At 66.8% G+C, this 95,619-nt stretch carries 88 protein-coding genes and 2 tRNA genes; 51 read left to right on the top strand and 39 right to left on the bottom strand.

Translation table 11 applies throughout. From position 1 onward, the window contains the following. The first annotated feature begins 34 nt into the window (after positions 1 to 34). Positions 35 to 111 (top strand) — tRNA-Met (locus tag ABE454_RS14965). Here the strand turns inward: ABE454_RS14965 and ABE454_RS16180 are convergent. The 3 genes from ABE454_RS16180 to ABE454_RS14945 all read right to left on the bottom strand — a co-directional run bounded on the left by ABE454_RS16180 (position 68) and on the right by ABE454_RS14945 (position 3,676). Next, entirely contained in the window at positions 68 to 1,636 is a 1,569-nt protein-coding gene (locus tag ABE454_RS16180) for a recombinase family protein (protein WP_430826495.1), read from the bottom strand. The genes ABE454_RS14965 and ABE454_RS16180 overlap by 44 nt on opposite strands. Positions 1,637 to 1,775: 139 nt before the next feature. Further along, positions 1,776 to 2,441 (bottom strand): NADPH-dependent FMN reductase, encoded by a 666-nt coding sequence (locus ABE454_RS14950; RefSeq protein ID WP_346532897.1) that lies wholly within the window; start codon positions 2,439 to 2,441, stop codon positions 1,776 to 1,778. A 23-nt stretch (positions 2,442 to 2,464) separates the two neighbouring features. Continuing rightward, complete coding sequence (locus ABE454_RS14945; RefSeq protein ID WP_346532896.1) at positions 2,465 to 3,676, bottom strand: MFS transporter; 1,212 nt, start codon at positions 3,674 to 3,676, stop codon at positions 2,465 to 2,467. Between the two features lie 112 nt (positions 3,677 to 3,788). On the opposite strand from ABE454_RS14945, the gene ABE454_RS14940 reads away from it, so the two are divergent. After that, entirely contained in the window at positions 3,789 to 4,682 is an 894-nt protein-coding gene (locus ABE454_RS14940) for a LysR substrate-binding domain-containing protein (RefSeq protein ID WP_346532895.1), read from the top strand. A gap of 160 nt (positions 4,683 to 4,842) precedes the next feature. Next, complete coding sequence (locus tag ABE454_RS14935; RefSeq protein ID WP_346532894.1) at positions 4,843 to 5,208, top strand: hypothetical protein; 366 nt, start codon at positions 4,843 to 4,845, stop codon at positions 5,206 to 5,208. A 125-nt stretch (positions 5,209 to 5,333) separates the two neighbouring features. Here the strand turns inward: ABE454_RS14935 and ABE454_RS14930 are convergent, their stop codons facing one another. Next, a complete protein-coding gene (locus ABE454_RS14930; RefSeq protein ID WP_346532893.1) occupies positions 5,334 to 5,738 on the bottom strand; it encodes a winged helix-turn-helix transcriptional regulator in 405 nt (134 codons plus the stop codon). Positions 5,739 to 5,836: 98 nt separating this feature from the next. Here ABE454_RS14930 and ABE454_RS14925 point away from each other — a divergent pair, with 98 nt between their 5' ends. Beyond that, positions 5,837 to 6,721, top strand: a complete 885-nt coding sequence (locus ABE454_RS14925; RefSeq protein WP_346532892.1) for an NmrA/HSCARG family protein — start codon at positions 5,837 to 5,839, stop codon at positions 6,719 to 6,721. A gap of 393 nt (positions 6,722 to 7,114) precedes the next feature. On the opposite strand, the gene ABE454_RS14920 is transcribed toward ABE454_RS14925, so the two are convergent. Beyond that, complete coding sequence (locus tag ABE454_RS14920) at positions 7,115 to 7,501, bottom strand: hypothetical protein (RefSeq protein WP_346532891.1); 387 nt, start codon at positions 7,499 to 7,501, stop codon at positions 7,115 to 7,117. Between the two features lie 51 nt (positions 7,502 to 7,552). Between ABE454_RS14920 and ABE454_RS14915 the strand changes: the two genes are divergently transcribed. The 5 genes from ABE454_RS14915 to ABE454_RS14895 all read left to right on the top strand — a co-directional run bounded on the left by ABE454_RS14915 (position 7,553) and on the right by ABE454_RS14895 (position 14,676). Continuing rightward, entirely contained in the window at positions 7,553 to 9,730 is a 2,178-nt protein-coding gene (locus tag ABE454_RS14915) for a TonB-dependent receptor plug domain-containing protein (protein ID WP_346532890.1), read from the top strand. After that, a complete protein-coding gene (locus ABE454_RS14910; RefSeq protein ID WP_346532889.1) occupies positions 9,724 to 11,835 on the top strand; it encodes an alpha/beta hydrolase family protein in 2,112 nt (703 codons plus the stop codon). The genes ABE454_RS14915 and ABE454_RS14910 overlap by 7 nt, the downstream gene beginning before the upstream one ends. An 89-nt stretch (positions 11,836 to 11,924) precedes the next feature. Then, complete coding sequence (locus ABE454_RS14905; protein WP_346532888.1) at positions 11,925 to 12,512, top strand: RNA polymerase sigma factor; 588 nt, start codon at positions 11,925 to 11,927, stop codon at positions 12,510 to 12,512. Next, positions 12,476 to 13,477 (top strand): FecR family protein, encoded by a 1,002-nt coding sequence (locus ABE454_RS14900; RefSeq protein WP_346532887.1) that lies wholly within the window; start codon positions 12,476 to 12,478, stop codon positions 13,475 to 13,477. The genes ABE454_RS14905 and ABE454_RS14900 overlap by 37 nt, the downstream gene beginning before the upstream one ends. After that, positions 13,474 to 14,676, top strand: coding sequence for a metallophosphoesterase (locus tag ABE454_RS14895; protein WP_346532886.1), 1,203 nt, complete (start codon positions 13,474 to 13,476; stop codon positions 14,674 to 14,676). Before ABE454_RS14900 ends, ABE454_RS14895 begins: the two co-directional genes overlap by 4 nt. A gap of 38 nt (positions 14,677 to 14,714) precedes the next feature. On the opposite strand, the gene ABE454_RS14890 is transcribed toward ABE454_RS14895, so the two are convergent. The 9 genes from ABE454_RS14890 to ABE454_RS14850 form a co-directional block, all read right to left on the bottom strand. After that, positions 14,715 to 15,338 (bottom strand): response regulator transcription factor, encoded by a 624-nt coding sequence (locus tag ABE454_RS14890; protein WP_346532885.1) that lies wholly within the window; start codon positions 15,336 to 15,338, stop codon positions 14,715 to 14,717. Next, a complete protein-coding gene (locus tag ABE454_RS14885; protein ID WP_346532884.1) occupies positions 15,335 to 16,393 on the bottom strand; it encodes a sensor histidine kinase in 1,059 nt (352 codons plus the stop codon). Before ABE454_RS14885 ends, ABE454_RS14890 begins: the two co-directional genes overlap by 4 nt. Before the next feature lie 79 nt (positions 16,394 to 16,472). Beyond that, on the bottom strand, positions 16,473 to 17,171 hold the full coding sequence (locus ABE454_RS14880) for an MgtC/SapB family protein (RefSeq protein ID WP_346532883.1): 699 nt from the start codon (positions 17,169 to 17,171) through the stop codon (positions 16,473 to 16,475). 17 nt (positions 17,172 to 17,188) lie between these two features. Continuing rightward, a complete protein-coding gene (locus tag ABE454_RS14875) occupies positions 17,189 to 17,962 on the bottom strand; it encodes a hypothetical protein (RefSeq protein WP_346532882.1) in 774 nt (257 codons plus the stop codon). 147 nt (positions 17,963 to 18,109) lie between these two features. Further along, complete coding sequence (locus tag ABE454_RS14870; RefSeq protein ID WP_346532881.1) at positions 18,110 to 18,412, bottom strand: hypothetical protein; 303 nt, start codon at positions 18,410 to 18,412, stop codon at positions 18,110 to 18,112. A 68-nt stretch (positions 18,413 to 18,480) separates the two neighbouring features. Then, positions 18,481 to 21,168 carry a magnesium-translocating P-type ATPase gene (gene mgtA / locus ABE454_RS14865; RefSeq protein WP_346532880.1) on the bottom strand — a complete coding sequence of 896 codons (2,688 nt, stop codon included), beginning with the start codon at positions 21,166 to 21,168 and terminating at the stop codon, positions 18,481 to 18,483. Between the two features lie 303 nt (positions 21,169 to 21,471). Then, positions 21,472 to 21,705: a hypothetical protein gene (locus tag ABE454_RS14860; RefSeq protein ID WP_346532879.1), complete on the bottom strand. Its 234-nt coding sequence runs from the start codon at positions 21,703 to 21,705 to the stop codon at positions 21,472 to 21,474. A gap of 330 nt (positions 21,706 to 22,035) precedes the next feature. After that, entirely contained in the window at positions 22,036 to 22,590 is a 555-nt protein-coding gene (locus ABE454_RS14855) for a hypothetical protein (RefSeq protein ID WP_346532878.1), read from the bottom strand. Positions 22,591 to 22,674: 84 nt separating this feature from the next. After that, positions 22,675 to 23,118: a hypothetical protein gene (locus ABE454_RS14850; RefSeq protein WP_346532877.1), complete on the bottom strand. Its 444-nt coding sequence runs from the start codon at positions 23,116 to 23,118 to the stop codon at positions 22,675 to 22,677. Between the two features lie 50 nt (positions 23,119 to 23,168). Between ABE454_RS14850 and ABE454_RS14845 the strand changes: the two genes are divergently transcribed. Next, positions 23,169 to 24,170, top strand: coding sequence for an alpha/beta fold hydrolase (locus ABE454_RS14845; RefSeq protein ID WP_346532876.1), 1,002 nt, complete (start codon positions 23,169 to 23,171; stop codon positions 24,168 to 24,170). 3 nt (positions 24,171 to 24,173) lie between these two features. On the opposite strand, the gene recQ is transcribed toward ABE454_RS14845, so the two are convergent. Next, complete coding sequence (gene recQ / locus ABE454_RS14840) at positions 24,174 to 26,042, bottom strand: DNA helicase RecQ (protein ID WP_346532904.1); 1,869 nt, start codon at positions 26,040 to 26,042, stop codon at positions 24,174 to 24,176. A 100-nt stretch (positions 26,043 to 26,142) separates the two neighbouring features. Between recQ and ABE454_RS14835 the strand changes: the two genes are divergently transcribed. The 8 genes from ABE454_RS14835 to ABE454_RS14800 all read left to right on the top strand — a co-directional run bounded on the left by ABE454_RS14835 (position 26,143) and on the right by ABE454_RS14800 (position 33,466). Beyond that, a complete protein-coding gene (locus ABE454_RS14835; RefSeq protein WP_346532875.1) occupies positions 26,143 to 27,042 on the top strand; it encodes a class I SAM-dependent methyltransferase in 900 nt (299 codons plus the stop codon). 97 nt (positions 27,043 to 27,139) lie between these two features. Next, complete coding sequence (locus ABE454_RS14830; RefSeq protein ID WP_346532874.1) at positions 27,140 to 27,880, top strand: pseudouridine synthase; 741 nt, start codon at positions 27,140 to 27,142, stop codon at positions 27,878 to 27,880. 148 nt (positions 27,881 to 28,028) lie between these two features. After that, a complete protein-coding gene (locus ABE454_RS14825; protein WP_346532903.1) occupies positions 28,029 to 28,667 on the top strand; it encodes a phosphoribosylanthranilate isomerase in 639 nt (212 codons plus the stop codon). A 43-nt stretch (positions 28,668 to 28,710) separates the two neighbouring features. Continuing rightward, positions 28,711 to 29,925, top strand: a complete 1,215-nt coding sequence (gene trpB, locus ABE454_RS14820; protein ID WP_346532902.1) for a tryptophan synthase subunit beta — start codon at positions 28,711 to 28,713, stop codon at positions 29,923 to 29,925. Then, positions 29,925 to 30,419, top strand: coding sequence for a hypothetical protein (locus ABE454_RS14815; RefSeq protein WP_346532873.1), 495 nt, complete (start codon positions 29,925 to 29,927; stop codon positions 30,417 to 30,419). The genes trpB and ABE454_RS14815 overlap by 1 nt, the downstream gene beginning before the upstream one ends. Continuing rightward, positions 30,416 to 31,258: a tryptophan synthase subunit alpha gene (gene trpA, locus ABE454_RS14810; RefSeq protein WP_346532872.1), complete on the top strand. Its 843-nt coding sequence runs from the start codon at positions 30,416 to 30,418 to the stop codon at positions 31,256 to 31,258. The genes ABE454_RS14815 and trpA overlap by 4 nt, the downstream gene beginning before the upstream one ends. Positions 31,259 to 31,267: 9 nt before the next feature. Beyond that, positions 31,268 to 32,164: an acetyl-CoA carboxylase carboxyltransferase subunit beta gene (locus ABE454_RS14805; RefSeq protein WP_346532870.1), complete on the top strand. Its 897-nt coding sequence runs from the start codon at positions 31,268 to 31,270 to the stop codon at positions 32,162 to 32,164. Between the two features lie 15 nt (positions 32,165 to 32,179). Beyond that, positions 32,180 to 33,466 (top strand): bifunctional folylpolyglutamate synthase/dihydrofolate synthase, encoded by a 1,287-nt coding sequence (locus ABE454_RS14800; protein ID WP_346532868.1) that lies wholly within the window; start codon positions 32,180 to 32,182, stop codon positions 33,464 to 33,466. A gap of 3 nt (positions 33,467 to 33,469) precedes the next feature. Here ABE454_RS14800 and ABE454_RS14795 read toward each other — a convergent pair whose 3' ends face one another. The 8 genes from ABE454_RS14795 to ABE454_RS14760 all read right to left on the bottom strand — a co-directional run bounded on the left by ABE454_RS14795 (position 33,470) and on the right by ABE454_RS14760 (position 44,275). Continuing rightward, positions 33,470 to 33,925, bottom strand: coding sequence for a hypothetical protein (locus ABE454_RS14795; protein ID WP_346532866.1), 456 nt, complete (start codon positions 33,923 to 33,925; stop codon positions 33,470 to 33,472). Positions 33,926 to 33,981: 56 nt separating this feature from the next. Then, positions 33,982 to 34,314, bottom strand: coding sequence for a thioredoxin TrxA (gene trxA / locus ABE454_RS14790; RefSeq protein ID WP_346532865.1), 333 nt, complete (start codon positions 34,312 to 34,314; stop codon positions 33,982 to 33,984). 126 nt (positions 34,315 to 34,440) lie between these two features. Continuing rightward, the gene (gene addA / locus ABE454_RS14785) at positions 34,441 to 37,869 is read right to left on the bottom strand and encodes a double-strand break repair helicase AddA (RefSeq protein ID WP_346532863.1); all 3,429 of its coding nucleotides are present in this window, start codon (positions 37,867 to 37,869) and stop codon (positions 34,441 to 34,443) included. After that, entirely contained in the window at positions 37,866 to 40,940 is a 3,075-nt protein-coding gene (gene addB / locus ABE454_RS14780; protein ID WP_346532862.1) for a double-strand break repair protein AddB, read from the bottom strand. The genes addA and addB overlap by 4 nt, the downstream gene beginning before the upstream one ends. A gap of 2 nt (positions 40,941 to 40,942) precedes the next feature. Continuing rightward, a complete protein-coding gene (gene murU, locus ABE454_RS14775; RefSeq protein WP_346532860.1) occupies positions 40,943 to 41,656 on the bottom strand; it encodes an N-acetylmuramate alpha-1-phosphate uridylyltransferase MurU in 714 nt (237 codons plus the stop codon). Positions 41,657 to 41,843: 187 nt separating this feature from the next. Then, a complete protein-coding gene (amgK, locus tag ABE454_RS14770) occupies positions 41,844 to 42,932 on the bottom strand; it encodes an N-acetylmuramate/N-acetylglucosamine kinase AmgK (RefSeq protein WP_346532858.1) in 1,089 nt (362 codons plus the stop codon). Further along, on the bottom strand, positions 42,925 to 43,386 hold the full coding sequence (gene tsaE / locus ABE454_RS14765) for a tRNA (adenosine(37)-N6)-threonylcarbamoyltransferase complex ATPase subunit type 1 TsaE (protein WP_346532856.1): 462 nt from the start codon (positions 43,384 to 43,386) through the stop codon (positions 42,925 to 42,927). Before tsaE ends, amgK begins: the two co-directional genes overlap by 8 nt. 10 nt (positions 43,387 to 43,396) lie before the next feature. Further along, complete coding sequence (locus ABE454_RS14760) at positions 43,397 to 44,275, bottom strand: 1-acyl-sn-glycerol-3-phosphate acyltransferase (RefSeq protein ID WP_346532854.1); 879 nt, start codon at positions 44,273 to 44,275, stop codon at positions 43,397 to 43,399. Positions 44,276 to 44,344: 69 nt separating this feature from the next. On the opposite strand from ABE454_RS14760, the gene ABE454_RS14755 reads away from it, so the two are divergent. The 8 genes from ABE454_RS14755 to ABE454_RS14720 all read left to right on the top strand — a co-directional run bounded on the left by ABE454_RS14755 (position 44,345) and on the right by ABE454_RS14720 (position 54,295). Then, positions 44,345 to 46,441: a S9 family peptidase gene (locus tag ABE454_RS14755; RefSeq protein ID WP_346532852.1), complete on the top strand. Its 2,097-nt coding sequence runs from the start codon at positions 44,345 to 44,347 to the stop codon at positions 46,439 to 46,441. Between the two features lie 88 nt (positions 46,442 to 46,529). After that, on the top strand, positions 46,530 to 48,635 hold the full coding sequence (locus ABE454_RS14750) for a S9 family peptidase (protein WP_346532850.1): 2,106 nt from the start codon (positions 46,530 to 46,532) through the stop codon (positions 48,633 to 48,635). Between the two features lie 60 nt (positions 48,636 to 48,695). Continuing rightward, positions 48,696 to 49,346, top strand: coding sequence for an alpha/beta hydrolase (locus ABE454_RS14745; RefSeq protein ID WP_346532848.1), 651 nt, complete (start codon positions 48,696 to 48,698; stop codon positions 49,344 to 49,346). A 75-nt stretch (positions 49,347 to 49,421) separates the two neighbouring features. Next, positions 49,422 to 50,867 (top strand): AMP nucleosidase, encoded by a 1,446-nt coding sequence (locus ABE454_RS14740; protein WP_346532846.1) that lies wholly within the window; start codon positions 49,422 to 49,424, stop codon positions 50,865 to 50,867. A gap of 278 nt (positions 50,868 to 51,145) precedes the next feature. Then, positions 51,146 to 51,772, top strand: a complete 627-nt coding sequence (locus tag ABE454_RS14735; protein WP_346532844.1) for a hypothetical protein — start codon at positions 51,146 to 51,148, stop codon at positions 51,770 to 51,772. A 1-nt stretch (position 51,773) separates the two neighbouring features. Continuing rightward, complete coding sequence (locus tag ABE454_RS14730; RefSeq protein ID WP_346532842.1) at positions 51,774 to 52,103, top strand: winged helix-turn-helix domain-containing protein; 330 nt, start codon at positions 51,774 to 51,776, stop codon at positions 52,101 to 52,103. A gap of 42 nt (positions 52,104 to 52,145) precedes the next feature. Then, positions 52,146 to 52,922: a tyrosine-protein phosphatase gene (locus tag ABE454_RS14725; RefSeq protein WP_346532840.1), complete on the top strand. Its 777-nt coding sequence runs from the start codon at positions 52,146 to 52,148 to the stop codon at positions 52,920 to 52,922. 248 nt (positions 52,923 to 53,170) lie between these two features. Beyond that, positions 53,171 to 54,295 (top strand): chorismate-binding protein, encoded by a 1,125-nt coding sequence (locus ABE454_RS14720; protein WP_430826492.1) that lies wholly within the window; start codon positions 53,171 to 53,173, stop codon positions 54,293 to 54,295. Here the strand turns inward: ABE454_RS14720 and ABE454_RS14715 are convergent. Genes ABE454_RS14715 through ABE454_RS14705 form a run of 3 tightly spaced genes read right to left on the bottom strand, consistent with a single transcriptional unit; the run spans position 54,244 to position 55,732 of the window. After that, positions 54,244 to 54,801, bottom strand: a complete 558-nt coding sequence (locus ABE454_RS14715) for a TadE/TadG family type IV pilus assembly protein (protein WP_346532837.1) — start codon at positions 54,799 to 54,801, stop codon at positions 54,244 to 54,246. The genes ABE454_RS14720 and ABE454_RS14715 overlap by 52 nt on opposite strands. Next, on the bottom strand, positions 54,801 to 55,388 hold the full coding sequence (locus ABE454_RS14710; RefSeq protein WP_346532835.1) for a TadE/TadG family type IV pilus assembly protein: 588 nt from the start codon (positions 55,386 to 55,388) through the stop codon (positions 54,801 to 54,803). The genes ABE454_RS14715 and ABE454_RS14710 overlap by 1 nt, the downstream gene beginning before the upstream one ends. Then, positions 55,340 to 55,732, bottom strand: coding sequence for a pilus assembly protein N-terminal domain-containing protein (locus ABE454_RS14705; protein WP_346532833.1), 393 nt, complete (start codon positions 55,730 to 55,732; stop codon positions 55,340 to 55,342). Before ABE454_RS14705 ends, ABE454_RS14710 begins: the two co-directional genes overlap by 49 nt. Before the next feature lie 295 nt (positions 55,733 to 56,027). Between ABE454_RS14705 and ABE454_RS14700 the strand changes: the two genes are divergently transcribed. From ABE454_RS14700 to ABE454_RS14660, 9 genes are all read left to right on the top strand, one after another. Then, on the top strand, positions 56,028 to 56,210 hold the full coding sequence (locus ABE454_RS14700; protein ID WP_346532830.1) for a Flp family type IVb pilin: 183 nt from the start codon (positions 56,028 to 56,030) through the stop codon (positions 56,208 to 56,210). 95 nt (positions 56,211 to 56,305) lie between these two features. Then, positions 56,306 to 56,815 (top strand): A24 family peptidase, encoded by a 510-nt coding sequence (locus ABE454_RS14695; protein ID WP_346532828.1) that lies wholly within the window; start codon positions 56,306 to 56,308, stop codon positions 56,813 to 56,815. Positions 56,816 to 56,932: 117 nt separating this feature from the next. Then, positions 56,933 to 57,856 carry a Flp pilus assembly protein CpaB gene (cpaB, locus tag ABE454_RS14690; protein ID WP_346532826.1) on the top strand — a complete coding sequence of 308 codons (924 nt, stop codon included), beginning with the start codon at positions 56,933 to 56,935 and terminating at the stop codon, positions 57,854 to 57,856. 23 nt (positions 57,857 to 57,879) lie between these two features. Beyond that, positions 57,880 to 59,424, top strand: a complete 1,545-nt coding sequence (locus tag ABE454_RS14685; protein WP_346532824.1) for a type II and III secretion system protein family protein — start codon at positions 57,880 to 57,882, stop codon at positions 59,422 to 59,424. 5 nt (positions 59,425 to 59,429) lie between these two features. Then, a complete protein-coding gene (locus ABE454_RS14680; RefSeq protein WP_346532822.1) occupies positions 59,430 to 60,104 on the top strand; it encodes a CpaD family pilus assembly protein in 675 nt (224 codons plus the stop codon). Next, positions 60,101 to 61,612: an AAA family ATPase gene (locus tag ABE454_RS14675; RefSeq protein WP_430826464.1), complete on the top strand. Its 1,512-nt coding sequence runs from the start codon at positions 60,101 to 60,103 to the stop codon at positions 61,610 to 61,612. The genes ABE454_RS14680 and ABE454_RS14675 overlap by 4 nt, the downstream gene beginning before the upstream one ends. Before the next feature lie 3 nt (positions 61,613 to 61,615). Continuing rightward, on the top strand, positions 61,616 to 63,229 hold the full coding sequence (locus ABE454_RS14670; protein ID WP_346532818.1) for a CpaF family protein: 1,614 nt from the start codon (positions 61,616 to 61,618) through the stop codon (positions 63,227 to 63,229). A gap of 5 nt (positions 63,230 to 63,234) precedes the next feature. Continuing rightward, positions 63,235 to 64,218, top strand: a complete 984-nt coding sequence (locus tag ABE454_RS14665; protein WP_346532816.1) for a type II secretion system F family protein — start codon at positions 63,235 to 63,237, stop codon at positions 64,216 to 64,218. 16 nt (positions 64,219 to 64,234) lie between these two features. Beyond that, complete coding sequence (locus ABE454_RS14660) at positions 64,235 to 65,218, top strand: type II secretion system F family protein (RefSeq protein WP_346532814.1); 984 nt, start codon at positions 64,235 to 64,237, stop codon at positions 65,216 to 65,218. A 10-nt stretch (positions 65,219 to 65,228) separates the two neighbouring features. On the opposite strand, the gene ABE454_RS14655 is transcribed toward ABE454_RS14660, so the two are convergent. Continuing rightward, positions 65,229 to 65,663, bottom strand: a complete 435-nt coding sequence (locus ABE454_RS14655; RefSeq protein WP_346532812.1) for an SRPBCC domain-containing protein — start codon at positions 65,661 to 65,663, stop codon at positions 65,229 to 65,231. Positions 65,664 to 65,776: 113 nt separating this feature from the next. Between ABE454_RS14655 and ABE454_RS14650 the strand changes: the two genes are divergently transcribed. The 3 genes from ABE454_RS14650 to ABE454_RS14640 are packed head-to-tail and all read left to right on the top strand — an operon-like array spanning position 65,777 to position 66,793. Next, positions 65,777 to 66,118 carry a RidA family protein gene (locus ABE454_RS14650; protein ID WP_346532810.1) on the top strand — a complete coding sequence of 114 codons (342 nt, stop codon included), beginning with the start codon at positions 65,777 to 65,779 and terminating at the stop codon, positions 66,116 to 66,118. A 1-nt stretch (position 66,119) separates the two neighbouring features. Further along, the gene (locus ABE454_RS14645; RefSeq protein ID WP_346532808.1) at positions 66,120 to 66,338 is read left to right on the top strand and encodes a hypothetical protein; all 219 of its coding nucleotides are present in this window, start codon (positions 66,120 to 66,122) and stop codon (positions 66,336 to 66,338) included. Continuing rightward, the gene (locus ABE454_RS14640; RefSeq protein WP_346532807.1) at positions 66,335 to 66,793 is read left to right on the top strand and encodes a YbaK/EbsC family protein; all 459 of its coding nucleotides are present in this window, start codon (positions 66,335 to 66,337) and stop codon (positions 66,791 to 66,793) included. Before ABE454_RS14645 ends, ABE454_RS14640 begins: the two co-directional genes overlap by 4 nt. Here the strand turns inward: ABE454_RS14640 and ABE454_RS14635 are convergent. The 3 genes from ABE454_RS14635 to dapE form a co-directional block, all read right to left on the bottom strand. Further along, positions 66,790 to 67,692: a sigma-70 family RNA polymerase sigma factor gene (locus tag ABE454_RS14635; RefSeq protein ID WP_346532805.1), complete on the bottom strand. Its 903-nt coding sequence runs from the start codon at positions 67,690 to 67,692 to the stop codon at positions 66,790 to 66,792. The genes ABE454_RS14640 and ABE454_RS14635 overlap by 4 nt on opposite strands. Then, positions 67,679 to 68,143: a carboxymuconolactone decarboxylase family protein gene (locus ABE454_RS14630; protein WP_346532803.1), complete on the bottom strand. Its 465-nt coding sequence runs from the start codon at positions 68,141 to 68,143 to the stop codon at positions 67,679 to 67,681. The genes ABE454_RS14635 and ABE454_RS14630 overlap by 14 nt, the downstream gene beginning before the upstream one ends. Before the next feature lie 76 nt (positions 68,144 to 68,219). Beyond that, on the bottom strand, positions 68,220 to 69,413 hold the full coding sequence (dapE, locus tag ABE454_RS14625; protein WP_346532801.1) for a succinyl-diaminopimelate desuccinylase: 1,194 nt from the start codon (positions 69,411 to 69,413) through the stop codon (positions 68,220 to 68,222). Between the two features lie 49 nt (positions 69,414 to 69,462). On the opposite strand from dapE, the gene ABE454_RS14620 reads away from it, so the two are divergent. After that, positions 69,463 to 69,939, top strand: coding sequence for a cupin domain-containing protein (locus ABE454_RS14620; protein ID WP_346532799.1), 477 nt, complete (start codon positions 69,463 to 69,465; stop codon positions 69,937 to 69,939). Between the two features lie 11 nt (positions 69,940 to 69,950). Continuing rightward, positions 69,951 to 71,234, top strand: a complete 1,284-nt coding sequence (locus ABE454_RS14615; RefSeq protein WP_430826490.1) for an MFS transporter — start codon at positions 69,951 to 69,953, stop codon at positions 71,232 to 71,234. A gap of 176 nt (positions 71,235 to 71,410) precedes the next feature. Here ABE454_RS14615 and ABE454_RS14610 read toward each other — a convergent pair whose 3' ends face one another. After that, positions 71,411 to 72,445: a 2'-deoxycytidine 5'-triphosphate deaminase gene (locus ABE454_RS14610; protein ID WP_346532795.1), complete on the bottom strand. Its 1,035-nt coding sequence runs from the start codon at positions 72,443 to 72,445 to the stop codon at positions 71,411 to 71,413. Between the two features lie 93 nt (positions 72,446 to 72,538). Between ABE454_RS14610 and apaG the strand changes: the two genes are divergently transcribed. Continuing rightward, positions 72,539 to 72,946 carry a Co2+/Mg2+ efflux protein ApaG gene (gene apaG / locus ABE454_RS14605; RefSeq protein ID WP_346532793.1) on the top strand — a complete coding sequence of 136 codons (408 nt, stop codon included), beginning with the start codon at positions 72,539 to 72,541 and terminating at the stop codon, positions 72,944 to 72,946. Here apaG and ABE454_RS14600 read toward each other — a convergent pair. From ABE454_RS14600 to ABE454_RS14590, 3 genes are all read right to left on the bottom strand, one after another. Then, complete coding sequence (locus ABE454_RS14600) at positions 72,943 to 74,370, bottom strand: MFS transporter (protein WP_346532791.1); 1,428 nt, start codon at positions 74,368 to 74,370, stop codon at positions 72,943 to 72,945. The genes apaG and ABE454_RS14600 overlap by 4 nt on opposite strands. 85 nt (positions 74,371 to 74,455) lie before the next feature. Then, the gene (gene soxR, locus ABE454_RS14595; RefSeq protein WP_125900343.1) at positions 74,456 to 74,905 is read right to left on the bottom strand and encodes a redox-sensitive transcriptional activator SoxR; all 450 of its coding nucleotides are present in this window, start codon (positions 74,903 to 74,905) and stop codon (positions 74,456 to 74,458) included. A 398-nt stretch (positions 74,906 to 75,303) separates the two neighbouring features. Next, positions 75,304 to 75,849 (bottom strand): GcrA family cell cycle regulator, encoded by a 546-nt coding sequence (locus tag ABE454_RS14590; protein ID WP_346532789.1) that lies wholly within the window; start codon positions 75,847 to 75,849, stop codon positions 75,304 to 75,306. A 234-nt stretch (positions 75,850 to 76,083) separates the two neighbouring features. Here ABE454_RS14590 and ABE454_RS14585 point away from each other — a divergent pair, with 234 nt between their 5' ends. The 4 genes from ABE454_RS14585 (at position 76,084) to argF (ending at position 80,305) form a co-directional block, all read left to right on the top strand. Then, positions 76,084 to 76,935: an ABC transporter permease gene (locus ABE454_RS14585; RefSeq protein WP_346532787.1), complete on the top strand. Its 852-nt coding sequence runs from the start codon at positions 76,084 to 76,086 to the stop codon at positions 76,933 to 76,935. Positions 76,936 to 77,021: 86 nt separating this feature from the next. Next, positions 77,022 to 77,936 (top strand): M20/M25/M40 family metallo-hydrolase, encoded by a 915-nt coding sequence (locus ABE454_RS14580; RefSeq protein ID WP_346532785.1) that lies wholly within the window; start codon positions 77,022 to 77,024, stop codon positions 77,934 to 77,936. A gap of 135 nt (positions 77,937 to 78,071) precedes the next feature. After that, a complete protein-coding gene (locus ABE454_RS14575) occupies positions 78,072 to 79,247 on the top strand; it encodes an aspartate aminotransferase family protein (RefSeq protein ID WP_346532901.1) in 1,176 nt (391 codons plus the stop codon). Between the two features lie 140 nt (positions 79,248 to 79,387). Then, entirely contained in the window at positions 79,388 to 80,305 is a 918-nt protein-coding gene (argF, locus tag ABE454_RS14570) for an ornithine carbamoyltransferase (protein ID WP_430826487.1), read from the top strand. 72 nt (positions 80,306 to 80,377) lie between these two features. On the opposite strand, the gene ABE454_RS14565 is transcribed toward argF, so the two are convergent. Continuing rightward, positions 80,378 to 80,596: a hypothetical protein gene (locus ABE454_RS14565; protein ID WP_346532781.1), complete on the bottom strand. Its 219-nt coding sequence runs from the start codon at positions 80,594 to 80,596 to the stop codon at positions 80,378 to 80,380. A 245-nt stretch (positions 80,597 to 80,841) separates the two neighbouring features. Here ABE454_RS14565 and ABE454_RS14560 point away from each other — a divergent pair, with 245 nt between their 5' ends. The 3 genes from ABE454_RS14560 (at position 80,842) to ABE454_RS14550 (ending at position 85,470) form a co-directional block, all read left to right on the top strand. Beyond that, a complete protein-coding gene (locus tag ABE454_RS14560; protein WP_346532779.1) occupies positions 80,842 to 83,616 on the top strand; it encodes an SEL1-like repeat protein in 2,775 nt (924 codons plus the stop codon). Positions 83,617 to 83,731: 115 nt separating this feature from the next. After that, entirely contained in the window at positions 83,732 to 84,655 is a 924-nt protein-coding gene (locus tag ABE454_RS14555; protein WP_346532777.1) for a sulfite exporter TauE/SafE family protein, read from the top strand. Further along, positions 84,655 to 85,470, top strand: coding sequence for a TIGR02186 family protein (locus ABE454_RS14550; protein ID WP_346532775.1), 816 nt, complete (start codon positions 84,655 to 84,657; stop codon positions 85,468 to 85,470). Before ABE454_RS14555 ends, ABE454_RS14550 begins: the two co-directional genes overlap by 1 nt. A gap of 242 nt (positions 85,471 to 85,712) precedes the next feature. Here ABE454_RS14550 and ABE454_RS14545 read toward each other — a convergent pair whose 3' ends face one another. The 3 genes from ABE454_RS14545 to ABE454_RS14535 all read right to left on the bottom strand — a co-directional run bounded on the left by ABE454_RS14545 (position 85,713) and on the right by ABE454_RS14535 (position 90,654). Next, positions 85,713 to 87,905, bottom strand: a complete 2,193-nt coding sequence (locus ABE454_RS14545; RefSeq protein WP_346532900.1) for a 3-hydroxyacyl-CoA dehydrogenase NAD-binding domain-containing protein — start codon at positions 87,903 to 87,905, stop codon at positions 85,713 to 85,715. A 17-nt stretch (positions 87,906 to 87,922) separates the two neighbouring features. Continuing rightward, positions 87,923 to 89,128, bottom strand: coding sequence for an acetyl-CoA C-acetyltransferase (locus ABE454_RS14540; protein ID WP_346532774.1), 1,206 nt, complete (start codon positions 89,126 to 89,128; stop codon positions 87,923 to 87,925). Between the two features lie 293 nt (positions 89,129 to 89,421). Continuing rightward, on the bottom strand, positions 89,422 to 90,654 hold the full coding sequence (locus ABE454_RS14535; protein ID WP_346532773.1) for a PQQ-dependent sugar dehydrogenase: 1,233 nt from the start codon (positions 90,652 to 90,654) through the stop codon (positions 89,422 to 89,424). A 193-nt stretch (positions 90,655 to 90,847) separates the two neighbouring features. Between ABE454_RS14535 and ABE454_RS14530 the strand changes: the two genes are divergently transcribed. Continuing rightward, positions 90,848 to 90,924 (top strand) — tRNA-Met (locus ABE454_RS14530). Positions 90,925 to 91,547: 623 nt separating this feature from the next. On the opposite strand, the gene ABE454_RS14525 is transcribed toward ABE454_RS14530, so the two are convergent. Next, the gene (locus ABE454_RS14525) at positions 91,548 to 91,982 is read right to left on the bottom strand and encodes a hypothetical protein (protein ID WP_346532772.1); all 435 of its coding nucleotides are present in this window, start codon (positions 91,980 to 91,982) and stop codon (positions 91,548 to 91,550) included. Positions 91,983 to 92,052: 70 nt separating this feature from the next. On the opposite strand from ABE454_RS14525, the gene ABE454_RS14520 reads away from it, so the two are divergent. Both ABE454_RS14520 and ABE454_RS14515 read left to right on the top strand, forming a co-directional pair. Beyond that, on the top strand, positions 92,053 to 93,417 hold the full coding sequence (locus ABE454_RS14520) for a hypothetical protein (protein WP_346532771.1): 1,365 nt from the start codon (positions 92,053 to 92,055) through the stop codon (positions 93,415 to 93,417). Between the two features lie 1,229 nt (positions 93,418 to 94,646). Beyond that, positions 94,647 to 95,069 (top strand): hypothetical protein, encoded by a 423-nt coding sequence (locus tag ABE454_RS14515; RefSeq protein ID WP_318629909.1) that lies wholly within the window; start codon positions 94,647 to 94,649, stop codon positions 95,067 to 95,069. Positions 95,070 to 95,619 lie beyond the last annotated feature (550 nt).

Below are 95,619 nucleotides of genomic sequence, written 5' to 3'. Positions count from 1 at the left end.
GTCTCGAACCCTCTTCCTTTACGCACCGCCTTGCCGCGGGATGGAGCAGCCCGGTAGCTCGTCAGGCTCATAACCTGAAGGTCGCAGGTTCAAATCCTGCTCCCGCACCCAGCATTACCTCACACCCGGACGTGAGGCTCTGATCTACAGAAACCCCACGGCTCCCAGTCGTGGGGTTTTTTGTATTCTGTGCCTGGCTCAGCGCCAGCAACGCCGCCAGGCTGCCGTGGACTTCCAACTGGAACTTGCCCAGGCCCTCCGTTGGGATGAAGTCCACGCAATCGATCAGCTTGCGCAGTTCCGTGCGTATCTCTTCGCCGTCCTCGCCCTCGATGGCGGCATGTAGATTCTCCGCCAGCCGGCGGTAGACCTCCGCGGCGCCGGGATGGAGCTGGATCACCGACGGGGCGGCGTCCATCGCCAATCGGGACTGGATCTCGCTCCGACGGACCTTCAGCGGAGCGCTGATCGTCTTCAATTCTTCCGTCTCGATTGCGCCGTCCAGACACATGGTCTGCGCGCGCTTCAGTTTGCGCTCGATCTCCGACAGTTCGCGTTCCAGCGGCGCCCGTTCAACCTGGAGCGCGTGGCGCTCCGCGTCCGCGGCGGCGTGAAAGGCTCTGACGGCCTCTGCGATGGCTTCGGGCGACAGCAGGTGGATCTTGATGCCGGCGAGAACGCGCTCTTCGACCGTTTTGGCAGCGATGATCTTGCCGTTGGAGCAGGTTCCCCGATCGTAGCGGCCGCTACAGTTGTACTTGCCACCCTTCAGCGTCATGGCGGAGCCGCACAAGCTGCACTTCATCAGTCCGGACAGCAGGCGTTTGGGCTTGCGAGTGAGCGTCCTGGGCTGTTCTGCCTGGGCGTCGAGGCGGGCCTGAACGGCATTCCAGAGCTCCTGATCGATGATGCGCAGGTGCGGGACGGGCTGGCGCAGCCATTCCTCAGGCGGGTTCAGCGCCGATGAGCGCTTTCCGGTGTCGGGGTGTTTGCGGTAGCGACGCCGATTGAACACCCGCACGCCGATATAGAGTTCCTGGTGCAGGATGCCGTCCTGGGCGCGGCGGTCGCCATGAATGGTCGACGGCGTCCATTCGTCTCCGCGTGGACCGGGTTCGCCGGCGGCGTTTAACTTGTGAGCGATGGCGCGGGCCGACATTCCATTGCGGCCGAAGTCGTTGAATATCTGGTGGAGGATGTCGACCTGGCGGGCGTTGGGGTGCAGTTCGCCCTTGCTGACGATGTCATAGCCATAGCAGCGGCCGCCGCCCGAGAAGCCGGCTTTCACCCGTGCGGTCAGGCCGCGACGCGTCTTCACCGCCAGATCGTGCAGGAAGAGTTCGTTCATTGTGCCTTTCAGCCCGATGTGAATCCTGTCGATCGGGCCTTCGGCCAGGGTCTTCAGGTAGAGCAAGCGCTTGTAGATGTGGGCGATGTCCTCCTGGTCGCGCGACAGTCGGTCGAGCGCTTCGGCCATGACGTCGCTGACTGCGCCGCGCTCCCCGGCGGCGAGGAGGGCGCGCAATCCGGGGCGGTTGGCGATCGCGCTGCCGGAAGCGGCCTTGTCCGCGAACAAGAGCGCGTCTGTGACGCCCTCGGCTCGGCTGGAGCCGTCGCCCAGAGGCTCGAAGTCCATGACTATGCGGATCGTGAAGGCGGGTTGTCCATCGGCCGTTTTCGCATCCCAGCGCAGCACGATGCGCTGATCGGGCGTGACTTCCTCGACGTCCACGGCAACGGAGCCCTGCCGATCAAACGCATCCATGACCGCTGGATCAGCGAATACGCCGGACACGCCCTGTCTTTGATTGATCGTCTGAAAGGCGATCTGGAGGGGCGGGCCTGAAAGGACCGGGCTGATCCTGCAGTTCCGCCCGCGCGACGCCCAGCGCCGCCGTCCACCAGGCGAGTTCGTCGAACAGGGCCGTCGCTGAGGTGTTCAGGTGGTCGAAATCCTCGAACCCTCGTCGGCCCGCGGCGATGTCCAGATAGGCCTCCATGCCGACATGGACGGCTGAGCGCAGGGGCGCGAGCTGCAGCTCGATGCAGATCAGTCTCAGGTGCTCGATGGCGCGTGCGGCGCCCACGCCGCCATAGCCGACGAAGGCGGCGGGCTTGCGGTTGAACTGAACATAGGCGTGATCGAGCGTGTTCTTCAGCGCGGCGGGAATGCTGTGATTGTACTCGGCCGTGAGGAAGATGAAGGCGTCCATCTCGCCGACCCTGTCCGCCCAACGTCGCGCATGGACGCATTGCGGCGGCGAATGGGCGGGAGCGGCGGCTTCATCGAAGAGAGGCATGGGATAGTCCCTCAGATCGATCGTTTCGGCTGCGAATTCGCGGCGATCGGCCAGACGGTGCAGAAGCCACTGCGTCGGCTTGTCGGCGAAACGGCCGGTGCGCGTGGTGCTGATGATGAGGCCGAGGCGAAACGGTTTCATGGCGAGGCGTCCTTTCGGGGGGATCATCGGCGCGGGCGAGCGGGTGAGATGAACAGGCTTGAGGCGATGACGGCGAGGCAGGTCGCGGCGGCCGCCAGCGACACGCCGACGAATATGTTTCCCGCCAGATGTTCGGCGGCTTCGGCGCTGAGCGGAGAAATGAACTGGCCCAGGAAGAGGCTGGCGGCGGCGACGCCCGTGAAGAGTCCGCGCCTGTGCGCAGGGGCCGAAGCGAGCACGAGGCCGTTGACGGTGGGCAGGAGGAGGCCTGCCGAACAGCCGGCGATCGCCATGCCCAGCAGAACCAGCCGATAGTCGCCGAAAGCTACACACATCTGGCCTGCGGCGATCGCCGCAAAGGCTGCTGCGATGATGGCGGACGGCGCGTGGCGACTGCGTATCCTGCTGTAGAACGCCGCGGTTACGCCGCCGGAAAAGGTGCACAGGGACAGGGCGTATCCCGCCAGTCGGGGATCGACCGCCCCGTTCGACGCCAGGTGGAAGGGCAACTGCACCGGGATGACGTAGAACAACGCCATGCCCAGGAAGGCCGAGGCATAGGCGAGAACCAGCGGCGGCCATCGCGTCGTGTCGGCTTGTTTGCCTGAGGGCGACGCGGCGACGGGCGGCGACGAGCGGGGCAGATGCCGCAGCGCTATGGGGATCAGCGCCAGGGCCAGCAGATAGACGGCGAACGGCAGCCGCCATCCCCAAGCGGCGAGCAGGCCGCCCAGAAGCAGGAAGAGCATGCCTCCGAAAGACGCCGCCGAGCCTTGCAGGCCGATGACGCGTTGCCGTTGCTCATTGGCGTAGAGCGCGCCGACCAGGGTGAGGCTGGCGGTGCTCATACCGGCGATGGCCGCTCCGAGCGCCGCACGGGAGACGAGGAGCGTAGCGAGGTCGGGCGCGTAGAGGCCGGCGGAGCCAGAGATGGCGAAGGCCAGGGCGGAAACGACCAGGATTCTGCCGGCGCCGAGCCGGTCGACCAGCGCCCCGATGAAAGGCGCCAGCAACGCGATGATCAGCGCCGGAAGCGTCAGCGCGATCTTGACCAGAAAGGCCCCGTTGGGCGTGTCGGCGAAGGCTTCCGCCATGCCGGGCAGGGCGGGCGTGATCGCCGTCGCCGCCATGGCGGTGAGGCAGCTGGCGCCGACCAGGGCGGTCAGGGCGCCGTTGCGCGCCGGGGCGGAGGCGTCCCGGCGTCTCTGTCTGAAGACGATGGAGGGAGGGGGCATGCAACGTCGCTTTCTCGTTTTTGCGCGTGCATTAGGAATGATTGTCAGGTCAATATCGCGGTAGTCTCTGGAATATGGACTGATTGTCTATGAATATGGACAGTGAGGGAACGTGAAGCTGAACGACCTCTTCTTCTTTGTTCATGTGGTGGAAAGCCGGGGGTTTGCGGCGGCGTCCAGATCTTTGGGCGTCCCAAAATCGACGCTCAGCAAGCGCGTGGCCGAACTGGAGATTGATCTAGGGGCGCGACTGCTTCATCGCACCACGCGACAGGTCGCCCTGACGGACGTGGGGGAGAGCTTCTTTCGCCACGCGAAAGCCGCCTTGCTGGAAGCCGAGGCCGCCGGCGACGCCGTGCGGCGTCGGCTGTCGGAACCGCAGGGCCTGGTTCGCATCTCGGCGTCCTCCACGACGGTTCAGACGGATCTCGCCGATCTGTTGCCGGAGTTGGCGCGCCGTTACCCGAAAATTCAGGTCGGGGTCGTCGTCACCAGCCGATATGTCGACCTTGTTCACGAAGGGATCGATGTCGCGATCCGCGTTCATCGGGGCGCGCTTCCGAACTCGGATCTGGTCCAACGCCGGCTCGGCTATGCTCCCAACTACCTCGTGGCGTCGCCCTCCTATCTGGCCGAGCATGGAAATCCGGCGCGGCCCGAGGCGCTGGCCGCGCACGCCTGCGTCGCGCCGGAGACGTCGACCGCCCCGTTCACATGGACCTTGCTGGGGCCGGAAGGCGCGGTCGTGAGCGTTCAGCCCGCTGTGAAGCTCTTTGCTGACGACCCTGTTTTGATCGTGAAGGCGGCGCTGGCGGGCATGACCGTCGCAAGCCTGCCTCATCGCCTGGCCCGTCCCCATATTGAAAGCGGCGACTTGGTGCGTCTTTTGCCGCTGTGGGAAATGAAGGGGGCGACGACGACGCTTCTCATGCCTCACCGCAGGGGGCAGTTGCCTTCCGTTCGCGCGGTCGTCGACTTCCTCGCGGAGCAGATGGCGTCACCTTGACCCTGATGTAGCGTGAAGGCGCAAACGGCCACCTGCAAAAGGAGGGCGAAGCCCTGTCGCGAGCGTCGGCATCGCGATCAGTGTCGACAGTGTTCCGCAAAACATCGGCGTTGCCGGTTATCCCAGCGCACCCGGAGAGCGCAGCTATGAAAGCACGCCGATGGGCCGCGACGCTGTCGGGCGGCGCCTGGCCTATGCCGCCAAGGGCAGACTCATTGAGCTCAACAGCTTTTCGACATCGGGAGATACGGCGCTGATCGTCGCCACGCTTCATTCGGCAGAGCGCCCTGTTTTGATGTCGCTGTGCGCCGTGTTTTGGGATGAGCGGCTGTCCGTGTTGAAAGAGACCTATGATCCAGCGCTCCTTCCGATCCGCTGGTCCTTCCGACAGTATGAAAAGGCGTCCGAAGAGGCAGACCGACTTGCGGCATACGGAGTTCCTGAATTCATGGCGCCGACGACCAGCACCCCGATACCCGGCGCCCAGGACGAGCTTTCTCAGGACTGGCGGGTCATTTCGTCCTGACGAAATGTTCGCCTGCGGTTCTGAGCTTCAGGTCCATGCGGGTTTGCAGGACGTTGATCTTGTTGATGCGATCTAACCCGCCTCCAGCCTGTAGCGGCTTCTCAGCTTGGTTCGGATGTCTGGATTTATGATTCCGTCTGATCGTAAGCGCGTCGGTGGGCTTTGATGTCGTTCAGATTGTCGTGGACCCAAAAGTTAAATCCCTCAAGGGCGCGCAAAGCTCCATGGCCGATCTCCGTCAGCTCATACTCCACACGGGGCGGCACTTCAGGAAAGTAGTGACGGATAACAAACCCGTCGCGCTCGAGATTGCGCAGCGTGAGCGTCAGCATGCGCTGCGTGATTTCTCCGACCTCTTTTTTCAACGTCGAAAAGCGGAGCCGATGATCCTCCGCGAGAGAAAGACGCCAGAGAACCGGCACAGTCCATTTGTCACTCAGCAGCCTGCAAACCCCGTTTGACGGGATGGGCTGGAAGTGTCTGTCGGTTTCCGGTTCGCGCAGTGCGCCGGCGCTGGTCTGCTCGTCCAAGGGTATCATCCTTGTACCTGACGCTGAAAAATGTGCCGTCTTCCGGGGGAAACTCGTTCGTATATATGGATCGCCCTTGTTCAAGGCGAGGGTTTCCGATGACCAATAGCAAGCCTCCAATTCTGGTTTTCGGCGCGACCGGAAGACAGGGAGGATCTGTCGCCAAAGCCTTGTTGAAGGCTGGATGGGTGGTTCGCGCACTCGTTCGGAATCCGGCAGACGCGGCCTCGATGGCATTGCAGAGTGCAGGCGCCGAACTTGTGCGGGGCGCATTTGAAACGACAAATGTTATCCGCTCAGCGATGAAGGACGCCCATGGTGTCTTTAGTGTGCTGCCCGCCAATCTGACTGCCGAGGATGAAGTCCATTATGGCGCTTCAGTCGCGGATATCGCAGCGGAAACCGGCATTACGCATTTTGTCTATTCGTCGGGCGCCAGCGTGGGGAATGCGCTGACAGGCGTTCCGCGTTTTGATGCAAAGCCTCGCATTGAGGCCCATGTTCGGGCGCTGGGGATGACGACGACCATCATCCGGCCCATGATTTTCATGGACATGCTGGTGCGACCCGGTTTCGGTCTGGATGAAGGCCGGTTGGCATCCCTGATCAGGCCTGACCATTCTATTCAGCTCGCAGCGGTCGATGACGTCGGCAGGTTTGTTGCAGCGGTATTTGCCGATAAGCCCCGCTTTGGCGGCGCAACGCTTAAGATCGCGAGCGATCGTCTCACCGGGCATGAAATTGAGAGCGCCCTCAGCGAAGCAGCCGGTCGCCCGATAACCTATGAACGGTTTCCCGAGGACGTTCTCGCCGCAAACGCTGATCTCGCCCATATGGCGAAGAGCCTTGAGGATGGGTCCCTTGCTGAGCGCGTGGACCTAAGAGCGATGCGCGAAATTAATCCCGAACTCCTCACCTTCAGAGCCTGGCTTGCTGGCGATGGGCGAAAATTGCTGGATGCAGCCTTGCGGGCATCAGCCTAGGCTCAGGATGCATGGCCGGAAGAGGATGATTGCGGCGAGATGGATGGCGCAGAGGAGGCCGGTGGGGCAGCGATCATAGCGGGGGGCGACGCGCCGCTAGTCTTTCAGTCGCGCAAACATGATCTCAATGCTGTTGTGCAGTTTGCGCCCGACCGGGATGGGGGCGGACAGACCGGGCGCGGCCAAGACAGCGATAAGAAACGCCACAGGGCGGGTTCCTGTGAAATGGAGTGGGAAAGGCCGATACGGTCCTCAAAACGCTCTGTGGCATTCCTGTGCGTTCAGCGTGACCAGAGCACGACGAGGATTTTTTAAAGTCGCGCATGGCGGGTATCCCCATCCCGCTCGTCAGTAAGGCTAAGGCCCGTTCGGGTGGCGCGCGGGGCCGGGGAGTTAACGTGCATGGATTTCAGGTATCTGCTGCTTGGCGCAGTCGCCGTCCTGGCGACCGGAACGTCCGCAGCCGCGCAGACGCGCGCTTACAACATACCCGCGGGGGACGCGGCCGCGAGCCTGCAGGCGTTTGCACGGCAATCGGGAAAGCAGGTGCTGTTTCCTTTCGATGCCGTCCAGGGGCAGCGCGCGCCCGCGATCACTGGCCGGTTTGATGACGCCGATGTCCTCGATCGTCTCGCCAGGGCGGCAGGTCTGGAAGTGGTCACGAACGATGCCCGGACCGTGACGTTGCGACGCGCGACGGCCGGGCGCGCCGTCAGACCGGATACCGCCGACGCAGAAAGCGTCACCCGGTTGGAGGAAATCGTTGTTGTCGGCTCGCACATACGCGGCGGCGGTGCGGGCGCATCTCCGGTCATCCGGTTTGATGATCAGATGATCGCCCGGTCGGGCGCTGCGACGCTGCAGCAGTTCTTCGACAAGCTGCCGCAGAATTTCGGCGGCGGCGCCAATGCCAATAATAACGCCAACTCGGGCGTCGATCGTGATGTGGGGTCGAACTGGGGTGCGGGGTCCGGCCTGAATCTACGCGGATTGGGCACCGGCACGACCCTGACCCTTCTCAACGGTCGGCGCCTCACCGCCTCGAACCAATTCCAGTATGTCGACATTTCGCTGATCCCCGTTTCGGCGGTTGAGAGGATCGAGGTGCTGACCGATGGCGCTTCGGCCCTGTACGGCTCTGATGCGATCGGCGGCGTCGTGAACATCGTGCTGCGTAACGACTTCGAGGGGTATGAGACGCGGTTGCGCTATGGCGGCGCCACTTCAGGCGGTCTGGAAGAGTTTCAGGCGGTCCAGACCGGCGGCTGGAACTGGTCGAGCGGCCATGCCCTGCTGAGCTATGAATTCCTGTCGCAGGACAATCTCGACGTCTCCCAGAGACGTTTCTCCCGCAATGCGCCGTTCCAGCCCTATGATCTCTATCCGGAGACGGAGCGACACAGCCTCTATGGCGCCATTTCGCAGACGATTACGCCGAACCTCTCGCTTGAACTGAATGGTCTTTACGCCAAGCGCGACGTCAGATCCGTGAGGGCGACGGCCAGCGACTATCAGATCGGGGCGCCTTCGACAGAACAGTATGATTTCTCAGGCGCCCTTACCTATGATCTGCCCGAGGCTTGGCAGGTGCGGCTGAGCGGCGCTGTCGGTCACAGCGATGTCGTGCGCACCGGTTTTTCGACGACGCCGGCCGGGGTCGTCAGTCCGGCTTCCAGCTTCAATATTGCTTCGGATTCCCGGTATGTGGATCTGGCGGCTGACGGCCCGCTCTACGCCCTTCCGGGCGGCGAAATACGGATGGCGCTGGGCGCAACCTATCGAAGCGAAGAGTATCGGAACCGCTTCACCGCAGGGACGAGGCCGCAGCCGACCGTCAGCGGCGCCCGTGATGTGGCCTCGGTGTTCGGCGAGGTCATTGTGCCCCTTGTCGGACCGGACAATCGTTTTGCCGGCGCTGAACGGCTCGAAGCGACGATTGCGGCCCGATATGATCATTACAGCGACTTCGGTTCGACGCTGAATCCAAAGCTCGGCCTGCTGTGGGAAGCCGTGCCGGGGCTTCTGTTCCGTGGAACCTACGGGACGTCCTTCAGGGCTCCGATTTTTGAAGACCTTCAGTCGCAGAATGCAGTCGTCGTGGTCGTCAATCTGCCGAATGCGACGGCCCCGACCGGCCGCACGAATCTGATGCTGCTGCAGGGCGGCAATCCTGATCTGGATGCAGAGAAGGCGACGACCTGGACGGGGGGCGTGGAGTTCAAACCAGCCTCTGTCGAAGGCCTGTCCCTCGGCCTGAACTATTATCGGGTTTCCTATACCGACCGGATCGACCGGGGATTTCCCGGAAATTTCACAACCCTGTTCGCGAGCGATACTGCGCCCTATGCGCCGATCCTGACCTATAATCCTAGCCTGGACCTGATCACCCATTTCAGGGACATGGGTCTGGCCGGCGCCCAATATGCCCTGACGCGCGCAGGCCCCTTCGCGGTGCCGGCGGATCAGGATGAACGGAATGTCGAGGTCATCCTCGACAACCGTCTGCGCAACAATGCGGCGACCTTTCAGGACGGTGTCGATTTCAATATCGGCTACAGGTTTGATGTCGGCGCCAACCGCATCGGCCTGAGCGCGGCCGGTCAGTACATCCTTTCGGGCACCCGCAAGGTGATCGAGACGTCTCCGAAGGCCGATGCGCTCAACCAGGCGTTTCTGCCTGTGGACTTCAAGGTCCGTGCGGGTGCGACCCTGGCGCGCGGGGATTGGTCGGCCGCCGCCTTCCTCAACCATGTCGGCGGATATCGCGACCTGGGCAATGTCGAAGATCCTTCCGTCGACGCCTGGACGACCATGGATCTGGACATCCGGTATGAGGCGCCATCGGGGGCCGCATCCTATCTGCGCGGCGCCTCCATCGCGCTGGGCGTGCAGAACCTCTTCAACGAAGATCCGCCGTTCGTCCTTACGCCGTCAGGAAGCGGTTTCGATCCGACCAACGCCAATCCTCTTGGCCGTTTCATCTCATTGACGGTGACGAAGCAATGGTAAGGCCCATCGTCCGCACGGTGACGTGCGCCCTGTTGCTGACCTCATTCACGCCGGCGACGGCGGCTGACCGGGGCGTGCCGGTCACGCCGGATATCCTGTTGTCGCATATCACGCGCAACGCTGAAGAGACGCCGGTCCATCCCCGCATGCAGTGGCTGGACAACGGCCGCCGCATTCTTATCAGCACGGTGACGGCCCAGGCGCAGGCGGGCGCCGGGCGCGGCCAGTTCGCTGAATATGTTCCGCTCAGCTATCTGCAGCGCACCGTTGACGTCCGCACCGGAGCAATCTCGGATATCGGTGTGGGCTATGATCCCGTCGTCGCGGCGCGGGCGGACGTGATCGCCTATCACCCTGAAGGTTCGGACGGCGGCCGCCTTGTCGTTGCGCGATCAGGCGGGAGCGCGACCTGCGAGATTTCCGTTGCGGAACTGATGCCGGACACGACCGGGGTCGAAGCGGTCGCCCTTGCCGGGGATGGCGCCCATATCGCTGTGGCGGTCGGCTATGGCGCGCCAAGGTTCGCCGCGTCGGCGGCTGCGCCTGTCCGGGGGGCGGCCGTGAGAGTCCTCGAGGCCGCAGCGCCTGAAGTCTGGGGGCACAACGTCGCCGTCTGGGTTCTCGACGGACGCTGTGGGGACGCGCGCCGTGTCGCCGATCTTCAGGAAACGCGGATCGGACGGATGACCTGGGCAGATCAGGACCGCAGGATCGTCGCCGCTACGGCGACGCCGGTGGAGGGGAAAGGCTTTCCCCGTAGCGATCTGCAGCTTTTCGATCCGGCAAAGGCGCAGGTCAGCGTCCTGGCGACCAACATCGGCGGTCAGGGCGCGGCGTTCCTGCAGGCGGCCCCGGTCGGCCCCTATGTCGCCTTCACCTACGACCAGGAGGGGCTCGGCTATCAACTGCGCAAGCAGTTTGCGATCGCCTCGATCGCGGACGGCCGGATCCAGGTCGTGTCCACAGACCCCAGGGAACGTCCCCGCTGGCTGGACGGGCAGACGGTGCTGGCGGATATCTCCGGCGCGCATCCGCTGACACGGCGGCTCGCCACCGTGGGCATCGATGGCCGCGAAGCTGAGCTTTCCGGCATAGCGGCTAACGCCATGCCGTCGCCGGACGGGCGTCGGCTGGCCTGGCTCGACATTGATCTCTATGGCGGCGCGAGCCTTTCGGTCGCCGATTTGCGCAAGGCCGACGGGGGCTGGAAGGCGTCGCCCCGGCGCCAAATCTGGAAGGCGGATCCGCCGCTGGCGTCCTACGCGCGGGCTGAACGCAGGTTCGTCCGTTGCGAAAGCACCGACGGCGTTCGTCCTGAAGCGATCCTTGTGCTGCCGCTGGGCCATGATCCGCAGCGCCGGTATCCGCTCATCGTTGACCTTCACGGTGGGCCGCGCGGCGGGCTGGATGGCGGAAGCCACGGCGCCTATACCCCCGGCACCATCCTGTCTTCCAGCAGCCTCGAACACGATATGTGGGCGGCCCGGGGCTATGCCGTCCTGGTCGCCGACTATCGCGCAAGCGGCCTCTATGGTTTTGATGCGGTGTCGCGGACGGGCGAATCCTACGCCCAGGACTTCAACGACATCATGTGCAACGTCGACGCCGTGATCCGCGACGGCGTAGCCGACCCCGACCGGATGGCGGTCATCGGCCACAGCTACGGCGCCTATGAGGTGAACTGGATCATCACCCATACCCATCGCTTCAAGGCGGCCATCTCCAAGGAAGGCGGTTTTGCGGATCATATGGCGGGCTGGGCGGCCGGAGGGCGCACCAACCAGCTCGCGACGACGCTCTACGGCAGCCCGATCGACAACCCGGATGTCTATCGCCGCATGTCGCCGATCAACTTCACCCGCGGCGTGACGACGCCGACCATGTTCGTCAGTCATCGTGGAGGCGCGCTTCCGGGCGATCTCTACGGATGGATGTACGCCGCCTGGCGCGAGCAGGGGATCGACGCCCAGTATCGCATCTATGATGACCCCAACCATGTCCTCATCGGCGAAGCCGACCAGAGGGACCAGCTTTATGCTGCGATCCACTGGATCGACCGCTATCTCATGCCGGACCGCGTCGGGGCCGTGGATGAAAGACCTTGATAGCAGCGGCGGCCTGCAACCTATGGAATCGCCTCCGACAAGATAGGCTGGCTTCATGTCGTCGTATTTGCGGCTATCGTTGAAACGCGATGAACAATCCTGACGAGGCGCGAAGGGCGTGGTTCCGCCGGGAGATTCTCCCGCTGGAGCCTGGCCTGCGGGCTTACGCCCGCCGCTTCTCGCGCGGCGGCGCGGTCGATGTCGAAGACCTTGTCCACGAGACCTTTGCGCGCCTCATTTCATATGAGAACTGGGCGACCCTGACCAATGCGCCCGCTTTCGCCAGTCGCGTGCTCAAGAACATCGCGGTCGATCAGCGCAGGCGCGAAGGGATTGTCACGATCGAGAGCGTGGCCGATGTCGAGACGCTCTCGATCGGCGCCGATCTGCCCGGCCCGGAACTGGACATCCTGTGGCGCGACGAACTGCGGTTGCTGGCCGATATCGTCGCGCGATTGCCTGAACGCCCGCGTCAGGTTTTCACCCTGAGGAAAGTCTACGGGCTGTCGCACAGGCAGATAGCGGATCGCCTGGGGTTGTCCGTCAGTACAGTAGAGAAACATCTCGTGAAAAGCCTGCGGATCTGCTCAGACGAGCTCGCACGCCATCCGCGAACAGAAACGGTTGAAACGGAAACATCATGGCGCGCGGGTCGTCACCTCAACGGCAAGACATAAGACAGGCGGCCGCCGAATGGGTGATCAGGCTCTCGGCCGGCGACGTCGCGCCCCGCGATCACGCGGCTTTTGAGGCCTGGCGAGACGCTGATCCTGCGCACGAAGCCGCTTATGAGCGCGAGGCTGCGGCCTGGGCCGGGCTGGACCGGCTTCGGGCGTTGCGTCCGGGCGACGGCTTTCCGGATCCGGATCTTCTGGCTCCCGGGCGCTCAACCTCGCGTCCAGCCTGGCGCGCGGCGTCGTGGCGCAGACCGTGGGCGGTTGCGGCCGGATTCATCCTGATGTTTGGCCTGGTCACGACGCTGACCGTGTCGACGCTGATATCGCCTGCCTACGCCACGGCGGTAGGCGAGCGTCGCGTGGTCGTCCTGCCGGACCGCACGCGCATGGAGCTCAATACCAACTCGAAAGTGGTCGTGCGTTATCGTCGCGGGCAGCGTGAAGTTGAACTGGTTCGCGGCGAGGCGGTGTTCGAGGTCGCCGCCGATCGCCGCCCCTTCATCATTGCGACGCCTGACGGCCGCCTCGCTGCAGGCGGCGCCGAACTTGCCGTAAGGCTCATATCCGCAGACGAGGCGTCGGTCGTCGTCCGGCAGGGCAAGGTCGCAGCGATGAACCCGGCGGGCCGCGAGGTGGCGAGCCTGACCCGCGCCCAGACTGCGCTCCTGAACGATGGGCAAGCGCACGTGCATACCGTGGATCCCGGCGAGGTCGACCGGCGCCTGGCCTGGCGGCAGGGAGCGATCGCGCTCGATGGCCAGTCCCTCGCCGAGGCCTGCGCCGAGTTCAACCGCTACAATGACCAGAAGATCATCTTGATGGATGCAGAGACCGCTTCCCTGAAGCTCGGCGGTTATTTCAGAACCTCGGATATTGATGGGTTCGTGAGCGCCGTGACGGATGTCTTTCCGGTGACAGCGGAGACGACGCCGAAGGGCGAAATCAGGCTGCGCCAGGCGTCATGAAGATCTTCGCGACCTGTTCGACGGTTTTCCGGCTCGCGATCGGGCTGGTGATGGGCCTTGCCGGTGCAGCAGCGGCGCAGGACGTTTATCCCGCTGTGGGCGACGGTCCCTATGTTGCGGTCGCGGCCGACGGCTGGCGGGCGGATTTGGTCGGTGTAGATGGCCATGTCAGCCGGATCGACGTCGTGGAGGGCATGGTCACGGTGTCTGCCGTAGGTTCTGCCCCCTCTTTTGAAGTCGCCTTGCGGCCGCCGCCGCAGGCTGCGCCCTCGATTGAACCGCTGGCGGCCGGGGTGCCGCTGCTTGTCGTGGCCGACGCCCACGGCGAATACGCCATCCTGGTCGCCTTCCTGAAAGCGCAGGGCGTCATTGACGGGCAGCTTCGCTGGACGTTCGGAACCGGCCACCTTGCAGTCACGGGGGATATGCTGGATCGCGGCGCGCATCAGATTGAAATCCTGTGGCTGCTGTACAAGCTGGAGGCCGAGGCGCGGGCAGCAGGCGGCGGCCTTCATGTTGTGATCGGCAATCACGAAGCGCTCGTATTGCGTGGCGATCAGCGCTACCTAAATCCGCGCTACCTTGAAGTCGCGAGCCGTCTTGGCGTGGCCGAATATGCGCAGTTGCTGGGGCCGCAGACCGTCCTTGGCGCATGGTTGCGCTCTCGCCCCGCCATGTTGAAGCTGGGCGATCTCCTGATTGTTCACGGCGGCGTTTCGCATCCTCTCACCGAATCCGCCCTTGACCTGGACGCCGTGAACGCAATCGCCCGCCGGTATCTGGATGTTCCTTATGCGGTGAAGCCGCCGGCCGGATCACCTGAAGCGCTGGTTCTCGGTGAAAATGGACCCCTATGGTATCGCGGCTACTTTCCGGTGGGAGACCGCGCGCCGGTCGCGACGACGGCGGATGTCATGGCGTCTCTCGAGCGCTTCGGCGTCTCGCGCATCCTGGTCGGCCATACCGTGGTTGATCGCGTTTCGGCGCTGTATGGCGGCAAAGTCATCGCCGTGCAGGTCTATCCTCATCAGGACGGCACCACTGGGGAACCGATCCTTGAAGGCGCGCTGCGTCTGGAGGGCGTCTGGTTTCGTGTTACCGCCCAGGGTGAAAGGTTGCCCCATCCATGTGTCCAATATACAATAGACACAAGTAGTGTGAGTCGCAGGATCTGCTGTCCGGAAGCCAGAGTATGTTAAATGGATAGTTGTGTTATTAAGGTGGGGTCAGTGCAGGGCTAGTTGTTCTGCATCTTAAGCGATATGCGCATGACCTCGAGAATAGATGAGGCGCCAAGTTTCTTCATGGCGCGTGCGCGGCGAGTTTTAACAGTGATTTCCTTGACGCCAAGTTCGGCCGCTGTCTGTTTGTTGAGGTAACCTGCCAGGGCTCGTTCGAGCACATCGCGTTCGCCTTGGGTTAGCGTGTCCCAGCGCTCTTGCAGGGAGGCGGCGGCGGCCTCCTGCTCCAGCCTGTGCCGGTCGCGTTCCAGCGCCGCCTGGATGGCGTCGAGCAGATCCTGATCGCGGAAGGGTTTGGTCAGGAAGTCGACGGCGCCGTCCTTGATGGCCTTGACGCCCATGGCGATGTCGCCGTGGCCGGTGATGAAGATGACCGGCATCCGTATGCCCAGACTGTCCATCTGCTGATGGAAGTCGACGCCGCTCTGGCCCGGCATTCGGACGTCGAGGACCAGACAGGCGGGCGTCTCGTCGTCTCGCGGATGGGCGAGGAAATCCTGAACCGAGGCGAAGACATGGGTCTTCAGCGACACCGACTCCAGCAGGTCCGCCAGACCGGCGCGGATCGAGGCGTCGTCGTCGATGACGTGAACGACGGGGGCGGCCGAGGTCTGGGTCATGCGGCGGCCTCTGACGCGATGGGCAGGGTGAAGGCGAAGCAGGCGCCGCCCAGCGGGGACGGCAGGGTCCAGATGCGTCCGCCGTTGGCTTCGACGATGGCGCGGCAGATGGTCAGGCCCAGGCCGAAGCCGCCGTCCTTGGTGGTCCAGAAGGCGTCATAGAGGCGCTCTTCCGCCTCTGACGTCAGGCCCTCGCCATTGTCGGCCACCGAGACCTGAAGGCGTCCGTCGACGTGGGCCGTGGCGACGGTCAGGCGGGGCGCGCGTCCGGCCGAGGCGGCGGCGTCCAGACCATTCAGCACCAGATTGCTGACCACCTGCTGAACCTGCACCCGGTCGGCGAAGGCCAGCGGCAGGCCGCCGGGCAGGGCGGTGGCGATGACGGCGTCCTGCGCCCCTGCGACGGAGGACGACAGGTCGATGATCTCCATCACCGCGGCGTTCAGGTCGAAGGCGACGGAGGCGGGGGCTTCGTTGCGGGCCAGACGGCGAACGCGGTCCAGAATGTCGCTGGCGCGTTCGGCGTCCATGACGATGCGGTCGACGGCGGCCATGGCCTTGGCGGTGTTGGGCTGATCCTGCGCCAGCCAGCGGCGACCGGCTCCGGCGCTGGCGGCGATGGCGGCCAGAGGCTGGCTGACCTCATGGGCGATGGAGGCGGTCAACTGGCCCAGCGTGGTCAGGCGGGCGATGCGGGTGATGCGTTCGCGCGCCTCGTGGATCTGGGCCTCGGCGCTTTTCAGCTTCAGGCCCAGATAGGCGGTCACGGCGATGGCGACGATGCTGATGCCGGTGTTCACCAGCCCGATCGTGAAGTCGCCCGAGGGCGTCAGCACGAAGCTGACCCCCGTCAGGATGATGCAGGCCGCCGCCAGCGCCGCCACCATCCGCGCGCTCAGGAACCGGGTGGCGACCAGCATGACCGCCGTGTGAAAGATGGCCACGGCGACGGCGTAATCGGTGATGGTGTCGGCGATGAAGATGGCGACGACGGCCGCGATCAGGGCGACCAGCACGGCGGCGTAGTTCGATCTGCTGCGGGCGGTCGTCGTCACCAGGGCCATCATTCCGTTGCGTCGCGCCAGCTTAGGTCACGGCGCAGGCCTTGTCGCCCACGCCGCGCAGCCGCCGGCGTCAGACCTCCAGAATGCGCCAGCGGGCGGCGGTGACGCGCGGTTCAAGGCTGAGACGGCCGACGATCTGTTCGACCAGACGGTCCTGCCGGGTCTCGGCGTGGATCACGGCGCGGACCTCGACATTGGTGGAGCCTTCAAGATCGGCGCTGACCAGTTCGCGGATGTGCAGCAGGCCGCCCAGACCGCCCAGCAGCAGGGCGCGGACGTGGGCCTCGGCGTCGCTCTGACAGACCATGCTGATGGAATAGAGGCTGTCCAGCTCGGTCTGGTCGTTGGGCTGGCGGTCCAGAAGCTGGACCAGCGGGCGCAGCAGGGCGTTGACCGCAATGATGAAGGCGGCGCTGATCGCTGCATGGAAGAACAGGCCTGCGCCGCACATGGCCCCGACGGCGGCCGAACACCACAGGGTGGCGGCCGTGTTCAGGCCGCGCACGTTCAGCCCTTCCTTGAAGATGATGCCGCCGCCCAGAAAGCCGACGCCCGAGACGATCTGGGCCGCGACGCGGGTGGGGCTGGTGTCGCCGTCGAACTGGCCCGCGAACTGGACGAAGCTGGCGGCGCCCAGCGCCACCAGCGTATTGGTCCGCAGCCCGGCCAGCCGCTGACGCCACTGACGCTCGAAGCCGATCAGTCCGCCCAGCAGGAAGGCGCCGCCCAGCGCCAGCACAACCTGTCCCATTTCGCTGAAATCGGTCATTCGGCGCCTTTCGTGTTTCAGCGGCGCCGGAAGGGCGCGCCGCGGAGCGTCAGCCCCAGCGTCACCTGTGTTTCACGGCCCCCGTCGGGCAGGCCGATCAGAAAGTCGAAGTCCAGCGGTCCCTGCTGCGGGGTCCAGCGCAGCCCGGCCTGAACGCCCAGCGTCTCCCTGTAACGCTGATAGGCCTCGGCCATCAACATCAGATCGGGCCGAAGGTCGTACTCGATCTGGGCGCCATAGAAGGCGGCGTTGCGGCGGTCGGCGTTCGGGTCGTGGCTCCACGCCAGATTGGTGTTCAGGCGCACGGCGTCCGACACCTCGACGCTGACCGGAACCGTCAGGGCGGCGCCGTTGAAGGCGCCCGAGCGTGCGCCCATTTGCGCCTCGGCGGCGACGGCCCAGTCGATGCGGCTGTCTTCGCGGCCCAGATTCAGCTTGAGCGCGGGGCCGAATGCGCCGTCCCAGCGGCTGTCGGCGCGCTCGGCGGTCAGTCCGGCGCCGATCTCCAGACGCGGCAGGCTGTGGAAGGTGCAGGCGGGCGAGGCGTTGACCAGCCCCGTGTTGTGGCGGCCCCATGTGGTCCAGGTCTCGACGTGGCACAGGCCGGGGGTCTCGACCCCGGCGTCGTCGATGACGTGTGGACCGGCGCCCGCATTGGCGCTGGGCACGCCGAACAGGAAGAAGGCGCCCAGCATGACCAGATAGGCCAGCAGGGCGGCCAGACGGCGCCAGACCAGGCGCAGGATCGACAGGGAGGCGTAACGGCGGAAGGGGGGCGTGACACAGGTCATGGGCGGTTCTCTCGGCAGGGGCGACGGCGCGCGGCCGTCACGGCGGCCGAAACCGCGCTCAGTCGGTGTCGGCCGGAACAGGGGGAGGAAGGACGGTCTTTCGACCGCCGTAGCTGGACGGGTCGTCCATCAGGGTCGGCTCCGTATTCAGCGGGACGGGGGTTCGGCTGGACCCCTCAGGGTCAGGCTGTGAAGCGCGCGGCGTTGCAGGGCGCTGGCGACATAGAGCAGGACGCGGGCTTCGGCGGGACTGATGTCCCCCCTGCGCGCCCATGACAGGGTGAGCATAAGCAGACGCCGCGATGCGACGGCGGCCGCCCATCCGGTCAGGCGCTGCAGGCGGGACCGGCGGCGGGTTTTCGTCCGCGCCATCGGCGCTGTTTTTACCGGCCGGGGCCGGGGGTGCAGATGGGGCAGGACGACGGAGCGGGGCAGGATCAGATCGCGCATGGGCGCCTCCTCTGGGCTGTGAAGCCGGGCGGCCGGACAGAAGCCTGTCGGCCGCCCTTTCCTTCAGATCAGAACCATTGGCCGAAGCGGCGGACGTAGAAGGTCTTCATGCCCTGGGCGACGATGCAGTAGGCGACCAGGGTGCCGACCAGCCACGGGAAGTAGGCCATGGGCAGAGGGGTCAGCCCGACCATCGCGCCGATGGGCGAGAACGGCAGCCAGACGCCCAGCACGCACACCAGACCCGTCGCCAGCAGGACCGGCAGGGTGGCCGTGCTCTGGATGAAGGGGATCTTGCGGGTGCGCAGCATGTGCACGACCAGCGTCTGGGACAGCAGGCCCTCGATGAACCAGCCGGACTGGAACAGCGACTGCATCTCGACCGAGTTGGCCGCGAAGACGTACCACATCAGGGCGAAGGTCGTGATGTCGAAGATCGACGACGTCGGCCCCATCCAGACCATGAAGCGGCCGATGTTCTTGGCGTCCCACTTGCGGGGCTTGCGCAGGAACTCATCGTCCATCTTGTCCCACGGCAGGGCCAGTTGGGAGAAGTCGTACATCAGGTTCTGGATCAGCAGGTGGATCGCCAGCATCGGCAGGAAGGGGATGAAGGCGCTGGCGACCAGAACCGAGAACACGTTCCCGAAGTTCGAACTGGCCGTCATGTTCAGGTATTTGATGATGTTGCCGAAGGTCTCGCGCCCCTTGATGACGCCTTCCTCCAGAACCATCAGGCTCTTTTCCAACAGGATGATGTCGGCGGATTCCTTGGCGATGTCGGTGCCGCTGTCGACCGAGATCCCCACGTCTGCGTCGCGCAGGGCCGGGGCGTCGTTGATGCCGTCGCCCAGGAAGCCGACCGTGTGGCCGTTGGCCTGAAGGCTCTTCAGCACGCGCGACTTCTGCAGCGGAGTCAGCTTGGCGAAGACGGTGCGTTCCTCGACGATGCGGGCCAGCGTCTCGTCGTCCATCGCCTCGATGTCGCGGCCCAGCACGGGCTGGCCCGGCTCCAGACCGACCTCGCGGCAGATCTTGGCGGTGACGACCTCATTGTCGCCGGTCAGCACCTTCACCGCCACGCCGTGTTCGGCCAGGGCGGCGATGGCGGGACGCGCCGTCTCCTTGGGCGGATCAAGGAAGGTCAGGAAGCCTTCGATGACCAGATCGGCCTCGTCCTCGACCACATAGCGGTCGCGCGCCTGATCGGCGGGCACGCCGCGGGTGGCCACGACCAGTACGCGGAAGCCGTCGGCGTTATAGCTGCGGGCCATCTGCACCAGACGCGCGCGCGCCGCATCGTCCAGCGGCCGGGTGACTCCGCCGTCGCGCACGGCGACCGAGATAGCCAGCATCTCTTCGACCGCGCCCTTGCAGATCAGCGTCTGGCCGCCGTCCGCCGCTCCGACCACGATGGACAGGCGGCGACGCACGAAGTCGAAGGGCAGTTCATCGACCTTGGCGAAGGCGCTGACCGGCGCCAGCGCATCGGGGCGCTTGTCGGCGAAGTCGACGACGGCCCGATCCATCAGGTTCTTTACGCCGCTCTGGTGACGGCTGTTCAGCCAGGCCAGTTGCAGCACCTGATCGCTGGCGGCGCCGCTGGCGTCCAGGTGGTGCGCCAGGATGATGCGGTCCTGCGTCAGGGTGCCGGTCTTGTCGGTGCACAGCACGTCCATGGCGCCGAAGTTCTGGATGGCGTTCAGGCGCTTGACCACGACCTTGCGACGCGACATCGCCAGGGCGCCCTTGGCCAGGTTTGACGAGACGATCATCGGCAGCATTTCCGGCGTCAGCCCGACCGCGACGGCCAGGGCGAACAGGAAGGCTTCCATCCAGTCGCCCTTGGTGAAGCCGTTGATCAGCAGGACGATGGGCACCATGATCAGCATGAAGCGGATCAGCAGCCAGCTGACGCTGTTGACCCCGCGGTCAAAGGCCGTCTCGGCGCGCGAGCCGACGATGGCCTTGGCCAGAGAGCCGAAATAGGTGCGCGGGCCGGTGGCGACGACCACGGCGGTCGCCGTGCCGCTGACGACATTGGTGCCCATGAAGCAGGCGTTGGGGTGGTCCAGCTGATCAGCGTCGTCGTCCACCACGGCGTCGGCGGACTTGGCGGCCACGGCGCCCAGGGTGTCGTATTTCTCGACCGGAATGGCCTCGCCGGTCAGGGCGGCCTGGCTGACGAACAGGTCGCGTGAATCCAGCAGGCGCACATCGGCCGGCACCATGTCGCCCGCCGACAGATAGATGATGTCGCCGACGACGACCTCGGCCATCGGCGTCTCGCGCAGTTGACCCGCCGCCGCCTCATTGTCGCGACGCTTGACCGTGGCGGAGTTGCCGACCATGGCGTTCAGCGCCTCGGCGGCCTTGGCCGAGCGGAACTCCTGCCAGAAGCGCAGCACGGCGCTGAGGCCGACCATCACCAGGATGATGACCACCCCGACATAGTCCGCCTGTTCGCCCGTCCGCAGGGGCATGATGATGTCCGTCACCGAACTGATGGCGGCCAGCGCCAGCAGCACGCCGATGAAGGGGTTCCTGAACGTCAGCAGCAGCTGCATCGGGGCGGACAGACGCCGCTCGCGCGCCACGGCGTTGGGGCCGTCCTGCGCCAGACGGTGCGCGGCCTGCTCGTCGGTCAGGCCCTCGGCGGAGATGGCCATGACATCGATATCGGCGGGGCGGCGCGCGGCCGCGGCGCGGGCGCCGGGCGGTGATTGGGATGCCGTTGGCTTGAAGGAGATGTTCATGACTTCGATCTTCTGCTGCGAAGGCGGCCGGCAGCACGGCCCGACCGCGCATCACAGACAGGCGGCCGGACCGCGCCGTGCAGCGCACAGCCGGTGGAAAGGTGGGATGTGTCGAAAGACGCCTGACCGGGGGAGCAGGTCAGGGCGCGTTCAGGGCCTGACCTTGCGGTCCGGCCCGATGCAGGAAGCAGGCTTCACGAAACGGCCGCGAAGCCGGCGCGCGCCACGCCTATGGCGCGCGTTCGCGCGGCGGGAACAGCGCGGTCGAGCGCGGCGCCCCGGTGGCGATGACGTTGAAACGGGTCATGCGCCGTATCCGTCGCTGTATCCGTCCATCGCGCCGCGCGCCTGATAGGCGGCCAGCACCAGACCCGCGCGCATGAACCACAGGCGCGGCGGCACGGAGGCGGGCGTCCTGACCCGGTCTTCGGTTCTGATGGAGGCGGCGTTGCTGGATGCGCCGTCGCTGGACGCGCCTGAGCGCGCGGGTCGATGGTTCAGGGCGGCGAACCGCCACGCGTTGATCGCGAGGTTCATGTCTCAACTCCTTGACGGCCGCACAGCCATCAGGACGAGACCCGACTATTCAGACCCGTCCCGAAACCCTGTGCGTGGCCATCTGTCGACTACTGTCGCTTGGCATTTCGGGTTTCCTGTTGCTGCCCGCCGATGGCTATCGCCGAGCTGTTTTCTGATAGCGCTTGCTGAATTTTGTTTCTAGCTGAAACGCGCGTCGCGATCAGGTCTTTCGAATACATAAGATATACCTTGGTATACATCTTGGGTGCGTATTGGATGAGCGCCTGGCGTGCGTAAGGGCATTCTCCGCTTCCGACCCTGAGGACGGTCGCCGCCGACGTCCGACGGCTAGAACATCATTAGGACGGTGTGGACGAACAGGACGATCAGCCCTGTTCGCTGCACCGCGACGCCGGTCCAGATCAACATTGGAGTGATGCAGGCGTAACGCACGCCCTGATAGAGCAGAAAGCCGAGAACCGCAGGCAGGACCTCTTCTTTCCCGGCTATGGCGTAGATCACATTGACGGCGCTGCTCGCCAGCACTGGGATCAGCAGAGCGCCGACCAGCACCCGGCGATGTTGGGCATAATAGGCCTCCAGCGACGCGCTTCCATCTTGATGCGGCCTGATGATCTGGCTGATGAAAATATAGGGTAGGGCCATGGCCAGACAGACCAGCAGTTGGCCCGGCCCCAACTTCATATCCGCTTGAGCGCGGAATAGAGACAGCCATTGCTGACAGGCCGCCGTCAAGACGACGGCGCCCAGCAAGGGGATGGTCACGCCGATGCGCACCCGGTCTCGCGCTTTGTACATCTCTGCAAAGGCGGTCGCGACATTGGCCACAGCCAGCCCGAGCAGCAACGCATAGAAGGCGAAAAGCGCATCGAACTCCTGCATGGCTTCATCCCTTCAGCACGGCGATGTAACGGATCACGCGGCGCGGTCCGTCACTGCGATCAGATAGATTTCCAATCAGAGTCGTTAGCGGGGCTGAGGGCGTCCCGCTTCGATGAAGGCCCGGATAGACGGGAAGACAGCGGCGCTGCGCTGGTTGTCGCAGACCATATCCTTGACGTAGGAATCTAGCGAGTTCCGCGCGATCGGCTCGAAATCATAGCCGTCATCGATGCGTTCCTGCTCCGCGCCGTCGGCTCCATACAGGATCTCGACTCCTGGCTTGGACTGTTTGGCGCTGCAGCGAATGCTGACCTCGCCGGCGGAGTAGGACAGGTCGTCGGCAGGACCTGTCGCCGGTACGCGCGCCAGGATCACCGTGCGGACATCGCCGGCCTCCGTGATGGAATCCACATCCACCATGAAGGCGGTGGCCGAACTGCGTGAGACGATATGCCAGCTCTCGGCCATGGCGGGCGCCGCAATAAGCGTGGCGGCAACTGCGGTAATGGTGATGACAGTGTTTTTCATCGCATCCTCCCCAGAAAGCCTGAGTTCACTCCTGTTGGAGGAAAAAGACAATGGTCAGGCTTTTTGCAGCTCAGGTCGAGGTTTCGCCGTTATCGGAGGCCAAGCATGATCCCATGCGCCATTCGCACCGTTTCGCCTTATTGCCCGCTGCCCTGATCTGCGGGCTGATCGCTGCCGCCTCTCCTGCGGATGCGACGACGGAAGCACGTCCCAGGTCTGTAGCTGCAGTCGCCCCGACTACCGCGCCCTTCCAGTCCTCCCGCATTCTGGTCGAGACGAAAGGCCAGGGGCCGGACGTGGTGCTGATCCCCGGCCTGGCCTCGACCTCGGCAGTCTGGGCGCGCACGGCGGCGGCGCTGGAGGGACGCTATCGCGTGCATCTGGTGACGGTGCGCGGCTTTGGCGAGACGGCGCCCGGCGGCAACGCCGAGGGGCTGGTCGGCGCGCCGACCGCCGCCGAGATCCGCCGCTATATCGAGGAGCAGGGCCTTCAGCGCCCCGCCCTGATCGGCCATTCGATGGGCGGACAGGTGGCGCTGCGCGTCGCCGCCGACGCAGGCGATCGTGTGGGCAAGGTCATGGTGGTGGACGCCTCCCCCTTCTTCCCGTCGCTGATCAGCCCGGGCTCCACCGCCGCCGATGTCGAGCCGCTGGCCCGTATCGCCTATCAGGGACTGATGCTGCTGGGCGATCAGGCCCTGCGGACACAGGCCGCCTCCATGGGGCTGGAGCTGGGCGGTGCGGCCGACAATGTTCTGGGCGGTCTGGGCTGGCAGGGCGGGGACCGCCGCGTTCTGGCCCAGGGCCTGTATGAGGTGATGGTGACGGACCTGCGCTCGCGCCTGCCGCTGATCGAGGCGCCGGTCACGGTCGTATACGGCTGGAGCCCGGACGACAGCAGCCCGCGCAGCCACATCGACGGCCTGTTCCGCGCGGGCTACCGCTCCCTGCCGCGTCCGGCCACGTTCGAGCGGATCGAGGGGGCCGAGCACATGGTCATGATCGACCGGCCCAAACAGTTCCAGCAGGCCGTCGAACGCTTCCTGCGCTGAGGCTCAGGCGACGGCCCCCAGCGCCTCCAGCACGGCCGGGCCGTAGCGGTCCAGCTTGCCCGCGCCGACGCCGGGAATGACGGCGAGCTGATCCAGACCGCGCGGTTCCTGAAGGGCGATCTCGACCAGAGTCTTGTCCTGGAAAATGACATAGGGCGGCACGCGCTGTTCGATGGCGCGCTCGCGGCGCCAGGCGCGCAGGGCCTCGAAGCGGGCGCGCACGTCTGCGTCCAGACCCTCGACCGCCAGATTGCGTCCGGCGTTGCGGCGCGGCCTGTCCTCGGCCACGGCGCGCGTCGGCGGTTCCTTGACCCGCACCACCCGCTCGCCGCGATAGACGGCGCGCACCGCCTGCGGATCGCCCAGGCGGATGATGGGCTTGCCGTCGTTGGGATCCTCAACCAGCAGGCCCTCGAACATCAGATGGTCGATCACGTCGCGCCAGCCGACCAGCGAAAGGTCGGCCCCGACGCCCCAGGTCGACAGCCCCGCCTCCCACGGCTGAACCTCCTTGGTCCGGCCGGTCAGGTGGTCGATGACGCGTGTGCGGCCGAAGCGCTCGCCCAGCCGCTGCACCGCCGCCAGCGCCTTCTGCGCCGGAACCAGGGCGTCAAAGGTGGCGGGCGGATCGCCGCACACGTCGCAGACGCCGCACGGCTCTGCGTCCTGCTCGCCGAAATAGCGGCGCACCGATTGCGGGCGGCAGGTCGCGCCGTCCAGCATGGCGAACAGTTGGCGCACCTTGCGCGTCTGGACCTGTTTGACCTCTTCGGCCATCGGGCGGCTGTCAAGGCGGCGTAAGGACCAGGCGATGTCCGACGGGCCGTAAAGCGTGATCCCCTCGGCCGGTTCGCCGTCGCGTCCGGCGCGGCCGATCTCCTGCCAATAGGCTTCAAGACTGCCGGGCGGATCGGCGTGGATGACGAAGCGCACATCCGGCTTGTCCACCCCCATGCCGAAGGCGATGGTGGCGACCATGACGGTCCCGTCCTCGGCCAGGAATCGCTCCAGCCTCCGGTCGCGCTCACGGGCGTCGAACCCGGCGTGATAGGCGATGGCGTTGGTTCCGGCGTCCCGCAGCGCATCGGCCACCCGCTCGCAGCCGTCGCGGCTGCCGCAATAGACCACGCCCGAGCGGCCGCGCCGTTCACGCACCAGTTCGACCACGCGCGCATCGGTGCGGGCGCGCGAGCCGTTGACCTTGCGCTCGGCGGTCAGCTGCAGGTTCGGGCGGGCGAAGCTGTCGACGAAGACGCGGGCCTCGCCCAGCTTCAGCGAGGCCAGGATGTCGTCGCGCGTCCGGGCGTCGGCGGTGGCGGTAACGGCGATGCGCGGCACGCGGGGGAAGATCTCGGCCAGACGGCCCAGGGTGCGGTAATCCGGGCGGAAGTCGTGCCCCCACTGAGACACGCAGTGGGCTTCGTCGATGGCGATCAGGCTGATCGGCAGTTCGGCCAGTCGTTCCAGCATCGACCCCGAGGCCAGTCCTTCGGGCGAGACATACAGCAGGTCCAGCTCGCTCGACCGCGCCGCGCGCCAGACGGCCGAGCGCTCGTCCATGGTCAGGCCGGAATCGAGCCGGGCGGCGGCCACGCCCTGCTGTTTCAGCGCCTCGACCTGATCGGTCATCAGGGCGATCAGCGGCGAGACGACCAGGCCGACGCCCTCGCGAAGGATGGCGGGCACCTGATAGCAGACGCTCTTGCCGCCGCCGGTCGGCAGCACGGCCAGCACGTCGCGCCCGGCCAGAACCTCCTCGATCACCGAGGCCTGAAGCCCGCGAAAATCAGCATGGCCCCACACCCTCTCCAGCAGGGTCCGCGCCTCGTCCAGCGTGGGCGAGAAATCAGCGGGCGGGGGGAAGTCCAACATGGCGGCCGTTGTGCCGTATTCGGCCGGAGGTGTCACGATGTGATCCCTTCTCCAACCGCGTCCTTCTCCCGCAAGGGGAGAAGGGATAAGGGGCTGTCACATGACCACGCTTCTCTATGGCCGTCCGCCCGCAGTGTTCGATCCGCCTTCAGCGGCGACCCAGACCTCGCCCCTGATTCCCGGTTCGACGGCGCTGGAGGCGGTTGCGCCCGGATCGGCCGACGGGGTGATGCTGTATGCGCCGCCCGGCGCGGTCGAGCGGCGCTATACGCTGGCGCTGGCGCTGAAGGCGCTGAAGCCCGGCGGGCGGCTGGATGTCATGGCACCCAAGGACAAGGGCGGATCGCGACTGGGCAAGGAGTTGAAGGCTTTCGGGCTGGAGGTCGCTGAGACGGCCAAGGCGCATCATCGCCGCTGCATCGTCATCCGGCCCGAGGCGGCCGAAGGGCTGAACGCCGCCATTGAGGCGGGCGCGCCGTGCTTGGTTCCGGGGCTGGAGGCCTGGTCGCAGCCGGGAATCTTCGCCTGGGATCGTATTGATCCGGGCACGGCCTTGTTGGCCGAAGTCCTGCCGCCGCTGAAGGGGGCGGGCGCCGATCTGGGTTGCGGTTTCGGGGCGCTGTCGACGGTGGTGCTGCGGTCGTCGGCTGTGACGGCTCTGCGGCTGGTCGACATCGACCGGCGTGCGGTCGAGGCGGCGAAGCGCAATGTCGAGGATGCGCGGGCCAGCTTCGACTGGGCCGATGTGCGGACGCTGGAGGCGACGGGCGATCTGGATTTCATCGTCAGCAATCCGCCCTTCCATGACGGCGGTGCCGAGGACCGGCGGCTGGGCCAGAACTTCATCCGCAAGGCGGCCGAGATGCTGAAGAAGGGCGGGACCGCCTGTATCGTCGCCAACCGCCACTTGCCTTATGAGGCGGAACTGGACGCCGCCTTCAAGCGGGTGCGGATGGTCGTGGATCAGGGCGGCTACAAGATTTTCGAGGCGGTGAAGTGAGTTCTCCCCTTCATCGTCACCCTCGGGCTTGGCCCGAGGGGCCATATGCGCCGACGGTTGACGGGCGCGCGCAGGCGGCGGCGTGGGGAGAGGGCGCATGAGCAAGAAGGTTCCGACCTCCCGCGTGGACAAGCTGCTGGGCTCGATGGGCTACGGCTCGCGGGCCGAGATGGCGCGGTTGGGCAAGGCGGGCGGCGTCGTGCTGGACGGCGCCGATCTGACCGATGTGTCGAAGCGCATCCCGGTGACGCCCGATCTGCCGGGCCGCATGGAGATCGACGGCGAGCCCCTGGACCCTGTGCCCGGTCTGGTCGTCCTTCTGAACAAGCCGCTGGGCATGACCTGTTCGCACAAGGAGGACGGGGCGCTGGTCTATGATGTCCTGCCCGACCGCTGGCGGCGGCGCGATCCGGCGATCTCGACCATCGGGCGGCTGGACAAGCAGACGAGCGGCCTGCTGCTGCTGACGGACGACGGCGACCTGTTGCACCGGGTGATTTCGCCCAAACGCCATGTGGCCAAGGTCTATCGCGCGACGCTGGCGCGGCCGCTGAACGGGACGGAAGGGGCGCTGTTCGCCTCGGGCGAACTGGTGCTGGAGGGCGAGGACAAGCCGCTGGCGCCTGCCGTGTTGGAGGTCGTGTCGCCGACCGAGGCCCTGCTGACGGTGACGGAGGGCCGCTATCATCAGGTGCGCCGGATGTTCGCGGCGGCGGGCAACCATGTGGAGGCCCTGCATCGCGAGCGGCTGGGCGGCTTGGTGCTGACGGATGATCTGGCGCCGGGCGCGTGGCGGCTGCTGAGCGAGGATGAGATCGCTTCGATCTTCGTGCAATAATTCCGCTCATCCCGTCGGAGGTCGGGATCCAGTGCGAGTCTCATACGCCGCGTTTGCAGCCAAAGAACTGGGCCCCGGCGTCCGCCGGGGTGAGCGGGAGGGAAGGTGCGTGCTTGACCTCTGTGGGTCGCTCGCGCACGTCACAGCTATGACACTGACCAAGATCTGCGGCCTGACGACGCCGGATACGCTGGATGCGGCACTCGATGGCGGAGCGGCCTTTGTCGGGGCGGTGGTGTTTCCAAAGAGTCCGCGCCACATCCCGCCGCTGCACGCGGCGACCCTGTTTGATCGGGCGCGGGGAAAAGCGAAGGTGGTCGCCGTTCTGGTCGATCCCGACGACGCCCTGCTGAGCGAGGTCGCCCTGATCCTGCGGCCCGACTTCATTCAGTTGCATGGCCATGAGACGCCGAAGCGCGCGATCGAGGCGCGGCGGCTGACAGGGGCGGGGATCATCAAGGCCTTACCGATCCGCGACGAGGTGGACTTCGCCAATGTCGCAGAATGGAGCTGCGTGGCCGATCATCTGCTGTTCGACGCCAAACCGCCGAAGGGGGCCGATCTGCCGGGCGGCGTAGGGGCTTCGTTCGACTGGACGCTGATGCAGAACCGGGCGTTGCCGGCAAACTGGTTCCTCGCGGGCGGGCTGGATCCGCAAAATCTCACCGAGGCGGTGCGGATTTCGGGGGCGCCGATGGTTGATGTCTCCTCTGGCGTTGAAAGCGCGCCGGGTGTTAAGGACCGGGCCCTGATCAAAGCTTTTCTGGACGCCGCTTTGCGGTCCTGATTTCGTCGCCTTCCTCCCTGAAGATTTTCGTGTGCCGGATATCGTGAACGCCCCCCTGTCGAACTCCTACGCCTGGCCTGACGCCGAGGGCCGTTTCGGCCCCTATGGCGGCCGCTTCGTGCCCGAGACCCTGATGCCCTTGATCCATGAGCTGGAGGCGGCCTATGCGGCGGCCAAGGCGGATCCGACGTTTCAGGCCGAGCTGGACAGCTATCTGGAGCATTACGTCGGCCGCGCCAGCCCGCTCTATTTCGCCGAGCGGCTGACCGAGCATTTCGGCGGCGCCAAGATCTGGCTGAAGCGCGAGGACCTGAACCACACGGGCGCGCACAAGATCAACAACTGCATGGGCCAGATTCTGCTGGCCCGCCGCATGGGCAAGACGCGCATCATCGCCGAGACCGGCGCCGGTCAGCACGGGGTCGCCTCGGCCACCGTCTGCGCCCGCTTCGGCCTGCCCTGCACCGTCTACATGGGCGCCGTCGACGTGGCCCGGCAGCAGCCGAACGTCTTCCGCATGAAGCTGCTGGGCGCCGAGCTGAACCCGGTGACGGCCGGTGCGGCGACGCTGAAGGACGCCATGAATGAGGCGATGCGCGACTGGGTCACCAATGTCGCCGACACCTATTACATCATCGGCACGGCGGCGGGCCCGGCCCCCTATCCGGCCATGGTGCGCGATTTCCAGTCGGTGATCGGCAAGGAGATCAAGGCCCAGAGCCAGCGTCAGATCGGCCGCCTGCCCGACGCCGTCATGGCCTGCATCGGCGGCGGATCGAACGCCATCGGCGCCATGCACCCCTTCATTCAGGACGAGAGCGTGCGTCTGATCGGGGTCGAGGCGGCGGGCCACGGCCTGGACACCCCCGCCCACGCCGCCAGCCTGAAGGGCGGCCGCTCGGGCGTGCTGCACGGCAACCGCACCTATCTGCTGCAGGACGCAGACGGTCAGATTCTGGAAGGCCACTCTATCTCGGCGGGCCTCGACTATCCGGGCATCGGGCCGGAGCACGCCTGGCTGCACGATCTGGGGCGCGGCGAATATCTGTCGGCCACCGATTCCGAGGCGCTGGAAGCCTTCCAGACCCTGTGCAGGCTGGAAGGCATCATCCCGGCGCTGGAAGCTTCGCACGCCCTGGCGCGTGCGGGCGATGTGGCCCGCGAAATCGGCAAGGACGGCGATCTGGTGATCGTCCTGTCGGGCCGGGGGGACAAGGACATCAACACTGTGGCCCAGCATCTGGGCGTGGAGCTGTGATGATAAAGAGCCTGCTGATCGTCGCCGCCCTGACGGCGGGGTCGCCGACCCTGACGCTGGCGCAAAGCAAGGCCGCCCCTGCGCCCCAGGCCGAAGCGCCGGTGCAGACCGCGCCCAGCGCGCCGCCGGGTCCGCCCGCGACGGGTATCCCGGTCCTGCCGCCGGCCGCCGAGGCGGCGGGCTGCGGCGGCCTGCTGCGCAGCCCGGCCTTCTGCGTGACGGCCCAGTTGGATCAGATCGGCGCCCTGGCCGAGGCCTATGAGGCGCATCTGGCGCCCCTGGGCTGGCTGCCTGCTGACGGCGACGACAACCGCATCATCTTCGTGCGTCGCCGCGATGGCGGCGGCTGCGACGGCCTGCAGATGGTCGCCTTCTATGACGAGACGAAACCCGCAGAGGCGACCTCGCCGGGCTTCCTCGGCTTTGCTGTTATTCCGGGCGACGTCTGCACGGCCGCGCCCGCTGCTTCGCCCTCAGGAGGGGCCGACCAGTGACGACTGCGCGTATCGACGCCCGTTTCGCCAAGCTGAAGGCGGAAGGCCGGGCCGGTTTCGTCCCCTATGTCATGACCGGCGATCCCAGCCGCGATGAGGCGCTGGAGATCCTCAAGGGCCTGCCCGCCGCCGGGGCCGATCTGATCGAACTGGGTCTGGCCTTTTCCGACCCGATGGCCGAGGGGCCGCCGATCCAGCGTGCCGCCCTGCGCGGGCTGAAGGCGGGGATGACCCTGCGCGGCACGCTCGATCTGGTCGCCGATTTCCGCAAGGTCGATCAGGACACGCCGCTGATCCTGATGGGTTATCTGAACCCGGTGGAATCCTATGGCTATGAGGTCTTCGCCCGCGATGCGGCCGAAGCCGGGGTGGACGGCATCATCGTCGTCGACTGCCCGCCGGAAGAGGCCGCGCCCCTGCTGGCCGCGCTGAAGGCCGCCGATCTGTCGCTGATCCGCCTGGCCACGCCGACGTCCGACGACGAGCGCCTGAAGGTCATCGCCGAGGGCACCTCGGGCTTCGTCTACTATGTCTCGGTCGCCGGGGTGACCGGGGTGAAGGAGGCCGTGGCTGCCGAGGTGGCGCCCGCCGTCGAGCGCGTGCGCCGCGCCGCCGATCTGCCCGTTGCCGTCGGCTTCGGCGTGAAGACGCCGGAACGCGCCGCCGAGATCGCTCGCGTCGCCGACGCTGTCGTCGCCGGTTCGGTATTCGTGAACGAAGTCGCCGCCGCCCTCGAAGCGAACGAACCAGCCGTTCCGCGCGTTCTGGCCAAGGTGAAGGCGCTGTCCGATGCAGTTCGCACCGCGCGCACTAGTGCTTCTGTGACGGAAAACGTTTAAAGGCCGCCCATGGTCGATAAAAATCCCGAGAACAAGGCTCGCGGCGGTTGGCTGTCGCGTTTCGCGCCCGGTGTGCGCAAGATCGTCAGTACGCGCGACACGCCTGACAATCTGTGGGTCAAGGATCCCGACACGGGCGAGATGCTGTTCCGCTCGGACCTGGAGGCTGCCCTGTGGGTCACGCCGTCGGGCCGTCACATGCGGATCAACGCCCCGACGCGCCTGAAGGCCACCTTCGACGACGGCCTGTTCGAGAACATCGACACGCCGGACGTGCCCGAAGACCCGCTGAAGTTCTCGGACGGCAAGCCCTATCGCGACCGTCTGTCGGCGGCGCGCAAGGCGGCGGGCCGCAAGGACACCATGGCTATCGGCTATGGCCGCATCGGCGGCGCGCCCGCCGTGGTCATCGTGCAGGACTTCACCTTCATGGGCGGGTCGCTGGGCATGGCGGCGGGCGAGGCCTTCATCGCCGCTGCGCGTGAGGCCATCAAACGCAATGTGCCTTTCGTCTGCTTTACCGCCGCAGGCGGGGCGCGGATGCAGGAAGGCGCCCTCAGCTTGATGCAGATGGCGCGCACCACCCTGGCGATTCAGGAAGTGAAGGCGGCCAAGCTGCCTTACGTCGTGGTGCTGACCGACCCGACCACGGGCGGGGTCACGGCCTCTTACGGCATGTTGGGCGATGTCCATCTGGCCGAGCCGGGCGCCCTGATCGGCTTCGCCGGTCCGCGCGTGATCGAAACCACCATCCGCGAGAAATTGCCGCCGGGCTTCCAGCGCGCCGAATACCTCAAGGACAAGGGCATGGTCGACAAGGTGGTGTCGCGCGGCGATCTGCCGACGACGCTGGGCCTGATCCTGTCCATGCTGATGAGCGGTTCGGCCCAGAAGAAGGCTGCCTGACCGCAGGCTGTTCACATGGACCCGATCTCGGAACGCCTGCGCGCCCGGCATCCCCAGCGCATCGACCTGTCGCTGGACCGGATGCGGGCCCTGTGCGCCGCGCTCGGGAATCCGCAGGACAGATTGCCGCCAGTGGTTCATGTGGCGGGCACGAACGGCAAGGGCTCGACGGTCGCCCTGATCCGGGCCATCGCCGAGGCGGCGGGCCTGCGCGTCCACGCCTATACCTCGCCGCATCTGGTGCGTTTCAACGAGCGTATCCGGCTGGCCGGAACGCTGATCAACGATGAGGCGCTGAACGCCATCCTCGACCGGGTCGAGGCGGCGATGGCTGAAACCGGCGGCGAGGCCACGGTGTTCGAAAGCACCACGGCGGCGGGTCTTCTGGCCATGAGCGAGACGCCTGCCGATCTGGCCATCATCGAGGTGGGCCTGGGCGGCTCGCTGGACGCCACCAACGTCATCGCCCGGCCCCTGCTCAGCGTCATTACGCCCGTTGATCTGGACCACGCCGAGTTTCTGGGCACGACCATCGAGGGCGTGGCGGGCGAGAAGGCGGGCATCCTCAAAGCGGGCGCGCGCGGCGTCGTGGCGCGCCAGTCCGAGGCGGCCATGGCCGTGATCGCGCGCCGCGCGGCCGAGGTCGGCTCGCCTTTGACCGTCATGGGCGTCGACTTCGACGCCTGGGCCGAACGCGGGGGTCTCGTCTATCAGGACCAGGAGCGGTTCCTTGACCTGCCCGCGCCCGCCCTGTCCGGCGCGCACCAGTTCGACAATGCGGGCGTGGCCATCGCCGCCGCGCTGGAGCTGGATCTGCCCGAAACCGCCGTCGCCGAGGGGCTGAAGGCCGTGCGCTGGCCCGCGCGGATGCAGCGGCTGACCGCTGGTCCCTATGCCGACAAGGCCCAGAAGGCCGACGCCGAACTGTGGCTGGACGGCGGGCACAACCCTCATGCCGCCCGCGCCCTGGCCCGCGCCCTGTCCGACCGTCAGGCGCGCGCGCCGCGCCCGACCGCCTTGATCGTCGGCATTCTGGCCAACAAGGACGCCGGCGGCTTCTTCGAGGCGCTGAAGGGGATCGACGCCCAGGTCTTCACGGTCGGTTTCGACGGCGCGGCCGCCGAGCCGGAGTCTCTGGCCGCCGTCGCACAGGGACGGGGTTTCGGCGCGATGGCGGTTGAATCTGTGGACTCTGCGCTGGACCGCGCCCTGGCCCTGGGAGCCGGGCGGGTGGTCATCTGCGGCTCGCTGTATCTGGCGGGCGAGGTGCTGGGCGCCAGCCGTGAGACCTGGCCGGTCTGACATTCAGGCCGGTCGCAATCGTCCAAGCCTGTCGAGAATCTTCCCGCGCTTGAGCGGGGCGCCGAAATAGATGTCCTTCGAGGTTCGCCCCAGGCGATCCGTCACCGTGATTTCGACCCGGTGCAGGGGCGGCGCGCCCACGAAGCGAGCTTTCAGTCCGTTAAAATCGCTGATGTCGACGTCCTGCCTCCGGCAAAGATCGGGCAGGGCTTTGATGTATAGCTGGACGGCGCGAGTCAGGTGGCCGGACGTGGCGGGGCGGCACTCTCCGGTAAGGAAGTCGATGTTCAGTTGTCGAGATGGTGTTTCGGCGACAGCAGCCCAGATGTCGATGTCATAGACGCCCACCATCAGTCCGGCGCCGCTGGCGAAAGAGTCTGTGATGTTGTGCGCGATGGAGGTCAGGACAGCGTGTTTCATAAGGCTTTGAGCATTGGCTGCGACAGGGGCCTTGTCCAATGAAAAGCCCGCCGAACGAATGTACGGCGGGCTTCAGAATCTCAGATGACTGGTCGTCAGTCCGCCTTCACGCCGGCTTCGGCCAGCCATTCGACGATCTTGCCCTTGGGCATTGCGCCGACCTTCATCGAGGTCATCTGGCCGTCCTTGAACAGCATCAGGGTCGGGATGCCCTTCACGCCCATTTTGGACGGGACCATGGGGCTGTCGTCGATGTTGACCTTGGCGACCGTGACCTTGCCGGCCAGTTCGTCGGCGATCTGCTCCAGCGCCGGGCCGATCTGCTTGCAGGGGCCGCACCACTCGGCCCAGAAGTCCACCAGCACGGGGGTCGAAGCTTTCAGGACGTCGGCGTCAAAGCTGTCGTCGGTGACTTTCACAGTCGCCATGAATGATCTCCTTAAGAGCGCTATCGCTCGCCGCGCGGCGGCTCGCTGCTTGAGCGCATTTGATAATCGCGCGCTGACTGTAGCGCCAGCGTTCGGCCACAGATGTGGGTGCGAATCCCCGACAAATCAACGCGCATTTTCGAGAGCGGCGTCCATCAGCCCTTGCGGCACGGCCATCAGCTTCGGCCCGTCGGTCCAGACCAGAGCCGCCTCGACCGCACGGTCGGGATAGAGGCGACGCAGGACGGCGGCGTAGATCGCCATCTGCAGAATATAGGCCGGATCGGCGTCCTCGGCCCGATCTGGCGCCGGGCGGTTGGACTTGAAATCCACCACCAGCACCCGCTGCGGCGTGACCACCAGCCGGTCGATGCGGCCCGAGATAGACACGCCCCGCGGCAGGTCGGGCGCGGTCCCGGTCAGGGCGACCTCGGCACGGCTGCCGGGGCCGAAGACGGGGGCGAAGCGGGCGTCGTCCAGCACGCCGAAGGCGGCGGCGATCATCTCGGCGCGCTGCTCCTCGGTCAGGTCGCGCTCGCGCGCCAGCATCCGGTGCGCGGCGTCGGGACGGTCGGGCGATGGCAGGTCCGGCAGGCGCTCCAGCAAGCGGTGGATCAGGTCGCCGCGCCTAAACCGGCCCAGCCCGGCGCCCGGCCCTTCGCCGCGCGCCAGCGGCGACGGGGCCGGAATGCGCTTCTGCTCCTGCATCTGCGACGGCGAGGCGAAGCGGGCGGCCGCGTCGCGCGGCGGGTTGATGCGCGCCCAATCGGGGGCCACCGCGCGCATCTCGGCCGCGGCGACGGCGGCGGGCAGGCTGTCGGGATCGGCGCCGTAGCGGCGAACGCCGCCGCCCAGTTCGCGCACCTGATCGCCCAGCCGGTCGAAGGTCTCTTCGATCACCGACCACCAGTCCCCGGCCTCGGGCGCGCGTTTCGAGCCGCGTCCCATGACGATCACCCGATCACGCGCACGGGTCAGGGCGACGTAGAGGAGGCGCAGTGATTCATCGCCGACCCGCGCCTCGCGCGCCGCGCGGGCGTCGGCCGAGGCGGGGCAGTCCTCCTTCGACGAGCCGGGGCACATCAGCCAGGCTTCGCCGCTCTCGGTGGCGACCGGCATCAACGACGGCCCCTGCGCCTTCGCCTTCATGGTCGTGTCGGGCAGGATGACGACCGGCGCCTCCAGCCCCTTGGCGCCGTGGACGGTCATGACGCGGACCTCGCCGCGCGGACCTTCCAGTTCGCGCTTCACCTCGACGTCGGCGGCTTCCAGCAGGGCGAGGCAGGTCTCCAGATCGGTTCCGCCGCGTCCCTCTGCGGCCAGCACCTGATTGAGGGTCTCGTCGATGGCTTCCTCGGCCTCGCGCCCCAGCCGGGTCAGGATGCGGGCGCGGCCTGACTGGCCGGTCGCGTCCACCCGATTCAGCAGGCTGGAGAAGAAGTCGAACGGATCGAGGTCGCGCGCGCCGCGCGCCGCGCGCAGCAGGTCGAGCGCTCCGCCCCACTCGGGCCGTTCGTCCGCGCGGTGCTTCAGTTCGCGCCACAGGCCCTTGCGATCCTTGAGACCGGCGAGGTCGAACAGGCTGTCCTCGTCCACGTCGCAGAAGGGGCCGCGCAGCACCTCGGCCACGGTCAGGTCGTCGCCGGGGAAGAGGGCGAAACGGGCCAGCGCCTTCAGGTCGTCGAAGACGATGTGCTGCGACAGCTTCAGCCGGTCGGCGCCCGCCACCGGCGCGCCCGCCGCCTTCAGGGCGCGGATGATCTCCTCGAAGGTCGCGTCGCGGCGGCGGACCAGAATCAGGAAGTCGCCGTAGCCGCAGGGACGTGGCGTCCCGTCCTTGGCGAAGACGACGGCGCCGGTTTCGACCTGACGCCTGATCTCGAGCGCCAGGGTCTGGGCCATGCGTTTGCGGGCGCTGGCGGTTCCTTCCTGATCGACGGGGTCGGTCCAGGCGTCGCGCTCGGGCGGGGCCTCGTCCACGAACAAAGGCCATAGCTCGACGGCGCCGGGCTGGCCTTTGCGGGCGGCGGTATGGTGCGGGATCTCGCCCGTTTCTCCGACCAGCGCTCGGGCGCGTTCGGGCGTGGCGAAGACTTCGTCCACGAACTTCAGCACCGCCTCGGTCGAGCGGTAGGAGGTCTCCAGCGGCACGCCCTCGAAGGCGCTGCCCGCGCCGGTGATCAGGCCGTCATAGACCTGCGCTTCCTGCCGCAGCCGCTCGGGCCGGGCGCCCTGGAAGGAGTAGATCGACTGCTTCTCGTCGCCGACGGCGAAGACGGTGCGGTCGGTCCCCTCGACGGTGAAGAACTCGCCGGTCAGGGCGCGCATGATGGCCCACTGTTCGGGGGCGGTGTCCTGGGCCTCGTCGATCAGGACGTGATCGACGCCGCCGTCCAGCTTGTACAGCACCCAGGCGGCGGTCGAGCGAACGGTCAGAAGCTCGACCGTGCGCGCCACCAGATCCGAGAAGTCGAGCGCGCCGTGGGCCGTCTTGGCCGCCTCGTAGAGGGCGGCGTGGGCGTTGGCGAGGGTCAGCAGCCTGATGGTGTCGTCGGCGACCTTGGCGGCGCGCAGCTGGTCGCGGGCGGCCAAAAACTTGTCCTGAAGGTCGGTCAGCCAGCCGGCCGCGTCGGGCGGCGCCTGCTTCGTCGCCATCGACTTGCGGGGCGAGCCAGAGCCAGTCAGGAAGACGACGCCGAGACCGTGGAAGCTCCAGTCGTGGTCGAGGGCGTGGATCAGTTCGGCGGCCCGATCCTTGTCGGTCTTGGAGCCGGTCGCCATCAGCTCGGCCATGCGGCGGACCTCGCTCCGGTCCAGCCAGCGTAGGAAGTCGGCCTCGATGTCTTTCGGCGTCATGTCCGGATCGGCGCCGGTCAGGACGTAGGGGCCGGGCGCGCGGCCGTCGGCGACGCGGGCCACATAGTCGGTCAGTTCGGCGCGCTTGGCCTCGATCAGGGCCAGCAGATCCTGAAAGCGGCCCCAGTCCAGTTCGACCGCGAAATGGCTGTAGGCCTCGCCGACCGGTCCCTCGGCATCGGCGAGGGCGGCGCGGGCGAGGTCTTCGCGCGCGGCGTGGCTGAGGGCGATCGCCGCCTCGTTCTCCAGCACAGTGAAGCGCGGCGACACGCCCGCCTCGATAGGAAAGCGCCGCAGCAGCTTTTCGCAGAAGGCATGGATGGTCTGGATCTTCAGCCCGCCGGGCGTCTCCAGCGCGCGGGCGAACAGGCGGCGCGCTTCGGACAGGCGGGCGGGATTGAGGGCGGCGGGGTCGCTGTCGTCCAGTTTCGCCAGTTCGGCCGACAGTTCGCCGTCGTCCATGACGGCCCATTTGCCGAGCGTCTCGAACAGGCGGGCCTGCATCTCGGCGGCGGCGGCCTTGGTGTAGGTCACGCACAGGATGGCCGAGGGCGCGGCGCCGCCCAGCAGCAGGCGCGCCACCCGGCTGACCAGGGTGGTGGTCTTGCCCGACCCCGCGTTGGCGGTGACGAAGACTGAACGGGCCGGGTCGGCGGCGCGGGTCTGCGGGTTGAGGCCGTCACGGACGTGGAGGTTCATTCCGCCTCTCCTTCTTCGCCGCCGCCGATGACGTGCCATTCCCAGACGCGGGCCAGCAGGTTGTAGGGGCTGTAGCTGCCCATCAGATGAGGCGCGGCCCACGAGAGATAGGGCGTCTCCGGCCGGTCGAACTCGGCGACGCGGGCCATCAGGCCTTGCAGGGCGGTGTCGGACAGGGCCTGCGCTTCCGGCCCGGTCGCGCGCACGGCGACCTCGCCCGCCTTCTTGCGGCCGACGACGCGGACATAGGTCAGCTCCTCCGGCGGGACGGGGCCGTTCGTCTCCTTGAAGCCGCCGGCGGCGAGGATGGCGCCGGTCAGGGTCAGCTGGGGTGCGAAGCCCGCCTTGATCTGTTTGGCGCTCGGAACCTGGCCGGTCTTGAAGTCCATGACGGCGGCGGACAGGTCGCCGACCTCGATGCGATCGGCGTAGGCCTTGACGGTGAAGGGGCCGCCGGGCGCATCGAAGGTCAGCGCGCCCTGTTGCTCGATCAGTAGTTGGACGCCCCGCGCGCGGCGCTCGGTCTCGAACCCGGCCAGCCAGCGGGCGGCGTTCCTGGCCAGCGGCGCCTCGCGGGCCATGGCGGCGTCCTCGAAGCCGTGGGCGGTCAGTTCTTCCAGCAGCAGGCGCTCGATCACCGCGTCGAGATCGTCGGGCAGCAGGTCGGGCCAGTCCTCGGTCAGGCGCTCGATGGCCTTGTGCACGGCGTTGCCGCGCGCCAGGGCCTCGGCCGAGGCGCCGGGGCGCTCCATCGGTTCGAGGTTCAGGATGCGGCGGGCGTAGAGGGCGTAGGGGTCGCGGACCCAGCGCTCGACCCCGGTGACATAGAGGCTGCGCGGGCGGCGCTCGACCGGGGGCGTGGGCGCCGGACGCGGCGCCAGCCGGGCCGGGCCGGGCGGCGGGACGTCGAGGGCGCGGGTCCAGTCGGCGACGCCTTGGGGGGCGCTGAGGCTGACAGGGGTGTCGGGGGCGTCGGCGCCGCGCGTCAGCATCTCCAGCCGCCACAGCCAGCGCGAGCGCACGGCGGGCTGGCCGCCGCGCCGCTCGCAATGGACCAGAATCGCCTCGTCGGCGCAGGCCGCCTGGACGAAGTCCTGCGCCGTCTGGCCCAGACGCCGCTCGGGCGCGGGCAGGGGCAGGGCGGCGCGCATCGGTCGCGACAGAAAGGGATCGACCGGGGCGGCGTTGGGCCAGACGCCTTCCTCCAGCCCGGCCAGGATCATGCGGTCGGCCCGCGCCAGACGGGCTTCAATGGCGCCGAGGATGCGCAAGGACGGATGGGTGGCGCCGCCGGTGCGCACCGTGGTCTCGGCCAGCAAGGCGGCGATCAGGTCGGCGAACTCGGCGGGCGTGGTGTCGCCCAGCGGGCCGCCGCCCTCGATCAGGGCGGACAGCAGGGAGGCCGCCGCCTCGCCGTCCGGTCCGGCCCAGGCGTTCTGACCGGCCAGGGCTTCGATCAGGGCGGTCAGGGTGCGGGCGGCCTCGTCCGGCGGACAGGGGCGGGCGGGCGCCAGCGCCTCCAGCCGGTCGGCGAGGGCCTCCGCGCCCTTCAGCCGCGCCAGCTTCCAGTCGGCCAGCGGCAGGCCGCCGCGTCGGGGCTCGCCAGCCTTCAGCAGGCGTTCGTGAAGCTGGGACCAGCGGCGCGGACGCGGGCCGCGCAGGGCGTGCTCCTCCAGCGCCTCGGCGGCGTCGTGCAGCGAGGTCTCGCCCACATCGAGGTGGACCAGCGGATGTTTCAGCAGGCCCAGCAGCGTCTGGGGCTTCAGCGGCTCGGCCAGGAAACGGGCGCAAAGGTCGACCAGCACCCCCGCCGTCATCCGCGACAGCGGTTGGCCGGTGGAGGAGTCGGCGACGATGCCCCAACGCGCCAGCCGCGCCTCGACCCGGCGCGATAGCTGCAGGTCCGGCGTCACCAGGGCGCAGGTGATCGGACGGCCGTCGGGCGTGCGGTGCTCAAGGCTCTCGCGCATCATCAGGGCGACGGCGGCGGCGGCTTCTTCCTCGGCGCGGACGGACAGGACGGTCAGGCCCGACAGGCCCTCGGCGATGGGGTCGGCGGCGCGGCCCGCCTCGGCCGAGCGGGCGCGAAGGCGCTTGATCTCACGGCGCCAGTCGTTGGTGGCCTCGGCGGGGCGCAGGGCCTCGTTGATCAGGCGCTGGCGGGCCAGACCGCGCGCTTCGATGGCGGGATCGAGCGGCGGCTGAAACCACGGCTGGACGGCCTCGCGCGTGACCTCGGCGCGGACCAGCAGGGCCTGCAGCGCCGCCTGCGGGTGCTGGTCGTCGATGCGGTCCCAGGCGTCGGCGCCCAGATCGAGATCGAGGCCGGGCAGGACGACCACGCCCTGCGGCGCCTTTGCCACGGCCTTCAGCACATCGGCGGCCGCAGGGACGGTGCCGGTGGACCCGGCTGCGATGACCGGGGCCTGCGGCGGGCGGGCGTCCCAGGCCTCGGCCAGACGACGCAGCAGGGTCGCGCGGCGCCAGGCGGGGTCGACCAGACCCAGCGCCTCCAGCCGCTTGGGCCAGGCCTCGACGGAGAGGCCGAGGAAGCGGGCGCTCTCGCGCCAGTGTTCGGCCAGATCCTGTTCGGCCAGGGTCGCGATGCGCGACAGGTCAGAGACTTCCTCGAGTTGGCAGGAATCGAGGAAGGCGCCCAGCGCATCGGCCATTTCGAGGGCGCGCAGGGGCTTCATGCCCGGCTCGAACTCCTCGGCGATCATGCGCGCCATCTCGAAGCGGCGCGTCAGGGGGGCGATGGGGGGCGGCAGGTCCAGGCCCAGTTCGCCGGGGGCGAAGGGCGGCTCGTCCTCTTCCAGATCACCGAGCGGGCGCACCTGCGGCAGAAGGACGGGACGCTCGCCCGCCAGCTTGCCCAAGGCGAAAGAGAAGGCACGGGCGGCGCGGCGGTTGGGCAGCAGGATGGTGGCGTCGGTCAGGTTCTCGGGCGGGGCGTCGCCCAGCCAGTCCAGCACACCCGCCGCGAGATCTTCGAGGAAGGGCCGCCAGGCGGGCACGGCGCGCCAGCGCGGCCCGGTTCCGGCGAACGGATCGAAGCGCGCCCCCGTCATGATCAGGCCTCCGCCTTCAGCCGCGCCTCGGCCTCGTCACGCGCCTGCGGGTCGCCGACGTGCATCCAGTCGCCGTTCAGCACGCAGCCGTAGAGGCGACCCTCGGCGGCGGAAGCGCGCCACAGGGGGCTGAGCGAGAAGGGGCCGTCGGGGCCGTGGTCTGCGTAGTCAGGCCGGGTGATGTGGACGCCCATATAGGCGTATGGCGCGCTGGCGGCCTCGCCCCGGAAGGTCAGGGCGCCGTCGTCGGCCAGGAAGAAGTCGCCGCCGCCCTCGAAGCCGATGGAGCCTTCGCGCCGGGCCAGCAGCAGAGCGGCGTCCATGCGCGTGGGATCCCACAAGCGGATCAGGTCGCCTAGCGCGTCGCCGCGGTCGATCCAGACGCTGTCGATATTGGCGACGAAGACGGGAGCGTCGCCCAGCAAGGGGCGCGCCTTCTTCAGCCCGCCGCCGGTTTCCAGCAGTTCGGCGCGCTCGTCTGAGATGGTGATGGAAGGGCGCGTGCGGGCGGCCAGATGGCTTTCCAGCCGGTCGGCGAACCAGTGGACGTTGACCACGGCGTCGGTCACGCCGGTGTCGGCCAGCCGATCAAGCACATGGTCGATCAGAGCCTTGCCGCCGACCTCGACCAGAGCCTTGGGCCGGTCGCTAGTCAGAGGACGCATCCGCGTGCCGAGCCCGGCGGCGAGGACCAGGGCGGTGGTGGGTGAAGTCATGCGCGTTCTCCGCACCTTCTCCCCTTGTGGGAGAAGGTGCCATGCGGAGCATGACGGATGAGGGGGCGGGCGGCGACGAACGCGCGTTCAAACGGCAAAGGCGAGACCGGCGGAACCCGCCCCCTCATCCGAGCCGCTAGGCGGCCCACCTTCTCCCCCAAAGGGAGAAGGAAGCGGCAGGCGGCCTTCATCGACGCACATCCTCCGGCACGTGGCGGTTCATCCAGGCGGCGACGGCTTCGAGGCCCGGCGCCTGCAGATTAGCGTTCAGGTGCGCCCACATCCGGGGCATGAAGGCGGCGTAGCGGGGCTTGCCGTCGCGGGCGATCAGGCGGGCGAAGATCCCCAGAATGCGCGCCTCGTTCAGGGCGGCCAGGCCGGCGTAGGCGGCCATGAAGGCCTCGCGGTCGGTCTCGGGGCGGAGGGCGAAGTAGTGGTCGAGCGCCAGCGCCTCCAGCTCGGGCGCTACGTCACGGCGGGCGTCCTGCAGCAGGGAATGCAGATCCCACGACGGGTGGGCCTTCACCGCGTCCTGAAAGTCGATCATCCCGACCGAGGCGGCGCCGGTTTTGCCGTCCAGCCGGATCAGGTTCTCGGCGTGATAGTCGCGGTGGGCCATGACGGTTGCGCCCGCCTCGCCCGCCGCCGTGATCGGCGCCCAGGCTGCGCGCCACTCGGCGATGGCGGCCTCGTCGAAGCTGAGGGTCGGGATCAGTTTGGGCAGCCAGTCGACGAACAGGTCGACGCCGCCCTGCAGCGCCGTCTGGTCATAGGTCAGCAGGGGCCAGTCGCCTGCTGCGCCGGTCAGCGCCTCGGGCGTCGGGGCGGCGTGCAGGACAGCCAGAGCCTCGACGGCGGCGCGATAGAGGGGGGCGGGGTCGGCGCCGTCCTCGATGACGCGGGCGAACAGGGCGTCGCCGAAATCCTCGATCACGGCCAGACCATTGGGGGCGTCGACAGCGATGATCTCGGGCGCGGACAGGCCGAGCGACTTCAGATGGGCGGCGACGGCGGCGAAGGCCTCGATGCGACCGGCCGACAGGCGAGCGACGGCGTTCCAGCCGTGGGCGTGGCGCTGTTCCGGCGTCCACGACGGATCGCAGGGCGGGCTCTCGGCGGCGGGGGGCTGATCCATCAGCATCAGGGATGCGCCGGACGGGGTGGTCAGCCGCTCATAACGCCGCGTCGAGGCGTCGCCGGGCAGGGGCGCGCGGATGGCCCCGGCCAGACCGGCCGAGCGCAGAAAATCGAGACGGAGGGCTTCGCGGTCAGACATGCAGTTCCTTCAGTTTGGCTTCCCACGAACCTGCGCCGGAAACGGTCGCAAGGCGGCCCTCGCCGTCCTCGGAGATGGTGATCGTCAGCCGGTCAGGGCCGAGCATCCGGCTGGGGTCGTCGCCCAGCCGTTCGGGCCATTCGATCAGGGCGCAGCCTTCGTCCAGCGCCTCGTCCAGCCCGACTTCGAAGGCTTCTTCAGGACGGCTGAGGCGATAGAGGTCGAAATGGGCGATGGGCGGGTCGCTCTCGTAGAACTGGACCAGGGTGAAGGTCGGCGACGGCACGTCCTCGTCGGGGCGCGTCAGGGCGCGGATCAGACCGCGCGCCAGCGTCGACTTGCCCATGCCCAGCGGGCCGTAGAGCAGGAGGGATTCGCCCGGTTCCAGCAGGGGGGCGATGGCTTCGCCGAGGCGGGTGGTGGCGTCGGCGTCGGGAAGGTCGAAAGTCATCATGCTGAGGTCATCAGGCGAAGGTCGCGTTCGGATCGGCGGCCAGCGTCCGCTCGATGAAGGTTTTCAGTTTCAGGGTGGCGGCCTGGGCGTCGACGTCCAGGGCTAGCGGCGGGATGGGGCGGCCGACGATCAGGTCGAAGGCGCGGCCCTTCTTGTTCAGCAGTTCGTGGAAGAGGGTGATGTCGCGCAGTTCCTGCGACACCTTGTCGAACAGGTGGAACAGGCGGCTGGTCGGACCAGAGACGTGGATCGGGATCACCGGCGCCTCATATTTGCGGGCCAGCGAAGCGGCGGTGGCGGCCCATTCGGGATCGGTCAACAGGCCGTCCGGGCCGACGCGGGCCAGACGCCCGGCGGGGAACATGACGACGCAGCGTTCGGCCTCGAACGCTTCCTTGGCGGCCTGAAGAGTGGCGCGGGTCTTCTCGCGCGTGCGCTTGGCCGTGACCCATTCGACGGGGACGACGGTCTCCGACAGGCGCGGCGAGACGCGCAAGGCGTCGGCGTTGGCGAAATAGATCAGGTCGTCGCGCACCGTGCGCAGGGCGTCATGCACGGCCAGGCCGTCGGCGATGCCGGTCGGATGGTTGCAGACCACCAGACAGCGGCCGGATGAAGGCAGGCGGTCCAGATGCGCCGTCCGCACCGTCAGTTCCAGCAGGTCGGAAACGTAGTCCAGCGCCTGTCGCCCGCCCATCGGGCCGATGGCGTCAGCCATGCGCCGCGCCTTGGCGTAGTCGAGCAGGCCGTAGAGGGCGGGCCGGACCAGCGGCCATGCGGCCGATTTCGTCAACCGGGGCGCGCGCTCGGCGATCAGGACGTCGACAATGTGCGGAGCCGGACTCATCGTCTGCTTGTCGCCGAGGCGGCGGCGGCGGGCAAGCGCCATCCGGCTTGGCTAAGCTGGAACGGCCCCCTATGCAGGACGCCTGACAATGGTTTCGGAGAGTTAAGCGTAATGACCCGGTCACACTGGATGACGGCGGCGGCCGTTCAGATGATGCTGCTGGCAGGCGGCCTTGCGGCGACGCCGGTGATGGCGCAGCAGGCGCCCGTTGCGGCTGCTCCCGCTCCCGCGTCCCAGCCGTCTGACCGGCTGGGTCTGAAGGATCTGGCGACGATGGAGCGGGTCGGCGATCCGCGCGTCTCGCCGGACGGCCGCCGGGTCATCTACGCCGTGACGACGACCGACTGGAACGGCAACAAGACCCAGACCGGCCTGTGGATGGCCGATGTTGACGGCGCCGCGGCGCCGCGTCGGCTGGCGATCTCGGAGGGCGGCGTCTCGGGCGCGCGCTGGGCGCCGGACGGGCAGTCGATCTATTTCATGTCCGCGCGCGGCGGCTCCAATCAGGTGTGGCGCGCCGATCGTGACGGCATGGCGGCGGTTCAGGTGACGACCCTGCCGACCTCGGCGTCCGGCTTCCGCTTCACGCCGGATGGCAAGGCGTTGATCCTGGGCGTCTCGATCTATCGCGACTGTGAGACGCTGGAATGCACCCGCGACCGGCTGGCCGAGCGGGCCAAGTCAGGCCAGCAGGTCTATGACCGTTATCCGCTGCGCGTCTTCGATCACTGGTCGGACGGGCGCCAGAGCCACATCTTCCTGCAGCCGCTGAACGGTTCGGGTCTGGCTGAGGGCCAGCCGCGCGACCTGACGCCCGGGCTGGATGCGGACATCGGCGTCGGCGAAGGCGGCCTGACGATGTCGCGCGACGGGCGCACCCTGATCTATGCGACGCGGCTGCAGGGCGACCGCGCGCCCTTCACCAACAACAGCGACCTGTATCGCCTGAATCTGGACGGCGGCGCGGCCGTCAACCTGACCGAGGGCAACACCGGGCCGGACAATACGCCCGCCCTGTCGCCGGATGGACGGCGCCTGGCCTGGCTGGCCGCCCCGCGTGAAAACGTCGGCGGCGATCAGGCTGTGGTCATGGTGGCAGACGCCAACGGCGCCAATGCGCGCCAGCTGACGAACTGGGATCGCGGTCCCGGCGGGCTGACGTGGCGTTCGGACGGTCGGGCGCTCTATGTCACCGCCGCTGATGAAGGCCAGAACCGCCTGTTCGAGATCGACGCCCGCACCGGCGCGGTGAAGGCCCTGACCGACATCGGCGCCGTCAATGAGTTCGACGAGGTCGGCGGCGTGCTGGCCTATGCGCATGAGAGCTTCACCGCCCCGACGCAGATCTTCATCGCGAAAAACGGCCAGCCTGCTCGTCAGGCGACCCAGCACAACGCCGAGCTGATCGCCCGCATCGACCTGCCGCGTCCCGAGGAAATCCGCTTCCCCGGCTGGAACAATGAGACGGCGCACGGCTGGGTGTTCAAGCCCGCGGGCTATGTCGAGGGCCGCAAATATCCGGCCATCTATCTGATCCACGGCGGGCCCAAGTCGCCCTGGACCGAGGGCTGGTCCTATCGCTGGAATCCGCAGACCTATACGGCGGCGGGCTATGCGGTGGTAATGGTCAACTTCCACGGCTCGCCCGGCTACGGTCAGGCCTTCACCGACGCCATCAACGACCACTGGGGCGATCGCCCGCTGGAAGACCTGCAGAAGGGCTGGCAGGCGGCGCTGGCGGCCAATCCGTGGATCGACGCAGAGCGGGCCTGTGCGCTGGGCGCCTCCTACGGCGGCTATATGGTCAATATGATCGCGGGCAAGTGGAACGAGCCGTGGCGCTGCCTGGTCAACCATGCGGGCGTGTTCGATGTGCCGCAGTTGATGAACGCCATGGACATGTCGACCTTCATCCATGAGTTCGGCGGACCCAGCTGGGACCGCAAGGCCGTCTATGACGTCCACAACCCCGAAACCTATGTCGGCGACTGGAAGAAGCCGATGCTGGTGCTGCACGGCTCGAAGGACTTCCGCGTGCCGATGGAGCAGGGGCTGGCGACCTTCTCGGCCCTGCAGCGGCTGAACATCCCCAGCCGCTTCGTCCATGTGCCGGACGAGAACCACTGGGTGCTGAAGCCCCAGACCTGGGTCAACTGGCAGCAGGAGATCCTGGACTGGACGGCGGACTGGACGAAGGAAGAGCGCTGAACCGGGCCTGAAACAGGAGACTTTGCGGGCGGCGCATGGCGGTGTTACGCCTTCGGGCGGATTTCACATCACGCATGAGGAGCGCCGAATGCGCCGTCTGCCCCATCTTCTGTCCGGCCTCAGCGCCGCCGCCCTTCTGACCGCCACGGCTCTGCCTGCTGTGGCAGAGGGGGCGGCGGCGCCCGCCGCCGTCGCGCCTGCGGCGTCGAACGCCTTCACCTATCAGGACATGATCTCGGCCAACCGGCTGGGCGATCCGCAGGTGTCGCCGGACGGGGAGTGGGTGGTCTATTCGCTGACCCAGACCGATGTGGCGGCCAACAAGCGCTCCAGCGCCCTCTACATCCTGAGCTTGAAGGGCGAGGCGCAGCCGCAGAAGCTGGCCATTTCCGAAGGCGGCGCCAACACCGCCCGCTGGGGCGCCGACGGCAAGCTGTATTTCCTCTCCAGCCGTTCGGGTTCGAGCCAGGTCTGGGTTTCGGCCGACAAGGGCGCGACGGCGACGCAGGTCACGGCCCTGCCGACCGACGTCAACGCCTATCGCATCAATGAGGCGGGCGATGCGGTCGCCGTATCGCTGGCCGTCTATCCCGACGCGGCGGACCTGAACGCCTCGGTTACGCGGGCCAAGGCCGCCGGCGACGTGAAATCGACGGGTCAGGTCTATGACCGCATGTTCGTGCGTCACTGGGATACGTGGAGCGACCACACCCAGAACCACCTGTTCGTGCAGTCGATCGGCGCCGACGGCAGGGCGGGCGGCGAGCCGGTCTGGGTCACGAAAGGCTTCGACGGCGATACGCCCTCCAAGCCGTTCGGCGACGAGAGCGAGTTCACCTTCGCCCCCGACGGCCAGTCGCTGGTCTTCTCGGCGCGCAAGGCCGGGAACAGCGAGCCGTGGAGCACCAACTTCGACCTCTACAGCGTCGCCGTCTCGGCGCCGGGTCAGCTGACCAATCTGACCGAGGCCAACCCGGCCTGGGACACCGGCCCGGTCTTCTCGCCGGACGGCCAGACTCTGGCCTACCGCGCCATGGCCCGCCCGGGTTTTGAGGCGGACAAATATTCGATCTTCCTGCGCGATGTCGCCACTGGCCAGACGCGCCAGATCGCGGCCAACTGGGACCGCTCGGCCGACACCCTGCAATGGTCGAAGGACGGGAACACCCTCTACACCACGGCGGGCGACGTCGGTCAGACCCGCCTGTTCGCCATCGATGCGCGCAACGGGGTGGTGACGCCGTTGACCGGCGAAGGCCACGTCGGCGCCTTCGCCCAGACGCCCTCGGGCTTCGTCATGGCGGTCGACACCCTGACATCGCCCAGCGACCTGTTCTTCAAGACCTGGCGCGGCCGCGAAATGCCGCGTCGCCTGACCAATGTGAACCCGCAATTGGCGAACAAGGCCTTCGGCGAGGCCGAGCAGTTCAGCTTCCCCGGCTGGAACAATGAGACGGTCCACGGCTATGTCATCAAGCCTGCCGACTATGTCGAGGGTCGCAAATATCCGGTCGCCTTCCTGATCCACGGCGGGCCGCAGGGGTCGTTCGGCAACAGCTGGTCCTATCGCTGGAACCCTGAAACCTATGCGGGCGCCGGCTATGCGGTGGTGATGATCGATTTCCACGGCTCGACCGGATACGGCCAGGAATTCACCGATGCCATCAGTCAGCACTGGGGCGACCGCCCGCTGGAAGACCTGCAGAAGGGCTGGGCCTTCGCCCAACAGAAATACAGCTTCCTTGACGGGAACAACGCCTGCGCGCTGGGCGCCTCCTACGGCGGCTATATGATCAACTGGATCGCCGGCAACTGGAGCAACGCCTTCAAATGTCTGGTCAACCATGACGGCGTTTTCGACACCTTCGGCATGGGCTACGGCACCGAGGAACTGTGGTTCACCGAGTGGGAATACGGCGGCACGCCGTGGGAAAATCCCGAGGGCTATCAGAAGTTCAACCCGGCCAACCACGTTCAGAACTGGAAGACGCCGATGCTGGTGGTTCAGGGCGACCTGGATTTCCGCATCCCGACCTCGCAGGGCCTGTCGACCTTCACCGCCCTGCAGCGCAAGGGCATCGACAGCCGTCTGGTCTTCTTCCCGGACGAGAACCACTGGGTGCTGAAACCCGCCAACAGCCTGCAATGGCACAATGAGGTCTTCGGCTGGCTGGACAAATATCTGGCCAGGTAAGACAGGCGGATCAGGGGGCGCGGTTCACCGGGACCGCGCCTCTTTGTTTTGGGAGAGGCAATGACGCGACGAGGCCTTCTGGTGCCGCTGTTGGCGACTGTGGCGACGGCGGCCTGTGCGCCGATCATGGGCGAGGGCCTGTTGACGCCCGCCCCGCTGGGGCCGCCCGGGTGGCGCAGGGCGCGCGCCGCCTATGGGCCGGATCCGCGGCAGACGCTGCGCCTTTATCGGCCGGCAAGGGCGCAGGGGGCGCCGATCCTCGTCCTCCTGCCCGATGGCGCGCCTGCGGCCGAAGACGAGCGGACCGCGCGCGATCTGTCGGAGCGCGGCTTCATCGTCGCTCTGACCGACCGGCGGGCGGCGCCGGGAAGCGCTTTTCCAGCTTTCATCGGTGATGCGGCGACGGCCGTCGCATGGCTCTCAAAGCGAGCGCATGATCTGGACGGCGATGCGGCGCGCATCGGCGTTCTGGGCATGGGCGAAGGCGGTCGCGCAGCCCTGATGCTGGCGCTGGACCGTCGCTATCTGGCGGCGGCGGGCGCATCCGGCGCGGTGCGCGCGGCGGCGGCGCTGGGCGCGCCGGACAGACCCGATGCGACCTTCACAGATCCGTCCGCCTATGCGGCAGGCGCCGATGCTGCGCCTGTCTGGCGTGGGGATGGCGGCGATCTGGCGGGCGCCGTCGCCTTCCTGCAGGCGGCGCTGGGCTAGGCGCGGGCGCTCAACTGTCATTTCAGCTCAGCGTGGCTGTCTCGCCATGGTCACGTTTTTCCGCTAGGGGAAGTCATGACAGAGAAGATGACCCCCCAGGCGGCGCTGGACCGCCTCGAAGCCCTCTACAATCAATCCGTCGCCAATCTGCGCCAGGCCGTAAAGACCTTCCTGGCGACCGGCGAGCGCGCCGAGCCCGAGGCGCGCGCGGAAGGCCTGTTCGCCTATCCCCGCCTGACGGTGACCTGGTATGGCGACCGCCCCCAGAACCTTGAGACCCGCGCCTATGGGCGCCTGTCCTGGCCCGGCGTCTATACGACGACGATCACTCGCCCGGACCTGTTCCGCACCTATCTGCTGGAGCAGCTGACCCTGCTGGCCAACGAATACGACGCCGATTTCAGGGTCGAGCCGTCGGATCAGGAAATCCCCTTCCCCTATGTGCTGGACGGCTCAGACGTGGTGCTGGACCGCACCATGACGGCGGCCATCGCCCGCTGGTTCCCGACGACGGAACTGGCCCACATCGGCGATGAAGTCTCCGACGGCCTGTGGGAGCCGGGCGAAGAGCACCCGCTGGCCCAGTTCGACGCCCTGCGCACCGATTTCTCGCTGGCGCGGCTGCGGCACTACACCGGCACGCCGGTCGAGGACGTGCAGAGCTTCATCCTGTTCACCAACTACAACCGCTATGTCGACGAGTTCGTGCGCTGGGCCACGGCCGAGATCGCCGATCCCGACAGCCCGTATGAGAGCCTGTCCTGCGCCGGGGGCGTGGTGGTGACGCGCGCCACCGACGACCCGGAGGCGGCCATCATGGACGCCGCCTGGCGCAAGCATCAGATGCCCGCCTATCACCTGACGCGGCCGGACGGTCAGGGCATCACCCTGGTCAACATCGGCGTCGGCCCATCCAACGCCAAGACGATCTGCGACCACCTGGCGGTCATGCGGCCGCACGCCTGGATGATGATCGGCCACTGCGGCGGCCTGCGCGGCAGCCAGACCATCGGCGACTATGTGCTGGCCCACGCCTATCTGCGCGACGACCATGTGCTGGACGCCGTCCTGCCCGCCGACATCCCCATTCCGAACATCGCCGAGGTGCAGCGCGCCCTCTATGACGCGACCAAGCTGGTCTCGGGCGCGCCAGGCGAAGAGGTGAAGAAGCGCCTGCGCACCGGCACCGTCGTCACCACAGACGACCGCAACTGGGAGCTGCGCTATTCCAAGTCGGCCCTGCGCTTCAACCAGAGCCGCGCCGTCGCCATCGACATGGAAAGCGCCACCATCGCCGCCCAAGGGTATCGTTTCCGGGTGCCCTACGGGACGCTGCTGTGCGTGTCCGACAAGCCGCTGCACGGCGAGATCAAGCTGCCGGGTCAGGCCAACCGCTTCTATGAAGGCTCGATCTCGGAGCACCTGCAGATCGGCATTCAGGCGGTGGACCTGCTGCGGGCCGAAGGCAATCGCCTGCACTCGCGCAAACTGCGCGCCTTCGACGAGCCGCCTTTCCGTTAAGAGGGCGCTATCGCTCGCCGCGCGGCGGCTCCCTGCTTGAGCGCGATTTCTCCCTCCCCGCCCCGGGGAGGGTGGTCGCGTAGCGACCGGGTGGGGGGGGGGCTAGGTGATTAGGGCGCGCCTGAATAGCCAGGCCGCCCCCATCCGGTTTCGCTCTTGCTGGCTCAATCACCCTCCCCGGGACGGGGAGGGTGAGGTCTTGTGCTTGTGCCTAAGAAAGAACTTTACAACACAAAGTTCTTGGCTCACCTTTTGCCTCACAGGCAGGGAGAGACGCCATGACCCGCGATCAGGTTCAATCCGTTCACGACGACATCGCCTATATGAAGGCCCTCGCTCAGGAGGGGCGGCAGGCGCCTCTGGTGGGCGGACGCATCCTTGTGACCGCAGGACTGGTGTTCGGCGTTGCGGCCCTGATCCACTACGCCATCAACAGTGGGCTGATCGATATGGCGCCGGTCGCCTATCTGGTTCTGTGGGGCGCGGCCATGCTGATTTTCTTCGGCGCCCTGATCGTTGAGACGCGGCGATGTGCGGGCAAGCCGGGCGCGCAGTCGGCGGGTAATCGCGCCGCCGGTGCAGGCTGGATGGGCGCCGGCCTTGGCATCTTCGTCATGTCCCTGGCGATGGGCGTGATCGGCTGGAAGACCCAGAGCAATGCTGTGGCCGCCGTCTTTCCGTCGCTGATCTTCGCCCTTTATGGCGTGGGCTGGTCCGTTTCGGCGACGATGAGCGGGCAGAGGTGGCAGTGGTATCTGGCGATCGGATGCTGGATCGCTACGCCGCTGATCGCCTTTCTGATCGGCAGTCCAGCGATGTGGCTGGGTTATGCCGCGGGCCTGTTTCTCTTCGCCCTCGTTCCGGGTCTGATCTTGATGCGTCAGGAACCGGCGGAGACCGTCTGACATGACCGCAGCAGAACCGGCCCCGGATGCGGTCGAGGATTTCGACATCGGCCGCATCGACGAGGTGATCCACGGCCGGATGCGTCTGGGGATCATGGCCTGCTTATCCAGCGTCGAGAGCGCCGAGTTCGGCGAGCTCAAGGCCCGTCTGCAGGCGACGGACGGCAATCTGTCGGTGCATTTGCGCAAGCTGGAGGAGGCGGGCTTCGTCGCCGTGTCCAAGAGTTTTCAGGGCCGCAAACCCCTGACGCGGGCCAACATGACCGAGGCGGGGCGCGACGCCTTCCTCGCCTATCTGGACGCCATGTCGGCTCTGGTGGCGGGGCGTTAGCCGCACTGGCGTCCGGCGTGGAACAGGCTAAGGAAGAGGGTCATGAGCGACCGTCTTCCGCCGTTCGAGGCTATCGACAACTTCCGCGACTATGGCGGTTACGCCGTGGACGGCCGCCAGCTGGCGCGTGGGCGGCTTTATCGCGCCGCGCATCAAGCGAGGGCGACGGATGCGGATGTGGCGCAACTGGATGCGCTGAAGCTGGCGGCGGTGGTCGATCTGCGCCGCCCCAGCGAGCGTAGGGCCCAGCCCTCGCGACGCCCTGCCGGATGGGCCGGGACGCTGATCGAAAGCGACCATGATGACGGCGGCGAGGCGCCGCACCTGACCTTTCTGAAGACCGCCGACCTGACCGAGGCGTCGGGCCGCGCCTTCATGACCGAGACCTATCGCCGTCTGCCGTTCGAGGCGGCCCATGTCGATCTGTTCGGCCGCTACTTCCGCCTGCTGGCGGACGCTGAGGGGCCGGTGCTGATCCACTGTGCGGCGGGCAAGGACCGCACCGGCCTGCTGGCGGCGCTGACCCACAGCCTGCTGGGCGTCGCCCATGATGATCTGATGGCGGACTATCTGGCCACCAATGCGGCGGTCAGGCTGGAAGAACGGGCCGAGGAAATGGCGAGCAGGCTGACGGCGATGACGGGGCGCACGGCGTCGCATGGGGCGGTTGTCGCCTTTCTCGGCGTCGAGGCTGCCTATCTGGACGAGGCTTTCAGCGCCATCCGCGCGCACAGCGGCTCGGTCGACGGCTATCTGGAGCGCGTGCTGGGCGTGGAGGGGCCGCTGGCCGACCGTATCCGGGCCCGACTGGCGCCGTGAGCGGACTGCCCGCGCTCTGTGCCGAGGCGCATCCGTGGCGTGATCCTCTGGCGACGGCGGCGGGCCTGAACCGGCGCGCGGGGGCGCTGGCCCTGCTGGCGGGGGCGGGCGATCCACAGGCGCACGGCGGGCGCTGGTCCTTCGTGGCCTGCGAGCCGGATCAGATCCATGTCGGGCGGGCCGAGGACGGCGCCTTGTTTCAGCGCCTGCGCGAGCCTGATTTTGCAGGCGGCGGCGTGGTCGGCCTGATGAGCTATGACGCCGGCGCGCGTCCCGCGACGGGCGAGCGCGGCGGCGACTGGCCGGACCTGATGCTGGCCCGCTATCCCGCCATTCTGGCCTTTGATCATCACGAGCAGGCGGTGCAGGCGATCGGGCGCGGAGGCGACGCCGATGCTGCGCGCCGTGAAGCCCGACGCGCGGCCGCGTGGCTGGAAACGGCGGTCGCAGTTGAGACGCCCTCGCCCCCATGCGATCGCGTGATCGAGGAAGGCGCGGGCGCGGCCTATGAGGCGGCGGTGGCGGATGTGGTCGCCCGCATCGCGGCGGGGGAACTGTTTCAGGCCAACATCGCGCGCGCATGGGCCGGGCGTCTGTCAGCCGGGCGCGATCCTTTCGAGGTCTTTCTGAGATTGTCAGCCGGGCGGGGCGCGGCTTACGGCGCCTTCTGGCGGCTGGGCGAGCGGGCGCTGGTGTCGAACTCGCCCGAACTGTTCCTGTTCTTTGACGCCGACAGCGGCCGGATCGAGACGCGGCCGATCAAGGGCACGCGCGCGCGGCACGCCGATCCGGCGCGCGATGCTGCGCTGGCCGCCGAACTGGCCGCCAGCGCCAAGGACCGGGCCGAGAACCTGATGATCGTCGATCTGATGCGCAACGATCTGGCGCGGGCGGCGCAGCCCGGGTCGGTCAAGGTCGAGCGCCTGCTGGAACTGGAGCGCCATCCGACGGTGCATCACCTGGTCTCGACGGTGGCGGCTGTGGCGGCGCAGGGTGTAGGCCCGGCCGAGGTTCTGGAGGCCGCCTTCCCGCCCGGCTCGATCACCGGCGCGCCCAAGCATCAGGCGATGAAGGTGATCGCGGGCCATGAGCCGCCGCGCGGTCCGTGGTGCGGCTCCCTGTTCGGCTGGGGGCTGGGCGCGCAGCCGCGGCTGACGGCTTCCGTTCTGATCCGCACCGCGGCGTTCGAGCAGGACGAATACGGCTGGCGATGGCGCGCACAGGCCGGCGCAGGCATCGTCGCCGACAGCGACCCCCGCGCCGAACGGCTGGAGACCGAGGCTAAGTTCCGGGCGCTCAGGGAGGCTATGATCGGTGCGGATCAGCAGTCGGGGCAGACGATCTGCTTTTCTGAACGCGGCAGAAGAAAATAACGTCGACGGAAGGTGATGTCCTTGTCCAGGGCGCTGGGGATCAACAACTGATAGCGGTATTCGGTTTCGCCCAGGATCAGCGTCTCTCCATCGGAAATCAGATCCGGGGGCAGGGCGTCGACGCGTGATCTGAGTTCGCGCGGCGCCATGTTCCGTCCGTTGGCTCGACTCCACTGGACCGTAGCGACTCCGCGGGAATCGACAGTCACGCTGGACACGCGGATGGACAGGCGGTTCACGGCGAAGGGCTGCATGATGATGTCACCGACCCAGAAGGCGCTGTCGAGATCCTTTTTCGACGTGCCGTCTGACTGCGCGATCAGGTCGGCCACGATAGAGGCGACATGGCTTGCTCGACGCTCGGCCATATAGGCCTGGCTGAACACGACCAGTCCTAAATAGATCAGGATCATCATTGGTGCGATCAAGGCGAACTCAATTGCAGAGACGCCTCTCTGATCACGCAGCAACTGTTTCGGCATATCCGTCAGGCGCTTGTCTCGCATCAGTAAGGCTCGTTACGGAACGCAAGGGCGGTCGTCAGCATCACGCGCCCATCCTTGGTGCGAGACACAGCCTGAGCGATGAAGGGCGTGTGGATGGCATGCTCATACCAGATGCGCACCAGAACCCGTTCGCGCGGGGCGCCGGGTTGGTATTCGAGAGCGTCGGGATCGAGGACGCCTGATTCCATGGGATCGTCCTTCGGCTTGCTGGTGAAGTCGTCGAGGACGCGGATGTCAACGTAGGCGCGGCGGGAGCACTCGCCAGAGAAAACGCTCATATTGGCGCATAGATGCGCCTTAATGTCTTCGGGCTTGAGCTGTTTGGTCTGAGCCTGGCCGGTGCGGATCTGGCGGCTGGTGTTCGACGCTGCGGTTTCCAATAAGGCGTCGACCAGCAGCATCATGCCGATTTCCAGTATGCCGAAAAGCAACAGGAAAAAGGGCAGGGCCACCAGGGCGAACTCAACCGCCGTGGAGCCTTCCCGGCGGCGCCTGGAAGAGAGGTTGCGTATCAGGTCCGACCCATAGCGCATGAAGATCAGGGCGCTGTAGCGCCGCGACCAGCCGGAGCGCAGCGGGTCCCGCACGCAACATCGACTGCTTCGCCGCCGCGCCAGACGCGCACGGAGCCAGTCTCGCCGGGGCTGACCATGACCTGGCGCCGGAACAGCGGGCGCCCCAAAGCGTCGACCGCGATGATTTCCGTCAGCCCGTAGCTCTTGCCGGTTATAAACAGGGTGCGCGCGTCGGTGACGGCCACATCCGCGATCCGGGGATTGGCCACGATGACCGATCCGGCGGGGGCGCGCAATTGCACCTGGGTCGCTTGGTTGATCGGCACGTCGAGAGGAGCCTGTTGCGCCTGTGCCGATGCGCCTGCGGTCAGCGTCGTTGCCAGGCTGAGGCCGGCGATGACGTGGGATAGGCGCATGGCAGGTTTCCTTCACAAGGCCCAGGCTTCGGTTGAAATGTGCGCGTGGCGCTTAACCGTAATGCTGACGCTTAAAGGTCAAGAAAATCTGAAATTCGACGCCGAGGCATATTGAGTGACTGAATTAGGTAAACGGGCAAGTAACCATCAATAATTGTCGATGGGGGTGATATTTTACCTGCTCTTAAGGCGTGTCGGCGCATTGTCTTCATGCAAACGGGGGTCAAGAGGGCATAACCGACGACCCTGATGATGGGTTTCAATGCTCGTTATTTATACAGAAGGAAGACAGCAGATGCGTAACTTTGTTACTCGCTTCGCCAAAGACGAATCCGGTGCTACGGCTATTGAGTATGGCCTGATCGCCGCTCTGATCGCTGTTGCGATTATTGGTGTCGTAGGCACGATGAGCGGCAGCCTGAAGAACACCTTCACGAAGGTTTCGACCGAGCTGGATAAGGCCAATACGGCTAAGTAAGGTTTATGGGGACCAGCGGTTTCAGCCGTTGGTCCCCATATTTTCGAGTTTGTAAACTCGCTGAATAGGCTGCGCACAGAATTGGAAACGCGTGCATGAAAGACCTGTCTCTGGCTTTGATGCTTCTGCCTGTTTTCGCCGTTGTGGCTGCTCTGCATGATGTCGTGACCATGAAAATCCCGAACTGGATTTCAGGTCTGCTGATCATCAGCTTTTTTCCTGCCGCTTTCATGATGGGGCTGCCGCTGGGCGACGTCGGGGTTTCGACTGGGCTCGCCGTGGCTGCGCTATTGGTCGGCATGGGCATGTTTGCGATGAACTGGATCGGCGGAGGTGACGCCAAGCTTCTGGCGGCGTCCATGTTGTGGATGGGAGCGTCCGCAGGTCTGCCCTTTGTTCTTTATACGGCAATTGCTGGCGGCGGCTTCTGCCTGATGCTGATGACGGCGCGCAGTCATCTGCCGTTTTTCGCCCAGACCGGGCCCGGCTGGGTCGTGCGCTTGATGCAGCCGAAAGGCGACATTCCCTACGGCGTTGCGATCGCCATCGGCGCCTTGCTCGCTTATCCGTCCAGCCCACTGATGGCGGCCTTCATCGCCGGTTGATGACGTTGTTCGCTAAGGACTGTCCCGCTTAGGGACGCGTTAACCTCGCTCCGGCAGAATGGTTAATGGCAAGTGGCGGCTGGATAGGGTTTCCGTTGCGCTCGCCGGAGACCGTCCATGAAGCCCGCCAAGATCGCCGTCATCTGCGTTGCAGCCCTCGCGGCCATCGGGCTGGCGTTGGTCGTGCGCGCCATGGGGTCTTCCGGAGCGCCGGATACAGCGACATCCGCCGCCGTCGAGACCCGTTCCATGGCCAAGGTTCTTGTGGCCGCCCGCGACCTGGAGCCGGGCCGCCGTTTGGTCGAGGCCGATCTGAGTTGGAAAGACTGGCCGCTCGACGAACTGAATCCTCTTTTTATCACTGAGGGCGCAACGACGCCGGTACCGGCAGAAGGTGCTGCCGCTGAAAACGAAGCGGTGGACGCCGACAAGAGCGGTGTCGTCGAAAAGGCCGTGAAGGCCGTTACGGAAATCAATACTGCGGGCGCCAAGTCGGACTATATCGGCGCGGTCGTGCGCGAACCCATCCTGGCCGGAGAACCTTTGGTGGCGCGCAAGATCGTGCGGGCGGGCGACAGCGGCTATATGGCGGCCTATCTGGAGCCGGGCATGAGGGCCATGGCCATCAGCGTGACAGTCGAGACGGCGGCGGGGGGGTTCATCTTGCCCGGCGACCGCGTCGATGTGCTGTTGACCCGTGAGATCAAGTCTAACTCGACCGATGTCAGCGGCCCGCGATACGCCACGGCCACGGTCATGCGAAACGTCAAGGTCCTGGCTATCGATCAGAGCACCCGGGCAGCCGCCGATGAGCAGGCCGTTGTCGGCGCCACGGCGACTCTGGCTGTTACGGGGCGGGACGCTGAGGTTTTGGCCCTGGCGCGTTCGGAGGGGGACCTGTCGCTGGTGTTGCGATCGTATGCCGATACGGCCGGACCGTCGGGCCATGTGCCGGGCACGATGCGCGGACCGGCGGCTGCCGGCGGTTCGACGGTGCGCATCTATCGCGAGGGGCAGGTCGAGACGGTGACGACGCCATGAGAACAGCGATGGAACGATCCGGCATGAAACGTTTCTCTGCCGCTGCGTGCGCCGTCATGATCGCCTTGGGCGGCTTTGCGGCGTCTGGCGGGGCGTGGGCGCAGACGCGGGCCTCCATCACCGCTGGATCAGCGCCGCAGATGGTCAACTTGCCGCGCGGCTCGTCCTTTGCGATCGACCTGCCTGCGGATGCGCGTGACGTCATCGTCTCCAATCCAACGGTGGCGGAGGCCATGCTGCACTCGCCCCGGCGGATCACTATGATCGGCCTGGCAGGCGGCGAAACAGATGCTGTCTTTCTGGACGCTGCCGGACGCACCATCCTGGCGCTGCGGGTCCGTGTTGATGCGGGGGTCAGCGCGCTTCAGGACACGCTGAGTCGTGTCGCGCCCGGATCCAATTTGCGGGCTGAGGCCGTCAATGACAGCATTATCCTGACCGGGGTCGCCGCCAGTCCGGTCGAGGCGGATCGCGCCGCACAGGTGGCGCGCGCCTTCGTCAGCGGGCCGGAAAAGGTCATGAACATGATCGCCGTCGCCGGATCGGATCAGGTGACGCTGAAGGTTCGCGTGGTCGAGGTTCAGCGCAGCGCCATCAAGCAACTGGGGTTCGACACTCAGGCCGTGATCGGTCGAGTCGGTAATACGCAATGGCTTCTAGGGAACAGTGCGACCTGGGGCGTCAACGGGTCGCTGCTGGGCGGCATTACAGGCGGCATCACACGTGACACGACAAAGAACTTTCAGATGCAGATGCCCTGTGGTCCGCCATGGCCAGACGGTTCGCTGTGCCCTGTGACCGTCGACGGCAGCCCGGGCGATCCTTCCAACTGGGATACGGCCCAGTCCAGCACTGGGCCTGGTTCTGATGGCCTGAACAAGGGTCAGGCCATGCTCAAGGCTTTTGAGCGTGTGGGTCTGGTGCGAATGCTGGCCGAACCGAACCTGACTTCGGTCAACGGAGAGGCTTCCAGCTTCCTGGCCGGTGGTGAATTCCCGGTCCCGACCGGCCGCGACCGTGAAGGACAAATCACGGTCGAATATAAGCCATATGGTGTCGGTCTGTCGTTCAGGCCGGTCGTCCTGTCCGAGGGGCGTATCAGCCTGCAGGTTAAGGTCGAGGTCTCCGAACTGACGCCGCAGGGCGGCTTGACCATTGGCGCGGGAACGCCGTCCTCCATCACCCTGCCGGGTCTGAATGTGCGACGCAGCGAGAATACGATTGAGCTGCCCTCGGGCGGGTCGATGATGATCGCGGGCCTGTTGCAGGAATCGACGCGCCAGAGCGTGGACGCCCTGCCGGGGATGACCAACTTGCCGGTGCTGGGGCAACTGTTCCGCTCACGCGACTATCTGATGGGTGAGACGGAACTGGTGGTTATCGTCGAGCCCTATATCGTCACGCCGACGTCGCCGGACCGGATGCAGACGCCAGCCGATGGGCTGCGTATCGCGCATGACGCACAGACTATTTTCTTCGGCCAGTTGAACCAGGTCTATGGATCGCCCGCACCGACCGTTCAGGCAGGCGCCGGTTGGCGCGGTCCCGTCGGCTATGTGATCGAGTGAGCGCCATGATCCGAACTGCTTCCATCTCTGTTCTTGTCCTTGGTTTTGCGTTGAGCGGTTGCGTCGGCGGACCTGCCAGTTTGGGCGGTGAGCCGCCCTTGACGCCGACGTCGCGGTTCGCCCTTCAGGTTGAACCAGGTCTGGACCGCATCGCTCTGGCTGTTCACGAGACGGGCCTGTCGCCTAATCAGCACGCGGCGCTGGATGCTCTGATCGGCCGCTTCGCCATAGAGGGCGCGCCGATGCTGGTGATCGAGGCGCCTGCAGGCGGTGACCCTGCGGCGACCCGTACGGCATGGAACATCCGGGCGGCGCTTGAGGCGGCTGGCGTGCCGAGTGATCGCGTTCAACTGGCGGGTTATGATGCGCCAGATCCGCGTGCGCCGGTTCTGGCCGGGTTCGAGACGGTCCGCGCTGTCGTCCCGCAATGCGGGACGCAATGGGGTAATCTGGGACGGACCGGAGACAATCAGTCGGCCTCCAATTTCGGCTGCGCGGTGAATGCCAACCTGGCCGCACAGATCGCCAATCCTCGCGACATCATCGCGCCGCGCGCCATGGACCCGTCGGACATGAACCGGCGCACGGTTGTCTTCGATAAATACCGCGAGGGCGCTCAGGTTTCGTCTCAGCGCGAGCCGCTGATTGCTCGAGCCAAGATCTCTCAGGCCGTGCAATGACTACCGCGCCCAAGCCTTTTCCTTCTCAGGCGGTCGACCCTCTGGACGGCTATGATCTCGATGATGAGTTCATGGATTTGGGTGGAACGCATGGATTGACCTCGGCGCCAGTCACAGGAGAGGCTTTCGATCCGCTGAATTTGATGCAGGACGTGCGCCGGCCGGCGGTTGACACGCCTGCGCCAATGGTAACGGCGCCGCCTCCCGCGGCGAGTATGCCAGCGCTGGAAACGGCGGCGGCCCTGACGACCGGGGGCCCGGCCTTTGTCGAGGTGTCCATCCCGCGCATCGGCGTGCATATTTTCGCTGAGCGTCAGGACACGGCCGACGCGGCCGAGCGCGCGGGGCAGGACCGTCGCATGACGCGCGCCACGACCCAGATCCGGCTGGGCGGGGTGCAGGCGGCCATCGAGGCCTATCAGGCCGAGCCGACGCCGCCGCTGATCATCGTTGAAAGCCTGAAGGCGCCGCAGGACCTGCTGTCCGAGATCGACCAACTGGCCGAGGTCTGCGATTCCGGCACCAAGGTCGTCATCATCGGCGCCACCAACGACATCCTGCTGTTCCGCGAACTGATGCGCCGGGGCGTCAGCGAATATCTGGTGGCGCCGGTTCAGCCGCTGCAGTTGATCGCGGCCATCGGCGGTCTGTTCTCCGATCCCAGCCAGCCTTTCGTCGGCCGGACCATCGCCTTTGTCGGCGCTCGCGGCGGGGCAGGCGCCTCGGCCGTAGCGCACAACACCGCCTATGCGATGAGCGAGCGGATCGGCGTCAACACCGTCATCGTCGATTATGACCTGCCGTTCGGCACGGCGGGGCTGGACTTCAATCAGGATCCACTGAACGGCGTGGCGGACGCCCTGAGCCGCCCGGATCGTCTGGACGCCACCCTGCTGGACCGGATGATGGTCCGCTGCACCGATAAGCTGAGCCTGTTCGCGGCGCCCGCCACGCTCGAGACGGACTGGGACATCGGCGCCGAGGCCTTTGAGGAAGTCACCAACCGCATCCGTTCGACGGCGCCCTTTGTGGTGCTGGACCTGCCGCATCTGTGGTCCGGCTGGATGCGACGGGCGCTGATCGCCGCGGATGAGGTGGTGGTGGTGGCGACGCCTGATCTGGCTTCGCTGCGCAACGCCAAGAACATGATCGACCTGATCAAACAGGGGCGGCCCAACGACGCCCCGCCGCGTCTGGTGCTGAACCAGGTCGGGATGCCCGGACGGCCTGAAATACCGGCCAAGGATTTCGGCGCGGCCCTGGGGGTTCACCCCAGCCTGACCATTCCCTTCGACGCCAAGGTGTTCGGCGCGGCGGCCAATAACGGCCAGATGATCGTCGAATCCGCTGCGAAGACGAAGACCTCAGAGGCGTTCGAGACTCTGGCGCAGATCGTGACGCGCCGCGAACTGCCCGCCGCCCCCGCGCGCGGCGCAGCGCGGGTCAGATCGACGGCGAAGGCGGGGGGCGGCTCTCTGCTCGGCTCCCTGTTCGGCAGGAAGTCCTAGCGGATGTTCGGCAAGCGGACAGCGCAGCCGGGGCAGGTGTCCGTCGCCCCCCGGCCGGTTGCGGCGGGCGCGGATGTGGCCGAGGCGCCGCGTCGCCGCGCGCCTGAACCTGTCGACGGCTTCTCGGCCGAAGATCTTGATCCGCTGGCGCCGCCGCCGGTCGTCGCGCCGCCAACCGTTCCGTCTGCGGCGACGCCGCGCAGCGACCGGCTGGATGCGCTGGACGGGCTGTCCGGACGCAAGCCGCAGGCGGCGCCGCCGTCCGCCGCTTCGGGGCCTCGCGCCACGGCCGGGCTGGAGCAGCTGAAAAAGGCGCAGGCCGTCGCTGAAATCGTGCGCGAGCAGAGCGACTATTACCACGCGACGAAGACGACCATCTTCAACGCCCTGATGAACACCATCGATCTGGCCCAGCTGGCGCAGCTGGATCAGAAGACGGCGTCCGAGGAAATCCGCGACATCGTCGCCGAACTGGTGGCGATCAAGAACGTCTCCATGTCGGTGGCCGAGCAGGAACATCTGGTTCAGGACATCCTGAACGACGTCCTCGGTTATGGGCCGCTGGAACCCCTTCTGTCGCGCGACGACATCGCCGACATCATGGTCAATGGCGCAGGACGCGTCTTCATCGAGGTCGGCGGCAAGGTGCAGCTGACCAATGTGCGTTTCCGCGACAACGCCCAGCTGATGAACATCTGCCAGCGGATCGTTTCCCAGGTCGGCCGCCGCGTCGATGAAGCCAGCCCCATCTGCGACGCCCGTCTGCCCGACGGCAGCCGTGTCAACGTCATCGCCCCGCCTCTGGCCATCGATGGGCCGACGCTGACGATCCGGAAGTTCAAGAAAGACAAGCTGACGATGCGCAATCTGGTGGAGTATGACTCCGTCAGTCCGGAATGCGCGCGGGTTCTGGGCGTCATCGGCGCCTCGCGATGCAATCTGGTCATCTCGGGCGGGACGGGGTCGGGCAAGACCACCCTGCTGAACACCCTGACGGCCTTCATCGACCCGACCGAGCGCGTCATCACCTGCGAAGACGCCGCCGAACTTCAGCTGCAGCAGCCGCACGTGGTGCGCCTTGAAACCCGGCCACCGAACCTTGAGGGGCAGGGCCAGATCACCATGCGCGATCTGGTAAAGAACTGTCTGCGGATGCGCCCCGAACGCATCATCGTGGGCGAGGTGCGCGGCCCTGAGGCCTTCGACCTGTTGCAGGCCATGAATACCGGCCACGATGGTTCGATGGGCACGCTGCACGCCAACAGCCCGCGTGAAGCCATCAGCCGGATGGAATCGATGATCACCATGGGCGGCTACGGCCTGCCGTCCAAGACCATTCGCGAGATGATCGTCGGCTCGATCGACGTCATCGTTCAGGCCGCCCGCCTGCGCGACGGTTCGCGCCGCATCACCCACATCACCGAGGTGGTGGGGCTGGAAGGCGATGTCATCGTGACCCAGGACCTGTTCGTCTATGAGATCACCGGCGAGGATGCGGATGGCCGCATCACCGGCCGCCACCGCTCGACCGGCATCGCCCGCCCGCGCTTCTGGGACCGCGCCCGCTATTACGGGCTGGAGCGGGAACTGGCCGAGGCCCTGGACGCGGCGGAGTAGGGGTCATGCTGCTTCCGATCCTTGCGGCGGTTCTGGCCTTCATCACCATCGGCGGCGTGGGCTGGGTGCTGGTCAGCGGCGATGACGCCTCGGATCAGGCCGTCAAGCGCGCCAAGACCATCGGCGGCGTCCGCGCCGAAGCCGTGGCCAACGCCAAACGCGCGGCCGTTGCCAACACGCCCGAGGCCCGTCGCAAGCAGATCATGCTTCAGCTGAAAGAGCTCGACCGGCGCGAACGCAAGGCGCGCATGACGATGAGCGCCAAGCTGAAGCAGGCGGGGCTGAAGATGTCGATGCGCGTCTTCATCATCATCAGCGTCGTTGCGGGACTAGTGGGCGTCCTGATCGCCTTGGGTCTGGGCGCGAACATCATCCTGGCGCTGGGCGTCGGCGTCGTCATGGGGCTGGGCCTGCCGCGTTGGCTTGTGGGTATGAAGGCCAAGGCGCGGATGAAGAAGTTCTCCATGGCCTTTCCCGATGCGGTCGACATTCTTGTGCGTGGCATCAAGACCGGCCTGCCGGTTCATGAGTGTTTCAAGATCATCGCCCGCGAAAGCCCCGAGCCGCTGGCCGGAGAATTCCGCTCTCTGGTCGAGGGACTTGGCGTGGGTCTGACGCTCGCACAGGCGTTAGACAAGATGTATGAGCGCATCCCGACGCCTGAGCTGAAGTTCTTCTCCATTGTTATCGCCATCCAGCAGAAGTCGGGCGGCAACCTGGCCGAGGCGCTCGGCAACCTGACGGCGGTGCTGCGCGCCCGGCGGATGATGGTCGAGAAGATCAAGGCGCTGTCTTCGGAGGCCATAGCCTCGGCCGGCATCATCGCCTCCCTGCCGCCGGCGGTCATGATCCTCGTTCTGTTGTCGAGTCCCGGCTATATGATGCTGATGTTCACCGACATCCGGGGCCAGCTGATGCTGCTGGGCGCAGGCCTGTGGATGGGGATCGGCGTCTTCGTGATGAAGCGCATGATTTCCTTCAAGTTCTGAGACGGAGACGGCGATCATGAACGGCTTCATGCGTTTCATCACCGACCCGCAGAACCTGCTGAGCGTGGGCGTCGGCGTGGCCGTCTTCGCCAGCGTCCTGACCCTGCTGTCGTCCTTTGTCGGGGGCGGCGCACGGCTGGATCGCCGGATGAAGGCCGTCGGCGAACGGCGCGAGGAGCTGCGTCGCCGGTCGCGTCAGGCCATTCGCGGCGGCGAAGGGTCGGGCCTGCGCCAGACCGACGACAGTTTCCGCAGCCGGGTGGTCAAGCGCCTGAACCTGATCAAGTTGCTGGAAGACCCCAAGGTGGCCGACAACATGGCCCAGGCCGGGTTTCGCGGACCGGGGCCGCTGAACACCTTCTACTTCTTCCGCTTCGCCACGCCCTTCATCCTGATGGGACTGACGGCCTTCTATCTGTTCGGCGTGGTCAAGCCGGATTTGCCTGTGACCACCTATATGGCCATCGTCGTGGGGGCGGCGGGCGTCGGCTTCTATGCGCCGAACATCTATCTGAAGAACATGATCGACAAGCGGCGGGCTTCGATCATGGCGGCCTTTCCGGACTCGCTGGACCTGCTGCTGATCTGCGTGGAATCGGGCATGTCGATCGAGGCCGCCATCCAGAAGGTCAGTCAGGAAGTGGGCAGCCAGTCCATCGAACTGGCCGAAGAGCTGTCCCTGTTGTCGGCTGAGCTCAGCTACCTGCCGGACCGCCGCATGGCCTATGAAGGCATGGCCAAGCGGACCCAGCATCCGGGCATCAAGGCTGTGGCGACCGCCATGACCCAGGCTGAGACCTATGGCACCCCGCTGGGATCGGCGCTGCGCGTCATGGCCAAGGAAAACCGCGACCTGCGTCTGGCCGCCGCCGAGAAGAAGGCCGCCGCCCTGCCGGCCAAGCTGACCGTGCCGATGATCCTGTTCTTCCTGCCGGTGCTGTTCGTGGTGATCCTGGGCCCGGCCATCATCAACATTCAGGATATGATGGCGAACCGCTGAAGCGCCCGTTTCAGCCTTCTTCCGCCACGCGCTTCAGGGCCTCGCTGATGGCCTGATAGGCGGGACGGATGCGGGCGCGGTGTTTGTCGTGGAACAGCTCGGCGCGCAGGCCGGTGAAGACCGTGCCGTGCGAGATGATGCAGGCGCCGCGCTCAAGCTCCTCGATCTCATAGTAACGCAGGGTGCGGAACAGGAAGCCGCGCCGTTCGACCCAGACCAGCTGGGCGTTGGGCTCCCACTCGCCCAGCTGCGCCTGCACCTGACGCTCGCCCAGGTCGGGCAGGCGCTCGGTGAGGTTGATGGGCGCCCCGAAGCCCAGCTTGCCCTGGACCTCCACCTCATGCGGATTCCAGCGGCGCCAGCCGTCGAAGTCCGTCAGCACGTCCCAGATGCGTTCGGCCGTGGCGCGCACGCCGATGCGGTTCTCGATGCGGATCGTTTCCATGGCGCTTCCTGTGGCACGGCTTTTCGCGTTTAGGAAGACGGCGCCGTCGGCCTTTGCCCTTGGAGCGCCCGCCGCGCCGCGTTAAGTCCGGCCTCAAGCGCAAAGGAGCCGCCATGATCACCCGCATCCAGCCCGACCGCCGCATGAGCCAGGCCGTGATCCACGGCCAGACCATCTATCTGGCCGGACAGGTCGGAGAGCCCGGTCAGGACGTCGCCGACCAGACGCGCACCGCGCTGGCCGAGGTCGAGGCCCTTCTGGCCGAATGCGACAGCGACAAGTCGAAGATCCTGTCCGCTCAGGTCTGGCTGGCCGACATCGCCGATTTCGAGGCGATGAACGCGGTCTGGGACGCCTGGGTCGATCCGGCCAATCCGCCCGCCCGCGCCACCTGCGAGGCGAAGCTGGCCACGCCCGACTACCTTGTCGAAGTCATCGTCGTGGCGGCGCGCTGACATGGCCCGCGTCATCACCAGCGAGAGCGAGCTGGAGCGCTTCAGGGCGACGCGTGTCACGGCCCTCTACCGCCTCGACCTGATCGAAAAGGGCGCGCAGCTGACCTATGAGGACGGCACGCCGGTCGACATGGCGTCCGAGGCCCGCAGGCTGAAGGAACAGGTCGCCGACATGGACCGCCGCATCGCCCGACTGGAAGCGGCGGCGGAAAAGCCATGAGTCTGGACAGCGTCCGCGCCTTCTTCGCGCAGAAGGCGCCCGACATCTCCATCATCGAACTGGATGTCAGCACTGCGACCGTGGCCGAGGCGGCCGCCGCCCATGGCGTCGAGCCGGGACAGATCGCCAAGACCCTGTCGCTGCGCGCGGGCGACCGGATCGTGCTTCTGGTCACGACAGGCGATGCGCGTCTGGACAACGCCAAGGCCAAGGCGGCCTTCGGCGGCAAGGTGAAAATGCTGGATCTGGCGGAGGTCGAGGGCGTGACGGGCCACCCGGTCGGCGGGGTCTGCCCCTTCGGCCTGGCGACGCCGCTGCCGGTCTATTGCGACGTGTCGCTGAAGGCGTGGGACGTGGTGATCCCGGCGGCCGGCGCCATCCACTCGGCCGTCCACATCGGCCCTGAGCGGATGGCCGATCTGACCGACGCCGTATGGGTCGACGCCTGCCGTTAGGCTGAGGCAGGCGGCGTCTCACTCAATAGAGCCGCGATGTGCGCCAGCTTGTCCGGGTTGCGGGTGATGAAGACCTCGGCGATCTGGCCTTGGACGATAGTCAGCGCCGTTGTCTGTAGGATTCGCCCGCGTTCCAGGCTGACATAGCCGGGCAGGCCATCGATCCAGACCGGCCGGATCATCTCAGAGCCTTCGTGGCCATATTTGCGATGCAGCCCGGCATAGAGACGCAGCAGTTTCGGCGCGCCGTGAATGGCGTTGTGGAAGGCGATGACCTTGCCGCCGCCATCCGATCTCAGCGTCACATCCGCCGTCAGAAGCGCGCTGAGGGCGGTGGTGTCTCCGGACTTCGCAGCCTCAAAGAAGGCGTGGGCGAGACGCTCCCCTTCCTCTGGTTTGGCGGCGTAGCGGGGGCGGGCGGCCTGGATATGGCGGCGTGCGCGACTGGCCAACTGCCGCACGGAAACAGGGTCGCGCTCAAGGGTCGTCGCCACCTCGTCAAAGTCGACATCAAAGACGTCGTGCAGCAAAAAGGCCGCGCGCTCCAACGGCGACAAGCGCTCCATCGCCGTCATCAGCGACAGGGTCAGATCATCGGCGAAGTCCTCGACGCCTGACGCAGGCCCGGTGATCAACGGCTCGGGCAGCCAGGCGCCGACATAGGTCTCGCGCTGCATCCGGGCGGACTTCAATCGGTCCAGCGCCAGACGGGTCGTGGTGCGCGTCAGCCAGGCGCCGGGCTCGTGGATTTCGGTCGGGTCGATGCGGCTCCATCGTAGCCAGGCGTCCTGCGCCACGTCTTCGGCTTCGGCCACAGAGCCGAGCATCCGATAGGCCAGACGCGTCAGCCTCGGCCGATGCGCCTCAAAGGCCTCCGTGACGGGGTCAGGCTGCGACACGCGCCGGGCCTGCCGGATGGGCCGAGCGGAAGCCGACGGCGAGCCGGTTCCAGACATTGATCGCTCCGACGGCGAAGGCCAGGTTCACCTGCTCTGTCTCGCTGAACTGGGCCTTGAGCGCGGCGTAGTCCGCGTCGGACGCCTGAGACTGCTCAATGCGGGTCAGGCTCTCGGCCCAGGTCAGGGCGGCGCGTTCGCGCGGGCTGAACAGCGAGGATTCCCGCCATGCCGCCAGCAGGTGCAGCCGCACCTCGTCTTCACCCGCCGCGCGGGCGTCGGCGGTGTGCATGTGCAGGCAATAGGCGCAGCCGTTGATCTGAGAGACGCGGATCTTGATCAACTCCAGCAGGCTGTGTTCCAGACCGCTGGCGGCGACGGCCTGTTCCAGCCGCACCATCGCCTGATAGGTTTCGGGGGCAGCCTTGGCGGGGTTGGTTATGCGCGGGGTCATGTCGTGGCTCCTGTGGCTTGGGGACGTATCCCTTCATGACGAGACAGGCCGCCGGATTGTGACATGACCCTGCGGATCAGGGCTTCAGACGCTCCAGAACGGTGACGATGACGCGCTCATAGGCGTCGGTCAGGGCGCGCAGTTCGGCTTCGGGCACGCGCTCGTCGACCTGGTGCATGGTCTGGCCGACCAGGCCCAGCTCCAGCACCGGGCACAGGGCGCGGATGAAGCGGGCGTCGGAGGTGCCGCCGGTGGTCGAGGCTTCCGGGCGGCGGCCCAGCACAGCCTCCACCGCGTCTTGCACCGCGCTGACGAAGACGCCCGGTTCGGTCAAAAAGGCCTCACCCGAGCACATGTGCTCCAGATCGATCTGCAGGCCCGTCTCGGCCTGAAGGGCGCCCGCCTCGCGGTTCAGCCAGTCGATCAGGCCGTCGCCCGTATGGGTCGGGTTGAAGCGGATGTTCAGCCGCGCCTTGGCCTCGGCCGGAATGATGTTGGTCGCCGGATTGCCCACGTCGATGGTGGTGATTTCAAGGTTCGAGGGCGGGAACTCCGGATAGCCATCGTCGAGGACATGGGCGTCGAGGCGCGCCAGCAGGCGGGCCACGACCGGGGCCGGATTGGCGGCGCGGTCGGGATAGGCGACGTGACCCTGCTTGCCGTGGACCGTGATCCAGGTGTTCAGCGAGCCGCGCCGTCCGACCTTGATCATGTCGCCCAGATGCTGGGCGGAAGACGGCTCTCCGACCACGCAGGCGTCGATGACCTCGCCCTCGGCGGCCAGAGTCTGGACCACGCGCTTGGTGCCGTGCAGGGCCGGGCCTTCCTCGTCGCCGGTGATCAGGAAGGACAGCGATCCCTCGACGTCTCCTGACGCCAGCACGCGCGAGACGGCGGCGACCCAGGCGGCGATGCCGCCCTTCATGTCCACGGCGCCCCGGCCATAGAGGACGCCGTCGCGCGTCTCGCCCTCGAACGGTCCGGCGCTCCAGGCCTTCAGGTCGCCGATCGGAACCACATCCGTATGCCCTGCAAAGCACAGGTTGGGCGAAGCCGTCCCGCGCCGGGCGTAGAGGTTCTCGATCCGCGCGTCGTGGCCGACGCCGGTCGGCCCCTCGAACACCATGCGGCGGCAGGTGAAGCCAAGGCCCGTCAGGGCGCGCTCCAGCACGTCCATCGCCCCTTCATCGGCGGGGGTGACGGAGGGAATGCGGATCAGGTCGCGGGTCAGTTCGACAGGATCGATGACGGATTGTGATGCGGCGCTCATGGCCTAATGCTTTAGGCATATCCTGCACCCGCGAGAAGGCCCGAAAACCGTGCCCAAGATCGACATCGACAGCGCCCCGACCCGCCATGGAACCGGATACCCCGACGAATTCGCGGCCCCCTGCAAATCACTGCGGCGGTGGCGGCTGGGCGATGCGGTCGGTCTGGATCAGTTCGGGGTCAATCTGTTGCGTCTGCCGGCCGGGGCCTGGTCCAGCCAGCGTCATTGGCACGCGGCCGAAGATGAGTTCGTCTGGGTAATCGAGGGCGAGGTTGTCCTGATCGAGGACGAGGGCGAGATCGTCCTGCGCGCCGGCGACTGCGCCGGCTTCAAGGCGGGGGTTGCGAACGGCCATAAGATCGAGAACCGCAGCGGCCGTGAAGCGGTGCTGCTGGAGGTCGGCAGCCGTCGCCCGACCGAGGACGCCTGCGACTATCCCGACATCGACATGATCCAGCCCCAGGGCGCCGACCGATACTTCCATCGCGACGGAACCCCCTATCCGAAGACGCCGCGAAGAACGTGACCACAGACAGTATCGACCCCGCTCCGACCGTTCCGCCCCAGCCGCCGACTGAACCTCATGACGGCGGCCCGTCCAGTCCCTGGGCCATCGCCGACTTTCGCCTTTTGTGGCTGGGGCGGCTGGCGGCGGTGCTGGGCATACAGATCCAGTCCTCGGCCCTGTTGTGGCAGGTCTATGAGATCGCCCGCCGCGATCACCCGATCGAAGAGGCCAGCCTCTATCTGGGGCTGGTCGGCCTGTGCCAGTTCCTGCCGCTGCTGGCCTTCACCCTTCCGGCCGGGGCCATGGCCGACCGGCGTGACCGCAAGCACACGGTGACCCTGTCGAACGCGGTCGAGGGCCTGTGCGCGGTGGCCTTCCTGATGATGGCGCTGCATGGCTCGCCGCCCCTGTGGGGTCTGCTGGCGGTGGCCGCCGTCTTCGGCGCGGCGCGCGCCTTCCTCGCCCCGGCCAGTCAGGCCTTCCTGCCGATGGTGGTGGGGCGCAAGGCCCTGCCGCCCGCCATCGCCGCCCAATCCATCGCCTTCCAGACCGGCGCCATCGCCGGACCTGCGCTGGGCGGGGTGATCGTCGCCCTGTCCGTGCCGCTGGCCTACGCCTTTTCTGTCGGCCTGTTCCTGATCGCGATCATCTGCTTTGTGCTGATCCGCACGCGCGGCAAGCCGCAGGTCGACCCGTCCAAGCTGGGTCCGGTGCAACAGGTCCGCGAAGGTCTGGCCTATGTGTGGAAGACCAAGATCGTGCTGGGCGCCATCTCGCTGGATCTGGTCGTCGTCCTGCTGGCCGGTGTGGCGCTGCTGACGCCGATCTTCGCGCGCGACATCCTGCATGTCGGCGCCGTCGGCTTCGGCCTGTTGCGGGCGTCGTTCGGCGTCGGCGCCCTGGTCATGGCCATCTATCTCAGCCGCTTTCCCATCGTGCGCCACGGCGGGCGCTGGATGTTCGGGGCGGTGGCCATGTTCGGCGTCTGCACATTGATCTTCGGCCTGTCGAAAAGCGTCTGGCTGTCGGGAGCCGTGCTGTTCCTGGGCGGGGCGGCGGACATGATCAGCGTCAACATCCGCCAGACCCTGATCCAGCTGGCCACGCCCGATCACATGCGCGGGCGGGTGTCGTCGGTGTCCATGCTGTTCATCGGCGCCTCTAACGAGCTGGGCGAGGCCTATTCCGGCGTCATGGTGCGCCTGCTGGGCCCGATCGGCGCGGCGGTGTTCGGCGGCGTCGGCGCCCTGGCCGCGACCGGAATATGGGCGCGGGTCTTCCCCGATCTGAGGAAGGCGAACCGGCTGACCTAGGTCCTTCTCCCCTTGTGGGAGAAGGTGGCATGCGCAGCATGACGGATGAGGGGTGGCGGCGCGGCGTCTAAAATTCTGGCGTCCGCTGCGGAGACAACCCTTCAGGCCGAGGCGCTCACACCCCTCATCCGAGCGCCTCCGGCGCCCACCTTCTCCCACAAGGAGAGAAGGATCGGTCAGCCCCAGGGGCGGAAGTGTTTCGACAGCTTGAGGCCTTGACTCTGGTAGTGGCTGCCGCCCTCGCCGTAGAGGCGCGAGGGCCGTTCCGTCAGCGGTTCATAGACCAGTCGGGCGACGATCTGGCCGTGCTCCAGCAGGAAGGGTGTGTCGTGGGTGCGGACCTCCAGCACGCCCTTTGACCCGGCGCCGTGGGCTTCGTCCGTGCCGAAGCCGGGATCGAAGAAACCGGCGTAGTGGACGCGGAACTCGCCGACCGAGGGGTCGATCGGGGTCATCTCGGCGGCCTGATCGACCGGGATCTCCACATCGTCCGACGAGGCCAGGATGTAGAACTCGCCCGGGTCCAGCAGCAGTTCGCCGCGGCGCAGGGTCAGCGGCTCCCAGAAGTCGCGCGGGTCGTGGCCGTCGATGTGGTCCATGTTGACCACGCCCGCGTGGCGGCGGCCGCGATAGCCGACGACGCCGTTGTCGCCCGCGCGCAGGTCGACGCCGACGCTGCGGGTCTCCAGCTTGGGCGGTTCGCCCGCCTTGAGGCGCAGCTGGTTCAGGCGCGTGCCCGGCTTGACCAGGATGGAGAAGGTCTGGGGCGCGATTTCCAGATAGAGGGGGCCGTCATAGCCTTCGTCCACATCGTCGAAGCTGCCGCCCTGATCGGTCAGCAGGCGCACGAAGACGTCGACGCGGCCGGTCGAGCTTTTCGGGTTGGCGCGGGCGTTCAGCCCCTTGGGCAAGCTGAGGCGTTCCTGCAGGCGGGCGATATAGACGCAGCCCTTCTCCATGACATAGCCGCCCGACAGGTCGATGGCGTGCATGGCGACGTCGGCGATGCGTTCCTCGACCTTGCGCTGGCCGGGCAGGAAGGACGCGCGCACGCGCCAGGCCTGATCCGACAGGCGCAGGTCGATGCTGGCGGGCTGGACCTGATCGACATCGAACGGGGTGTCGGAAGCGATGGCGCCCGTCGCGATCAGGGTCTCAATGCCCTGGAAGGGAAGGATGCCGGGCTGGTCGGGAAACTGAAAGCGGGTCATGCCGTCCTGTTCTCACACGGATTTCGTCGTCTGTGTAGCGCGTCAAAGAAGACAGACGCTTGAACCCCGCGCACGGCGGGCTGCATATAGCGCATGCACTCCGCTCCTGCCTACTCCGCCGAGACCGAAGGCGTCGTCGTTCGCGTCCGCCCCTCCTATCTGGCGGGCCAGTCGGACCCGGCCGAAGGGCGCTGGGTCTGGGCCTATCAGGTCGAGATCGTCAATCTGAGCGGCGGCCCGGTGCAGCTGGTGGCCCGGCGCTGGACCATCACCGACGCGCTGGGCCGGGTCGAGGAGGTGCGCGGCCCCGGCGTGGTCGGCGAACAGCCGCTGATCGAGGCAGGCGACAGCTACGCCTACGCCTCGGGCTGCCCGCTGACGACGCCTTCGGGCTCGATGGTCGGCGCCTATTTCATGCAGGACGCTGAAGGCCGGATGTTCGAAGCCGCCATCCCGGCCTTCAGCCTGGACGTGCCGGATTCCCGGCGTGTCCTGAACTAGCCGCGCCGCGCCGCCGTCAGCCGCAACAGCTGCGGCGTCAGCAACAGTACCAGGATCGGCGCGATGGCGAAGACGGCCGACAGCCAGAAGGCGGCCGAGGCTGCACCCTCGACCCCGCCCGGCGTCGCGATCCCGGCGACGTTGGCGATCATGCCTGCGCCCGCCGCGCCCATGGCGATGGCGAACAGCTGGACGGTGGTCATGGCGCCGCTGGTCAGGTCGCGCTCGTCATCAGGGGCGTTCTGGAACACGCGCGTCACCAGCGCAGGCCAGACCAAGCCGATGCCGAAACCGACCAGAAACAGGCCCAGACACACGCCCGCCAGCACGCCTGCGCCTCCAGCCGTTTCAATCGGCAGGAAGACCGACATCAGGATCAGCCCGCCCAACATCAACACAGGACCGGCGAACAGCAGGCGCGTGCCCGATCCGCCCTGCCAACGGCTGCTGACCAGGGTGGCGAAGGTCCAGCCGAAGGCCATCAGGGCGGCCAGATACCCCGCCCACAGCGGCGACTGGGCGTGCAGGGTCTGAAGCAGATAGGGTACGAAGATCTCCGCCTGCATTCCCGCCATCAGCAGGGCGATGGTCAGATAGAGCGCGCCCAGCGGCGTCTTCAGGCTGAACGAGCGGCGCGGCAGAAGGCGCGCCTGCGAACGTCCGTCTACGACGGCGATCAGGACGACCAGAGCGACCGCAGCGCCCAATCCGGTCAGGTTCCATGCCAGCAGCGGCGACAGGCTTCCGGCCGAAACGCTGAGCACCGCTCCAGACAGCAGGACCAACTGGAGCAGAGGCAGACGGCCGCCGCCGTCTTGCGCTCCGTCGCGCCCCGGAAGGGTGGTCAGGGCCAGCAGGATGAACAACGCCGCCACCGGGACCAGCGAGCCGAAAGCCAGCCGCCAGGCGCCCATCTCGGCGAACAGACCGCCGACCGCCGGGCCGATCAGGGTGGCGACGCCGAACATGGCCGAAATGACGCCTATGACCCGGCCCCACAGAGCCTCGGGGAAGACGATGCGGGTCACGGCGTAGGCCAGGGCGTACAGCAGGCCGCCGCCGAACCCCTGAATGAAGCGGCCGCCCAGCATCACCGGCATGGAGGGCGCCAGCGCACAGATCAGCGAGCCGCTCGCGAAGATCAGGGCCGCCGCCGCATAGGCCGCGCGGGGGCCCGTCGCGCGCAGAAACGGGGCGGTCAGGGCCGCCGCCAGGATGGAGGCCAGAACGAACAGGGTCGTGGTCCAGGCGTAGAAGTCCAGTCCGCCTATGTCCTGCACCGCCGAAGGCATGACGGTGGTGGCGATGTAGATGTTGACGGAATGCAGGACGACGCCGCCCGCCAAAGCCAGGGCGTAGACGCCGTTGCGCCCGGTCAGAAGGGCGCTCCACCCCGGCGGGGCGTCGTTGGGCGTGTCGGTCATATCGGTTCTCAAGGAGGCGGCAGGGCTGCCGCAAGCCGATGGGTCTTTAGAACCTCAAGTAGACTTGAGGTCAAGCGCGCGGCGGTCAGACCGGCGGGATCAGATGTCGCGGCCCCGGCCCCTCCAGACTCAGCACGTCGTCGGGGTTGCGCAGCGGGCATTCGTCCAGCGACAGGCAGCCGCAGCCGATGCAACTGGTGATCTGATCCCTCAGCTGGGTCAGGGCGGTGATCCGCTCCTGCAGCATGGCGCGCCAGGCCTCGGAGAAGCGGCGCCAGTCGGCGGCGTTGGGCGTGTGGTCGTGCGGCAGGTCGGTCAGGGCCTCGCGCACCGTCGCCAGAGGGATGCCCGCGCGCTGGGCGATGCGGATGATGGCGATGCGGCGCAGGACGGCGCGGGGATATCGGCGCTGATTGCCCTCGGTGCGCCAGCCTTCGATCAGGCCCTCGGCGTCATAGAAATGGATGGTGGAGACGGCCACGCCGCTGCGTCGCGCAACCTCGCCGACCGACAGGGCCGACTTCAGCGCGGACATGAGCAAACCTCGAGCATGGCTGAGGTATGGTGAAGCTGGCGGCGTGATGCAAGCGGTCGGCTGTGCGGCCAACTCCGCTCTCAAGCAGCGCGAAGCGCGTTAGGGCGGCAAAAACTCTCAAGCAGCGCAAAGCGCGATAGGGCTAAACAAAAAACCCCTCGCCAGAGGCGAGGGGGGATGGGACTGCGTCAACCCGGATGAACCGCAGTCCCGCCCCGGAGCCCGCCGGCAAGCGGCGGGGCGGACGGCGGCCCCTGTAAGAGGCGTTCGTGTCGGCCGTGGGGCCGAAAGCCGACGACGCGGCGGCTGCCCTGCTCAGGCAGAGAACGGCAGCGTCGCGAGCGATAGCCACGCTTCAGCTCAAGCAGCGAGCCGCCGCGCGGCGAACGATAGCGAACTTAGATATACCGGCGCAGGCTGCGGGCCAGGTCGGACGAGGCGTCCTTGCTGGCGCTCTTGCGGACCTGGGGCTGGTAGGCGACGCGGGCGTGTTCGACGCAGTAGACGCCTTCCGAGGCGCGGCGGCCGCAGAAGCTGAAGTCGCTGGTCGACGGGTCGCCGATCGGCCATTTGCACATGTGGGCGCCCAGCGTCAGCACTGTGGCGGTGCCGGGCAGGTCCGGGGCGGCGATCGGCGCCGGTGCCTGCGCCGCCGGAGCAGCGACGACCGGGCGCGGAGCCACAGCCTCGATGCGGCGCGGGGCCGACGGGGCCTGCACCGGCGCGGCCGGCGCGGCGGCGCGCGGACGGGCGGGGCGGAAGGTGGTGCGCGCGGGTTGCGACGGCGCCGCCCGGCCCGACAGGCCCAGACGGTGCACCTTGCCGATCACGGCGTTGCGGGTCACGCCGCCGCCAAGGGCCTTGGCGATCTGGCTCGCTGACTGGCCTTCCAGCCACAGCTTCTTGAGCGCGCCGACGCGGTCTTCGGTCCAGCCTGGGTTCATGTCGCCCTCCCGGGAGAAGTCGGATTCAATATCTTGTGCCGGAGTCCGAATTTCGGCCCCTCATCACGCCTCTAATCGTAAATCACCCCTTAAAACACGCAATATGTGGGAATTCACCTGTCCACAGAAACTACATCTAGTATGGTTAATGTCCCGATTTGACTCAATTTCTTGGGCGTCATCCACAGGCCCCATGCCTTGCGAAACCGGCTTGGCTGTCGCATCTGAGGCCGCATGACGCACCTGACCGCCGGTTCCGACGCCTCTTCCGCCGCTCCTCACAGCCGATCTTCAGGCCTGCCCCAACCCCGCCGATATGACGGGATCAACTGGGTGGGCCTGCGCACCCTCTACCTGAAAGAGGTCCGCCGCTTCTGGAAGGTGGGCGCCCAGACGGTGGCGGCGCCGGTGGTGACGACCCTGCTCTACATGATGGTCTTCGTGGTGGCGCTGAAGGGCGCGCGGCCGCCGCTGCATGGCACGCCCTTCGCCGAGTTCGTGGCGCCGGGCCTGATCATGATGGCCATCCTGCAGAACGCCTTCGCCAACGCCTCGTCCAGCCTGATCCAGGCCAAGATCATGGGCACGGCGACCGACTTCCTGACGCCGCCGCTCAGCCCGCTGGAGCTGACGGTCGGTTTCACCCTGGGCGCTGCGACGCGCGGGGTGGCCGTGGGGCTGGTGACGGCGCTGTGCGTCATGCCGTTTGCGAAGCTGGGGCTGGCCAACATCGCCCTGATCGTCTGGTTCGGCCTGATCGCCTCCCTGCTGATGGGTATGGTCGGGGTGCTGGCGGGGCTGTGGTCCGAGAAGTTCGACCATCTGTCGGCGGTGCAGAACTTCGTGGTCATGCCGATGACCTTCCTGTCGGGCACCTTCTACCTGATCGACAGCCTGCCTGAACCGTTCGCCAGCATCAGCAGGTTCAACCCCTTCTTCTACCTGATCGACGGCTTCCGGGCGGGCTTCATCGGCCACGCCGAGGGCAGCCTGATGGTCGGCGTGGTCATGAGCGCCGTCTTGACCGTGGCGATGGGCGCGGCCTGCTGGCTGGTGTTCCGTTCGGGCTGGCGGCTGAAGAGCTGAGTTCGGATGCGGTCGCATCTGGACCGGTTTCGCTTTAATCAGATCATCGAGCGCGGGGCGTGGGGCCCCGTAAAAGGGGCCTCTCCATGTCGTTTCATCTTCGCCTGAAAGCCGCTGTCGGCGCGGCCTGTCTGGCCGCCGCCTGTCTGACGGCGGCGCCGTCACTGGCCCAGAACCGGGCCGCCGATCTGCACGAACAGGTCGGCGCCTTTGTGCAGCCGTCCAACGCCGCGCGTCTGGACGTGCTGTTGCGCCAGCTACGTGACGAGGGTTTCGCCCCGACCGTCGAGACGTTCGAGGGCGGCGGCCGGGGCGGGCCGATGCAGGGCTCAAACGTCATCGTGACGATCGGCGACGGGCCGAAGGAAATCCTGCTGACCGCCCACTATGACGCGGTGAAACTGCGCGACGGGACGATGTCGCAGGGCGTAATCGACAACGCCGGATCGGTCGTCGCCCTGATCGAGGCGGCCAAGGTGCTGCGTGAGGCGCCGCTGTCGCACCGCATCCGCATCATCTTCTTCGATCAGGAAGAACTGGGGCTGATCGGCGCCAAGAAGTGGATCGAGGCGCACGGGATCAGCAATATCGCCGCCGTGGTGAACTCCGACATCGCCGCCTATGGCGACACCCTGATGTATGGCCAGAACAACGGGGCGCAGTCCGCCTTCGTCACCCGCGCGGTGCAGGAACTGTGCGCCGAGCGCGCCATGCAGTGCGTCGGCTTCCCTGAATATCCGCCGTCCGACGACCGGGCCTTTTCGGCGGCGGGCGCGCCGGTCGTTTCGCTGGGTTTCCAGGACGAGGTGGGCGCCCACCAGATGTGGCTGGCCTTCAACGGCGGCGAGAACAACGGTCTGGCCGAGGGCTTCGTGCCGCAGGTTTTCCGCGTGATCCACTCCAAGGACGACGCCATAGAGGCGGTCGAGGGCCACACCATCGACCTGGCGGGCCGGACCTATGCGGCGCTGATCCAGAAGCTGGACGCGCAGCTGCGCTGAATTCGCGCCCTGCCCGGTGTTGACTATGGGGAAATAGCGCCCGACAAGTTCGTCGCCCTTTTCCAAAAGCGGTCCCGTCGCTGACGCGTCGGGACCGTCTCACTTTATGGAGTTTGCCAAGTGTCCGGTCATCTGATGGGTGTCTACAATCGCGCGCCGCTGGAAGTGGAGCGCGGCCAGGGCGTCCGACTGTGGTCGGTCGATGGGACGGAGTATCTGGACTGCGTCTCGGGCATCTCGACCAATGCGCTGGGCCACGCCCACCCCAAGCTGGTGCAGGCGGTCAAGGATCAGGCCGAGAAGCTGTGGCACGTCTCCAACATCTTCAAGATTCCGGGGCAGGACGCCCTGGCCGAATCCCTGTGCGAAAAGTCGTTCGCCGACGTGGTCTTCTTCACCAACTCGGGCACTGAGGCGATCGAATGCGCCCTGAAGACGGCGCGCAAATTCCACGTCGCCAACGGCCAGCCCGAGCGGATCGACATCTACGGCTTCGACGGCTCGTTCCACGGCCGCACCTATGGCGCCATCAACGCGGCGGCCAACCCCAGCTACACCGAAGGCTTCGGGCCGAAGATGGAAGGCTTCCATCAGCTGAAGTGGGGCGACAAGGCCGCCCTGACCGCCGCCTTCGAGAACCCGAACGCCGCCGCCATCGTTCTTGAGCCGGTTCAGGGCGAGGGCGGCTGCCGCGCCACGCCCGAGGAAGATCTGCGCTGGATGCGCGAGATGGCCGACAAGCACGGCGTCCTGATCATCTTCGATGAAGTCCAGTGCGGCATGGGCCGGACCGGCAAGCTGTGGGCCCATGAATGGGCGGGCATGACGCCGGACATCATGGCCATCGCCAAGGCTCTGGGCGGCGGCTTCCCCATCGGCGCCTGCCTGGCTACGGCTGAGGCCGCCAAGGGCATGACGGTCGGCGTTCACGGCTCGACCTTCGGCGGCAACCCGCTGGCCATGGCGGTCGGACAGGCGGCTTTTGACGAGGTGTCCTCGGACGCCATCCTGAACAACGTCAATGAGGTCGCGGGCTATCTGAAGCAGCAGCTTCACGGCCTGCAGGAACGCTTCCCCGACGTGATCGTCGAGGTGCGCGGCAAGGGTCTGCTGCTGGGCGTCAAACTGGTCCCGAACAACCGCGAGTTCATGGGCTGGGCCCGTGACGAGGCCAAGCTTCTGGTGGCCGGCGGCGGCGACAATCTGGTCCGCGTCCTGCCGCCGCTGAACATCACCCTCGACGAGGCCCGCGAGGCTGTCGAGAAGTTCGAGAAGGCCTGCGAGTTCGCCCGCACCAAGATCGCAGGCTGACGCTGTTTCTCCCTCCCCTTCATGGGGAAGGAGACCGGGTGGGGCCGATTTTTCTTCTATCTCCAGATTTCCGCAGGACCGTCCCCACCCGGTCCCTGCGGGACCACCCTCCCCTTGAAGGGGAGGGAGAAGGCTTGGTCATGGTTCGTCACTTCCTCGACATTCACCGTCTGGACGCGGCGACCCTGCGCGCCATTCTGGACGACGCCCACGCCCGCAAGCGCGCGCGCAAGGGCTGGCCCCAGGGCCGCGCCGACGCCGACGCGCCGGGCAAGGACCGCGTCCTGGCCATGGTCTTCGAGAAGAACTCGACCCGCACCCGCTTCAGCTTCGATGCGGCCATCCGCCAGCTGGGCGGCGACTCGATCATCGCCACCGCTTCGGACATGCAACTGGGCCGGGGCGAGCCGGTCGAGGACACGGCCCGCGTCCTGTCGCGCATGGTCGACGCCGTGATGATCCGCGCCAACGATCATGAGGACGTCGAGCGCTTCGCCCGCGTCTCCACTGTGCCGGTCGTCAACGGCCTGACCGACCGCAGCCACCCGTGCCAGATCCTGGCCGACCTGATGACCATCGAGGAGCATCGCGGCCCGATCGAGGGCAAGACGATCGCCTGGATCGGCGACGGCAACAACGTCTGCCACAGCTTCATGCACGCCGCGCCCAAGTTCGGCTTCCACCTGCACGTCGCCTGTCCTGCGGAATACCACCCCGACCTGCGCGATCTGGAAAAGGGCGGCGCCCACGTCACCCTGACCAGCGACCCGCGCGAGGCGGTCAAGGGCGCCGACGTCGTCGTCACCGACACCTGGGTGTCGATGGGCGATCAGGACTATGAGGCCCGCCTGGCGGCCTTCGAACCCTACAGCGTCGACGAGGCCCTGATGGCCGAGGCGGACCCGGACGCCGTCTTCCTGCACTGCCTGCCCGCCCACCGCGGCGAAGAGGTGACGGACGCCGTCATCGACGGCCCGCAGTCGCTGATCTGGGACGAGGCCGAGAACCGCCTGCACGCCCAGAAGGCGGTGCTGGCCTGGTGCTTCGGGGCTTTTTAAGTCGCCCTAACGCGCCTTGCGCTGCTTGAGGGCGGGGAGAAGCGCCGCCCGGCGGCTGGAACGGTCTGGCGCCTAGAAGGGTCTGGCGGATGGCAGCGGCCGCCCGCTGACTTCCGCCAGCAGGTGGATCAGCAGGAAGAAGACCAGCGCGGCCGCCAGCAGCATGATGAAGCGCCACGGCATCAGGCGCGGCCCGCGCATGATGTCGGTCGGCCGCGACCCGCGCCATCCGGCGAAGACGACGACCGCCACAGAGGCGATCAGCAGGATCAGGGTGAGCATGGCGTCCATGAGGGCGCCAGTTGGGACATCGCCACGCCGGTTGCAAGCGCTCCTGCACGTCTCATTCAACGGCGCTGCCGCAATTCTTGCTGCACGGTTAATCTAAACGCGGCATTAACCATGTCAGGCGCATCAGCGACCTGAAGGCAGGCGTCGCTGTAACGGCGTGATACGCTACATCTAGCGGTTAACGTCGCGTTTACACGCTTCATCTGGAAGGATACCGTTCGCATCATGGGTCTGGAGGCGAATCAGTGACCGCAGCGGCGCCGTGGAGCGTGAAGGGCATCGATCCCAAGGCGCGTGAAATCGCCAAGGATCTGGCGCGCCGCTCGGGCATGACCCTGGGCGAGTGGCTGAACTCCATGATCATGGACGACCCGGACGAGGATGACGGCGTCGCCACCCTGCCGCGCCGATCGCCGATCCCCGACCCCTATGACCGCCGCAGCCGCTCGCGCCGTCTGGACGACGTCTATGGCGATGAAGGCCGCCATGAAAGCATGGGCCGGATGGGAGCCTCTCTGGAGGTGATCGCCGAGCGTCTGGAAGCGGCTGAGCGCCGCTCGACCCTGGCCATTCAGGGCATTGATCAGGCCGTCGCCGGTCTGGTGCGCCGTCTGGAAAAACAGGATGAGGCCGAGGTCGCCAAGGCCCGCCGCATCGACGACATCGCCGAGGAACTGCGCGAGGGCCACCGCCGCCTGCGCCGTCTGGAACAGGACGCCGGGGCCGAGGCGCGCGAAGGGCTGGACAGGCTGGACGCGGCCCTGACCGCCGTCTCCACCCGCCTCTACGACATGGACGAGCGCCAGCGCGCGGGCGTCAGCGAACTGCGCGACCGCATCGAGGCGGTCGAGAAGGCCGCCGGGCCGGGCGCCGGAACCGCCCTGCTGTCGCAGGTCGGCGCGCGCCTAGACGATGCGCAGGCGCGCACGTCCGAGGCCCTGAAGACGCTGGAACAGTCGTTCGCCGCGCTGGACCGGCGCATGAGCGACGCCGAACGCCGCATTGAGCCGGACCAGATTCCAGAGCGCGGGCCTGAAGCGTCGCGCCTTGAACGGCTGGCCGAGGATCTGACCCGTCAGGTCGAGACCAGCCGCACCGAAATGATCCGCCGTCTCGAGGCGATCGAAAGCGGCGAACGGACCGGCAGGATCGAGGGCGCGCTGGCCGTCATCGGCGAACAGGCGCGCGCCGCCGAGCAGCGCTCGGCCGCGGCGGTCGAGGGCATGGGCCGCGAGATCATGCGGATCGCGCGCAACCTGAACGGCCGCGTGCAGAAGGTGGAAGAGGAAGGCGCCTCATCCTCGGGCGCCCGCATCGCCGCTCTTGAACAGAAGCTTGAACGCGATCTGGCGCGTCACGCCGAGGCGGTGGACCGGCGCCTGACCCAGGCCGATGACCAGCACGCCCTGGCGCTGGAGCGGCTGGGCGACGAGATCGCCCGCATTTCCGATCGCCTCAGCGAGCGCATCGCCCAGTCCGAGCGCCGTTCGGCCCAGGCGCTGGACGATATCGGCCGCCGCCTGTCGGAAAGCACCGACCGGATGCAGCAGCGCCACGAGCACGCCTCGGGCGAACTGGCCGAACGCATGCGCCAGAGCGAGGAGCGCACGGCGCGTCTTCTGGCCGAGGCGCGCGGCAGCATCGAACAGCGCGCCGACCGCACGCCGCGTCGCGTGACGCCGCTGGAAAGCCCTGATCCCGCGCCGTGGACGCCTGCAGAAACCGCGACCGGAGACTGGCGCGCGACCGCCTTCGCTGATGCGGCGGACGACTGGTCCGTCGACGCAGCGACCGATGATGAGATCGTGGCCGGTTCGGCCGAGGCCGACGTCTTCTCCGACAGTGTTTTTGAGGATGCGCCGGGCGCCGCACAGGCGGCGACGGACCGGGCGCCGTTCGGCCGCATGGCCGCCGATCCGTGGAGCGAGGCCGAACGCTCTCTCGTTGACGAAGACCTGTTCGGCGGCGCCGACGTCAACGACATCCTGAAGGTGACGGCCGGGCTGGAGCCTGAAACGGCTCCGGCAGATGCGGACGACGGCTTTTCGGCTGATCTGGAGTTCGTCTCTCCGACCCCGCCGTCGGACGATCTGACCCGTCCCCATTCGACGCGCGATGTTCTGGAAGCGGCGCGCGCGGCCATGTCGCCGGAAGACGAGACGGAGGCGCGTCAGGGCTTCGGCCTGGCCCGTCGCGGCGGCAAGTCCAAGCTGCAGGAGCGGCTGGACAAGCAGGCCGGGCGTCAGAACTCGACCATGCGCACGGCGCTGAGCGCCATGGCCGTGGCGGCGCTGGGCGTGGCCGGCGGTTACGCCACCTTGCAGGTCGCCAGCGGTTCGGGCCTGACCCTGCCGGGCGGCTTCACCCTGGCGCCGGGTGCTGTGGACGGCGGGGCGGCCCCGACTGCGGATGCGACGCCGATCGCGGCGCTGGCGCTGGATGCCTCGCCCACCGACGCCGTGCCGTCGCCCGACGCGGCGGCGACCGAGGGCGCGGGCCTGTTCGCCCGCGCGGTGCAGATGCTGGACAATGGCGACGACAGCGGGCTGGAGCCGCTGACGCGCGCCGCCAACCTGGGCTACGCCCCGGCGCAGCTGCGTCTGGCCAGCCTGTATCAGGACGGGGCCGCCGGACTGGCGACGGACGAGGCGGAGGCCCGCGCCTGGGCCCGCCGCGCAGCCGAGGCGGGCGACGCCAAGGCCATGCATTTCTACGCCATGCAGATGTATGACGGCGTGGGCGGCGCGCGGAACCGCGCCGACGCCCTGAACTGGCTGACCAAGGCGGCCAGCGCCGGACGCGTCGACAGCCAGTACAACGTCGCCCAACTGCTGGAGAAGGGCGATGAGGGCGTGGCCCCCAACCGGGTCGAGGCTTTCAAGTGGTATATGATCGCGGCGCGGCGCGGGGATCAGCAGGCTCTGGCCTCGGTCCAGCGCCTGACCTCGGGTCTTTCGGCGGCCGACCGGCGCAAGGCGCGCGAAGCCGCTGACGCCTTTACGGTCGCCCCGGTCGGCTGATCCGCGCACGGCGCGTTCAACCGGGGTGGCGGTTCGACGCAGGGGCCGCTAAGACCGGAAGCCTAGTCGCCTTTCCGGCGCTGATTGCCTGTCCTTCCAGCCGAAGGCGCGTGTCGTGGATATTTACCTGCCGATCGCCGAAGTCTCGGTGAACTGGCCGCTCCTGGTCATGCTGGGGGCGCTGGTCGGATTCGTGTCCGGCCTGTTCGGCATTGGCGGCGGCTTCCTGATGGCGCCCGTGCTGGTGTTTCTGGGCATCCCGCCGACGGTGGCGGTGGCCAGCCAGGCCAGCCACGTCGTCGCCTCCTCGACCTCGGGCGTCATCCGCTATTCCGGCATGAAGGCGGTCGATTACCGCATCGGCGGCATCATGGCCGTGGGCGGGGCGCTGGGCGCCTTCGCCGGTGTTGAGCTGTTCCGCTACCTGCGTCTGCTGGGTCAGGCCGACCTGGTGGTGGCCCTGTCCTATCTGCTGTTCCTGGGCTCCATCGGCTGCATGATGCTGTACGAAAGCCTGACGCAGATCCTGCATCGGGTCCGGGGCGAGACGCCGCCGCGCAAGGAGCGCCGTCGCCCCATGTGGCTGTACGGCCTGCCGTTCAGGATGCGGTTCCCGCGCTCGGGCCTCTATATCAGCGCCATTCCCCCGTTCGGACTGGGCGTGTTCGCAGGGATTCTGTCGGCCATCATGGGGGTGGGCGGCGGCTTCATCCTGGTGCCGGCCATGCTCTATGTGTTGCGGATGAAGGCCAGCGTGGTGGTCGGCACCAGCCTGTTCCAGATCATCATCACCACGGCCATCACCACGATTCTGCAGGCCGGACGCAACCAGACGGTGGACATTGTCCTGTCGACCATACTGCTGCTGGGCGGCGTAGTGGGGGCGCAGTACGGCGCGCGGCTGTCGGGCAAGTTCCGGGCTGAGGAAATGCGTGCGGCGCTGGGTCTGATCGTGCTGCTGGTCGGCATCCAGATGGGGCTGGAGCTGTTCGTGCGGCCCGGCGATCTGTTCCTGCTGGCGCCGGGGGTGGCGGACTGATGTTTCAGGTTCTGCCGCTCGAACCGCCGCCTGCCGCCGCACCCGAGATCATCATCGAACGCTCGGCCGGAACGACGCAGGATGTGCGGGTCGCCGCCGCCCTGACCGATACGCGGGTGGACGTGGACTCCGGGTTCAAGGGCGCGTCCATCGTGCTTTACGGCGCGGTGTTCAATCCGACCGATACGCCTGCTGATGTGGTGGTGGTGGTGCGCGGGCCGGATGCGCCGGTGCGTCTGGTCAAGAAGACGCGCAACATGGGGGTCTGGCTGAACAGCCGCCCGGTGCTGTTCGAGGGCGCGCCCGGTTTCTACATGACCGCCTCGACGCGGCCGCTCAGCGATATCGCCGATTTCGGCCAGCTGCGCCGTCTGGGGGTGGGAGTCGACCACCTGCGCATCGACGCGCCGGAAGAGGCCCGCACCGTTACCCGCTACGGCGTGCGCGACGTGGTCATCAGTCGCCTGGGCGAGGACTATCTGGACTGGCGCCGCGCCGTGATCCGGCTGAAGGAGGCGGCGGCCCTCTATGATACCGATCCCAAGGGGGTGGAGTTCGTCGACCGGGGCCTGTTCCGCGCCGAGGTCAAACTGCCCGCCGTGGCGCCGACGGGGAAGTATTACGCCGAGGTCTGGCTGTTTCAGGAAGGGGCGCCGGTGTCGGTGTCCAACCTGACACTGACCGTCGAGAAGGTGGGGCTGGAGCGCGACATCTATGAGTTCGCCCACCGCCGCCCGTGGAGCTATGGCGTCCTGTGCGTGCTGCTGGCGGCGATGACGGGCTATGCGGCGTCGCGGGTGTTCAGGAGTAGATAATCCCTTTCCCGCTCATCCCGGCGGACGCCGGGATCCAGTGAGAGCCATGTGCTCTGCCTTTGAAGAAGGCCAAGGCTTCCACGCGCGCGGATGCAGCCAAAGGACTGGATCCCGGCGTCTGCCGGGATGAGCGGGGGTGGGGGCTGCGCTCAAGCAGCGAGCAACCGCGTCGCGAGCGTAGCGCCAACAAAAAAGGGCGGCCCGCGAAGGCCGCCCTTTCCGTTTCAGTCTGAAGCCTTGCCTCAGGCCGCCTTCTTCTCTGGCGCGAAGCGGCCGTAGAAGGTTTCGTTCTTGGCGGCCATGTCACGCAGAAGCTGCGGGACCTTGAAGCGGTCGCCGTATTTGGCGGCCAGTTCGTCGGCCTTGGCCACGAAGGCCTTCAGGCCGGTCTGGTCGATGAAGGTGATGGGGCCGCCGGTCCAGGGCGCAAAGCCCCAGCCCAGAATGGCGCCCAGGTCGCCTTCGCGCGGGTCGTCGATGACGCCCTCTTCCCAGCAACGGGCCACTTCCACCGCCTGACGATACAGCAGGCGGGTCTTCAGCTCGTCGATGCCGGCCAGCGCCTCGGGGCTTTCGCCGAAGGCGTCGCCCTTGGTGGTCGGGGCCAGTTCGGCCAGACCCGGCCAGATGACCTTGGGCTTCTGATCGTAGTCGTAGAAGCCCTTGCCGTTCTTGCGGCCATAGCGGCCCTGCTCGACCATGGTGGCGACGATCTTTTCGCCTTCGGTCGGGACGTATTTGTCGCCCAGATCTTCGCGGGTCTGTTTGGCGATCTTGTACGACAGGTCCAGGGCCACGTCGTCGTGCATCTCCAGCGGGCCGCGCGGCATGCCGGTCATGCGGCCGACGTTGTCGATCAGCACGGGCGAATAGCCCTCTTCCAGCATGGCCATGCCTTCCATCAGGAAGGTCGAGAAGCAGCGCGAGGTGTAGAAGCCGCGGCTGTCGTTGACGACGATCGGCGTCTTCCTGATCTTCAGGACATAGTCCAGCGCCTTGGCCAGGGCCGCGTCGCCGGTCTTTTCGCCCATGATGATCTCGACCAGCATCATCTTGTCGACGGGCGAGAAGAAGTGGATGCCGATGAAGTCTTCCGGCCGCACGCTGGCCTCGGCCAGGCCGGTGATCGGCAGGGTTGAGGTGTTGGAGCCGAACACGGCGCCTTCAGCCAGCTGGGCCTCGGCGCGCCTGGTGACGTCGGCCTTGATCTCGCGGTTTTCGAACACGGCCTCGATGACCAGATCCGAGCCCTTGATCAGGTCATAGTCCGTCGTCGCCGTGACCAGGGCCAGGGTGGCGTCGAACTTCTCCTGCGTCATCTGACCGCGCGACAGGCGCTTCTTCAGCAGTTCCTCGACGTGGGCCTTGCCCTTGTCGGCGGCTTCCTGCGTCTGGTCGATCAGCACGGTCTCGATGCCGGCCATGACCTGAACATAGGCCACGCCCGCGCCCATCATGCCGGCGCCCAGGACGGTGACCTTCTTCGGGTCGGACTTGGGCACGCCCGCCGGGCGCACGGCGCCCTTGTCCAGTTCCTGCTTGGACAGGAACAGGCTGCGGATCATGGCCTGGGCCTGCGGCGTCATCAGGGTCTTGATGAAGTAGCGCGTCTCGATGCGCAGGCCCGCCTCGATCGGCACCTGCACGCCTTCATAGACGGCCTTCATCATGTTCAGCACGGCCGGGTAGTTGCCGTAGGACTGCTTGCGCAGCATGGCGTTGCCCATGACGAAGACCTGCATGCCCGCAGGATGGTGCGGGCCGCCGCCGGGGATCTTGAACTTGGGATCGTCCCACGGCTGGACGGCCTTGCCGCCGTTCTTGATCCAGGCCTTGGCGGCCTCGACCGACTGGCCCTTCTCGACCACTTCATGGACGACGCCCGCGCCCTTGGCGTCGTTCGGGCGCCAGGACTTGCCCTCGGCCATCTGCATCAGGGCGTTCTGCACGCCGATCAGGCGCGTCAGGCGCTGGGTGCCGCCGCCGCCGGGGAAGAGGCCGACCTTGATCTCGGGAAGGCCCAGCTGGATCTTCGGGTCGTTCTCGACGACGCGATAGTGGCAGGCCAGGGTGAACTCCAGCCCGCCGCCCAGCGCCAGACCGTTGATGGCCGCCGCCACCGGCTTGCCCGAGGTTTCCAGCGCGCGGAAGGCGCCGTTCAGCGCCCAACCGGTGTCGAACGCCTTCTGCAGGTCGCCGCCGCCGGCCAGCATGCCCGAGGCCATGTCGCCCAGATCGGCCCCGGCGCAGAAGCCGGTCGGCTTGCCCGAGGTGATGACCACGCCCTTGATGGCGTCGTCGGTCTTGATCTTTTCGACCAGAGCCGGGATCTCGGCGATCACGGCGCTGGTCAGGGTGTTCATCGAACGGCCCGGCACGTCGAAGGCGACTGTGGCGATGCCGTCGGCGTCGATGTCGATCTTGAAGTTTTCCATGGTCATATGCTCCCGGATCAGACGCGTTCGATGACGGTGGCGGTGCCCATGCCGGCGCCGATGCAGAGGGTGGCCAGGGCGGTGGACTTGTTCGAGCGCTCCAGCTCGTCCAGCACCGTGCCCAGGATCATGGCGCCGGTGGCGCCCAGCGGGTGGCCCATGGCGATGGCGCCGCCGCAGACGTTGATCTTGTCGTGCGGAATGTCGAGCGCCTGCATGTAGCGCAGCACCACGGCCGCGAAGGCCTCGTTCAGTTCATACAGGTCGATGTCGCCCGGCTGCATGCCCAGCTTGCCCAGCAGTTTGCGGGTCACGGGCTCGGGGCCGGTCAGCATGATCGACGGCTCGGAGCCGATCGAGGCGCCGCCCAGGATTTTGGCGCGCGGCTTCAGGCCCAGCGCTTCGCCCATCTCCTTGGTGCCGATCAGGATGCCCGCGGCACCGTCGACGATGCCGGACGAGTTGCCGGGGGTGTGGACGTGATTGACGCTGGCGACCTCGGGGTAGCGCTGGCCGATCACAGCGTCGAAGCCCATGCCGCCCATCATGGCGAACGAGGGGTTCAGGCCCGCCAGCGTCTGCATGTCCGTGTTCGGACGAACGGTTTCATCACGATCCAGCTGGACGAGGCCGAGCTGGTTCTTGATCGCGATGACCGACTTGCCGAAGCGGCCCTCGGCCCAGGATTTGGCGGCGCGCTTGTGGCTTTCGACCGAATAGGCGTCCACGTCGTCGCGGCTGAAGCCGTATTTGGTGGCGATCATGTCGGCCGAGACGCCCTGCGGCACGAAATAGCTCGGGAAGGCCGAGGACGGGTCGGTCGGCCAGGCGCCGCCGTCGGAACCCATCGGCACCCGGCTCATGGCCTCGACGCCGCCGCCGACGGCCATGCCCGCTTCGCCCGACTTCACCTTGGCGGCGGCCACGTTCACGGCCTCGAGGCCCGAGGCGCAGAAACGGTTCAGCTGATAGCCTGCCGTCTCCTGGCTCCAGCCCGCCGTCAGGACGGCGGTGCGGGCGATGTCCGCGCCCTGTTCGCCGACCGGGGACACCACGCCCAGCATGACGTCGTCGACCTTGGAGGTGTCCAGACCGTTGCGGTCGCGCAGCGCCTCAAGGACCTGGGCCGCAAGGCTCAGGGCCGTGATCTCGTGCAGGCTGCCATCCTTCTTGCCCTTGCCGCGCGGGGTGCGCACGGCGTCGTAGATGTAGGCGTCGGCCATGGAGCGTCTCTCTCTTGTTGTGTCCCTATCGTTCGCTGCGCGGCAGCGAACTGCATGAGGGACGGGGTTTTTTGTGTCCCTGTCGTTCGGCGCGCGGCGCCTCGCTGCATCAGGGACGGTGGGCGTCTTGGTTGAGAAGCGGTGGGCGGACGGCTCCGATCATCGCGTCTGGAATTGAAACTCAGGTCGTTAGAAAGCCGACGTTTACGTCAACGTCAAGTAACAAGGCGCGTGAGGTCTCCAGATGTGAAAAGGGCGGGCCGCTTCATGCGCCCCGCCCCGGCGGTTCAGTCTCAGCGGCGCGCCAGTCGCACCAGCTTGCCGTTCTCCTCATCCGTAATGACCCAGACGGCGCCGTCGGGCGCCACGGCCACGTCGCGGATCCGTTCGCCCAGACCGGTCAGCAGGCGCTCTTCGCCGACCACCCGTCCGTCGCGCAGCACCAGTCGCACCAGGTGTTTGCTGGCCAGGCCGCCGATCAGGGCGTCGCCCTTCCAGTCGGGGAACATGGCGCCGTCGTAGAAGACCATGCCGCCCGGCGCGATCACCGGATCCCAGTAATAGACCGGCTGGACCGTGCCTTCCTTCGTCGTCGAGGCGCCTTCGATGGCCTCGCCGCTGTATTCGATGCCATAGGCGGCGCCAGGCCAGCCGTAGTTGGCGCCGGCCTTTTCCAGGTTCAGCTCATCGCCGCCGCGCGCGCCGTGTTCGATGCTCCAGACCGCGCCCGTGCCCGGCTGGACGGCGATGCCCTGCGGGTTGCGGTGGCCATAGGACCAGATCTCGGGCAGGGCGCCCTCGCGGCCGACGAAGGGATTGTCGGACGGGACCGAGCCGTCGGCGTTGATGCGGATGACCTTGCCGTGGTGCGAGGCCAGGCTCTGCGACGTCGGCCGCATCGGCTTGTCCGAGCGCTCGCCGATGGTGATGTACAGCTTGCCGTCCGGGCCGAAGACCAGGGAGGAGCCGAAATGCTTATCCCCGTCATAGGTGTCCTTGACCTGAAAGACGACCTGCACGTTCTCGACGCGGCTCAGATCGTCCGACAGGCGGCCGCGCGCCACGGCCGTGCCGTTGCCGCCGTTTCGCGGCTGGGCGTAGGACCAGTAGATCATGCGGTCCTGCGCGAAGGTCGGGCTCAGGATCACGTCCAGCAGGCCGCCCTGACCGCGCGCCGCCACGGCGGGCAAGCCGCTGATCGGGGCGCCGATCTTGCCGTCGGCGCTGACCACGCGCATCCGGCCCGGACGCTCCGTCACCAGCCACTGACCGTCCGGCAACTGGGTCAGCCCCCACGGATGCTCCAGCCCCTCGGCCACGACAGCGTGCTGCAGGGCGACGGTGGTGCTGACCGAAGGGGCGCGCGTCTGGCCTTCGTGCGCGGGCTTCTGATCCGGGTTGTTGGGCGGGCGCGTCTCGACCGGCGCGCCCGTGGCGGCGGCTGACTGCGCCTCATCCTGTCCATTGGCGCCGCAGGCGGCGAGGGTCAGGGCGGCGGCGGAAACGGCGAAGAGGGCGAGGCGCATGGCGGCTCCTGAACAGCGTGTTGAGACGGCGAGGATGCAGCCTCATGGCGCTTTATGCGAGCCGAAAGGCGCCGCGACCGATGGTCCCGCACGAAATCCGCATCGAAGCGGCTTGAACCGGAGAGAAGGCGGCGATATACGCACCCCTCTCGCGCCCAGGGCCTCTGCGGCTCCGCGCGAAACTCCCGTGTGGGGTTGGGTAGCTCAGATGGTTAGAGCGGTGGATTCATAACCCACAGGTCGGCGGTTCGATCCCGCCTCCAACCACCACGGATTTCCTTGAAATCAAGGCTTGGATGGGCTCCCCAAAATGGGGACGACTCCCCGTCGCGAGAACATTTAGGGACCAAACCGGCCGCTCCGGGAGTGAGGTCCCGGAATGGTCCCGGAGGATGTTCTGGTGATGTTCTGGGCCTGGCGGCGATTCTCTCACTTGGCTGACTCAGCTACACCGCCGCACCACGATGCCAAGGCCAACTAGACAACACGCTCGACGCCATGGCCGCCGCCGCTGGCGGCGACCCCGACCTGGCGCCCGGCCTGATCACTGTTGAGACCGATCATTAGGTCCAGGTCTTGTCGGCCGTGCGCGCTACATGGCCGGCTTTGCGCGATCACTTGAGCCATCGGGACATGGTGAGCCACGTCGGATCGCAGCAGGAGATGCGGGCGCTTACCCGCGCCGAGGCCGGAGAGCGCGGATGAGATCCTTGGCTCTCAAAGTGGTGATCGGCGTGGGCGCGGCGGTTCTCCTGGCCGGCCTGGCCCTGATGATCCGGGGCGGTTTCGCCATGTCGGCGCACGGCGGCTGATCCCGGCCCGCCGGCGGACGACTCGCCCGCTCAGGCTGAGACTGCCGTCGCCGTTCGCCGATTCTCATTCTGGGCGGAGCGCTACCTAGCCGTCAGGCGAGCCTCGACCTGGCGCGCCACCTCGGCCAGTCCGGTGCGAAACGGGGTCGAGCCGTTCAGGGTCTGATGATACCGGCGCAGGTCGTTGGTATCGATGCGACGCACGCCGTTATCGCGCGCCCATTCATGGCCCAAGCGTCGACCCAGACGGCAGGTGGCGGTCAGGGTGGCCGCGTCGCCCTCTGCCGCTGCGCGATCAATGACCTCGCGCCAGTTCGGCGACCCGGGCTGGCAGAACAGCACCCCCGAGCACCGGCCGGTCCAGAACCGAGCGTACCAATTGCGGTGGCTGGCGTCGTCGAAGGTCGGAGCCGCCCCCGCCAGCACATCCTGGCAGCGCGGGTCCATCGCCTGAGCCGCAGGACCGACGGCCATGACCAGGCCGGCCGCGAGGACGCCGATCGCCGTTCCCCTCATGAATGTCTCCGGTTCAACCTATCGCAAATCAATGTTATTTCATTTTTCGACGAATGGGGAGGTAAGCTGCATGACGACCGACACGGACGTGCGTGGAGCGGGAGGAGCGCTGGTCTGGGCCGGAGACAATCTGCACCTGGTCTGGGCCTACGTCGCGCTCGCCATGTTCCTGCTGGTGCTCGCCTCCTTGCCGCTGGGCGTCTGGTCGACGCCATTCAATGGCGTCCTGAAAGATGGCGCCCAGGTTGGGGTCGAGGGCGTCAAGGAGGTTGGCTACCTCTTCGCGCTGAACTGGTCGCTCTATAGCGTGGCGGTCCTGCCGTTCATGGCTGTGTTCGCGGTGCGGGTCTGGGTCGCCATGCCCGAGACCATTCAGGCGCTCAGCGCCGCCGGGATGATCCGCGACGCCGCGTTCGCCCGGGTGCCCGGCGAGGCGGTGCTGGAGCGTTGGCGCAAGGTCCATCGAGGCTGCTTCCTGCTGTTTTTCATCATCTTTATTTGCGTCATGCTGTTCGTCATGACTGATTGGTGGGGCGTCGTGGCCGAACCGATTCTTTATCCCGCGACCTTGACCGGCGTGACCCTGGCCGACCCGGTCCGCGAGTTCGATTGGTCGGTGGCCTCGCTCTACGAGGGCTCAACGGTATCGAAATACCCCCTCCTGGCCTTCAGCTTCGTCGGCTATGTGCTGGTCGCCGGGATCGCCACGGCAGTCGCCTTCGCCACCTGCCTGTCGGGCTTGTTCTTCGTCGCCTTCATGTGCGGCGTCACGGCCAACCGACGACGCGGATGGACGCTGGCCGCCATGCCCGCCAAGGAGGACGATCGGGGCGGCTTTCGGATCTTCTCGCCCTTCTTCACCGCCTTCATCTGCCTCAGCTTCACGGTCGCGGTTGGTTGTCTGCTGATGGTGATCCAGAATGCCTATCTGCGTGATCCCACTTCGCCGAACGTGTTTGCTTTCATGTTTCAAGACGGCGGGCGACTGGCCCACATCGTTGAGACCAGCAGCCTGACCACGATTTTACAGGACGCGGCCGACTGGTTGTTCGAGCCCGCGATGAAGGTGGCCGCCAATCCGCAGACGGGCGTCGGGATCCTGGTCTATGCCTTCACCGCCCTGGCGGCGGTGGCGGTCAGCTGGGGCCTGCTGCGTTCGACGGCGCGGGTGGCGCAAGCGTTCTCGTTAGAGCATTCACCGGCGCTCGCCGCCGAGCTTGGCGTGACCAATCGGGTCGCGCGTGGCCGGCTTCGCGACATGGAGCTGTGGCCTATCGGCTGGATGCGACTGAACCAGTTGGTGATCCTGGTTCTGGCCATGGCCCTGGCCCTGTTATCCTATCGCCTGATCCTGGCGCCGGCGGGCCTGGTGGCCTTTCTGGGCGTCAACAGCGTGATCAAGATCTTTGTCCGACGCCGCAAGGCTGGGCGCTAATCAGCGATCGCGTCGGCCCATCACCCCAGGCGTGACGGCTCTTCCAGACAATCACAGACAGGCTGGCGGCGCCCCGCCAGCAGCCCGCTTTGTATGCAAATACATTCACTTATGGGTGTCCACCTCGGAACCGCCGGACCTGATGCCCATCGGGTTCTCCGGGCGAGTGTCTAACCTCATCGACCCCAGAAACGCAGAAAGCCCCGCCACCCGGTTAGGGCGACAGGGCGAGTAGCGGAGCCTGAGGGCTCGACGCGTCCTCAAGTCACATAGCCGTAACGTCGACCGTCAGGATGAATGCCAGCCCTTAGCCACGAGCTGGAGAAGGCGGATGAAGTCCATTGCTCTCAAGGTGCTGCTCGGCGCGGGCGCGGCGGCCCTTTTGGCTGGCCTCGCCGTGTTCGTCTGGGCTGGCTTTGCGTTTGCAGAATACGGCGGCTGATCTAGCCCGGCCTGAGACGAGCCCGCCACGGCCGCCCCATTCGGTCGACGGCCTCCGCGTCCCTGGCCTCGCAGGCGCGCACGATCCCGATCATACCGGCCGTCCGCCAATTGGCTGTCCCGAGGGCGCCGGTCTGCGCCACCCCGAACGCCATCCAATCCCGCTCATCGAAGGGCTCTGACCGAAGGGTGGCGGACGGGACAGGCTCAGCCCACCCGTCCGGGATCAGCGCGGAACACGGCGCACTGTGCATCACGGTAATTCGGAGAGCTGGCGCACCCTGCGGCGAGCAAGGGCCTGAGAGGCATCCCCGATCTGCGCCATCACAGCGGCATGATCCTTAGGGAGACTGGCAACCTGCGTCTGGCCCAGCGCCTCCTGGGCCATGCGGACATCAAGTTGATCATGGTTTACGCCCACGCGATCGAGGACGACGTGAAAGCCGCGCTTGCGGCGCTGTCCCGGAATAGTCCCGGAGCATCGCCCAAGGGCCGCGAAATGAGCGAGGGAGAACAATCGCCTAAGGGGTCTGGCACGGCGGCTTCATAATCCACAGGTCGGCGGTTCGATCTCGCCTCCAACCATAACTGTTTTCTCTAATGAAATCAGTAATATGAAGTTCTTATGGGCGGACTGCAGCTTTAGACCCACATAGGCTGACGCTTCGATAGGTTTGGGAGACTGCGGCCGTGCCACCTGGCGCCGAAGCGGGCTCGCTAAATGTCAGCTAAGGGTGGATAGCGGACGTATCAGGCGATACCCTGCCGCTCCCTTCTGGAGACGCGGCATGGACGATCTCGCACTCGCCTTTGAAGCAGCGATTGTTGGTCGGTCCTGCCGCGTCGAACGACGCGAGGCCGATTGGGCGTTCGATTTCCGTGACAATGTGGGCTTGGCCGTTGGTTGTCACTGGAGGTTGGTGTCAACCGACGGCATCGCGCTTACGGACGAGGACGACGGACAGGGATTTGGCTTGCCGGCTCCGGTCGATGCCGCAACCAAAGCGAACGATCTCCTCACCGGCGCAACAGTGTCCTCTGCGACAGTGGACCGCGTTACCGCCGACCTGTGCCTGTTGTTTTCGAACGGCCTTCGCCTCGATTTACTTAATAATTCCTCTGGTTACGAAGGCTGGCAGGGAGGCTTCAACAACGACGGTAACGCCGTATCCATTATCGCGATGGGGGGCGGTAGTCTCGCCTACTTCTGAATGTCGCCTATGGGTCGTGAAGCGAAGTTCGCTTAAAGGGGGGAAGCTGTAGCCTCCGTGTTGTTATGGAAGCTAGTCTAAGTCGTTACGTTGGAGGATGGCCGACGCTGATCGATCTAAGTTAAGTCGACGCCATTGCGATGCCGCCCAATCGCTCAGGCATGCGTAGGCTTCGGATTCCTCCTCAGGCGAACTCGCCAGAAACAGCCGGGCTCGTTGGCTAACAGAAGACGCGTTTTCCAGCTGAATTCTAAGCTGAGTAATCCCACATCTGTCTGCCGCGCGGACTACCTCGATGATGCTTTCCAGAGGGCCTGCAGCTATCGGAACTTGGGGGCCGGTCTCACGAGCAATCACGCTAGGCGCTGAAAGCAGGAGTGCTAATCCAGCACTGAAGAGATGAGAATGGATCGCCATTCTGAATGAGTGGACGCTTCTGCGAACGTCCGCAACGGGTCGAGGCTGTGTGAAAACACCTTCTGTCCGAGCGAATTAGGGTAGCCTCCTGAGGCCAGCAGGAGGTGGATTATGAGCCGCTTCGTTCAGGGTG

The sequence above is a fragment of the Brevundimonas diminuta genome, assembly GCF_039673845.1.
GTDB lineage: Bacteria > Pseudomonadota > Alphaproteobacteria > Caulobacterales > Caulobacteraceae > Brevundimonas > Brevundimonas diminuta_E.
This window is presented reverse-complemented; position numbering and strand designations above follow the sequence as displayed.

Bases quoted from the DNA above. Each gene is read 5' to 3' on its own strand.
- ABE454_RS16180 (WP_430826495.1), bottom strand. From the start codon at position 1,636: ATGGACTTCGAGCCTCTGGGCGACGGCTCCAGCCGAGCCGAGGGCGTC.
- ABE454_RS14950 (WP_346532897.1), bottom strand. From the start codon at position 2,441: ATGAAACCGTTTCGCCTCGGCCTCATCATCAGCACCACGCGCACCGGC.
- ABE454_RS14945 (WP_346532896.1), bottom strand. From the start codon at position 3,676: ATGCCCCCTCCCTCCATCGTCTTCAGACAGAGACGCCGGGACGCCTCC.
- ABE454_RS14935 (WP_346532894.1), top strand. From the start codon at position 4,843: ATGGGCCGCGACGCTGTCGGGCGGCGCCTGGCCTATGCCGCCAAGGGC.
- ABE454_RS14925 (WP_346532892.1), top strand. From the start codon at position 5,837: ATGACCAATAGCAAGCCTCCAATTCTGGTTTTCGGCGCGACCGGAAGA.
- ABE454_RS14915 (WP_346532890.1), top strand. From the start codon at position 7,553: ATGATCGCCCGGTCGGGCGCTGCGACGCTGCAGCAGTTCTTCGACAAG.
- ABE454_RS14910 (WP_346532889.1), top strand. From the start codon at position 9,724: ATGGTAAGGCCCATCGTCCGCACGGTGACGTGCGCCCTGTTGCTGACC.
- ABE454_RS14905 (WP_346532888.1), top strand. From the start codon at position 11,925: ATGAACAATCCTGACGAGGCGCGAAGGGCGTGGTTCCGCCGGGAGATT.
- ABE454_RS14900 (WP_346532887.1), top strand. From the start codon at position 12,476: ATGGCGCGCGGGTCGTCACCTCAACGGCAAGACATAAGACAGGCGGCC.
- ABE454_RS14895 (WP_346532886.1), top strand. From the start codon at position 13,474: ATGAAGATCTTCGCGACCTGTTCGACGGTTTTCCGGCTCGCGATCGGG.
- ABE454_RS14890 (WP_346532885.1), bottom strand. From the start codon at position 15,338: ATGACCCAGACCTCGGCCGCCCCCGTCGTTCACGTCATCGACGACGAC.
- ABE454_RS14880 (WP_346532883.1), bottom strand. From the start codon at position 17,171: ATGACCGATTTCAGCGAAATGGGACAGGTTGTGCTGGCGCTGGGCGGC.
- ABE454_RS14875 (WP_346532882.1), bottom strand. From the start codon at position 17,962: ATGACCTGTGTCACGCCCCCCTTCCGCCGTTACGCCTCCCTGTCGATC.
- ABE454_RS14870 (WP_346532881.1), bottom strand. From the start codon at position 18,412: ATGCGCGATCTGATCCTGCCCCGCTCCGTCGTCCTGCCCCATCTGCAC.
- mgtA (WP_346532880.1), bottom strand. From the start codon at position 21,168: ATGAACATCTCCTTCAAGCCAACGGCATCCCAATCACCGCCCGGCGCC.
- ABE454_RS14860 (WP_346532879.1), bottom strand. From the start codon at position 21,705: ATGAACCTCGCGATCAACGCGTGGCGGTTCGCCGCCCTGAACCATCGA.
- ABE454_RS14855 (WP_346532878.1), bottom strand. From the start codon at position 22,590: ATGCAGGAGTTCGATGCGCTTTTCGCCTTCTATGCGTTGCTGCTCGGG.
- ABE454_RS14850 (WP_346532877.1), bottom strand. From the start codon at position 23,118: ATGAAAAACACTGTCATCACCATTACCGCAGTTGCCGCCACGCTTATT.
- ABE454_RS14845 (WP_346532876.1), top strand. From the start codon at position 23,169: ATGGTCAGGCTTTTTGCAGCTCAGGTCGAGGTTTCGCCGTTATCGGAG.
- recQ (WP_346532904.1), bottom strand. From the start codon at position 26,042: ATGTTGGACTTCCCCCCGCCCGCTGATTTCTCGCCCACGCTGGACGAG.
- ABE454_RS14835 (WP_346532875.1), top strand. From the start codon at position 26,143: ATGACCACGCTTCTCTATGGCCGTCCGCCCGCAGTGTTCGATCCGCCT.
- ABE454_RS14830 (WP_346532874.1), top strand. From the start codon at position 27,140: ATGAGCAAGAAGGTTCCGACCTCCCGCGTGGACAAGCTGCTGGGCTCG.
- ABE454_RS14825 (WP_346532903.1), top strand. From the start codon at position 28,029: ATGACACTGACCAAGATCTGCGGCCTGACGACGCCGGATACGCTGGAT.
- ABE454_RS14815 (WP_346532873.1), top strand. From the start codon at position 29,925: ATGATAAAGAGCCTGCTGATCGTCGCCGCCCTGACGGCGGGGTCGCCG.
- ABE454_RS14805 (WP_346532870.1), top strand. From the start codon at position 31,268: ATGGTCGATAAAAATCCCGAGAACAAGGCTCGCGGCGGTTGGCTGTCG.
- ABE454_RS14800 (WP_346532868.1), top strand. From the start codon at position 32,180: ATGGACCCGATCTCGGAACGCCTGCGCGCCCGGCATCCCCAGCGCATC.
- trxA (WP_346532865.1), bottom strand. From the start codon at position 34,314: ATGGCGACTGTGAAAGTCACCGACGACAGCTTTGACGCCGACGTCCTG.
- addA (WP_346532863.1), bottom strand. From the start codon at position 37,869: ATGAACCTCCACGTCCGTGACGGCCTCAACCCGCAGACCCGCGCCGCC.
- addB (WP_346532862.1), bottom strand. From the start codon at position 40,940: ATGACGGGGGCGCGCTTCGATCCGTTCGCCGGAACCGGGCCGCGCTGG.
- murU (WP_346532860.1), bottom strand. From the start codon at position 41,656: ATGACTTCACCCACCACCGCCCTGGTCCTCGCCGCCGGGCTCGGCACG.
- amgK (WP_346532858.1), bottom strand. From the start codon at position 42,932: ATGTCTGACCGCGAAGCCCTCCGTCTCGATTTTCTGCGCTCGGCCGGT.
- tsaE (WP_346532856.1), bottom strand. From the start codon at position 43,386: ATGATGACTTTCGACCTTCCCGACGCCGACGCCACCACCCGCCTCGGC.
- ABE454_RS14760 (WP_346532854.1), bottom strand. From the start codon at position 44,275: ATGGCGCTTGCCCGCCGCCGCCGCCTCGGCGACAAGCAGACGATGAGT.
- ABE454_RS14755 (WP_346532852.1), top strand. From the start codon at position 44,345: ATGACCCGGTCACACTGGATGACGGCGGCGGCCGTTCAGATGATGCTG.
- ABE454_RS14750 (WP_346532850.1), top strand. From the start codon at position 46,530: ATGCGCCGTCTGCCCCATCTTCTGTCCGGCCTCAGCGCCGCCGCCCTT.
- ABE454_RS14745 (WP_346532848.1), top strand. From the start codon at position 48,696: ATGACGCGACGAGGCCTTCTGGTGCCGCTGTTGGCGACTGTGGCGACG.
- ABE454_RS14740 (WP_346532846.1), top strand. From the start codon at position 49,422: ATGACAGAGAAGATGACCCCCCAGGCGGCGCTGGACCGCCTCGAAGCC.
- ABE454_RS14735 (WP_346532844.1), top strand. From the start codon at position 51,146: ATGACCCGCGATCAGGTTCAATCCGTTCACGACGACATCGCCTATATG.
- ABE454_RS14730 (WP_346532842.1), top strand. From the start codon at position 51,774: ATGACCGCAGCAGAACCGGCCCCGGATGCGGTCGAGGATTTCGACATC.
- ABE454_RS14725 (WP_346532840.1), top strand. From the start codon at position 52,146: ATGAGCGACCGTCTTCCGCCGTTCGAGGCTATCGACAACTTCCGCGAC.
- ABE454_RS14720 (WP_430826492.1), top strand. From the start codon at position 53,171: ATGAGCTATGACGCCGGCGCGCGTCCCGCGACGGGCGAGCGCGGCGGC.
- ABE454_RS14715 (WP_346532837.1), bottom strand. From the start codon at position 54,801: ATGCGAGACAAGCGCCTGACGGATATGCCGAAACAGTTGCTGCGTGAT.
- ABE454_RS14705 (WP_346532833.1), bottom strand. From the start codon at position 55,732: ATGCGCCTATCCCACGTCATCGCCGGCCTCAGCCTGGCAACGACGCTG.
- ABE454_RS14700 (WP_346532830.1), top strand. From the start codon at position 56,028: ATGCGTAACTTTGTTACTCGCTTCGCCAAAGACGAATCCGGTGCTACG.
- ABE454_RS14695 (WP_346532828.1), top strand. From the start codon at position 56,306: ATGAAAGACCTGTCTCTGGCTTTGATGCTTCTGCCTGTTTTCGCCGTT.
- cpaB (WP_346532826.1), top strand. From the start codon at position 56,933: ATGAAGCCCGCCAAGATCGCCGTCATCTGCGTTGCAGCCCTCGCGGCC.
- ABE454_RS14685 (WP_346532824.1), top strand. From the start codon at position 57,880: ATGAAACGTTTCTCTGCCGCTGCGTGCGCCGTCATGATCGCCTTGGGC.
- ABE454_RS14680 (WP_346532822.1), top strand. From the start codon at position 59,430: ATGATCCGAACTGCTTCCATCTCTGTTCTTGTCCTTGGTTTTGCGTTG.
- ABE454_RS14675 (WP_430826464.1), top strand. From the start codon at position 60,101: ATGACTACCGCGCCCAAGCCTTTTCCTTCTCAGGCGGTCGACCCTCTG.
- ABE454_RS14670 (WP_346532818.1), top strand. From the start codon at position 61,616: ATGTTCGGCAAGCGGACAGCGCAGCCGGGGCAGGTGTCCGTCGCCCCC.
- ABE454_RS14665 (WP_346532816.1), top strand. From the start codon at position 63,235: ATGCTGCTTCCGATCCTTGCGGCGGTTCTGGCCTTCATCACCATCGGC.
- ABE454_RS14660 (WP_346532814.1), top strand. From the start codon at position 64,235: ATGAACGGCTTCATGCGTTTCATCACCGACCCGCAGAACCTGCTGAGC.
- ABE454_RS14655 (WP_346532812.1), bottom strand. From the start codon at position 65,663: ATGGAAACGATCCGCATCGAGAACCGCATCGGCGTGCGCGCCACGGCC.
- ABE454_RS14650 (WP_346532810.1), top strand. From the start codon at position 65,777: ATGATCACCCGCATCCAGCCCGACCGCCGCATGAGCCAGGCCGTGATC.
- ABE454_RS14645 (WP_346532808.1), top strand. From the start codon at position 66,120: ATGGCCCGCGTCATCACCAGCGAGAGCGAGCTGGAGCGCTTCAGGGCG.
- ABE454_RS14640 (WP_346532807.1), top strand. From the start codon at position 66,335: ATGAGTCTGGACAGCGTCCGCGCCTTCTTCGCGCAGAAGGCGCCCGAC.
- ABE454_RS14630 (WP_346532803.1), bottom strand. From the start codon at position 68,143: ATGACCCCGCGCATAACCAACCCCGCCAAGGCTGCCCCCGAAACCTAT.
- dapE (WP_346532801.1), bottom strand. From the start codon at position 69,413: ATGAGCGCCGCATCACAATCCGTCATCGATCCTGTCGAACTGACCCGC.
- ABE454_RS14610 (WP_346532795.1), bottom strand. From the start codon at position 72,445: ATGACCCGCTTTCAGTTTCCCGACCAGCCCGGCATCCTTCCCTTCCAG.
- apaG (WP_346532793.1), top strand. From the start codon at position 72,539: ATGCACTCCGCTCCTGCCTACTCCGCCGAGACCGAAGGCGTCGTCGTT.
- ABE454_RS14600 (WP_346532791.1), bottom strand. From the start codon at position 74,370: ATGACCGACACGCCCAACGACGCCCCGCCGGGGTGGAGCGCCCTTCTG.
- soxR (WP_125900343.1), bottom strand. From the start codon at position 74,905: ATGTCCGCGCTGAAGTCGGCCCTGTCGGTCGGCGAGGTTGCGCGACGC.
- ABE454_RS14590 (WP_346532789.1), bottom strand. From the start codon at position 75,849: ATGAACCCAGGCTGGACCGAAGACCGCGTCGGCGCGCTCAAGAAGCTG.
- ABE454_RS14585 (WP_346532787.1), top strand. From the start codon at position 76,084: ATGACGCACCTGACCGCCGGTTCCGACGCCTCTTCCGCCGCTCCTCAC.
- ABE454_RS14580 (WP_346532785.1), top strand. From the start codon at position 77,022: ATGTCGTTTCATCTTCGCCTGAAAGCCGCTGTCGGCGCGGCCTGTCTG.
- ABE454_RS14575 (WP_346532901.1), top strand. From the start codon at position 78,072: ATGGGTGTCTACAATCGCGCGCCGCTGGAAGTGGAGCGCGGCCAGGGC.
- argF (WP_430826487.1), top strand. From the start codon at position 79,388: ATGGTTCGTCACTTCCTCGACATTCACCGTCTGGACGCGGCGACCCTG.
- ABE454_RS14565 (WP_346532781.1), bottom strand. From the start codon at position 80,596: ATGGACGCCATGCTCACCCTGATCCTGCTGATCGCCTCTGTGGCGGTC.
- ABE454_RS14550 (WP_346532775.1), top strand. From the start codon at position 84,655: ATGTTTCAGGTTCTGCCGCTCGAACCGCCGCCTGCCGCCGCACCCGAG.
- ABE454_RS14545 (WP_346532900.1), bottom strand. From the start codon at position 87,905: ATGGAAAACTTCAAGATCGACATCGACGCCGACGGCATCGCCACAGTC.
- ABE454_RS14540 (WP_346532774.1), bottom strand. From the start codon at position 89,128: ATGGCCGACGCCTACATCTACGACGCCGTGCGCACCCCGCGCGGCAAG.
- ABE454_RS14535 (WP_346532773.1), bottom strand. From the start codon at position 90,654: ATGCGCCTCGCCCTCTTCGCCGTTTCCGCCGCCGCCCTGACCCTCGCC.
- ABE454_RS14525 (WP_346532772.1), bottom strand. From the start codon at position 91,982: ATGAGGGGAACGGCGATCGGCGTCCTCGCGGCCGGCCTGGTCATGGCC.
- ABE454_RS14520 (WP_346532771.1), top strand. From the start codon at position 92,053: ATGACGACCGACACGGACGTGCGTGGAGCGGGAGGAGCGCTGGTCTGG.
- ABE454_RS14515 (WP_318629909.1), top strand. From the start codon at position 94,647: ATGGACGATCTCGCACTCGCCTTTGAAGCAGCGATTGTTGGTCGGTCC.